107 protein-coding genes, 1 tRNA gene, 1 other RNA gene, 1 pseudogene and 1 other annotated feature (2 of these 111 only partly in view) are annotated in these 115,343 nt (G+C 45.7%); of the genes and pseudogenes, 11 read left to right on the top strand and 99 right to left on the bottom strand.

The features are described 5' to 3' along the window. The 7 genes from MHB46_RS24210 to MHB46_RS24180 form a co-directional block, all read right to left on the bottom strand. Positions 1-272: the 5' end (the start) of a glycoside hydrolase family 43 protein gene (locus tag MHB46_RS24210; RefSeq protein WP_341163648.1), read on the bottom strand. The gene continues 1,306 nt to the left of window position 1, outside the view; the window shows 272 of its 1,578 coding nt (coding positions 1-272); its start codon is at positions 270-272; its stop codon lies beyond the left edge, outside the window. Between the two features lie 16 nt (positions 273-288). After that, positions 289-1,245, bottom strand: coding sequence for a pectinesterase family protein (locus MHB46_RS24205; protein WP_341163647.1), 957 nt, complete (start codon positions 1,243-1,245; stop codon positions 289-291). A 25-nt stretch (positions 1,246-1,270) separates the two neighbouring features. Then, positions 1,271-2,155: a dienelactone hydrolase family protein gene (locus MHB46_RS24200; protein ID WP_220025567.1), complete on the bottom strand. Its 885-nt coding sequence runs from the start codon at positions 2,153-2,155 to the stop codon at positions 1,271-1,273. Between the two features lie 23 nt (positions 2,156-2,178). Beyond that, positions 2,179-3,540 carry a glycoside hydrolase family 28 protein gene (locus MHB46_RS24195; protein WP_341163646.1) on the bottom strand — a complete coding sequence of 454 codons (1,362 nt, stop codon included), beginning with the start codon at positions 3,538-3,540 and terminating at the stop codon, positions 2,179-2,181. A gap of 132 nt (positions 3,541-3,672) precedes the next feature. Next, positions 3,673-5,193 carry an extracellular solute-binding protein gene (locus MHB46_RS24190; protein ID WP_028540499.1) on the bottom strand — a complete coding sequence of 507 codons (1,521 nt, stop codon included), beginning with the start codon at positions 5,191-5,193 and terminating at the stop codon, positions 3,673-3,675. 28 nt (positions 5,194-5,221) lie between these two features. Next, entirely contained in the window at positions 5,222-5,845 is a 624-nt protein-coding gene (locus MHB46_RS24185) for a YesL family protein (RefSeq protein WP_134903333.1), read from the bottom strand. Between the two features lie 21 nt (positions 5,846-5,866). Continuing rightward, the gene (locus tag MHB46_RS24180) at positions 5,867-6,826 is read right to left on the bottom strand and encodes an ABC transporter permease (RefSeq protein ID WP_023989418.1); all 960 of its coding nucleotides are present in this window, start codon (positions 6,824-6,826) and stop codon (positions 5,867-5,869) included. A 269-nt stretch (positions 6,827-7,095) separates the two neighbouring features. On the opposite strand from MHB46_RS24180, the gene MHB46_RS24175 reads away from it, so the two are divergent. Then, positions 7,096-7,995 (top strand): carbohydrate ABC transporter permease, encoded by a 900-nt coding sequence (locus MHB46_RS24175; RefSeq protein ID WP_341163645.1) that lies wholly within the window; start codon positions 7,096-7,098, stop codon positions 7,993-7,995. Here MHB46_RS24175 and MHB46_RS24170 read toward each other — a convergent pair. Then, entirely contained in the window at positions 7,992-10,253 is a 2,262-nt protein-coding gene (locus tag MHB46_RS24170; protein WP_341163644.1) for a helix-turn-helix domain-containing protein, read from the bottom strand. The two genes, MHB46_RS24175 and MHB46_RS24170, sit on opposite strands and share 4 nt — an antisense overlap. Before the next feature lie 168 nt (positions 10,254-10,421). Here MHB46_RS24170 and MHB46_RS24165 point away from each other — a divergent pair, with 168 nt between their 5' ends. Both MHB46_RS24165 and MHB46_RS24160 read left to right on the top strand, forming a co-directional pair. After that, entirely contained in the window at positions 10,422-11,918 is a 1,497-nt protein-coding gene (locus MHB46_RS24165) for a GDSL-type esterase/lipase family protein (RefSeq protein WP_341163643.1), read from the top strand. 289 nt (positions 11,919-12,207) lie between these two features. Then, on the top strand, positions 12,208-12,540 hold the full coding sequence (locus MHB46_RS24160; protein ID WP_341163642.1) for a hypothetical protein: 333 nt from the start codon (positions 12,208-12,210) through the stop codon (positions 12,538-12,540). 419 nt (positions 12,541-12,959) lie between these two features. Here MHB46_RS24160 and MHB46_RS24155 read toward each other — a convergent pair whose 3' ends face one another. After that, positions 12,960-13,289 (bottom strand): GNAT family N-acetyltransferase, encoded by a 330-nt coding sequence (locus tag MHB46_RS24155; protein WP_341163641.1) that lies wholly within the window; start codon positions 13,287-13,289, stop codon positions 12,960-12,962. A gap of 174 nt (positions 13,290-13,463) precedes the next feature. Here MHB46_RS24155 and MHB46_RS24150 point away from each other — a divergent pair, with 174 nt between their 5' ends. Beyond that, positions 13,464-14,021: a hypothetical protein gene (locus tag MHB46_RS24150; protein ID WP_341163640.1), complete on the top strand. Its 558-nt coding sequence runs from the start codon at positions 13,464-13,466 to the stop codon at positions 14,019-14,021. 462 nt (positions 14,022-14,483) lie between these two features. Here MHB46_RS24150 and MHB46_RS24145 read toward each other — a convergent pair. Both MHB46_RS24145 and MHB46_RS24140 read right to left on the bottom strand, forming a co-directional pair. Beyond that, positions 14,484-14,681 (bottom strand): annotated as a pseudogene (locus MHB46_RS24145) (tRNA-binding protein); the annotation flags it as partial. A 149-nt stretch (positions 14,682-14,830) separates the two neighbouring features. Then, entirely contained in the window at positions 14,831-15,175 is a 345-nt protein-coding gene (locus MHB46_RS24140) for a winged helix-turn-helix transcriptional regulator (protein WP_137060307.1), read from the bottom strand. A 198-nt stretch (positions 15,176-15,373) separates the two neighbouring features. On the opposite strand from MHB46_RS24140, the gene MHB46_RS24135 reads away from it, so the two are divergent. Then, positions 15,374-16,102 carry an SDR family oxidoreductase gene (locus MHB46_RS24135; RefSeq protein ID WP_311081374.1) on the top strand — a complete coding sequence of 243 codons (729 nt, stop codon included), beginning with the start codon at positions 15,374-15,376 and terminating at the stop codon, positions 16,100-16,102. Positions 16,103-16,168: 66 nt separating this feature from the next. Here MHB46_RS24135 and MHB46_RS24130 read toward each other — a convergent pair whose 3' ends face one another. Continuing rightward, on the bottom strand, positions 16,169-16,417 hold the full coding sequence (locus MHB46_RS24130; RefSeq protein ID WP_341163639.1) for a hypothetical protein: 249 nt from the start codon (positions 16,415-16,417) through the stop codon (positions 16,169-16,171). A gap of 162 nt (positions 16,418-16,579) precedes the next feature. Here MHB46_RS24130 and MHB46_RS24125 point away from each other — a divergent pair, with 162 nt between their 5' ends. Then, complete coding sequence (locus tag MHB46_RS24125) at positions 16,580-16,933, top strand: uridine kinase family protein (RefSeq protein WP_445667616.1); 354 nt, start codon at positions 16,580-16,582, stop codon at positions 16,931-16,933. Here the strand turns inward: MHB46_RS24125 and MHB46_RS24120 are convergent. From MHB46_RS24120 to lspA, 11 genes are all read right to left on the bottom strand, one after another. After that, a tRNA-Ile gene (locus MHB46_RS24120) sits at positions 16,893-16,966 on the bottom strand. The genes MHB46_RS24125 and MHB46_RS24120 overlap by 41 nt on opposite strands. 124 nt (positions 16,967-17,090) lie before the next feature. Continuing rightward, positions 17,091-17,255, bottom strand: a complete 165-nt coding sequence (locus MHB46_RS24115; RefSeq protein ID WP_014282411.1) for a hypothetical protein — start codon at positions 17,253-17,255, stop codon at positions 17,091-17,093. 146 nt (positions 17,256-17,401) lie between these two features. After that, positions 17,402-18,043, bottom strand: coding sequence for an orotate phosphoribosyltransferase (gene pyrE / locus MHB46_RS24110; RefSeq protein ID WP_061828494.1), 642 nt, complete (start codon positions 18,041-18,043; stop codon positions 17,402-17,404). Further along, the gene (gene pyrF / locus MHB46_RS24105; RefSeq protein WP_322161199.1) at positions 18,040-18,834 is read right to left on the bottom strand and encodes an orotidine-5'-phosphate decarboxylase; all 795 of its coding nucleotides are present in this window, start codon (positions 18,832-18,834) and stop codon (positions 18,040-18,042) included. The genes pyrE and pyrF overlap by 4 nt, the downstream gene beginning before the upstream one ends. Before the next feature lie 67 nt (positions 18,835-18,901). Continuing rightward, positions 18,902-22,117: a carbamoyl-phosphate synthase large subunit gene (gene carB, locus MHB46_RS24100; protein ID WP_341163638.1), complete on the bottom strand. Its 3,216-nt coding sequence runs from the start codon at positions 22,115-22,117 to the stop codon at positions 18,902-18,904. A 1-nt stretch (position 22,118) separates the two neighbouring features. Then, the gene (gene carA / locus MHB46_RS24095; protein WP_025718621.1) at positions 22,119-23,255 is read right to left on the bottom strand and encodes a glutamine-hydrolyzing carbamoyl-phosphate synthase small subunit; all 1,137 of its coding nucleotides are present in this window, start codon (positions 23,253-23,255) and stop codon (positions 22,119-22,121) included. Positions 23,256-23,316: 61 nt separating this feature from the next. Continuing rightward, positions 23,317-24,639 carry a dihydroorotase gene (locus MHB46_RS24090; RefSeq protein WP_341163637.1) on the bottom strand — a complete coding sequence of 441 codons (1,323 nt, stop codon included), beginning with the start codon at positions 24,637-24,639 and terminating at the stop codon, positions 23,317-23,319. A 58-nt stretch (positions 24,640-24,697) separates the two neighbouring features. Beyond that, positions 24,698-25,612 (bottom strand): aspartate carbamoyltransferase catalytic subunit, encoded by a 915-nt coding sequence (locus tag MHB46_RS24085; RefSeq protein ID WP_023989427.1) that lies wholly within the window; start codon positions 25,610-25,612, stop codon positions 24,698-24,700. Continuing rightward, the gene (gene pyrR, locus MHB46_RS24080) at positions 25,609-26,175 is read right to left on the bottom strand and encodes a bifunctional pyr operon transcriptional regulator/uracil phosphoribosyltransferase PyrR (RefSeq protein ID WP_023989428.1); all 567 of its coding nucleotides are present in this window, start codon (positions 26,173-26,175) and stop codon (positions 25,609-25,611) included. Before pyrR ends, MHB46_RS24085 begins: the two co-directional genes overlap by 4 nt. Positions 26,176-26,679: 504 nt before the next feature. Then, a complete protein-coding gene (locus MHB46_RS24075; protein ID WP_341163636.1) occupies positions 26,680-27,651 on the bottom strand; it encodes an RluA family pseudouridine synthase in 972 nt (323 codons plus the stop codon). 1 nt (position 27,652) lies between these two features. Further along, entirely contained in the window at positions 27,653-28,144 is a 492-nt protein-coding gene (lspA, locus tag MHB46_RS24070; protein WP_023989430.1) for a signal peptidase II, read from the bottom strand. 236 nt (positions 28,145-28,380) lie between these two features. Here lspA and MHB46_RS24065 point away from each other — a divergent pair, with 236 nt between their 5' ends. Continuing rightward, on the top strand, positions 28,381-29,115 hold the full coding sequence (locus tag MHB46_RS24065) for a TraR/DksA C4-type zinc finger protein (RefSeq protein ID WP_043882260.1): 735 nt from the start codon (positions 28,381-28,383) through the stop codon (positions 29,113-29,115). 22 nt (positions 29,116-29,137) lie between these two features. On the opposite strand, the gene MHB46_RS24060 is transcribed toward MHB46_RS24065, so the two are convergent. The 37 genes from MHB46_RS24060 to MHB46_RS23880 form a co-directional block, all read right to left on the bottom strand. Then, on the bottom strand, positions 29,138-29,530 hold the full coding sequence (locus MHB46_RS24060; protein ID WP_250268823.1) for a DUF5665 domain-containing protein: 393 nt from the start codon (positions 29,528-29,530) through the stop codon (positions 29,138-29,140). 140 nt (positions 29,531-29,670) lie between these two features. After that, positions 29,671-32,760 carry an isoleucine--tRNA ligase gene (gene ileS / locus MHB46_RS24055; RefSeq protein WP_341163635.1) on the bottom strand — a complete coding sequence of 1,030 codons (3,090 nt, stop codon included), beginning with the start codon at positions 32,758-32,760 and terminating at the stop codon, positions 29,671-29,673. 79 nt (positions 32,761-32,839) lie between these two features. Continuing rightward, positions 32,840-33,119 (bottom strand) — a binding site (T-box leader). Positions 33,120-33,281: 162 nt separating this feature from the next. Then, positions 33,282-33,791: a DivIVA domain-containing protein gene (locus MHB46_RS24050; protein ID WP_023989434.1), complete on the bottom strand. Its 510-nt coding sequence runs from the start codon at positions 33,789-33,791 to the stop codon at positions 33,282-33,284. Positions 33,792-33,963: 172 nt separating this feature from the next. Further along, the gene (locus MHB46_RS24045) at positions 33,964-34,746 is read right to left on the bottom strand and encodes a YlmH family RNA-binding protein (RefSeq protein WP_341163634.1); all 783 of its coding nucleotides are present in this window, start codon (positions 34,744-34,746) and stop codon (positions 33,964-33,966) included. 8 nt (positions 34,747-34,754) lie between these two features. After that, a complete protein-coding gene (locus MHB46_RS24040; RefSeq protein WP_023989436.1) occupies positions 34,755-35,012 on the bottom strand; it encodes a YggT family protein in 258 nt (85 codons plus the stop codon). 7 nt (positions 35,013-35,019) lie between these two features. Beyond that, positions 35,020-35,472, bottom strand: coding sequence for a cell division protein SepF (locus MHB46_RS24035; protein WP_013311078.1), 453 nt, complete (start codon positions 35,470-35,472; stop codon positions 35,020-35,022). Further along, positions 35,463-36,164, bottom strand: a complete 702-nt coding sequence (locus tag MHB46_RS24030; protein ID WP_061828505.1) for a YggS family pyridoxal phosphate-dependent enzyme — start codon at positions 36,162-36,164, stop codon at positions 35,463-35,465. Before MHB46_RS24030 ends, MHB46_RS24035 begins: the two co-directional genes overlap by 10 nt. Positions 36,165-36,172: 8 nt before the next feature. Continuing rightward, positions 36,173-37,057, bottom strand: coding sequence for a peptidoglycan editing factor PgeF (gene pgeF, locus MHB46_RS24025; protein WP_341163633.1), 885 nt, complete (start codon positions 37,055-37,057; stop codon positions 36,173-36,175). Positions 37,058-37,139: 82 nt separating this feature from the next. Further along, positions 37,140-37,478 carry a YlmC/YmxH family sporulation protein gene (locus MHB46_RS24020; RefSeq protein ID WP_445667601.1) on the bottom strand — a complete coding sequence of 113 codons (339 nt, stop codon included), beginning with the start codon at positions 37,476-37,478 and terminating at the stop codon, positions 37,140-37,142. A gap of 118 nt (positions 37,479-37,596) precedes the next feature. After that, positions 37,597-38,379, bottom strand: coding sequence for an RNA polymerase sporulation sigma factor SigG (sigG, locus tag MHB46_RS24015; RefSeq protein ID WP_007431182.1), 783 nt, complete (start codon positions 38,377-38,379; stop codon positions 37,597-37,599). A gap of 96 nt (positions 38,380-38,475) precedes the next feature. Then, the gene (gene sigE, locus MHB46_RS24010; protein ID WP_254350270.1) at positions 38,476-39,216 is read right to left on the bottom strand and encodes an RNA polymerase sporulation sigma factor SigE; all 741 of its coding nucleotides are present in this window, start codon (positions 39,214-39,216) and stop codon (positions 38,476-38,478) included. Between the two features lie 106 nt (positions 39,217-39,322). After that, positions 39,323-40,309, bottom strand: coding sequence for a sigma-E processing peptidase SpoIIGA (gene spoIIGA, locus MHB46_RS24005; protein ID WP_341163631.1), 987 nt, complete (start codon positions 40,307-40,309; stop codon positions 39,323-39,325). Positions 40,310-40,497: 188 nt separating this feature from the next. Next, positions 40,498-41,622 carry a cell division protein FtsZ gene (gene ftsZ / locus MHB46_RS24000; RefSeq protein WP_341163630.1) on the bottom strand — a complete coding sequence of 375 codons (1,125 nt, stop codon included), beginning with the start codon at positions 41,620-41,622 and terminating at the stop codon, positions 40,498-40,500. A gap of 67 nt (positions 41,623-41,689) precedes the next feature. Beyond that, complete coding sequence (gene ftsA / locus MHB46_RS23995; RefSeq protein ID WP_013311085.1) at positions 41,690-42,961, bottom strand: cell division protein FtsA; 1,272 nt, start codon at positions 42,959-42,961, stop codon at positions 41,690-41,692. Between the two features lie 199 nt (positions 42,962-43,160). After that, a complete protein-coding gene (locus tag MHB46_RS23990) occupies positions 43,161-43,925 on the bottom strand; it encodes a cell division protein FtsQ/DivIB (RefSeq protein WP_061828510.1) in 765 nt (254 codons plus the stop codon). Positions 43,926-43,981: 56 nt separating this feature from the next. Then, entirely contained in the window at positions 43,982-45,292 is a 1,311-nt protein-coding gene (gene murA / locus MHB46_RS23985; RefSeq protein ID WP_172828261.1) for a UDP-N-acetylglucosamine 1-carboxyvinyltransferase, read from the bottom strand. Then, positions 45,282-46,187: a UDP-N-acetylmuramate dehydrogenase gene (gene murB / locus MHB46_RS23980; protein ID WP_341163629.1), complete on the bottom strand. Its 906-nt coding sequence runs from the start codon at positions 46,185-46,187 to the stop codon at positions 45,282-45,284. Before murB ends, murA begins: the two co-directional genes overlap by 11 nt. A 145-nt stretch (positions 46,188-46,332) precedes the next feature. After that, a complete protein-coding gene (gene murG, locus MHB46_RS23975) occupies positions 46,333-47,442 on the bottom strand; it encodes an undecaprenyldiphospho-muramoylpentapeptide beta-N-acetylglucosaminyltransferase (protein WP_341163628.1) in 1,110 nt (369 codons plus the stop codon). A 6-nt stretch (positions 47,443-47,448) separates the two neighbouring features. Continuing rightward, positions 47,449-48,546, bottom strand: a complete 1,098-nt coding sequence (spoVE, locus tag MHB46_RS23970) for a stage V sporulation protein E (RefSeq protein ID WP_061828513.1) — start codon at positions 48,544-48,546, stop codon at positions 47,449-47,451. A gap of 49 nt (positions 48,547-48,595) precedes the next feature. Further along, on the bottom strand, positions 48,596-50,017 hold the full coding sequence (gene murD / locus MHB46_RS23965; RefSeq protein ID WP_341163627.1) for a UDP-N-acetylmuramoyl-L-alanine--D-glutamate ligase: 1,422 nt from the start codon (positions 50,015-50,017) through the stop codon (positions 48,596-48,598). Positions 50,018-50,021: 4 nt separating this feature from the next. Beyond that, entirely contained in the window at positions 50,022-50,990 is a 969-nt protein-coding gene (gene mraY / locus MHB46_RS23960; RefSeq protein WP_013311092.1) for a phospho-N-acetylmuramoyl-pentapeptide-transferase, read from the bottom strand. Between the two features lie 22 nt (positions 50,991-51,012). Then, positions 51,013-52,416, bottom strand: coding sequence for a UDP-N-acetylmuramoyl-tripeptide--D-alanyl-D-alanine ligase (locus MHB46_RS23955; protein ID WP_341163789.1), 1,404 nt, complete (start codon positions 52,414-52,416; stop codon positions 51,013-51,015). Beyond that, the gene (locus MHB46_RS23950; protein WP_341163626.1) at positions 52,416-53,903 is read right to left on the bottom strand and encodes a UDP-N-acetylmuramoyl-L-alanyl-D-glutamate--2,6-diaminopimelate ligase; all 1,488 of its coding nucleotides are present in this window, start codon (positions 53,901-53,903) and stop codon (positions 52,416-52,418) included. Before MHB46_RS23950 ends, MHB46_RS23955 begins: the two co-directional genes overlap by 1 nt. A gap of 55 nt (positions 53,904-53,958) precedes the next feature. Further along, positions 53,959-55,875, bottom strand: a complete 1,917-nt coding sequence (locus MHB46_RS23945; RefSeq protein WP_341163625.1) for a stage V sporulation protein D — start codon at positions 55,873-55,875, stop codon at positions 53,959-53,961. Positions 55,876-55,956: 81 nt separating this feature from the next. Further along, the gene (locus MHB46_RS23940) at positions 55,957-58,311 is read right to left on the bottom strand and encodes a penicillin-binding transpeptidase domain-containing protein (RefSeq protein ID WP_341163624.1); all 2,355 of its coding nucleotides are present in this window, start codon (positions 58,309-58,311) and stop codon (positions 55,957-55,959) included. A 60-nt stretch (positions 58,312-58,371) separates the two neighbouring features. Then, the gene (locus tag MHB46_RS23935; protein ID WP_254325276.1) at positions 58,372-58,752 is read right to left on the bottom strand and encodes a hypothetical protein; all 381 of its coding nucleotides are present in this window, start codon (positions 58,750-58,752) and stop codon (positions 58,372-58,374) included. A gap of 24 nt (positions 58,753-58,776) precedes the next feature. Continuing rightward, positions 58,777-59,727, bottom strand: a complete 951-nt coding sequence (rsmH, locus tag MHB46_RS23930; protein WP_061828520.1) for a 16S rRNA (cytosine(1402)-N(4))-methyltransferase RsmH — start codon at positions 59,725-59,727, stop codon at positions 58,777-58,779. A gap of 17 nt (positions 59,728-59,744) precedes the next feature. Next, complete coding sequence (gene mraZ / locus MHB46_RS23925) at positions 59,745-60,182, bottom strand: division/cell wall cluster transcriptional repressor MraZ (protein ID WP_013311099.1); 438 nt, start codon at positions 60,180-60,182, stop codon at positions 59,745-59,747. 329 nt (positions 60,183-60,511) lie between these two features. Further along, positions 60,512-61,777: an adenosylhomocysteinase gene (locus MHB46_RS23920; protein WP_013311100.1), complete on the bottom strand. Its 1,266-nt coding sequence runs from the start codon at positions 61,775-61,777 to the stop codon at positions 60,512-60,514. A 63-nt stretch (positions 61,778-61,840) separates the two neighbouring features. Beyond that, complete coding sequence (gene bshC / locus MHB46_RS23915) at positions 61,841-63,472, bottom strand: bacillithiol biosynthesis cysteine-adding enzyme BshC (protein ID WP_341163623.1); 1,632 nt, start codon at positions 63,470-63,472, stop codon at positions 61,841-61,843. A gap of 122 nt (positions 63,473-63,594) precedes the next feature. Next, positions 63,595-64,533 carry an ABC transporter ATP-binding protein gene (locus MHB46_RS23910; RefSeq protein ID WP_013311102.1) on the bottom strand — a complete coding sequence of 313 codons (939 nt, stop codon included), beginning with the start codon at positions 64,531-64,533 and terminating at the stop codon, positions 63,595-63,597. Between the two features lie 11 nt (positions 64,534-64,544). Then, a complete protein-coding gene (locus tag MHB46_RS23905; RefSeq protein ID WP_013311103.1) occupies positions 64,545-65,495 on the bottom strand; it encodes an ABC transporter permease in 951 nt (316 codons plus the stop codon). A gap of 4 nt (positions 65,496-65,499) precedes the next feature. Then, complete coding sequence (locus MHB46_RS23900; protein WP_023989458.1) at positions 65,500-66,432, bottom strand: ABC transporter permease; 933 nt, start codon at positions 66,430-66,432, stop codon at positions 65,500-65,502. A gap of 197 nt (positions 66,433-66,629) precedes the next feature. Continuing rightward, complete coding sequence (locus MHB46_RS23895) at positions 66,630-68,330, bottom strand: peptide ABC transporter substrate-binding protein (protein WP_165178388.1); 1,701 nt, start codon at positions 68,328-68,330, stop codon at positions 66,630-66,632. 153 nt (positions 68,331-68,483) lie between these two features. Next, a complete protein-coding gene (locus tag MHB46_RS23890) occupies positions 68,484-68,873 on the bottom strand; it encodes a DUF3397 domain-containing protein (protein WP_341163622.1) in 390 nt (129 codons plus the stop codon). 4 nt (positions 68,874-68,877) lie between these two features. Next, positions 68,878-69,837 (bottom strand): ketopantoate reductase family protein, encoded by a 960-nt coding sequence (locus tag MHB46_RS23885; RefSeq protein WP_341163621.1) that lies wholly within the window; start codon positions 69,835-69,837, stop codon positions 68,878-68,880. 126 nt (positions 69,838-69,963) lie between these two features. Then, on the bottom strand, positions 69,964-70,614 hold the full coding sequence (locus MHB46_RS23880) for an RsfA family transcriptional regulator (protein ID WP_254325272.1): 651 nt from the start codon (positions 70,612-70,614) through the stop codon (positions 69,964-69,966). Between the two features lie 297 nt (positions 70,615-70,911). On the opposite strand from MHB46_RS23880, the gene MHB46_RS23875 reads away from it, so the two are divergent. Then, positions 70,912-71,997, top strand: a complete 1,086-nt coding sequence (locus tag MHB46_RS23875; RefSeq protein WP_341163620.1) for a coiled-coil domain-containing protein — start codon at positions 70,912-70,914, stop codon at positions 71,995-71,997. A 99-nt stretch (positions 71,998-72,096) separates the two neighbouring features. Here MHB46_RS23875 and MHB46_RS23870 read toward each other — a convergent pair whose 3' ends face one another. The 5 genes from MHB46_RS23870 to MHB46_RS23850 form a co-directional block, all read right to left on the bottom strand. Then, positions 72,097-73,428 carry a PhoH family protein gene (locus MHB46_RS23870; RefSeq protein ID WP_023989462.1) on the bottom strand — a complete coding sequence of 444 codons (1,332 nt, stop codon included), beginning with the start codon at positions 73,426-73,428 and terminating at the stop codon, positions 72,097-72,099. Between the two features lie 302 nt (positions 73,429-73,730). Continuing rightward, the gene (locus tag MHB46_RS23865; RefSeq protein ID WP_341163619.1) at positions 73,731-74,792 is read right to left on the bottom strand and encodes an LCP family protein; all 1,062 of its coding nucleotides are present in this window, start codon (positions 74,790-74,792) and stop codon (positions 73,731-73,733) included. Positions 74,793-74,917: 125 nt separating this feature from the next. Then, complete coding sequence (typA, locus tag MHB46_RS23860; protein ID WP_061828529.1) at positions 74,918-76,759, bottom strand: translational GTPase TypA; 1,842 nt, start codon at positions 76,757-76,759, stop codon at positions 74,918-74,920. 292 nt (positions 76,760-77,051) lie between these two features. Further along, positions 77,052-77,543, bottom strand: coding sequence for a hypothetical protein (locus MHB46_RS23855; RefSeq protein ID WP_103049630.1), 492 nt, complete (start codon positions 77,541-77,543; stop codon positions 77,052-77,054). Positions 77,544-77,703: 160 nt separating this feature from the next. Continuing rightward, complete coding sequence (locus tag MHB46_RS23850) at positions 77,704-78,363, bottom strand: TerC family protein (RefSeq protein ID WP_254325269.1); 660 nt, start codon at positions 78,361-78,363, stop codon at positions 77,704-77,706. Positions 78,364-78,580: 217 nt separating this feature from the next. Between MHB46_RS23850 and MHB46_RS23845 the strand changes: the two genes are divergently transcribed. Further along, positions 78,581-79,276 carry a TerC family protein gene (locus MHB46_RS23845; RefSeq protein ID WP_025722107.1) on the top strand — a complete coding sequence of 232 codons (696 nt, stop codon included), beginning with the start codon at positions 78,581-78,583 and terminating at the stop codon, positions 79,274-79,276. A 68-nt stretch (positions 79,277-79,344) separates the two neighbouring features. Here the strand turns inward: MHB46_RS23845 and thiI are convergent, their stop codons facing one another. The 6 genes from thiI to MHB46_RS23815 form a co-directional block, all read right to left on the bottom strand. Beyond that, positions 79,345-80,571: a tRNA uracil 4-sulfurtransferase ThiI gene (thiI, locus tag MHB46_RS23840; protein ID WP_341163618.1), complete on the bottom strand. Its 1,227-nt coding sequence runs from the start codon at positions 80,569-80,571 to the stop codon at positions 79,345-79,347. Between the two features lies 1 nt (position 80,572). Further along, a complete protein-coding gene (locus MHB46_RS23835) occupies positions 80,573-81,721 on the bottom strand; it encodes a cysteine desulfurase family protein (RefSeq protein ID WP_341163617.1) in 1,149 nt (382 codons plus the stop codon). A gap of 157 nt (positions 81,722-81,878) precedes the next feature. After that, positions 81,879-82,571, bottom strand: coding sequence for a lytic transglycosylase domain-containing protein (locus MHB46_RS23830; protein ID WP_341163616.1), 693 nt, complete (start codon positions 82,569-82,571; stop codon positions 81,879-81,881). A gap of 220 nt (positions 82,572-82,791) precedes the next feature. Then, on the bottom strand, positions 82,792-83,184 hold the full coding sequence (locus tag MHB46_RS23825; RefSeq protein WP_341163615.1) for a hypothetical protein: 393 nt from the start codon (positions 83,182-83,184) through the stop codon (positions 82,792-82,794). A gap of 44 nt (positions 83,185-83,228) precedes the next feature. Continuing rightward, the gene (locus MHB46_RS23820; protein WP_013311120.1) at positions 83,229-83,456 is read right to left on the bottom strand and encodes a DUF1540 domain-containing protein; all 228 of its coding nucleotides are present in this window, start codon (positions 83,454-83,456) and stop codon (positions 83,229-83,231) included. 187 nt (positions 83,457-83,643) lie between these two features. Beyond that, positions 83,644-84,150, bottom strand: a complete 507-nt coding sequence (locus MHB46_RS23815) for a YpuI family protein (protein WP_016821571.1) — start codon at positions 84,148-84,150, stop codon at positions 83,644-83,646. A 186-nt stretch (positions 84,151-84,336) separates the two neighbouring features. Between MHB46_RS23815 and MHB46_RS23810 the strand changes: the two genes are divergently transcribed. After that, on the top strand, positions 84,337-86,217 hold the full coding sequence (locus tag MHB46_RS23810) for a S8 family peptidase (RefSeq protein ID WP_341163614.1): 1,881 nt from the start codon (positions 84,337-84,339) through the stop codon (positions 86,215-86,217). A gap of 57 nt (positions 86,218-86,274) precedes the next feature. On the opposite strand, the gene MHB46_RS23805 is transcribed toward MHB46_RS23810, so the two are convergent. After that, on the bottom strand, positions 86,275-86,505 hold the full coding sequence (locus MHB46_RS23805; RefSeq protein ID WP_081112406.1) for a hypothetical protein: 231 nt from the start codon (positions 86,503-86,505) through the stop codon (positions 86,275-86,277). 88 nt (positions 86,506-86,593) lie between these two features. Then, positions 86,594-88,069 (bottom strand): MocR-like pyridoxine biosynthesis transcription factor PdxR, encoded by a 1,476-nt coding sequence (gene pdxR / locus MHB46_RS23800; RefSeq protein ID WP_341163613.1) that lies wholly within the window; start codon positions 88,067-88,069, stop codon positions 86,594-86,596. Between the two features lie 116 nt (positions 88,070-88,185). On the opposite strand from pdxR, the gene MHB46_RS23795 reads away from it, so the two are divergent. Then, a complete protein-coding gene (locus MHB46_RS23795; protein WP_165178400.1) occupies positions 88,186-89,406 on the top strand; it encodes an aminotransferase-like domain-containing protein in 1,221 nt (406 codons plus the stop codon). A 410-nt stretch (positions 89,407-89,816) separates the two neighbouring features. Here MHB46_RS23795 and rnpB read toward each other — a convergent pair. The 26 genes from rnpB to MHB46_RS23665 all read right to left on the bottom strand — a co-directional run. Beyond that, positions 89,817-90,215, bottom strand: an RNA gene (gene rnpB, locus MHB46_RS23790) — RNase P RNA component class A. A gap of 103 nt (positions 90,216-90,318) precedes the next feature. Continuing rightward, positions 90,319-91,434: a Nif3-like dinuclear metal center hexameric protein gene (locus MHB46_RS23785; RefSeq protein ID WP_341163612.1), complete on the bottom strand. Its 1,116-nt coding sequence runs from the start codon at positions 91,432-91,434 to the stop codon at positions 90,319-90,321. Next, positions 91,410-92,171 (bottom strand): tRNA (adenine(22)-N(1))-methyltransferase, encoded by a 762-nt coding sequence (locus MHB46_RS23780; protein WP_341163611.1) that lies wholly within the window; start codon positions 92,169-92,171, stop codon positions 91,410-91,412. The genes MHB46_RS23785 and MHB46_RS23780 overlap by 25 nt, the downstream gene beginning before the upstream one ends. Further along, positions 92,168-93,007, bottom strand: coding sequence for a hypothetical protein (locus MHB46_RS23775; protein ID WP_165178403.1), 840 nt, complete (start codon positions 93,005-93,007; stop codon positions 92,168-92,170). The genes MHB46_RS23780 and MHB46_RS23775 overlap by 4 nt, the downstream gene beginning before the upstream one ends. An 87-nt stretch (positions 93,008-93,094) precedes the next feature. Beyond that, positions 93,095-94,228 (bottom strand): RNA polymerase sigma factor RpoD, encoded by a 1,134-nt coding sequence (gene rpoD, locus MHB46_RS23770; RefSeq protein WP_007431230.1) that lies wholly within the window; start codon positions 94,226-94,228, stop codon positions 93,095-93,097. Between the two features lie 43 nt (positions 94,229-94,271). Beyond that, positions 94,272-96,146 carry a DNA primase gene (gene dnaG, locus MHB46_RS23765; RefSeq protein ID WP_341163610.1) on the bottom strand — a complete coding sequence of 625 codons (1,875 nt, stop codon included), beginning with the start codon at positions 96,144-96,146 and terminating at the stop codon, positions 94,272-94,274. Then, positions 96,139-96,615, bottom strand: a complete 477-nt coding sequence (locus MHB46_RS23760; protein ID WP_254325260.1) for a YaiI/YqxD family protein — start codon at positions 96,613-96,615, stop codon at positions 96,139-96,141. The genes dnaG and MHB46_RS23760 overlap by 8 nt, the downstream gene beginning before the upstream one ends. A 121-nt stretch (positions 96,616-96,736) precedes the next feature. After that, positions 96,737-98,812 carry a glycine--tRNA ligase subunit beta gene (glyS, locus tag MHB46_RS23755; protein WP_341163609.1) on the bottom strand — a complete coding sequence of 692 codons (2,076 nt, stop codon included), beginning with the start codon at positions 98,810-98,812 and terminating at the stop codon, positions 96,737-96,739. Continuing rightward, entirely contained in the window at positions 98,805-99,692 is an 888-nt protein-coding gene (glyQ, locus tag MHB46_RS23750; protein ID WP_023989480.1) for a glycine--tRNA ligase subunit alpha, read from the bottom strand. Before glyQ ends, glyS begins: the two co-directional genes overlap by 8 nt. 402 nt (positions 99,693-100,094) lie before the next feature. Then, entirely contained in the window at positions 100,095-100,847 is a 753-nt protein-coding gene (recO, locus tag MHB46_RS23745) for a DNA repair protein RecO (protein WP_013311133.1), read from the bottom strand. 42 nt (positions 100,848-100,889) lie between these two features. Next, positions 100,890-101,027, bottom strand: a complete 138-nt coding sequence (locus tag MHB46_RS23740) for a YqzL family protein (RefSeq protein WP_013372137.1) — start codon at positions 101,025-101,027, stop codon at positions 100,890-100,892. Between the two features lie 518 nt (positions 101,028-101,545). Then, on the bottom strand, positions 101,546-102,448 hold the full coding sequence (gene era / locus MHB46_RS23735; RefSeq protein WP_039272276.1) for a GTPase Era: 903 nt from the start codon (positions 102,446-102,448) through the stop codon (positions 101,546-101,548). A gap of 49 nt (positions 102,449-102,497) precedes the next feature. Continuing rightward, a complete protein-coding gene (locus MHB46_RS23730; RefSeq protein WP_025722122.1) occupies positions 102,498-102,872 on the bottom strand; it encodes a diacylglycerol kinase family protein in 375 nt (124 codons plus the stop codon). After that, complete coding sequence (ybeY, locus tag MHB46_RS23725; protein WP_025722123.1) at positions 102,872-103,369, bottom strand: rRNA maturation RNase YbeY; 498 nt, start codon at positions 103,367-103,369, stop codon at positions 102,872-102,874. The genes MHB46_RS23730 and ybeY overlap by 1 nt, the downstream gene beginning before the upstream one ends. 55 nt (positions 103,370-103,424) lie before the next feature. After that, entirely contained in the window at positions 103,425-105,671 is a 2,247-nt protein-coding gene (locus MHB46_RS23720) for an HD family phosphohydrolase (RefSeq protein WP_165178406.1), read from the bottom strand. A 95-nt stretch (positions 105,672-105,766) separates the two neighbouring features. Continuing rightward, a complete protein-coding gene (locus tag MHB46_RS23715; RefSeq protein WP_165178407.1) occupies positions 105,767-106,738 on the bottom strand; it encodes a PhoH family protein in 972 nt (323 codons plus the stop codon). A 6-nt stretch (positions 106,739-106,744) separates the two neighbouring features. After that, complete coding sequence (yqfD, locus tag MHB46_RS23710) at positions 106,745-107,938, bottom strand: sporulation protein YqfD (RefSeq protein WP_103049614.1); 1,194 nt, start codon at positions 107,936-107,938, stop codon at positions 106,745-106,747. Next, on the bottom strand, positions 107,935-108,228 hold the full coding sequence (gene yqfC / locus MHB46_RS23705; protein ID WP_029517796.1) for a sporulation protein YqfC: 294 nt from the start codon (positions 108,226-108,228) through the stop codon (positions 107,935-107,937). The genes yqfD and yqfC overlap by 4 nt, the downstream gene beginning before the upstream one ends. 379 nt (positions 108,229-108,607) lie before the next feature. Further along, positions 108,608-110,017: an amino acid permease gene (locus MHB46_RS23700; RefSeq protein ID WP_341163608.1), complete on the bottom strand. Its 1,410-nt coding sequence runs from the start codon at positions 110,015-110,017 to the stop codon at positions 108,608-108,610. A 420-nt stretch (positions 110,018-110,437) separates the two neighbouring features. Then, positions 110,438-111,016: a hypothetical protein gene (locus MHB46_RS23695; protein ID WP_341163607.1), complete on the bottom strand. Its 579-nt coding sequence runs from the start codon at positions 111,014-111,016 to the stop codon at positions 110,438-110,440. Between the two features lie 44 nt (positions 111,017-111,060). Continuing rightward, the gene (floA, locus tag MHB46_RS23690; protein ID WP_029517799.1) at positions 111,061-112,062 is read right to left on the bottom strand and encodes a flotillin-like protein FloA; all 1,002 of its coding nucleotides are present in this window, start codon (positions 112,060-112,062) and stop codon (positions 111,061-111,063) included. 43 nt (positions 112,063-112,105) lie between these two features. After that, positions 112,106-113,473 carry an NfeD family protein gene (locus MHB46_RS23685; RefSeq protein ID WP_254325251.1) on the bottom strand — a complete coding sequence of 456 codons (1,368 nt, stop codon included), beginning with the start codon at positions 113,471-113,473 and terminating at the stop codon, positions 112,106-112,108. A gap of 280 nt (positions 113,474-113,753) precedes the next feature. Continuing rightward, complete coding sequence (locus MHB46_RS23680) at positions 113,754-114,197, bottom strand: GatB/YqeY domain-containing protein (RefSeq protein ID WP_013311146.1); 444 nt, start codon at positions 114,195-114,197, stop codon at positions 113,754-113,756. A gap of 16 nt (positions 114,198-114,213) precedes the next feature. Next, a complete protein-coding gene (gene rpsU / locus MHB46_RS23675) occupies positions 114,214-114,387 on the bottom strand; it encodes a 30S ribosomal protein S21 (RefSeq protein ID WP_005547957.1) in 174 nt (57 codons plus the stop codon). Positions 114,388-114,558: 171 nt separating this feature from the next. Beyond that, positions 114,559-114,918, bottom strand: a complete 360-nt coding sequence (locus MHB46_RS23670; protein WP_025722131.1) for a histidine triad nucleotide-binding protein — start codon at positions 114,916-114,918, stop codon at positions 114,559-114,561. 162 nt (positions 114,919-115,080) lie between these two features. Beyond that, on the bottom strand, positions 115,081-115,343 hold the 3' end of the coding sequence (locus tag MHB46_RS23665; protein WP_254325250.1) for an aminotransferase-like domain-containing protein. Its footprint extends 1,081 nt past the window's final position; the window shows 263 of its 1,344 coding nt (coding positions 1,082-1,344); the start codon falls outside the window, past its right edge; its stop codon occupies positions 115,081-115,083.

Below are 115,343 nucleotides of genomic sequence, written 5' to 3'. Positions count from 1 at the left end.
CTTTTCACATCCGTATAGAGCAGATAAAAAAGGTCATCTGCATAGCTAAGCTGCGGTGCCCAAATGCTGCAATTTTTCGGGTTTCCTCTTAAGTCAACCTGATCGGTCAAAATATCTGTGCAGTGCTCCCAATGGGCCAAATCTTTGGACTGGTACACCCGTACTCCAGGCAGCCACTCAAACGATGACACCACAATATAGTAAGTATCCTCGACTCGTGTAATACACGGATCGGGATTAAAGCCTTTTAATATGGGATTTTGGATCATCATGAGACCTCACTTCTCCTTACTTCCAAAATGTGACTTCAGCAAAAACCTGTTCCTTGCTCCATGCTTCTGTTCCCGTTTCAAAACAATCCGCCCACGGAACACGCTGCTTACGTAACGTAGCAACTTCATCGGGTCCGTTATATTCCTGATAACAGACGGTTTTCTCGTTCCCAACATTGTTCCAATTGTCCCAGCCACGTGGGTCAATATGATCGCCCATTTTACAATCGACAAATACGGTCTTGGCATACTCCCGCCACGGACGCCCCAAAAAAACCGGGGTAATATCAGCTTCTGCGGTTAAGTAGCAATGGTTGAATACATAACCATACGCTTGTCCTTGCGGCGTAGAGGCGGCTGTGACGTAGCTCGTTTGGTTGTCATGATGCCGTAAACTGCGAATCTCGCAATCTTCAAAATACGCGGTAGCCCCACCAAAAATAAAGTCCACCGTACCCTCTATATAACAATGCTGATAGAGCTGCCGATAGTGCTTATGATGCTCCTTCAAATGGATTCCACCAAACTGGAGTCGTTCTTTCGGTGCAGGAGGTAGAGGGCCTGTAAATAAAGTATCCTGGTGCCCTTTAAAGGTACAGTTTCTAAAGACCGTTTCATCACAATGAGCGTATACCGCAACGGCCTGCCCAATGGCTTCTCCCTGTCCTGCCGTGTTGGAAATCGTGAGATTTTCCAAGATCAGATGGCTACCGCCTAAAAATAAAGTAGGTGTCGCAAAGGTCCCTATTTCCTCACCCGCTTCATCCCGCTCCTTGGCATACCGATCCATTCGAATCTCTACCTGCCCAATGCCTATAATATGAAGATATGAACGGTAAATTCGTACCTCTTCCTCATAAGTACCTGATAAAATAGTTAGCGTTTCCATTTCGTTGGAAGCCGACTGCTCCAATACAGCAATCGCCTCTTGAATCGTATGGAAATCACAAAAGGATTCTTTTCCAACTAGCATGGTTACCCCGATCCCTTCATTTGATTTACAGGTGTTCGGCTAAAAATGACTGCCACGCCGTTCGCATTTCCAACGTCTCCATATGTCCACCGCCCGCAATCACAGGCTGCCAATGCTCAGGGTGACCTGCCTCCTGGTAAGCTTCCAGCAGCCCTTTTGCCAAATGCTCGACTCCTTCAATAGGACACATCCGGTCATTTTGACCTGTTATACTCATCCGTGGACGAGGTACGATCCGCTTTTGAATATCCAAGGTGGTAAAATGCTTCAGCAAGCCGGGGACATAGGAGTAGAAGCCATGATGGTCCAATCCCCTTTTGGCGATCAGCGTATGGGCATCTACCTGTCCACAAATATCAACCGTGACCTGTATCCGTTCATCTAACGCAGCCATCCACCATGCCATGAGTCCACCCATCGACATACCGATTGTTGCGATACGGGAAGCATCAATGTCCTCACGCTGGCACATATAATCCACCAAACGACGGTTATCATACAGCATCATGCCCCACAGCACTTGGCCCTGCCAGAGCATTTCCTTTACCAGCTCGCTCTCGGTTTTGCCTCCACGTTCATTAAAGCCCCACATGTCAATGCAGCATACACAGTACCCCATGTCTGTCAGGGTTGTAGCAAACGAGGGCTGCTGCAAGTAAGAGCTGCTATGGATCAGTTCCTTGCGCCCGTTCGTATAATTTCCTCCATGCGAATGGTTAAAAACGACCAATGGGAACGGACCGTTCCCTTGTAAGGGTGTAGCTACATAAGCGGGTACAGACTCGATCCCGTTCAAGTCGAGCAGGAGACACTCCAGTCGGTATCCCTCGCGCTCTTCTTGATTCAGCAGAGTTGCCGTTACAGGGCGATCTGCCGGAAGGTCTCCCAACAATGCTTGCAACTTATCCACGTTGTACCTCCTTTCATGCCCTCCTAATTCATCTTATTTCGTTCAGAAGGTTGTATCGTTACTTGTTCTATCAGCTTTTCGGGCTGAGCTGTATTCTTCGAATGACAACGATTGATTTCAACGACTTCTCCATTTTCAATGTAAAAGGCAGGACCTTCATGATTCTCAATCGTCACATGTTGAAAACGAATATCCTTCACGTTACCTAGATAAAAACCACGGTTGTTCATATCTTCTATCCCTGTCATCATGGCCGGACGACCGGGAATTGCATTTTTAGCCATAGAAATATCAATATTGGAAAATGTAATTTCAGCAATATATTGTTCTGCAAGTCCATATAAGAATCCAGCAGCCGCATGAACCTGTCGTGCCGTAATATCGGAAAAATGGATTCGTCTAAAGCACGGGGTTTCATCGGTAATCGGATAGGGATTTTTGTCCCACACATATTTGTCTTTGCCCCGAGGGCCGCAGAAATAATAAAGATTCAGAATAAATGGACAAATTACATCTTCCATCACAATGTTGCTGACGCGAATATCCTCGATGGTTCCGCCACGTCCTCGTCTGGATTTCAGACGTATGCCCCGATCCGTTTGCTTGAACACGCAATTGCTGATCGTAACATTACGAATGTCACCACTCATTTCGCTTCCCAGTACGACTGCGCCATGTCCATGCACCATCGTACAGTTGGTGATCGTAATATTTTCACAGGGAATTCGCTCTTGTGTATCTTCGGTTCCTGCTTTGATCGCAATACAGTCATCGCCCACATCTATATTGCAGTTGCTAATACGAACATTGGAACAGGATTCAGGATTAATGCCATCCGTATTGGGGGAGTCCGCCGGGTTAAGAATGGACAAATTATCAATCGTAACGTTATAGCAAGCGATGGGGTTTACAGTCCAACTGGGGGAATTTTTTAACATAACATCTTTAATGGTAACCCGCTGACAACGGTCAAAGCTGATTAATTTGGGTCTCGGATATTGTAACTCCCCTGGATGATTGCGGTGCTTTTCCCACCACGGCTGACCATTTCCGTCCAACGTTCCGCTACCTGTAACTGAAATATTCTCAAGGTTCTGTCCATAAATGCATGACGCATGCACTTCCCGCTGAACGCCCTCCCATCTGGATTCTACTACAGGGTAATCAGCCAGTTCCGTACTGAAGGACAGAGTTGCACCAGGGCTTACATGCAGCTCAATGTTACTTTTCAGAAAGATAGCACCTGTCAGATACGTCCCAGACGGAACAAAAACGGTTCCTCCTCCAGCATTGCTGGCCGCTTCAATGGCAGCCGCAATTGCTCCCGTAGCCAGCGTCGTGCCATCCTGAACTGCTCCATAATCTACAATGTTATACAATTGCATTTCGTTCTCTCCTGTCTTTATATTTTGTGAATGTTAGATCCATTTTGTATTGGGAAAGCATAAGCTGCCCCCCGGATTTCAACATCCAAGAAATCATTCAAGGAGTCAGGGGGCAACAGCCATGCTCAGCTATTATTTTTTCGTTTTTTTATACGCTTCCTCATACTCAGCAGTAATCCGTGATCCACCGGAGTTTTTCCAGTTTTCTACGGCTGCTTTAAATCCGGCTTCGTCAAGCTCACCCATAATAAATTTGAAGGAGGCATCGGTAATGATTTTCTCCAGCTCTGTTCCTTGCTCATTAGCAGTGACTGAATCCAGTGGCACGGTCGGGTCCAGAACAGCAAATTCATTATTTTCACGGACTAATTCATTAGCCAGTTCCTTTTCTGGATTGGCATCTTTTAAGTTATAGGTCACTTCACTTGGTCTGGAGCTTGAAAACGGCTGAACATCTGCTTGCCACAAATCTGTATTCGTAATTTTGAAGGCTCCATCTTTTTCGATTTTATAATGAGTGCCTTCAATACCACCGGTCATATACATATATACATCTTTGTCAATTAAATCATCTACAAATTGCAGCAGTCTCTTCAACTCAGCTTCTGTTTTTACTTCGGATTTTGGAAATGCCAGCAAACCTCCTACCCCGCTTCCTTCAGACCATACGTGGTATTTGCCATCTCCATTCGAAATCTTGTTAACCGGTACCAGCTTCAGTCCCTTTTGTAGGCCTTGGGACAAGGTTCTGAGGTTAGAGATATCGATCATGCCCGTATAAATACCTGCTTTACCTTGGGCAAATTGTTGCTGCTGATCCGTTTTAGCGGTTACAGCAAAGTCTTTAGAGAGATATCCATTTTTGTATAATTTATTGGAATACTTTAAGGTCTCCAAATATTGAGGAGTATCAAATTCTGGCGTAAACTTTCCGCTTTCATCTACTTTCCAGCCATTAGGTGTGCCAAAGTAGGAACTTAAAGTTTTGAAGCTGCTATAGCGTAGATCCGATCTGTCAACAAACCCAGTCGTATCATTTTTTCCATTTCCATCCGGATCATCTTCTGTAAACGCTCTCGCAACTTCATACAACTCATCCAGTGTCGTCGGCACCTTCAGTCCTAAGCGATCCAGCCAATCCTGACGAATGACCAGACCCGCCCGAGCCAGATTCTTCTGGAACGGAACGCCATACAGCACCCCTTCAATGGATGCGGCTTCCCGAACTTCAGGCGGGATCTTCTTCAAATTTTCATAATCATCCAAATACTTTCCTACATCCCAGAATAGCCCTGATTTCAAAGAGCTTCGTACTGAAGAATTTGTCATCATCGTCAGCGTCACCATATCGGCCAATTCGCCGGATGCAAGCGCAGTAGTGATTCTCTCTTCTTTGGAAGCGTCAGGCACCCAATTGAACGTGATTTTAGAATTGGTGTATTCTTCAATTTTGCTTTTGATCGTTTCTGTAGGCGGAGAAGCTGTATGCAATACGTTTAACCAGGTAAATTCCAGTTTGGACTTCGGATCATAGGTTTGGCCGCTTTGATCCTCAGCTCCCTTGTCACCGCAAGCAGCTAAAAAAACACTCATGACCATTAGTACAGCAAGAAGGCCTGATACTCCCTTTTTCGTCGTGATTCCCTTTTTCATTGTGTTTGCTCCTCTTCTGTTTATATATTTATGCCATATCTTCCTCTTTCACCAGAACCTCTCGCTCTATTTTGCTGAACACCTGATGCGTCATCCACATCACGAGATAACCCATAATACTTGCTCCGGCAAAAGTTAGAATTCCTGGGTACAAGCCTAGAATCAATGCAAAAAGCACGACAATGGCTACAAAAAGAACAAGCGTATATTGTAAATACGAAAATCCAATCACTATCGACATTTTGACCTTCAGTCTGATACCTTTCCAATCATAGTGAACCAGCAGCGGGAAAATGTAGGCCAAAGAGATGAGATACAAAAAGGCTCCAATAAGCGTCACCACACGAACATACCAGGACGAGACGTTGACTATATCCACGTAGAGCACGTAACCCACAAGGCTGTAAAGCCCGCCAATAATTGCTGCTTCTTTAAAGCTTTCTCTAAAGTAACGTACAAACGTCGAGAAAATGGCGACTTCCTCATTGCCCCGAATCCACTGCCTTAAAATACTAAGCATAGCAACGGTTGCAGGTCCGACGCCTATAAAACCCAAGCCCAGAATCGTCGCTACCGTCCAAAGCAAATTAAGGTAGACCAGGCGCAGCAGGCGCATGCACCATTTGTTCATGTTTTCTACAAACCGTACCATTTTGCATCCTTCCCGTCGTCATTAGTAAACGCCGTCTTCACCAAATTTCTTGGCCAGTCGATTGGAGCCCATAATCAGGATTAAACCTACTACACCTTTAAAAAGTCCTACCGTCGTACTGAAACTTAATTGTCCATTCTTTAAGCCCGCAGTATAAATGTAGGTGTCAAAGATTTCGGCAACCTCGCGGTTTAATGAGTTCAATAACAGATACATATGCTCAAAGCCCAAATCCAACGTGCTACCGATCTTCAAAATTAACAATGTAATAATGACTGGGCGGATCGCAGGCAAGGTAACGTGCCATGTCTTTCTCAGGCGTCCAGCTCCGTCCATCTCTGCTGCCTCATACAATTGCGTATCTACCACTGTAATCGCAGATAGATAAATGATGGTAGACCAGCCGAGTTCCTTCCAAATCACTTGCCCGATGTAGACGGTTCGCAGCCATTGCGGAGAAGTTAAGAAGCTGATCTTCTCACCGCCCAGCGCGGCAATCATTTCGTTCAGCACCCCACCGTCTACAGTTAGGAATACATAAGAAATCGAAACAATAATAACCCATGACATAAAGTGCGGGATGTAGATGATGGTTTGAATAATGTTCTTAAAAAACATCTTCCTAACCTCGTTCAGCATGAGTGCCAAAATGATGGGCAATGGAAAAAAGATTACAATGTTCAATGCGAACAAAACCAGCGTATTGCGAAGCAGCATAAAAAACGTAGGCTCGGTAAACAAACGAATAAAATGCTTCATTCCTACCCATGGACTGCCCGTGATTCCCTGAAAAGCTTGATAATCCTGAAATGCAATCACCAATCCTCCCATAGGAAAGTACTTAAAAATAATGAAGTACACCAGTCCGGGCAAAACCATTAAATAGAGCAACTTGTGTTTCTGCATTCGTAAAAGGCTTTCCGTCGTTCTTTTGTTCTTTTTCATTTTCATGTTTGGTGCGGGGACACTTGAAACCTTCATTAGTTCGACCTCCTTCAAACGTTCCTGTATACGTTTTCAAGAGTATGCGATTTTCGGCATTCCGCATATAATCATCAAATGATAGCGTTTACAAAACTGGGTGTGCAGCCTACTTTTCAACCTTATCACCTTAGCTAATGATTACTACACAACCTAATGAGCATCCGCTTATTTCCATGATTAGAGAACACCTCAAGATTTGATTATATACGGAATTCTTTCCTCTTGATAAGGTTGACATGTAAACGATTACGAGGAGGTCAACCACATTGACACAGCCATTACGAAAACAAAAATTACGAAAAAAAGAATCGCTGGGCAGCCGTATTTTCAACATTGTAAACAGTACACTATTGATTCTCATTGCCCTCACTTGTCTCTTACCTTTTTTGAATATCATCGCCAGCTCTTTTGCCTCAACCGAAGAAGTGATAGCCAAGAAGTTCATTTTATTCCCAGTTACTTTTTCCTTGGATGCCTACCGCTATATTCTGTCGACTCCCACCATTTTTAGAGGTCTCGGGGTTTCGGTCGGAGTAACGATCGTCGGTACAGTTGTAAGTATGATATTTACTGCTTTTATGGCTTATGGATTATCCCGAAGATATCTACTAGGCCGCAATACGATTAACTTCATTGTCGTGTTTTCTATGTTGTTTAGTGGGGGGATGATTCCAACATTCCTGGTTGTAAAAAGCATGGGGCTTATCAATTCGTATTGGTCCTTGATTCTTCCCGTGGCCATTAATGCGTTTAACCTGATTATCATGCGTAACTTTTTTCAAGCGCTGCCAGATGATCTGGAGGAATCAGCCAAGATGGACGGGTGCAACGATTTGGGTATCTTCTTTAAAATTATGTTGCCATTAGCCCTGCCTTCTATTGCAACCATCTCTCTATTCTACGCTGTTGCCTACTGGAATACGTATATGCACGCCATTCTCTATATCAATGATTCTGCCAAATGGCCGATTCAAGTCTTGCTACGACAAATTGTAATCGTTTCCAGTGGTATGCAGGCAGAAGGAACTGCTGTAGATGTCATCCCGCCTGCGCAGACGATTAAGATGGCGGTCATTGTCATTGCGACCGTTCCGATGTTAATCGTGTATCCATTTGTGCAAAAGCACTTTGTCAAAGGAGCTTTATTAGGAGCGGTAAAAGGCTAATTAGCTTGCTTCATCTTTCGGTAAGCTCCCGGTGTAACCTGTTCCTTTTTCCGAAAAGAGCGGATAAAGTTTTGTGAATTATGATATTGCAGTCGCTCGGCGATTTCTTTAATCGTCATATCTGTCTCAACGAGCCACTTTTTGCCCATTTGTAAACGGTAGCCCATCAGATATTCACTAAACGTCGTTCCGTATTCTTTTTTGAAAATACTGCTTAAATAATTCGGATTGTAATGAAGTCGGTCTCCAATGAGTTCTAATGATAATTCCTGGTCATATTCAGCACGGATAATAGCAGCAATTTTCTCCGAGAGACAGCGGAATTGCTGGTTGGTCTTCTCCTTCATGCTTTTTACCATGGGGAAAATAACTTGCTCTATCAGCATACGTTCTATCTCTTCCGGGTTACGGATGTCCAGCAAACGATGATACAAGGCATGATTGTCTTGCGTCAGCAGCACTTCAATCCCTAATAGTTGCTCCAATTGGATGAGGTTATTCACAAATCGTACCAACAGCACTTCAAAGTTCATGGAATGATTATTTTTTATCATCATTTCCTCTAATAAAGAGTGCACGGTATGATATACCTGCTCTTCGTCCCCTATTCGGATGGCATCAAACAGTTTCGATTCCAATTCCGTAGGATAATGAAGCAGCACCGGACCTGAAATGACCATGGAAATATCTTCATAAAAAATAATTGATTCTTTGCCTAAATTTAAACGGTGATGCAAAGCTTGCTTGCTCATCTCACAGGCTTCTTTACTTTCTAATAAGTTATCATACGCCGTACTAATGCCGATGCTGATGGATACATTCAAATACTCTTTTACATTTCGAACCAAAAGGGTCGCATCATCCAGGACTTGCTTTCTCATTTCCTGTTCGCTCTTACCTGTCAAAATTAATATGGTGGCCTGAGTGTTATCGTTCAAAATGATGGGAAGCATTCGCTGCTGCTCTGGAATCGTTTCTTCTACGATTTTGTTAATAGCCAGCAGCAAAACGTCTTTATCCGAGGGCTCTCGATCTCCCAGATTATCCAGTTGGACTAACAAGGTAATATACATTTGATTCTCGATCTGCGGATAACCCAAGCGTGGCATTTTTCGTGCCAATTCCTCTGCAGAAATACGTTTGCGGAACAGGTTGAGAATCAATTGGGTTTCTAACTGTGGCATTTCGGACTGAATGAGACTTTCCAAGCTTTCCTTCTCGGTTACAATGTTGTCGATGGAATTAATAATCCATTCAATTTCATTTTTAGAAGGTTCATTTTTGAAAGCGAAATTAGGATTTTTAGGCAAGCTTCGTTTTATTTGCTGAAATGGCTTTGTAAAGTAAATGGCAATGAAGTACGCCACTACCACCATTAAGAGCGTTAATACAAGTCCCATCATGATGATTCCAAATTTGGTCGTTTGAAAGGCATCCGCAATTTCTTTCTTATCCAATACCGTTAAGTAAGTCCAATTGTTATAGGCAGATTTGGCGTAAATGACTTGTCGTGCAGGCTGCTGATCCGTTTTCTCCAAAGTTAACATACCTGTGTTGTTCGGCTTCACTGTAGCTTCTGAAATGTGCTGAAGCTGCTGGGTGGACAATAATTGTTCAGCAGGCTGGGTTTCATACATTAAATCGCCTTGTTTATTCAAAATAAAAACAGCCATATGATCCTCGGTTTGAATCGTATGATTTAACGTTTGCAGCGAAATATCCGACAAAGCAATGGCTTGCTTCTTCTTAGAGAATACAGGCAAGGTATTCACAAAACGAATTCCTTTATCTGTTTTAACCCAGAATAGCCCCTTCTCTTGGTGGTCGATATAGGTACTAATCAGCTTTTCTCGTTCCGTTTTCGTCAAATAGGACAGGCTACCATTGGAGATTCTCCAATTCTGATCCAGACTGATTAGTGAATATTCCGTTCCTTCTAATCCCATCGTAGCAATATAATTGAGCTGAGTATTCACATTCCGATACGCTATAAAATCTTTTTCTGTAATGGGATTTTTCACAACATCATTAAAGGAACTGGTCGTGCTATACGTATTAAAAGCATATTCAATCGTTTGAATTTTCTGCTCCAGACTATTTCTGATCTGTGCCATATAGCTTTGCTTGGTATTGGAAACTCTCTCCACAACGGAGCTAATTGTTGTAAAATAGATGTAGCTGCCAAAACTGGCCACCAATCCTACTCCCAAAACCAGAATCGTAATAAAAATAGTATAGAACATTCTTCCTTTTTTCATTGCGCTCCCCCTCTGGCTCTTTGCATCACAACAAAATTATAGCGCTTTCATAACAAGGTTTAAATCATTTTTTTCACGTGTGCATTATTTTTTACATCCGTATCATTCCAATTTAAGTCGATTTTGTTTGGTTTGCGGCAGTTAAAAAGAAATTTGGAGGAGTTACTTATGTTACATGTTGTTAGTCCTAAAGAACCGATTATAAAAGAAGAATTTCCGTCAGACACTTCTTTTCTCTCCCTATATCCCGTAGCAGTTCGTGAAGCTCGTCCTTTTATATTGGTACTACCTGGCGGTGGCTACGAGCATTTGGCCTCACATGAAGGAGAGCCTATAGCTCGGTGGTTGAATGATCTAGGTATTCATGCGGGCGTGCTGGAGTATCAAGTCGGCGATTTCGAGATTACTTCCTTGTTGGAGGATGTAGAACATGCTCTGCAATGGATTCGCCAAACACCGCATGACTGGCTAGTCATTCCTGATCAAGTGGGGCTCATCGGTTTTTCTGCAGGCGGTCACTTGGCCTCCCTTGTCTCCACTATAGGGACAGTAAAGCCAGATCTTCTGTTGTTGGGATACCCTGTAATTTCATTTCATGAGCCTTATACACATATCGGAAGCCGTACACATTTTTTAGGTGAACAGCCGACGCCGGAGCAGCTTCAAGCCTTTTCATCCGATCAGCAAGTAACTTCACAGACACCTCCAACTTTGATGTGGACTACAGCTAATGATGGCGCTGTACCCGTAGAAAATAGTCTGTTGTTCGCTTTTTCATTATCCAGAGAACATATTCCGTTTGAACTGCATGTATTTGAGGAAGGGCGACACGGCTTGGGACTGTCAGAGGACAACCATGAATGTCATCAATGGCTTAATCTGGCGGAAACTTGGCTTCAAAAACATGGATATGCTCAGGCAAGGCAACAGATGACAACTCGACTGTTTATCGCTGGGGACTCCACTGCAGCTCAAAAAGGGGCTACCGAAAAACCAATGACAGGCTGGGGCGAACACTTGCAAAGCTACTTGGCACCGTCTGTTCATGTGGACAATCGTGCTGTCAATGGACGAAGCACCAAATCTTTTATAGCAGAAGGCCGGTTAGCTGATATTGAAAAAGATATTCAAGCTGGAGATTATCTGTTTATTCAATTTGGACACAACGATGAGAAACAAGAAGACCCTACTCGCTATACCGATCCTGATGGAGAGTATCGTCAAAACTTAATTCAATACATTCAGTCCGCTCGGGAGCGTGGTGGAATTCCAGTGCTATTGACCTCTGTAAGCCGCCGCCGATTCACCGCAGACGGTGAACCTGATCCGTTGGCTGTAGGAGCCTATCCTGCTGCCATGAGAAAAGTAGCCGCGGAAACCAAGACACCCCTGCTCGATATTTTTGAAGCTTCTCAGCAGCTTTATCGTTCAATGGGTGAAAAAGAGTCACAGCAGCTATTTATGCATTTGCCTGAAAAAGCGCATCCTAATTACCCCGCTGGTGTAACGGATAATACCCATTTTTCTGACGAAGGAGCCAAACAGGTCGCCCAGCTTGTAGCGGAAGCCATTCGACAGTGTGCGGAACTGTCTGCATTAAAACAGCGTATCGTAGAAAAGAATCTAGACAGCGATGAGAAGCTTGCACACCAACTTGTAAACTGATATCAAGAACTAAATAGATACAAACACAAAACGGACTTGGAGCTAATCACTCTGACGTCCGTTTTTTATTCCGTGTGGATCAAAGACTATACAGATAGGAGAATAGTTCAAAAGTACAGTAATTTAAAATAAAATTCTTTAATTGTTATATTTTAATTATTTTGTATTTCACAGGACTTTAGAATCGTTTTATTGTATTATTTTGACAACATTTGTCGAATGAAGTGAGGTCCATAACTTTACATGGTATATTTTAGGAGCTCGCATCATACATAAGGAGGATTTTTTTATGAAAACTAAGAAAATATTATTATCAACAGCTATGTCTCTGGGACTTATTGGGAGTATTATCGTCCCTAGCGTGTCCGCATCTGTAGGCCCTTCTCCGGTAATTACGCCTGTCGTAGAAGTTAACGGAGTATACTACAGAACGGCTACGTTGCCACGTAATTATTCCTATGCGTTGTCAAATTACCCAGGGGATACTTATAAAGTGGCGAGCGGAAATGTCACCGTCTCCGCTTCCGGGGTGGTAACCACCACTACTGCAACGAATGCAAGAGTTGAGATTTACGGCGGTAACGGTAAATTGAGAATGGTATACACTGTTAAGGTATCTTAAGATAAAAACGGTAAAAATAGCACTGTCCGTTTATTGGGCGGTGCTATTTTTATGAGACGAAAAGAACTCATATTAGCTTTTTTATCAGCGGAACCCTTTATTAGTTTTCATTGAACTCTATTAACCGACTCTTGAGAAGTTTTATTTAAATACTCCTCAAACTGAGTGCCAAATGCTCGAACGTCCTCTTTTCTAAACTTTCGTGAGCTCAATAAAGATATCCCAAAAAATCTAAGTCTCCCTCACTCCAATCTATCTTTCCTACTTCTTTTATCATTATTCCATCAATTGTCTCAAAGCTTATTCCATTTGTAATAATTTTTTCATTATCAATTTTTAACCATTTAATTTTGTTCTTTACAGGCTTATATCCATTTCTTAAATACAAACTCATATTATCAGCAAATAAAAGTATAAAATCAAATATTTCGTGTAACGGATAACTTTTCAATTTCTAAAAGCAATGCTGAAGCAATTCCCTGTGATCGGACATTTTTTGAAACACACAAATCAATTAAACCCAGTACTCTTATGGATTCTCCGTTTAGGTTCATTATCCTATAATCTAATCCAACATGCCCTATAAGTTGATAATCATGGTTAAAAGCTAGAAGTCTAAAATGTGGAAGTTGCTTGAAATAAATTCTATCCGTAGGGTAGATTTCTGAAAAACTGTCCATTAATAATGCTTGTATACTGGCTGCTAACTCTTGACTTATGTCATGTTCAAAAACTTGATCTATTTTCAAAATACCACTCCCATCCTAGTACCTACTTTAGCACTCTTCTACATTTAAGTATCACAACTGTACGTGAATTACCGGAGTTGATCTAAACAAAATGAACCAACCTAGAAAAATATTCCTAGTTCTGATAGACTAATTTTGTGTTTTGAAAGTTAAATTGATAAGGAGGCCATAAAAATGAAGAAATTTATATTAGTATTCTTCTCAGTAATCATTGTTTCTGCCTTCCTCCAATTTCCAACATTTGCTGCAGAAATCAATGCCAAAGAAATCCTTAAGAAAAAATATCCTCGGGAAATTGTAACACTGAGCAAATCTACGGATTTAAACGGAGATGGTAAAAAGGAATACTTCCTACTTACTGAAGCGGGTAATTTTTTTCTTGTTAATTCTAAAGGGGCAGTTGTATTAATTAACACAAATATAATAAGTGATGAATTTTTTGAACAGCCTACTATCCAGATTTATCAAGTATCTAAAAAAGAAAAGCACATAGCAATAACATTTGAATATGGACCATCAAATACACAGTTTTATGCTTATCAATATAAAAACGGTACATTATTTAATAAACTTTCCATTATGGGCGATCAGGGTGTACAAGTTGATAAAAAAGGAACCGTTAAACAATATTGGAAAAAGTACAGACCTGAGGGAGGATGGGATTTAGCTATAGCGACGTATTCATGGAGTACTTTAAAGAATAAGTACCTCGGAGCAGGACAGCTGCCTTAGTTAATCATCTCTATTGAAAAGCTCACTTTTAAAGTCATCTAAGGAAATACACTGGGACTCACACCAGCTTTCAGTCAGTGGAGTCCTCTTTTAGATCTAAAAGTAAACTCACTAGTTGTCAAAAGAAAATATAGTACTAGACTGGGTGTCCGTATTCCATGCGACTTTTCGAATTGTTCCCCCCCAGACTTCATAAAATAAGTTTTAGACTGACCTTAAAAATTGGAACAGCGACAGCCAAGGACGAGAAAATAAAGTCCTAGACTGTCGCTATTTCATTGAACTAACGTTCCCCGTTAGCTCAAATATGAAAATTTCTAAAGAGTCCATATAAGAACGAACAATTCCAATTACTGTATAATTGAGAACAAGAAAGGGTGGTAATAACAAATCATACAGGGTTATTTAAGAAATTAAAACCCACCGTAAGGCTGTCGCCTTGCACGGTGGGTTTTGCCTTTATTATCTGATTTGCGTTCCGTTGGGTAGATCGAAATCCGGCTTCAACAGCACGACATCTCCCTGTTCAGGCAGTCCGCCCAGAACCAAAACTTCCGAATTGAATCCCGCTATGCGGCGCGATGGAAAATTGACGACGCCTACGATTTGTTTTCCGACGATATTTTCAGCCGCATATCTCTTGGTGATTTGCGCACTGGAATTCAGTTCGCATCTTACATATTAATTTCATCCGCATTCATTGAAACAAATATAAAGCACCAGCTTCAAAGAGATTCTTCTTTGGTTCGTCATATCTATCGGCAGAGAGTAAGTATACGGCTATCCACTAAGACTTCCCGATCGCAGACTTAGGATAGAAACTCTTTTCCCCATACTCTTATAGAATCGATGATACTCGACAATTTATTTCCTTGTTCAGTGAGGAAGTATTCTACTTTGGGTGGCACAGTGTCATCTACTATCCTCTTCACAATTCCATCCGCCTCGAGTTCCCTGAGTTGTAAAGTCAGCATTCGTTGTGAAATCCCTGGTATTAATCGTTTAAGTTCATTAAATCTGACCGATTTTTCGGATAAAATGTCGATAATGATTCCCTTCCATTTTCCTCCTATCATATGTAAAACCATTTCAACAGGGCAGGCCCTTATAACCTCTTCACTGCAATCGCCATATTCTTTTAATCCATATCCCATATTGCCACTCCATTCATTAAGTTACAAAAATGTGCGTACTTACAAATATCAATCATTTCCACTATATTAACTATATCAGAAATGAAAGGAGATATGTCTCGATTACAATGAGAGAATCTAAATAGCAGTGACAAATATAAGAATTAAATACATTTTCGTAGGTACAGGTTTTAGAAAATAGATTAGGGAGGCAATTTTATGAATAAATCCAAGATCGTATTAATTACAGGTGGCAACAAAGGTATTGGTTTTGAGACAGCAAGACAATTGGGAAACATGGGGTATGAGATTTTAATAGGAGCAAGAAGCGAAGAAAAAGGACATGAGGCCGTAACGTTTTTAGAAACGGAGAACATTAAAGCTAAAACGGTTGTTCTTGATGTCACAAACCCCAGCACCGTTCTCTCCGCAGTAGAATGGATTGAACAAGAATATGGATACCTTGATATCTTGATTAATAATGCAGGCGTGTTTTTTGAAGGCAACACACCTCCAAGTGAACTGGAACTGTCCGTTCTCAAGAATACCTATGAGACAAACGTTTTCGGCGTATTTTCTGTCACTAAAGCAATACTTCCATTGCTCAAAAAATCTTCTGCCGGAAGAATCGTAAATCTTTCCAGCGGATTAGGTTCCTTAACTTTGAATTCAGACCCAACGTCGGAATTTTATAATGTGAATTCGCTCGCCTACAATAGTTCCAAAACGGCTGTAAATGCTTTAACTGTTTTCTTTGCTAAAGAATTAAGAGATACTCCTATTAAAATCAACTCGGTTTGCCCTGGATTTACAGCTACCGATTTAAATGGTAATAGTGGCTATCGCACAGTCGAACAAGCAGCTTCCAGTGTAGTTAAGCTTGCCACAATCAATAATGATGGTCCAACTGGTAGCTTTTTTGATGAAAATGGAGTTGTGCCTTGGTAAAAACACAGGGAATAAGTTAGCTTTAATATCCAAAAATTCAGATATAAATATTTCTAATACATCATCTTATCCGTACCATTTTACCCGGGCAGTTTCTGAGTATTCCGTAAAGCTATTTGGAGAAAGGTATCCTTTTGTTTGATCATACCAGCGGTTGCGCATATACTGAAGACCTGTTACCCCGTCCCACTCTCCAGAGTAGCGGAATAGATTCTCTGTGTAGTCAACGGCTATAAGGACTTGTTCATGTCCACTATCGGCAATAGGGTCAAATTCTTGTACCTGACCAACTAATACTTTATTTTCTTCTGACACTAGTCCCTAATATTTTCTAAAGTAGCGCTTCCCATCTCCTGTAGGCATAATAACCTTCTACTCCCTATCCCGTCATTCTACCCGCAATATAGACTCTTCCGCCCATACAATATAGTCAAATCAGGCATCGAAAAGACGATATAACGATCAGCAAAACGATTTCTGAAAGCTGTCCGTTATCAAAGGTATGATTGGGAAACCGATAAGTTATCGGAATGGCATACTGTTCCTGCTGGCGGCATTGTCATAATCGAAGGAGTATATTCCATCCGGAAGGAACTAGAAGACAAATATGACTTCAAAGTTTGGGTTGATTGTCCACGAAAAATTAGGCTTTCAAGAGGTCTTGAAAGAGACGGAGACTGTACTCGTGGGATGGATTATAATCGCCCCCTTATAAATGCTACTTCCCTCCATTTTCTCACCCTCTATGAACAACAAAAAAACCCTTGCTACGCAAGGGTTTTTGAGGAAATGGGCCCTGAGGGACTCGAACCCCCGACCAATCGGTTATGAGCCGACCGCTCTAACCAACTGAGCTAAGGGCCCTCAAAAAAATTTGTACATTCACGTTACACATTCATAACAGCAACGTTAATTAATATACAACATTTTCTTGTGTTTCGTCAATAGTCTTTCGAAAATTTTCTTTTATAAAATTATTTTTGTGGACTTACGGAATAAATCGGACACCATAACGACCTTTGCGCGAGCGGTACACCTCCACTGCGCGGGGATCATTGTAGCCATACATCCAGCCGTCGTGCTCCAACCTTTTTGCCAGACATCCTGCCTGGAATTTAGTCGTGTACAGTCTGCCATAGTAAATCCAATACATCCGAGCTCCCTCTTTTCACATGATGGTAGGAGTAGTGTAACCGGATCGAATTCGATTTACACGGCCCGAGCCATAACAATCTACTATAGTTAGCAACGAGTACGAATCGTTCTAATCATTAGCTCTGTTGTCCCCTATAGCTCATCTTATTTACCAAAGGAAGCCGGGTCCTGACGCCAAGAACGCAGCAGTTCCATCTCTTCTTCCTGAATGGTTCCTTCACGTAAGGCAACATTCATCAGAGCTGTATAATTGGACAAGCTTTGCAGCTCCACACCTGCTTCTTCAAAAGCTTGAGTCGCTTTGTCTAGCTGGTAGCTGAAAATGGCTAGTACCGCTAACGGCTGAGCGCCTGCTTGTGCTACAGCCTGTGCTGCTTTAATGGAGCTGCCTCCTGTAGAAATGAGATCCTCGATGACCATAACCTTTTGTCCTGGGCTGATGCGGCCTTCAATTTGGTTCTCTTTCCCATGTCCTTTGGCTTTGTCCCTTACATAGGCCATTGGCAGATTTAGCTTTTGCGCCACCCAGGCTGCATGAGGAATCCCTGCTGTAGCTGTCCCTGCAATGACTTCGGTTTCGGGATATTGCTCACGAATGAGGGCAGCAAAGGAGTCTGCGATCAGCTCGCGCACCTCCGGGTAGGACATGGTCAGGCGATTGTCGCAGTAGATTGGCGATTTAATGCCGGATGTCCATGTAAAAGGCTGTTGTGGGCGCAATGCCACCGCCTGAATACGTAACAGATGGGATGCAATTTGCTCGGGTATACTATTCAATGTAGTCATACTTGTATCATCTCCTCAATAATGTGTTCCGCTGCGGCGCGTGGGTCTGCTGCTGCGGTGATAGGACGTCCAACGACAATGTAGCTGCTGCCTTGGTCAATGGCTTGTCCAGGTGTAAGCACACGCGATTGATCGCCTGTAGCACTACCTGCCGGGCGTATGCCAGGGGTTATCGTCTTAAATTCTGATCCACATACAGCACGAATGGCAGGCACTTCCAAAGGGGAAGCTACCACACCATCCAGTCCCGCCTCACGGGTCAGTTGTGCGTAACGAACCACTGCATCCTGCACCGTACCAGGAATACCTAACTCCTTATTCATGGTCGTCTGATCCGTGCTGGTCAGCTGTGTGACTGCAATAATGAGCGGCATGGAAAGCGAGCTGTCTGCCGAAATAGCTGCTTCTGCACCAGCTTTAGCGGCTGACATCATATTAACGCCCCCAGCAGCATGTACGTTGAACATATCCACACCTAGGCGGGTAATGCTCTCTGCCCCTCCCCGCACCGTGTTAGGTATATCATGCATTTTTAAGTCCAGAAATACGGAGTATCCTCTGGACTTTAGCTGTTCTACAAAAGCTGGCCCTGCACTATAAAACAGTTGCATACCTACTTTTATATAACAGGGAATCCCCTCTAGCTGACGAATTAACTGCTCAGCCTGTTGTGCATTGGGATAATCTAACGCAACCATCAGCCGTCCTGCCATCTGCTGAAATGCTCCATTCACCGTTCTACATCCCCTTTTCACGTCAATTCGGGTACATTTGCCCGTGATAAAGGACATCCGTCAGCCGAAGCTGATGAATGTCCTTCCCTGTGCTACTTATTTCCTCACATCTATTCGTAACGCATTATTTGCTCAGGACTGGCATGGATTCGGATGTGAAATTGATCGTTTCCAGCATTCTTAGCAAAGCGCGTACTGTATCCAGTGAGGTCATGCAGACAATGCCATTCTCAACTGCTTCGCGGCGGATACGGAATCCATCACGCTCTGGCGTTTTGCCTTTGGTCAGCGTATTGAAGACAAAGTTGGCTTCACCCGTACGGATCATATCCAGGATGTTCGGGTTCCCTTCGCTCAGCTTATTGATCGTGTTCACTGGAATGTTGGCTTGCTCCATAGCAGCCGCTGTTCCACCTGTTGCAATAATTTTATAGCCCAGTCTGTAAAAGCCCTGCATCAACTCGACAGCTTCTTCCTTATCCTTATCTGCCACTGTAATGATGATCGCCCCAGTGGATGGAATTTTCATGCCAGCCCCCACAAGTCCTTTGTACAGGGCTTTGGCATACTGAATGTCGCGTCCCATAACTTCACCTGTCGATTTCATTTCCGGGCCCAGTGTTGGTTCTACACGGCGCAGCTTGGCAAAGGAGAATACCGGAACCTTAACCGAGACATAATTACTTTCAGGCCAAAGACCTTCTGAATAACCTGCATCTTTAAGCTTACCGCCCAAAATAGCCTGAGTGGCCAGATTCGCCATCGGGATATTCGTTACTTTGCTCAAGAAAGGAACCGTCCGCGAGGAGCGAGGATTAACCTCAATCACGTACACCTCGTCTTGATGAATAACAAACTGGATATTTACTAGACCGATCGTTTTCAATTCCTTGGCGATGCTGATTGTAATTTCCACAATTTTTTGTTTCAGCTCGGCAGACAAGTGCTGTGGTGGATACACCGCGATCGAGTCACCTGAGTGAACCCCGGCCCGTTCTACATGCTCCATAATGCCTGGTACCAATACTGTCTCGCCGTCGCAGATGGCGTCGACCTCAACTTCTGTACCCAGCATATAACGGTCGATAAGCACCGGATGCTCTGGATTGATTTTAACCGCTTCTTCCATGTACCGCAGCAATTCCGTATCTGAGTACACGATTTCCATAGCGCGCCCGCCCAGGACGTAGGATGGACGTACCAGGACCGGATAGCCTAGCGCCTGTGCAGTTCCTACTGCTTCATCTACCGATGTGACCGTGTTGCCTTTAGGCTGTGCGATAGCCAGACGAGACAAAAGTTGTTCGAACTTTTTCCGGTCTTCCGCTTCATCGATACTTTCCAGACTCGTGCCTAAAATATTCACGCCTGCCGCACTCAGCGGAGCTGCGAGATTAATGGCCGTTTGACCACCGAACTGGACGATAACCCCAATCGGTTTTTCCTGCTCGATGACATTCATTACATCTTCGAAGAAGAGCGGTTCAAAGTAGAGGCGGTCGGATGTGTTAAAGTCCGTAGATACCGTCTCCGGGTTGTTATTGATAATCACTGCTTCGTAGCCCGCTTTTTGAATAGCCCATACCGCATGTACGGTGGAGTAATCAAATTCAATCCCTTGCCCGATCCGAATCGGTCCAGAGCCGAGTACGATAACTTTCTCTTTGCTAGATGGAATCACTTCATTTTCCACCTCGTAAGAGGAGTAGTAGTACGGAGTTGTGGCTTCAAACTCGGCTGCGCACGTATCTACCATTTTGTAGACCGGACGCAGGTTTTGAGCTAGACGGAATTCACGTACCTCACGCTCGGTTGTCATACTGTCGTTTTGGCCCATACTGCGAATCTCGGCGATAGAGCGGTCGGTAAAACCTTTACGTTTGGCCTGATAGAGTGTTTCGTAGGTGAGCTCAGATTCTCCAGCGATGATGGCTTCGAACTTGACGATTCCCTCTACCTTATCGAGGAACCACCAGTCAATTTTCGTCAAATCTTGAATCTCCTGCTGCTGCCAGCCGCGACGGAACGCCTCGGCTACCAAGAACAACCGCTCATCATCTGCTTTAATCAGGCGATCCTTGAGCACATCATCAGACAGCTGTTCGGCTCCCTTAAGATGCAGACGGTGTACACCGATTTCCAACGACCGTACCGCTTTATGGATGGACTCTTCGAATGTGCGTCCGATGGCCATGACTTCACCCGTTGCTTTCATTTGCGTGCCCAGCTTGCGGTTGGCAGAAATGAATTTGTCAAATGGCCAGCGTGGTATTTTGCTCACGATGTAATCCAGTGTTGGCTCAAAGCAAGCATACGTTTGTCCCGTTACCGGATTCACAATTTCATCCAACGTGTAGCCCAGTGCAATTTTGGCAGCCATTTTAGCAATTGGATATCCGGTTGCCTTGGAAGCCAGCGCCGAGGAGCGACTTACGCGCGGGTTTACTTCAATTACATAGTATTGATAGCTGTGCGGATCAAGCGCAAACTGTACATTACAGCCGCCTTCGATATTGAGGGCCCGGATAATTTTCAGAGAAGCGGAACGCAGCATCTGGTATTCGCGATCTGACAGCGTCTGACTCGGAGCTACGACGATACTGTCGCCAGTATGCACGCCGACTGGATCAAAGTTCTCCATATTACAGACAACGATGCAGTTATCATTGCCGTCACGCATGACCTCATATTCGACTTCCTTCATACCTGCAATACTCTTTTCCACCAAACATTGTCCGATTGGACTGTATCTCAACCCAGAGCTGACGGTTTCACGCAGTTCTTCTTCTGTGGAGCAGATACCACCGCCTGTTCCCCCTAGCGTATAAGCCGGGCGAACGATAATTGGATAACCGATTTCGTTAGCAAATTCTAATGATTCTTCCAAGGTTGTTACAATTACACTCTCCGGTACAGGTTGTTCCAACTCGCGCATCAAATCACGGAACAGATCACGATCTTCGGCTTTTTCTATCGAATTCAGTTGAGTTCCCAGCAGCTTGACGTTTTCACGCTCCAGCACTCCGGCGCGAGCCAGTTCCACTGCCATATTCAGACCTGTCTGTCCTCCCAGCGTAGGAAGCAGCCCATCTGGACGCTCTTGACGGATAATCTGTGTTACAAAATCAAGTGTAATCGGCTCGATGTATACTTTGTCTGCCATATTGGTGTCTGTCATGATGGTTGCCGGATTACTGTTGATCAGTACTACCTCGACGCCTTCTTCTTTGAGCGCTTGACAAGCTTGTGTACCAGCGTAATCAAATTCTGCTGCCTGACCAATGACGATAGGACCGGAACCGATCACAAGTATTTTTTTAAGTTCTGTATTTTTCGGCATATTAGCGCTCTCCTCTCACTGCGGCGGCGATAGCAGCCTGACGCGGTTGCTTTGGATGATTTCTTTTGTGCTCACGGATCATGTCCAGAAAGCGGTCAAACAGGTAGCCATTATCGTAAGGTCCTGGTGCAGCCTCTGGATGATATTGCACCGAAAACGCGGGATACTTGGTATGTTTAAGACCTTCAATCGTTTTATCGTTGTTATTAATATGCGTCACTTCAAGCTCAGTACCTTGGATCGAATCCTCATTCACCGTGTAGCCGTGATTTTGTGATGTGATAAAGCAGCGTCCGCTCTCCAGTTCTTTCACCGGATGGTTACCACCGCGATGTCCGAATTTCAGCTTTTCCGTATCCGCTCCCGAAGCTAAAGCGAACAACTGGTGTCCCAAGCAAATTCCGAAAATCGGATATTCCCCTAACAGTTCAGCTACCGTACGAACGGCATGGGGTACGTCTTTTGGATCTCCAGGGCCGTTAGACAGCTGGATACCGTCTGGGTCCAAGCGACGAATTTCCTCAGCCGTCGTATCATGTGGAACGACAACTACATCGCAGTCCCGTTTGTTCAGTTCGCGCAAAATGCCGCTTTTGGCACCGTAGTCAATCAATACGATCCGCTCTCCGTTGCCAGGACTGCTGTACGGATGAGGTGTGGAAGTCATAGGAACCTGATTGCGCAGTTCTTCAATGGTCAAGTCAGACATCATTTCTTTCAGTTCTTCCAGCGGCTGGGAACCAGTCGTCAAAATGCCCTTCATCGTGCCGTGATGGCGAATAATCCGGGTAAGCATGCGGGTGTCGATGTCGCTAATGCCAATGATGCCATATTCCTTCAGCAAATCGCCCACGCTGTATTGAGCACGCCAGTTACTTGGCGCCGGCTCGTAATGTCGAACAGCAAAGCCATGGACATAAGGCCGTACCGATTCAAAGTCATCCCGAGTAATTCCGTAATTGCCAATCAGCGGGTAAGTCATCGTTACGATTTGTCCGCAGTAAGAGGGATCAGTCAGCACCTCTTGATAGCCTGTAATCCCTGTGTTGAAAACGACCTCGCCTGTTTTATCACCTTCCGCACCAAATGATGTGCCTGTAAACAGCGTGCCGTCCTGAAGTAACAATCTTGCCTGCATCCCGTCTCACTCCTCTATATTGTTTCCTGCTATAAGGTTCTATTTTTTTAGTGGTTTCTATTTATTTTGCTTCGTCAGCAGACCATACCAGTTTGCCATCTACCCAAGTTTTCACAGGCCAACCTTTGAGCTTCCAGCCTGTAAAAGGAGTGTTGCGTCCTTTGCTGACAAACGTTTGCGGATCAACTGCCTGCTCCTGCTCCAGATCAATCATAGTCAGGTCGGCTGGAGCTCCTTCTTCCAGGCGTCCCGTATCCAGGCGGAAGACACGCGCTGGATCAGCAGTCATACGACGCACCAGAAAGTCCAGCGTCCACTGTCCGGTAGCTACGAATTTCGTGTACAACAGCGGGAAGGCCGTCTCAAATCCAACGATCCCGAATGGCGCCAGCTCCATACCTCTTGCCTTCTCTTCCTCACTGTGCGCTGCATGGTCGGTTACGACGATGTCAATCGTACCGTCTTCCAGTCCCTCGATGCATGCCTGCACATCACGTGGGGAGCGGAGCGGAGGATTCATTTTCCAATTCGCATCCAGCCCAGGGATGTCCTCATCTGACAATACCAAGTGGTGAGGGCATACCTCAGCCGTTACCTTGATACCAAAAGATTTCGCGTGGCGGATTAACCGCACTGACTGCTCTGTGCTGACATGGCATACATGATAGTGTGCCCCGGTTGCCTCGGATAACAAAATGTCTCGTCCGACATGAATGGCTTCGGATTCGTTCGGAATGCCTTTAAGTCCGTGGCGCTTGGCAAATTCGCCGTCCGTCACTGCCGCTCCTTCAACAAGCGTGTTATCTTCACAGTGTGCAATAACCGGCATATCCAGTGCCTTGGCCCGCGCCATGGCGTCCTTCATCATTTGCGCGCTTTGCACCCCGACACCATCGTCAGTAAAGCCGATTGCACCTGCTGCTTTGAGCGCTTCAAAATCTGTCAGCTCACGACCCAGTTCGTTTTTCGTAATGGCTGCGTAAGGAAGAACCTTGGCAAACCCAGCTTCCTGTCCCTTTTTCAATACCAGCTGGACTGTGTCAACATTGTCCGTCACTGGACGTGTGTTTGGCATGCAGGCAATCGTCGTAAATCCGCCTTTCACCGCTGCGCGGCTGCCCGTTTCAATTGTTTCTTTATATTCAAAGCCAGGTTCTCTCAGATGCACATGCATGTCGATTAAACCGGGGATGACCAGTTTTCCCTGGGCGTCGATCTTTTCGATTTCGCGCTCCTGCCCAGATGCCCCTTCTTCCATAAGTAGGCTGACTCCAGCATCCGCATTTGCAATAGCCAAAATCTTTCCGTCGGCGATTAGGATGGATTTCAATTCAGCCTCGCCCTGCTCGTTCAATACGCTTGCATTCATAATTAATTGTTTCATCTGAAATATTCCTCCGCTCAGTTTTCTGCAACTTTTCCTACGATCCTACTGACAGCTTCTACAGCTTCATTGCCCGTTCCATAACCGCCATGCGGATCGGAACCCCGTTTGCCATTTGTGGAAAAATTCGTGATTGTTCGCTTTCCACAACCGCACTATCAATTTCCACGTTCCGATTCACTGGAGCTGGATGCATGATAATTGTTCCGGGCTTCAGGTTCGCTGCTCTTTTCTCTGTCAAACCGTACTGCTCTCGGTACTCATCCGCTGAGCGCAACATCCCTTCGGCATGCCGTTCCAGCTGTACCCGAAGCATCATGACCACGTCCGCCTGTAGTGCCTCTTGCATCGGAACATAAGGCGCGTACGCTGCAAGATCAGGTGCTTGCATATTATCAGGAGCGCAGAAGCTAACCTTGGCTCCGAATTTTTGCAAGGCCCACAGATTCGAGCGAGCGACACGGCTGTGCAGAATGTCTCCTATGATGGATACTCTCAAGCCTTTAAGCTCACCGAAAGTTTTTCGCATGGTGTACAGGTCCAGCAGAGCCTGCGTTGGATGCTCATTGTTGCCGTCCCCTGCATTAACCAGTGGAACGCTGACCTTCTCAGCGAGCTCTTGCAGCACCCCGGCTGGCTTTAACCGGATGACTCCTGCATCAATGCCCATGGATTCGAGCGTACGTACTGTATCGTAAATGGACTCCCCTTTTTCCACACTGGAAGCCGCAGCGGAAAAGTTCAAAACCTGAGCGCCCAGCCGCTTCTCTGCCATCTCAAAAGAAAAGCGGGTGCGAGTGCTGTTTTCAAAAAACATGTTGGCTGCAAAGCGTGATTGCAGTACTGGAACCAGTTTTTCTGGTTGAGATTCCCAATAATGAGCGCGATCCAGAATGGACTCGATTTCATTTCGGCTAAGTTCCTTTAACCCGAGCAGGCTACGTTCTTTAAGTTGACTGGCTGTTGTGATCATAGCTGTTCCCCCCGGTTCTGAATGATTGTCACTTCGTCCTTACCGTCCGTCTCTTGAAGGGCTACTACGATTTCCTCAGATTTGGAGGTCGGGATGTTCTTGCCGATGTAATCCGGACGAATCGGAAGCTCACGGTGTCCGCGATCTGCTAGCACTGCCAGCTGAATCATTTGCGGTCGTCCGCAGTGCATCAATGCATCCATCGCCGCGCGGATGGTGCGGCCTGTGTACAGCACATCGTCAAAGAGAATGACTTTCTTATCATGAACCGATACGTCAGCAGGATTCATCAAAAGCTCTTTTCCATTTCCTTTAGCTTCGGCTACGCTGCTCCGGTCATCCCGGTAGGCTGTGACATCCAGCTCTCCCCATGGAATTGGTGCGCCTTCAATCTCAGCAATTTTTTCAGCCAGGCGTTGCGCCAGATGAACTCCGCGTGTTCGAATACCTACTAGCACACAATCGTCAATACCTTTGTTTTTCTCCAAAATTTCATGTGCAATCCGTGTCAATGCCCGACGAATCGCAATTTCATCCATCAGTACATGTGTTTCATGACTCATGCTTCCAGCCTCCTCAGGTGATGTTCCCTTCAGACCTGGTCCCGTGTTCGGATACAAAAAAGACTCCTTGCCCAAGTTTGGCAAGGAGTCTCGTGTGAACAGTCTTCCACTGTTCTCCGATCTCTCGGACACACTGAAGACATACCGCCGCAGCGGATGCACTGATCAGTGATCCATTCACGTTACCTTGCCAGCCTCACGGGACTGATTTAAAGGTGCTATTCAGGATTTCCTTTGTCCTGCTTCTCATAGTGTGAGATGGTTAGCCATCTCTTGGACAAAGTTCATCGCAACTACAAGAAGTATGACAGATTGAAAATCGTGTGTCAACACCCGTTCAACCGGAACCACCGGAAGCACTCTAATAATTATACAACTTCATTGTATAATTATCCATAGTTGTTTTTACCCATACCTTATCCCACAATAAAAAAACCGCCAATTAGGCGGTTTAACTTAATAATTTATTCAGGTTTGTGAATAGGAATGCAAATTGTCATTGTTTTAGCGACTACGCAGGGACGCTAACACATCCTCCATATCAGGAGGGATCGGTCTGTTGAATTCCATGTACTCTCCAGTGGATGGATGCTTAAAGCCCAGTACCGCCGCATGCAGCGCCTGACCATCCATACGAACCCCTTTGCTGCGCCCATACATAGGGTCGCCAACCAATGGGTGTCCAATAAATTTCATGTGAACACGAATTTGGTGTGTGCGTCCTGTTTCCAATTGAAGTTCAAGCAGGGTATAATCCCCCAACCGTTCAATGACGAGAAAATGGGTGACTGCATGCTTGCTGTTACGTTCCGTCACTGTGAACAATTTGCGATCACCGGAATCGCGGCCAATCGGAGCATCTACCGTTCCCTGATCGTGGCTCAAATGACCGTGAACTAAGGCTATATATTTCCGAGTCACACTATGGTCCTTAAGCTGTGCTGCAAGTGATGCGTGAGCCTGATCATTTTTAGCCGCCATCAGCAGTCCTGATGTATCCTTATCAATACGGTGAACAATACCAGGACGTAATTCCCCGTTGATGCCGGAAAGATCGTGACAGTGGTACATCAGTGCGTTAACCAATGTTCCCGAAGAGTGTCCCGGTGCAGGATGCACGACCAGACCACGTTGCTTGTTAATAACAATAACGTCCGAGTCCTCGTAAACGACATCCAACGGAATATTTTCCGGTACAATATCTACACTTTCTGGCTCCGGTACCGATAATACAATACGATCTCCTTCAGCCAGCTTGTAGTTCGCCTTGATCGCCGTACCGTTCACCAGCACGCGACCATTTCCGATCCACATCTGTATCTGAGAACGAGACACTTCCTTCATTTTTTCGGCGATATATTTGTCTATACGCGTCTTGGCATCCACGGAATCGGCCGTCCATTCCAGAGATTCACCCTCCAGTTCGTCCTCATAAGATAGACCTGAGGCTTCGCCGTTTTCATTCACTTCGCTCATGCTATGACTTCCCTTCAATGCTATCATTGCCATTTCCCTTTTCCCGACGCGATTCCAGCAATGTATCCAAAATAATCAGTGCTACACCGATGACAATTGCCGAATCTGCCACATTAAAAATGGGGAACGTATAGCTTCCAAAATTAAATTGTGCAAAATCAACTACTTCCCCTGAAATAGCTCGATCCAAAAAGTTACCGACTGCTCCCCCCAGCACCAAACTTAGCGCAACAGGAAGTAGCTTTTGTCCAGCCTTGACTGTTTTTCGCAGGTACCAGACGATACCAATCACCACTACAATTGTAATCACGATAAAAAGCCAACGTTGACCTTCCAAAATCCCAAAAGCGGCTCCACGATTTCGATGGGAGGTGATTAAAAAGAAATTGCCGATGACTGGTATTTGTTCGTACAATTCCATCCGCGTAGCCACCAAATATTTTACTCCCTGATCAATCAAAAAAATAATTAGCGCAATACCAAAATAAATCACAGTCCTTCGTCACTCCGATCCGCTTATATCCGTTGTTGAACCCATTTATTGTAGCATAAGCGTTCTCAGATCGTCCACGAAACCCGCAAGCTATCAAGCACAGATCATCCATAAAATGAACTCCTTCGCATTTGATTAGAATTTCCTATGTAAAAGAGGTCTTCCCGGTGCAAACTACATGAAGCATACTCGACACAACGCATGCGCATGTAAACCTAGAACAAGGAGAGGATTCCATGTCCCCATTGACGGAGCAACAATTGCAGGGCTTGCGTAACGAACTGCTGGAACGCAAAAAAGAAATTGAGCATCGTTTGCAAGACAACGACCATTACGGACTCGGCGATTCCCAACGCGACCAAACCGGCGAGCTTTCTCCTATTGATAACCACCCAGGAGATCTAGCTACCGAAACCTACGAGCGAGCCAAGGATATTTCCTTACTGGAGCACGACGAATTCCAATTAGAACGCATCGAATCAGCTCTGATGGCCATGGAAAAAGGGACGTATGGCATTTGTGCCGCCAGCGGTAAACCCATTCCCTATGAGCGCCTACTGGCTGTTCCCTATACCATTTACTGTAAAGAGTACAGTCCCGAAACAGAAGTGTCTAACCGCCGCCCAGTGGAGGAAGAATTTCTCGCTCCCTCGTTCGGCAGAACGAGTCTGGATGAGCGTGATGATCAAAACGGCTTCGACGGTGAAGATGCCTGGCAGATCGTCGAAAATTGGGGTACCTCAAACACACCAGCTATGGCCGAAAGTGGAGAAATCCACAGTTATGATGATATGGAAATTGAAGCAGGCGATGATAATATGGGCTTCGTAGAGCCATACGAAAGCTTTATTGCTACTGACATTTATGGACAAAATGTATCTGTTATTCGCAGTTCCATTTATCAGCGTTATATAGAAGATGGCGAGGGCGAAGGTCTACTGGAGCCGGATACGCACGAAGACGAATCGTGAACTTCAAAGTGGAGATCGTTGCCTAATAGGTGGTAAGCTCCAATTGTCGCTGTACGATCCGTACAATATCAGCTATATAATCACCGATAATCGGCAAATTCAACGCTCCGAGCACTTGCAGCACATAAATAATGGTAGCGGCAAAAAAAGTAAAACCTAGCGCGATGCCGATTCCCCGGGAAACGCCTGATATTAGATTTAGCCAGAGTAATCGCCAAGGCTTATTCAGCAGCAAAGCGTAATCTGCAATACGTGTCCGTTCCATCTGCTCTGACACAGCACGTATCAGCTTTTCAACACGACTTAATTGCTCTGCCTGATTACCTGTTTTGCTTTTATCCGCGGCTATGGCAGCCCCTTCTCCGTTTACCCCTCGGAGACTCCTTCCCTGTCTACGCCTTGATCGTGCCGTCATATGCACAATCCCCCTTTTCCCATGGCTGCCCTGAACGCAGCAAACGAGCCGAAGCACGTAACGGAGAAAAACCGTTTCCGATGCTTAGGCTCGTTTTTATATGCTGCCTGTTATTGTATTATGGGACAGGGGGCTTGTAATTATTCCCCAATATGAACGCCGATGGTTTTACCGTTCACTTCCACATGTTCTGCCGGTTCGGCTTGACCAAATGTCACAGTAGTAACCAATACGTTCTCACGCAACACAGAATCGAAGCTTTCGATGGCCAGACGCAGCTCATTATCTACATCCAACGTCAACGCCACATACTTTTCAATCGGCAGATCCAGTTTTTTACGATAATCCTGTACCGCACGAACCACTTCACGTACCCAGCCCTCTTGCTCCAGCTCCGGTGTAATGTCTGTGTTCAACGCTACCGTTAAGCCATAACCGGAAGCAGAAGCGAAGCCTTCTTTCGCTTTTTTCTCCACCAGCAATTCTTCAGCCGTAACTTGCAGTTCTTCACCTTCTGGAGAAGCGACGTTTAACACTCCTTTTTCTACAACAGAACGGGTATCCTCAGCAGACATTCCCTTGAAAAAGTTTTGTAGGAAACCGACATTTTTGCCGTATTTCTTGCCTGCTACTTTCAAATTCAGTTTCAGTGTAAAATCTACAAAGCCGCTATCGTCCGTCTCCACATGAATATGCTTCACGTTAATCTCATCTTTGATGATTTCCTCATAGCCACTCAGTTCAAAGTCCTGATCCATGGACAGAATCAACTCGGACAACGGTTGACGCGTTTTCAAACCCGTTTCGTTGCGGACGTTACGCGCCAATTCGACGACACGGCGTGCCGTTTCCATATCTCGTTCCAGTTCCAGATCGATCAAGGATTCATTGGCAGTCGGATAATCATCTAGATGAACACTTTCCCCGTTGCTTAGGTTGAGGTAAATATCCTCTGCAAGCAGTGGTGTAAACGGCGCAAGCAGTTTGGCAGTCGTTAACAGCACTTCGGTCAGTGTACGGTATGCATCCAGCTTATCTTCTGTAAGACCATTGCCCCAGAATCGGTCGCGTGAACGACGGATATACCAGTTGCTCAGCTCATCCACAAACGACTCAATCGCTTTGGATGAGTTCAGGAAGTCATTTACAGCCAGCGCTTTGTCCACTACCAAAATCAGGCTGTTCAGACGGGACAAAATCCAACGATCCAACTTATAAGCCGATGGTTTGAACGGATGCTGTGTCGGATCAAATCCGTCGATATCCGCATACAAGGTCAGAAAAGCATGTGTATTGACAAGCGTATCCACCAGCTTCGATTTAGCCTCACCTACAATGCCTTTGGAAAAACGTTTGCTATTCCATGGTGCACTATCTGACAGCAATGCCCAGCGGAAAGCATCTGTACCATACTCGTCAATCACTTCCCACGGATCAATAACATTACCCTTGGATTTGGACATTTTCTGCCCCTGCTCATCCAGTACATGGCCTGTCGCCATGACAGCTTTATAAGGAGCTTTGCCAGTCAGCATAGTCGAAACCGCAAGCAAGCTATAGAACCAGCCACGAGTCTGGTCAATCCCTTCACAGATCATATCTGCCGGAAATTGCTGCTCGAACGTTTCATTATTTTCAAAAGGATAATGATGCTGCGCAAACGGCATGGAGCCACTATCGAACCATACGTCGATTACTTCCGGTGTACGAGTCATTTCGTATTTACCGCATTGACTACGAACCTTAATATCATCTACATATGGTTTGTGCAGCTCGATGTCCGCTGGTACATCGCCGATCGCACGTTCCCTCAATTCAGCAATACTATGTGGAGCGAACTGTTCTCCAGTTTCTCCACAAACCCAGATGTTTAGCGGTGTACCCCAATAGCGATCACGACTGATGTTCCAATCCACCAGTTCCTCCAAAAACTTGCCAAAACGTCCTTCACGTATATGCCCCGGGTACCATTCGACTTCGCTGTTGTTGGCAATCAATTGATCCTTGATCGCAGTTGTTTTGATAAACCAGCTGTCCATAGCATAGTACAATAATGGAGTATCGCAGCGCCAGCAGAACGGATAGCTATGCTCGTATTTTTCCTTGCTGTACAGCAAACCTTTTTCGGACAGCATTTTAACAATATCCACATCACAGTCTTTCACAAAACGGCCTGCAAAATCAGTGATTTCCTCTACATAGTTACCTTGGAGATCCACTACGTTGATGAATTCAACACCATTTTCACGGCATACCCGGTAATCATCCTCACCATGCGCCGGAGCCATATGAACGATACCTGTACCGCTGGAGTCTGTTACGAACTTCGCACCCAGAATCTGATTACCCTTCTCAACCTGAAAATACGTAAATGGCGGGATATACGTTTGGCCAACCAGTTCTGAACCGGATAGCGTGCCAATCACTTCATGATCGCCTTTAATTACATCCTCAACCAGATTTTTAGCAACGATGTATACACCGTCTTCCTGCTTCACACGTGCATATTCCAGTTCAGGGTTGACGGCGAGCGCCACGTGACTCGGCAAGGTCCAAGGCGTTGTCGTCCAAGCCAGTACATATTCACCACTGCTATGCAGCTTGAATTTAGCCGTGGCGCTCAGATCCTTCACATCTTTGTAGCCCTGCGCTACTTCATGAGAACTTAGCGTCGTTTGACAATCCGGGCAATATGGACTCACACGATGACCACGATACAGCAGATCTTTTTCATGAATCGTCGCCAAAATGTTCCATACGCTCTCGATATAGTTATTATCCAATGTAATGTACGGGTTATCGAGGTCTGTCCAGTATCCGATCGCTTCGGTTAAATCACGCCATTGTTGCTCATACTCAAACACGCTCGCCTTACATTTTTTAATAAACTTTTCAACGCCGTATTCTTCAATTTCAGGTTTGTGGGAGATTCCCAGCTGCTTTTGTACACCCAATTCTACCGGCAAGCCATGCGTGTCCCAGCCTGCCTTACGTACGACGCGGTATCCCTTCATTGTCTGATAGCGACCGACGAAATCCTTAATTACACGGCCCAGCACGTGACCAATATGCGGTTTACCGTTAGCTGTTGGTGGGCCTTCATAAAACACAAAATTTGGCTTTCCTTCACGATTTGTGATGGATTTACGGAATGTGTCCTCCTGCTTCCATTTGCTCAGGATGCGTAGGTCACGAGACCGTGCTTTTTCTTTAACATCCACTCTGTTCATACCGTCATACTCCCTCTCTACTCATCATTGATTTCTCTAGCATTTCCTAAAAAAAGCAACAAAAAAAGCCCCATCCCTGTAAAGGGACGAGACTGTGCTCGCGTTACCACCCTGATTCCGTAAAAACAGACCATTAAAAATACAGTCTCATCACGGCTCTCTGAGCCCCACTCAACTACAGCAGGGCGCCATTATAACGCATGGCAAACGGTGATTGCTTACACACGCCATAAATCTTAAGCGCTTCAGCTCACTTCTCCGGGAGGATCTTCGGTCATGTTCTGAACGTTGGCTTGCACCGGAAGGCCAACTCTCTGAGGGACAAATCATGACGTACTCGTTCCCATCAACGAATTAAACATGTTAAATTCATCGAAATCAGCAACATCGTTGCCTTGAATAACAATCATCAGCCTACAGACGGATAATCATTGAATTCAGTATAGTATTTACAGTTATAGCCTGTTTAAAGATAAAAGTCAACCCTAACAAAGCCTAATAAAAGCTTGTCAGAAATGAAATTAGTAAATTTCTTTCATCTCACGCTCGCGCTCCAGTACTTCGCGTTCCCGGTTTTCAAGTGCTTCCCAGCCGTCTTGGCTTAACAAGTCAAGCTGTGCTTCCACCAGTGTACGAAACCGTGCTCGGTAAATCGATGCCTGCTTCTTCAGTTCTTCAACCTCCAACGCGATCTTGCGGGATTTGGACAATGCTTCGTTCACAATACGGTCCGCATTTTTTTCCGCTTCCTTCACGATCAGTTGGGATTCTTTCTTGGCGTTGTTACGAACTTCATCTGCGGCTTCCTGCGCTACGATAATCGTCTTACTCAGCGTATCCTCAATCGTCGCGAAATGATCGAGCTTCTCCTGTACGTTTAACAACTCGGTGCTCAGTTCTTTATTTTCACGAATAACGCCCTCGTAATCTTTGATCACCTGATCCAAAAATTCATTAACCTGATCCTCATCATAACCGCGAAGCCGGCGGGCAAATTCCTTGTTATGTATATCCAATGGCGTTAATGGCATGCCGTCCACCTCCTATAAGATTGACAAAAAATACATTTTCCGCGTCACGACGCTCACTATCATCTATCGGTCATCATACCCCGTTTTGTGAATACTGTACAGAGCAAAATCGTTCCAGTTCTTCGCTATAGCTTAATTCTTTCGACAGAAAGCTCGTGATTCCTGCCTACTGCTATACAAACTTACCAATTTTGACACGGCATCTTCCCTTTTTTGTCATCCCGTCTGTTTCAAGCACTTTGAAACGCCCAAAACCCTGCATGGAAATAACGTCCCCCGCTTTAAGTGGAGTAGATGGATTCTCCTCCACCTTCCAATTTACCCGGCACCGTCCCGCCCGAATCGGTGTTAATATTTTACTGCGGCTTAGCTTGTACACATCGCTGGCAATACCGTCCAAGCGCAAAGAAGCGACCGTCAGATCTAGCGCCTCTAATGCAACTTCCTTCGTTCGCAGACTCGCTACAGGCAATAGTTCTGTCCATACATGAACACGATGTACCTGCTGCAAATGCATCGTCATAAAATCACCGATCTCTGAAGCTACCAATACATGGCACCCATCATCCAGTACATGAATGTCCCCGATTTTCCCACGTTTGATTCCAAGTCCCAGTAGGGCACCTAGATAATCACCGTGCTCAAGGGTACCTATTTTATGATCGTCAGATGTGATGGAAAGGACCTGAATCCCCATCTCCTCACCGTCCAAATACGAATAATCGGGCGCAATCAGCGCCCGCTTTCGTTCCGAAGCCATGTATCCGCCATCTACCCTAATCGTGACCTTGTCTTCCTTCGAAGCAAGTGTCTCCAATATGTACTGTTGGCGCGGGTCCAAAAAATCAGTCAGCTTCTGCTCATGATAAGCTCCCGCATGACTGATCCATTCGGAAGCGCGATCCACATAGTCCCGTTCATCCGGGTGAAAATGCTCATAAATCTCAGTTCGCATAACTCCTCCTAGACGAAATTACCAATTAAAGAAATCAAACCGTACGACGCAAAACGCAGAGCAATCAGCGCAACGATGGGCGAAATATCAATCATCCCGAAGATTGGCGGTATAAACCTGCGAAAAGGAGACAAATAGGGCTCCACAAACTTGGCAAGTAAATCACCAATTACACTCTCTCTGGCATTAGGAAGCCAAGATAGCAGAACATATGCAATGATCATGTACGAATAAATCTGAAATAGCCAGTAAATTACCTCGATCAAGAAAAGTTCACCTCATTCTGTTAAGTTCTTGTTCAGTGTCAGCCAGTATTTCTGTAATAGAGCCTTGAATCTCAACCGTATCTGGTGTACACAGAAAAATATTATTCCCGACCTTGGAAATACCACCACCCAGTGCATACACAGTACCACTCAAAAAATCAATAATGCGCAGCGCCTGATCCTTGCGAATTCGTTGCAAATTAACTACGACGGTGCGATGGGAACGGATATGGTCGGCAATTTCCTGTGCTTCATCATAAGAACGCGGCTCATACAGGACAACTTTCACATTTTTCTGTGAATGGATGCTGACAACATTAGTGCCCTTCTGGTTCTTACGTTTATCAAAGCTTGGGGTTTCAATTTCTTGATCTTCCGGCGTATTCATAACCTCTCGCTCTATAACTTCCTCTTCTTCCTGAAGCCCCAGAAAGTTCATGAACTTATTCATTACGCCCAATGGAAATCCTCCTCTCGTCCGACCAGTACGGAACCAAGCCGCAGCCAGGTCGCTCCCTCTTCAACTGCCACTTCAAAATCATTGGACATCCCCATTGACAAGTGAACGATGGGTTCTCTGGTCAAGGCTTGTCCATTTAACGTATCCCGTAATTCACGCAATCCCCGAAACACAGGCCGAGTTTTTTCCGGGTCTTCTTCATGAGGAGCCATCGTCATCAAGCCAATCACGTCCACATGCTCCAACTCGCGAATTTGTTCCAAGAAGGGGGCAACCGCCTCAGAGGACAAGCCATATTTGGACATTTCTCCAGAAATATTGACTTGCACAAAAGCTTTAACTCGCAATCCCAGAGCGGCTGCTTTCTTGTCCAATTCCTGAGCGAGCGATAAGCGGTCAAGCGAATGTATAAATTTAAATTTTCCAATCACATCTTTAACCTTATTCGTTTGGAGATGACCAATAAAATGCCACGTTCCCCGGTCACCCAACTTGCTCCATTTATCCGCAGCATCCTGCCAGCGATTTTCGCCCACATGCTCCAAGTTGCTATCCAATACTGATGTCATTGTCGCTGCCGAAACATATTTCGTGACAGCGATCACATTAACTTCATCACGCGAACGCCCGCTACGGGCACATGCCGCTTCTACACGGGCATTCACTTCTTTAATTCGTTCCTCCAAAGACACGGGAGGACTCACCTCTCTTCCAGACCAATCCAACTCGCCATTCTTCCTGTGACGCCGCCTTCTTTGCGATATGAAAAAAACAAATCGCTACGGCTACTCGTGCATAAGGTAGTACATTCGATATGGCTCGGCAATATTCCTGCTTTCATCATAATGTGTCGATTGCATTGTTTCAAGTCAAGTAGTGTTTTTCCGTCGGTTAAGGGGAAGTAAACAGAACCTTCCCATTTATCATTACCCGGGCAATCATGCTCCAAAACCTGAATTTGGCTCATCACGTACTCATCCACCTCATAGGATTCAGAACCAATAGAAGGACCGATAGCTGCTAGTATATCAGACGGCTGAGATCCATATTCGTTCTGCATGGTCTGTACCATTTTCAATGCAATTTCCGCAACGGTTCCCTTCCAGCCTGCATGCGCCAACCCAATCACACGGCGCACTGGATCACAAAAATATAATGGTACACAGTCTGCATAAAAGGACGTCAGCAAAATGCCAGGTACATTCGTCAAAAGTCCATCTGTGTCCTGAAAAGCGGATGCACGATCCATAAAGCCCCGCCCGCGATCAGCAGCCTTGACTACAGCAACATGATGACCATGAACCTGCTCACCACACGTCCATGCTTCAGCAGCAAAACCAAGCTGCTCAGCAATGAGCTGCCGATTACGAATGACTTTCTCGGGGTCATCCCCTACATGAAACGCACAGTTCAGACTAGCGTAGGGCACCTCACTGACACCGCCATGACGACCTGTAAAACCAGCTGTTAATCCCTGAACCTGTCGCTCCCAAGATTGAATATATAACAACTCCGGTACGGGACGCCCGCCATCTTGCATTGGCTTTGCCCCCGTAACCTCGGTATTCACTACAAATGGTTCCATTCATTCTCACCTCTACTGCCCAGTGTACCAAAAAGCCGCCGCCGTGTCTTCACAACACACTAAAATACGTAGATCTGCAAGTTCAGAAGCCCCTTCGGTCACTCCGCTCTTGACGTTCGATATACAACTTTTCTTCCCCTTCACCCGGCGGCCCTTGCAATCCTTCCAGTCGTACAAGCACAACATCCGAACCAATTTTCACAATGTTGCGCCACGGAATGACCAACTCGCTTCCGCCTCCAAACCAGCCCATAAAACGACTGCTGCCTGGAACCACAATAGCTTCAATTTTCCCCTGCCGCACGTCAATCTCCAAATCACTGATTTGTCCGAGGCGTCGTCCATCTACAATGTTAATGACATCCTTGGTTTGAAACTCGGAAATTTTCATTGCTCTTACTGACGTTTCCGGTGCACTCACACGCATCACATCCTTTATTTCACTATATGAGCGGAAGAGCCCAAAAAATGTCCTGTAAACGCAAAAACGATCCGAGTAGGATCGCTTTTATCGCTGGATCATTCAAGCATTCATTTCATTAGGACTTTACATGTTTTTGCATTTGCTGTATAGCCGACTTCTCTAATCTTGAAACCTGGGCTTGAGAGATACCGATTTCGTCGGCAACCTCCATTTGCGTCTTTCCTTCATAAAAACGCATAGACAATATCATCTTTTCACGCTGGCCCAGGCGATGCATCGCTTCCCGCAGAGCGATTTCCTCAATCCATGAGACGTCTTTATTTCTGTCATCACTGATCTGATCCATCACATAGATTGGGTCGCCCCCGTCGTGATATATCGGCTCGAACAGCGAAACCGGATCCTGAATCGCATCCAACGCGAACACAACGTCTTCTTTAGGCACATTCAGTGCCTCTGAAATTTCAAAAATCGTTGGTTCTCGCGAGTTCAGATTCGTCAGACTGTCCCGCACCTGAAGCGCCTTATATGCAATATCCCGTAACGAACGAGACACACGGATCGGATTGTTATCCCGCAAATAACGGCGGATCTCTCCGATAATCATCGGCACCGCATAAGTGGAGAACTTTACGTTTTGCGAAAGGTCAAAATTATCAATCGCCTTCATTAGGCCGATACATCCTACCTGAAACAAATCGTCCACAAACTCTCCCCGATTGTTAAATCGTTGAATCACACTCAGGACGAGCCGGAGATTGCCGTTGACCAATTTTTCTCTGGCTGATCGTTCATTATTTTGCTGAAGTGATGTGAACAACTCGCGCATTTCTGCATTGGTTAATACCGGCAGTTTGGCGGTATCCACACCGCAAATTTCCACTTTGTTTCGGGTCATCGTGTCTTACCTCCCAAGGAGCAACATTAATGTACATTATCTCCTGAGGGCATTTTTTTATTCGCCGTTTCCATCGCTTCCGGATATACCCATGCATTATACCATTTTGTTAAATTCTTTTCGTAAGCGCTTTATAATTCGCTTTTCCAGACGCGAAATATACGATTGCGAGATACCCAACAGGTCAGCAACATCCTTCTGTGTCTTCTCCTCTCCGTCTTGTAAGCCGAAGCGCAGCTCCATAATCAAACGCTCTCGATCCGTCAATTTATCCAGTGCCTTATGCAATAATTTACGGTCCACCTGCTCCTCAATATTACGGTAAATGGTATCATTTTCCGTTCCCATCACATCAGAAAGCAACAACTCGTTACCATCCCAGTCAATATTGAGAGGCTCATCAAAAGAAACTTCCGTTCTCGTTTTACTATTGCGACGCAAATACATCAGAATCTCATTCTCAATGCATCGAGAGGCGTATGTGGCAAGTTTGATTTTCTTCTCTGGATCAAAAGTGTTAACCGCTTTGATTAGTCCAATAGCACCGATGGATACGAGATCCTCAATGTTGATGCCCGTATTCTCAAATTTACGGGCAATATATACGACTAACCGCAAATTTCTTTCGATTAGCATCGACCGTACTGCCGCATCTCCAGAAGAAAGTTTTCCCAGCAAATATTCTTCTTCGTCTCTCGTCAGCGGTGGGGGGAGCGCCTCGCTGCCGCCAATATAATAAATTTCTTCACTTTTCAGCCCAAATAAAAATAAAATACGATAATATTGCAATTGCAATGCTAACCTAATTCTCATCTTCAATTTCATCTGTTCCCGCATATCATTCTCCCCCTTTTAAAAATAGTGCTATTCCAGCTGTGCTCCGTCCATTTCACCATTGGATATTTCTCGTCGCCTTCAAACATCATTTTGTGTTTATGCTCCGTCATCCTGATTCTGTAAAATGCTCACCAATATGTGCATCTTGTTTCTGGTTGGTATCAGCACTGCCCTCTTCTTGTGCCGTCACATCCGGGTGGATGATGGCGCGATACTTACCCTCTGCCGACAATGTCCCCCCGTCCAAGCCAATCAACACTCGATGATGTACAAAATGAACCCCATTCATCACCACCTCTACCCGGTCTGGTTTAAGGGCGAGCATAAAGGAATGATTGCGGTTAATTCCACGATACGGGACGAGACGAACACGATCCTGCCAGCTAAACGGTTCGTCCCCCAGTTCCATCACCAGTTGGTCAGCATTACCCTCAGAACATTTTCGGAGCCAAGAGGCAGGCAAATGCGATTCCCACAAGGCCGCCTCCATGACCATCACCGGGGTTCGGGTCAAAGGATCATAGAGCTGATTACCTGTATCCAACAAGCCTGTACACTCAATATGATCCTGCCCAATCCATACCTGCACTTGTCCCAAAAACCCACTCATCCTTTCTGTGCGCTGCTTTGAGGACTGCACAATACGAAAGAAAAGCATCACTCCGCCAAATGCGCATAAAATAAACCAGAATGCGATTTTGAGTTCAAAGGACATTCCACCCGAAGCGGTGTACCAGATGCCGTTAAACAATTCCCCCGTATTTTGGAGAAAATAATGCATCCCCAAAATGCCACCTGCAGCTACAAAATTGATCATGTAAAAAGCACCCATTGTACGAAGATACTTTTGCATGCTGCCAAATCCAAAAGCCACCAGCAGCATTATGACCGATAATGCCAGTTTGATCAGGAACGTAAATAAAAAGGACAGTTCCGGCACAAACATCATGACCACATACATTGCGCCGATTCCAGCCGAAGTCATCAACCTCCACCACACTAGACGGATTTTTCTCATCCAAGCGGTGACCATCAGCAACACAGCATCAATGAACAAATTGGCCAAAAAAATCAAATCGATATAAACAACCAAGGCTTCACCCGCCCAGCGTTTGCAGGATAGGATTAAGTATAGTAGTCATGCTGTTCAAAGTCTGTCTAACGGTGGGGACGGTGACCGACTAATTTTGTCGGAAAGAGGAGAAGCGCCTGAACTGCAGGATACGGAAAACAGAAAGAAGCCCGCATCTCCAGGGAGAATGCGGGCAATCCGAATTGAAACTAGTTATCGTTATTATTATTGCGCGAACGGTTACGTAAGAATGTAGGAATGTCTAATTGGTCACTGCTTTGAGTGTTACCAAATGGACGCAAGTTAGGAGAGCCTTTTTCCGCCGATTCGGAAGTAGCCGGGTTGGTTGCCGGTTTACGTCCCGGTGCCGGTTGACTTGGCTTGCCTTCAAAGCCAGTGGCAATGACGGTAACCTTGATCTCTTCTTTCAACTCTTCGTCAATGATAGCACCGAAAATCATGTTTACTTCCGGATCGGAAGCCGATGTTACAATTTCAGCTGCCTCATTAACCTCATACAAGGACAGGTTGTTGCCGCCAGTGATGTTCATAATCACACCACGAGCACCTTCAATGGATGTCTCCAACAACGGGCTCATGATAGCCTTGCGTGCTGCTTCAGCCGCACGATTTTCACCAGTTGCTTCGCCAATCCCCATCAAAGCGGAGCCACGCTCCGTCATGATCGTCTTAACGTCAGCAAAGTCGAGGTTGATTAGACCCGGTACAGCGATCAAATCTGAAATACCTTGAACCGCCTGACGCAGAACATTGTCCGCTTCACGGAATGCTTCCAACATTGGGGTTTTCTTGTCCACAATTTCAAGCAAACGGTCATTCGGGATTACAATCAAAGTGTCTACTTTTTCTTTTAATCCTTCAATACCAAGTTCAGCTTGATTGGAACGCTTACGCCCTTCAAACGTGAAGGGTCGGGTTACCACGCCTACAGTCAGCGCGCCGCATTCCTTGGCAATTTCAGCAATGACAGGAGCCGCTCCGGTTCCAGTACCGCCACCCATTCCCGCCGTTACGAATACCATATCCGCACCTTTGAGCGTATTCATAATGAGCTCACGCGACTCTTCAGCCGCTTTTTTACCCACATCGGGGTTAGCGCCGGCACCCAGACCGCGGGTCAGCTTATCCCCAATTTGAAGCTTATGCTCAGACTTTGCTAAATGAAGTGCCTGGGCATCTGTATTGACTGTAATGAACTCCACACCCTGAACACCATTCTCGATCATTCGGTTAACCGCATTGCTGCCGCCGCCTCCGACGCCGATCACTTTAATTTGAGCCAAGCTCTCCATTTCAAAATCAAATTCCAACATACTATTCCATCTCCCCCTCAATGTGCATGGATGGCCCGTCCATGATTGGCATAATTAGCAATGAACGTTATATAAATTCACTGAACATATTTTTTAAGCGTTCAATCAACCCCTGCTTTTGCTCGCCTTCCGCAGCGGGACTACTGCTTTTGGTTCGGTTAGTCGGCTTCTTGGTACTTCCGCCACTGTTGCTAACGCTAGTCGATCTTCCGCGATAGTAACGAATAGCATTATGCAAGATTCCAACTCCGCTCGTGTAGCCCGGATCCCTTACACCGATAAAATCAGGTACGGCGATCCTTACGGAAGCGGCCAGTTCGCTTTGTGCCACCTGAAGTACACCAGGCATGGAGACGGTGCCTCCGGTAAGTATATAACCTCCCGGAAGCTCTGTGTAACCCAAGCGCTTAACTTCCGCCTGAATGAGTTGAAAAATTTCCTGCACTCTCGGCTCAATAATAGCAGCCAAATCCTGCTGGTTGAATTCCTTATCCACATTACTGCCGATACGCGTCACTTTAAAGACGACATCGGCTGCCGCATCATCATACCATGCGCAGCCGTATTTAAGCTTTACTTTTTCGGCTTGATCGGTAAGGGTTCTCAGTCCGTAGGCAATATCATTGGTTACAAATTCTCCACCAATCGGAAGTGTTGATGTGGCAACAATCGTTCCTTCCTGGAAAATGGCAACATTCGTAGATCCTGCACCAATATCCACTAGCACTGAACCCATCACCTTTTCATCCTTCGAAAGAGACAATTGTCCGGCTCCAAGAGGCAGCAAGACCAGATCTTTAATCCTCAAGCCGGCTTTCTCAACGCAGCGCAACAGATTATGTATCGGGGTCTTGCCTCCAGTAACAATCGTAGCCTCTACTTCGAGACGAACTCCAATCATACCGCGAGGGTCCTGAATGCCTTCAAGGCCATCCACGACATACTGCTTGGCTACCACGTCAATAATTTCTCTCTCCGGTGGTACGGCAATAACCTCAGCTGCCTTCAGTACACGCTCAATGTCCTCCTCACCGATTTCACGGTCCTCGTTGGACACGGCTACTACGCCATGACTATTTTGCAGGCCAATATGATTGCCTGAAATCCCCACATACACTTCTGTTATTTGAATACCAACCATGCGTTCTGCGTGATCCACGGCGTTACGGATTGATTGCACGGTTTGATCAATGTCTACAATTGCACCTTTGCGAATCCCTTCCGAGTCGGCAGATCCAACTCCAATAATATTAAAGGTTCCATTATTCATTTCCCCAATAATAGCCCGAACTTTGGATGTACCGATGTCCAAACTAACAATGATGTCATTGTTGCTCAAGTCTGTGGCACCTCCTGACTCCAAAATGAATTTCGTTCTTTAAACACACTCTGTACATATTCAACATACTCCATGCTTTCCCTCTTTTTTCTACAAATTTTTTAGAAGCCAATTTATGGTTGCAGTCACATAAAAATTTGAAGAAAAAAGAAGGAGGCAAGTCTATTACCCATAAAATCAATTCTAGCATTTTTTCACATCACTGAGTAGTATCTTTTTCTTGACCCTCTTCACTCGTATCCGGTTTGAACGGAACGTAGGAATCCGCCTCCAACATGGTGATCAAACCTGGATCTTCTGTTTCTAGCACCTGGTTCAAATAGCTGATTTTAGAATTCAGTAGAGAAACAGTTGTAATAACCTCAAACTGGGAACGTGTGTACATTTTGATGCGATCCGGAAAAGAAGGAATCGGTGCGGGAATGATTTCCGAAATATCGGCTGTCCATTCCCCCGGAATGCGCGATAAAGCATCACACAGCTTCGCTTTGTACGGATCATCAGATTTCCATTTGGTCAAAATAGGCTTCTCAACAGCTATTCCGCTACTCCCCACGCTCACGCTTGTCCCATTCGCTAGAATAGCACGAAGGCTCCCATCACTCTGCAACTCGTAAGCGACCGTAGCAAACTCTTTAATGTGAATAGCAATGATACCCGGAAACTGCTTGTCCACTGTGACTTGCTGTATCGATTGAATTTCCCGCAGCTTCTCAGAGATGTCGGATGAACTGACTCCGAAATACTGGTCTCCAACAGCCAGACCGCTTCGATTAAGAAGCTGATCTCGGGTCGAAAATACATTACCATCAAAACGAATTTCAGAAACCCGACTCAACGAAGAACGGAAAAAGAGAACAGCGAGCAGTACGATAAACAACAAAATGAGAAGAATAGCAATCTTCCGGCTTGTTCTTTTTTTCGTTCTGTTCTTTTTAAGAACAGGTATTTGAGCATTTGGCATAGCTTCTCTCCACAAAAGCCTTTTGTCCCCCCGTTAACGGAGGGACATTACAGGCATTAATTTACGAAATCCAGGTGCTCCGGCACCGGAGACTGACGGCTCATTCGGGCACCCAGTCCCTGGAAAAGACGTTCGATCCGGTCATACCCTCTGTCAATATGATGAACCTGCTCGACAATAGTACGTCCTTGAGCCGCTAGACCCGCTATGACCAGCGCTGCCCCTGCCCGCAGATCGGTAGCCTCTACCGTAGCCCCGTACAGACGAGAAACTCCTCTTATAAAAGCAGCATTTGCATCAACCGTAATATCAGCACCCATTACATTTAGTTCATCCACATGTTTGAATCGGCTTTCGAAGACGGTCTCTTTCATGACACTGAATCCGTCCGCCAAAGAAAGCAAAACCATGACCTGTGATTGCAAATCCGTCGGAAAAGACGGGTAAGGGGAGGTAACGATCCTCTCCACTGCTTTGGGACGACTCATACAACTTACGGTCATTATATCATTCAAGATGCCGATTTGAACACCAGCCCGCCTGAGGACGTGAATCAGAGCAGACAAGTGGGATGGATTGCAGTGGGTCAGCGACACACTTCCTCGTGTAGCTGCAGCTGCAATCATAACCGTTCCAGCTACTATGCGGTCAGGAATGACCTCATACGTACACGGATTGAGGCGACTGACCCCCGTGATTGTAATCGTGTCGGTTCCAGCACCAATAATGCGGGCTCCCATGGCATTCAAGAAGTTTTGTAGATCCTGAATCTCCGGTTCCCTCGCTGCATTGGTGATCGTTGTTCGTCCTTCAGCCAACGCAGCGGCCATCATAATATTTTCCGTTGCACCTACACTCGGGAAATCCATGTGGATGTCCGAGCCGATTAGCTTGTGGGCTCGAAACGTAATTTGCTCGTCTTTTTCCTCTATCTCTGCGCCAAGAGCTTTTAAGCCCTCTAGGTGAAGATCAATTTTGCGCTCGCCTATGGCGCAGCCTCCGGGCTGGTAAATGGAAACCTCTCCATATCTGGCGAGCAGCGGTCCCATCAGAAAGATAGATGAGCGCATTTGCTTCATCAAATCTTCCGGAATTTGGAACGTTCGGACGGACGACGTATCCACGTATACCGTTTCCTCTTCATGTCGGCATGTACAGCCGAGTCTTTCAAGGATGTGCAGCATGACCTTAATGTCTAAAAGATGGGGCACATTCCGAATTTCTACCTTACCTTGTGCAAGTAAGCTCGCTGCAAGAATAGGTAGTGCCGCATTTTTTGCCCCATGGATACGTATGGTGCCTGACAGGGGACGGCCTCCCTCAATCACCAATTTGTCCAATGTATCACCTCCGAGTTTACCGCTCACCCACTACGAAAACCTCCGGAACTAGCTTGATGCCGGTTTGAGATGATATTGTACTTTGAATATGCTTCATTAGGGTAAGCACGTCCTCTGCTGTCGCTTGACCGGTATTTACAATGAAATTGGCATGCTGTACAGATACCTCAGCGCCTCCCGCCTTCAAGCCCTTGAGACCTGCGCTCTCAATAAGACGAGCAGCATAGTCACCTGGAGGATTACGGAACACGCTTCCTGCACAAGCTAACTGTAGCGGCTGGGTCAGCCGACGGCGGTCTTTAAAAGCCGCAAGCGCTGATGAAATTTCCTCCCGATCGCCCCGCTTCATCCGAAACACTGCCTCTGTCACCATTCCACGTTGCTCATGCAACACGGAGTGACGATAGCTGAAATGCATATTGTCAGCATCGTACACAGCCAATTCCCCTGTATCCAGTACAATCTCAGCGGACTGGAATATTTGTGACACATCAGACCCATGGGCACCGGCGTTCATGTAGACAGCCCCACCGACTGATCCTGGGATACCACCAGCAAATTCAAGACCGGACAGGCCCTGTTTGCTGGCCATAACGCACAGTTTGACCAGTGAGACGCCTCCTCCAGCAACGATCTGTTCATCCTCAAAATGAACATAATCAAATCCTGGCCCCAGCTTGATCACAAGTCCCCGTATCCCTTTGTCAGAGACGAGCATGTTGGAGCCCCGCCCCAACTGCATCCAGGGAATTCTGTGCTCGCTAGCCAGCTTCAAAACTCTTGCCAGCTGCTCTTTGGTATCCGGGATGACAAGTGCATCCGCAGGGCCTCCAATCTTCCATGTCGTATATTTGGACAGCGGCTCATGCTCCAGCACTTTTCCGATATCATGCTCCGCTAATAATGGCATCCATTGCTGCATTGTACTGAAACCTCCTTGTTGCTTGCCCGCATGGTTATAAGGCTCTCACCTGACAACCGGCAGCCTGAGTGATGGTCACAATCTATAGGGTATCCTATGTAAATACCATCCGGTGTGTGACAACCGCCCAATTCTGCGCTGCAGACTACCTTTTATGGGCAAGACGTTCCATTTCTTTTACTAAAATATCTGCTGAGTCAGGCTTGCCGAGCGCAGACGCCGACTCTGCCATGCGACTTCTCCGTGCCTCATCCTTCATAATTCCCGCTATAGATTGAAACAGGGCCGGGCCACTCAGTTCCTTTTCTACAATCATGACGGATGCGCCTGCCTTTTCAAGTGTACGAGCATTAGCCTCCTGATGGTTATTCGTCACATTAGGTGATGGGATCAGAATGGACGGAATGCCCAAAGATGTGATCTCTGCCAAGAAGGACGCACCTGCGCGATTAACAATTAATGAGGTACAAGCCAGCACCTCTGGCATATTGTGAATATAGGGAAGCACATGTAGATGATTGGGCAATGAGCCGATCTGATTCCGTATGCTATCCAGCGTTTGCTCATAATAAGATTCACCGGTTACATATACAAAATGGACGTCTTTCAGTTGCGAAAGTTGCGGAGCCATTGCAATCATGGCGTCATTAATGGCCTTCGCTCCCCTGCTGCCACCGACCACAAGGACGACCGAACTGTTCATCGGAACCCCAATTGAAGCAAATCCCCGATCCCGGTTAGCCAAACGAACTGTTGTAGCACGCGGGTTCCCAGTGTACAGTACATTTTTAGCTTTGGGGAAAGCTCCTTCTGAGCCTTCAAAGCTAACAGCCACTGTATCCACATAGCGACTCAGAAATGTATTAGTCAACCCTGGAATTGCATTTTGCTCATGAATAATGCTGGGAATTCCCAACTTGGAAGCTGCATAAACGACGGGGCCGCATACATATCCCCCAGTGCCAATAACGACATCTGGCTTAAATTTCTTTAATAATGCTTTGGATCTGCGAACCCCTTTGAAAAAGCGCATGATCGTTTTTATATTTTCCACAGACAAGCTGCGGCGAAATCCTGTGATATCAATAGCCTCAAATGGAATTTTTTCCTGAGGAACCAACTTGCTTTCGAGTCCTCGTTGACCGCCAATATATAAAAATTCAGCGTCCGGATCAATCTCTTCGCACTGTCTGGCTACGGCCAGCGCCGGATAAATATGCCCTCCGGTGCCGCCGCCGCTCAACACGACGCGCATAAACGTTCACCTCGCATAACGTGATAAATTTAGTAAAATGCCCAGAGCTGTTAGCATTAAGGTCAGAGAAGAACCTCCATAGCTGATTAAGGGCAGTGTTATTCCTGTCACCGGCATTAAACCGATAACGACACCAATATTAATGACGACCTGTACGGCGACCATTGCGACAATACCCACCGCAAGCAAACTGCCATAGGTATCCGGAATAGTTATAGCGACACGCATTCCTCTCCATACGAGAACCAAAAAGAGCCCCAGCACCGTCATTCCACCGATAAAGCCAAGCTCCTCCGCCAAAATGGAAAAAATAAAATCAGTTTGCGGCTCAGGAACGTAGCTATATTTTTGTCGACTCATGCCGAGTCCCAAGCCCGCCAGCCCGCCAGGACCAATCGCATATAGCGATTGAATAATTTGATAGCCTGCGCCAAGCGGATCGGACCAAGGGTCCAGAAAAGCGGTGATGCGCTGGAGTCGATAAGGCGCAGCTGCAATCAGTGCAGCGAACCCTGCTGCTCCCGACAGAGCCAGCAGACCGAGATGCTTCATACGCGCGCCTGCCGTAAATACGATGAGCATGGACGCTCCCATCATTACCGTGCCTGTGCCCAAATCGGGCTGGAGCATAATAAGCCCAAAAGCCAGTCCCATGAGTCCAAGCGGGGGCAACAGGCCGCGCGTAAAAGAGCTAATATCATAGTCAGGACGACTGAGCCAACGAGCGAGAAAAAGAATCATACCCAGCTTCATAAACTCGGAAGGCTGAATGCCGAAAGAGCTAATACCGAGCCAGCTTCGTGCACCGCCTCTTACTACACCAATGCCGGGAATTAATACGGCAACCAGCAGCGCTAGACAGATCAACAACACGACCTTGGCATATTTCTGCCAGATCCGGTAGTCCGTTCTGGCAGTAAAGTACATCGCTACAAGGCCGAGCCCTGCAAACAGCAATTGCCGCTTTACAAAATAGTAGGAGTCCCCGTACTCGTGAAAAGCGAGGACGGCGCCCGCACTGTATACCATAACCATGCCGATGGCTAATAAGCTTACAATACAAACGAAAAGCCATAGATCCGGCGCTGGACGAGATTGCTTCATCAGGAGGCCACCCCTTGCATAAAAGTAGGGGCTTATCCAACCCCCCTACTTACAATTTATGCGCCGCCTCTTTAAAAATACGTCCACGCTCTTCATAGGATCGGAACATATCCCAGCTTGCACAGGCGGGTGAGAGTAATACTACATCTCCCGTCTCAGCAAATTCAGCAGCCTTGTTCACAGCCTCCACGAGCGTAGCGGCGGCATCCTCCCCATTATCGACGACCTTGACATGCTCTATTCCAGCCTGATGGGCCCGCTCAGCCAGCTTATGCCGTGTCTCACCCAAGAGCACAACGGCTTTCACACCTTCCTGCAAGGAAGGTACGAGCTCTGTATAATCAGAGCCGCGATCCAATCCTCCGGCAATGAGTACAATCGGTTGCTTAAAGGAAGATAAGGCCATCATTGTTGCTTTCGAATTGGTTGCTTTGGAGTTATTGTAATAAGCTACACCAGCGTGTTCTAAAACATATTCAAGCCGATGTTCGACGCCGCGAAAAATACTTAATGGTTCTGCCAAATTCGCTGGTTCTGCGCCTGCAGCAATGGCGATTGCGCAAGCAGCAAGAGCATTTTCTACGTTAAAACGACCGGGAAGTCCAATCTCAGCTACGCCTATAATGGGATGCAGCACACCATTTCCATCGCGGTATACGATGCTACGTTCAATATCGTCCGTCACATCCGGTATGTATGGCGGGTCAGCGAACAACCCTTCCTGCAAACGTTCTGTCATAGAGAACGGAAGCAGCTTCGCTTTTATATAGGGTACGAGCTCCCGGCAGACGGGGTCATCCCAGTTCACCACCGCAGTATCCGCTGCCGTTTGATTGGCAAATAGACGCGCCTTGGATGCAACGTAATCCTCCATGCCTCCGTGGTAGTCCAAATGGGTCTCAGCTACATTGAGCAGGCAGGCCACAGTGGGCTTGAAATCTTTTGTTCCTTTCAACTGAAAGCTGCTCAGCTCCACAACCATCCACTCGTCCGACTTGGCATCCACAGCCGCCTCACATACGGGCGTACCGATATTACCAGCCACGATTGGATTCATGCCGGATGCTTCCAACAGCTTGCCTACCCAAGTGGTCGTGGTCGTCTTTCCGTTGGAGCCAGTAATTCCGATGATCGGAGCTTTACATAGATGGTAGGCGACCTCAACCTCGGTCACGACCTCAATGCCGAGCTCGACAGCTTTCTGTACGGGAGGGGCCGTATAAGGAATCCCTGGATTTTTGACAACCAGCTTCACTCCAGGATGAATTAGCCCTTCTGGGTGACCCCCGCATAAAACGGAAATTCCCAAAGCCTCTAATTCAGAAGCTTCGGGACATTGTTCCCTATCTTTTTTATCATTAACTGTCAGCTTGGCTCCGGCCTGGTGCAGCACCTTGGCAACTTGCACGCCGCTTTTAGCAAGACCGATAATGACGACTTCCTGATCTCTGTATGCGTCTGGATGGTTCATTTGTCTACAACCCCTTGTTGAGATAAAGTCCGAGTCCTGCCAACAGCAGTCCTACAGCCCAGAATGTAATGACTACGCGCCATTCGGACCAGCCGGACAGCTCGAAATGATGATGAATCGGGCTCATTTTGAAAATACGCTTGCCACGTGTTTTAAAGGAAGCTACTTGCAAGACTACGGACAGCATTTCAATTACGAATACACCACCGATAATGAGGAACAAAATTTCGCTTTTCGTAACGATGGCAATGGCACCTATGGCGCCGCCGATTCCCAGCGAGCCTGTGTCACCCATAAACACCTTGGCAGGATGAGCATTATATACAAGAAATCCGAGTACAGCGCCAATCATAGCCGCTGAGCATACTGCTGCCGGAAGCGAGGTTGCCTGAATCGCGACAATGGCATAAGCAGCAAAGGCAATGGCACTTGTACCGGACAGCAGCCCGTCCAGCCCATCCGTGAAATTGACAGCATTGCTAATCGCCAGCATCATGATAATGATGAACGGATAATAAAACCAGCCGCCCCAATCAAATGACCATGACGTTCCAGGGATGCCGATCGCAGTACTATGATCATTGCTAAGCAGAAGCCAGCACATGATCGCGCCAAACAATAATTGCCCAAACAGCTTTTGACGCGCCGTCAGACCTAACGAGCGTTTGAATACAATCTTGATATAGTCGTCCAAAAAGCCGATCAGCCCAAAACCCAGCGTAGCAACCAGCAGAACGTAAAAGTCCGTATTTTTGATAGCTGAAAACTTAAGAAAGGTCAGCGTAAAAGCCACCAGAATCACGATACCGCCCATTGTAGGCGTACCTATTTTTTTAAGATGGCTTTGTGGCCCGTCATCCCGGACCTGCTGGCCGAATTTCATTCGCCGCAGCAGCGGAATGAGCAGTGGAGCGGCAATGACCGCCAATATAAACGATACGACGATCGTCAGCAGTAATAATTGAATATCCATGGGAGTCTCCCTCTCGTCAACATCAGTTCTGTAGCGGACCGTTTTTCAGCGCATCCACAATTTCTTCTAGTCGCATCCCTCTGGATGCCTTAACCAGCACAATATCATTGGCGTGGAGATGAACCAGCAAATACTGGATCAGCTCTTGCTTATCTGTATAAGCGTGAACGTTAGCAATTGGCATCAACTCTTGCGCACCCTGCGCAATCGAAGTGCCTAACGCACCGTAGGTAAACAGTACTTCTACGTCGTGCTTTGCCGCGAAAATTCCAATTTCCTCATGGAATTGCTTTTCCTCAGGTCCCAACTCCAGCATGTCACCAAGCACGGCGATTTTACGTCCGTCCGTTTTATACGCAGACAACGTCTGAATTGCAGCCTTCATTGAAGCCGGACTGGCATTATAAGCGTCGTTTAGCACGGTAAGTCCATTAGGACAGTTCACGACCTCAATGCGCATGCCCGTCAGCTTTAAAGACGACAACCCTTTACGTATATGGTCTACATCGACATTGAAATGACGCGCTACCGCCAGTGCTGCCAAACCATTTACAACATTGTGCTGTCCAAGCAAGGGAAGCCGGAAAGCCTCTTTGCCAGATTGGGCTGTTATAAATAAGCTGCCTTCTCCATCGGAAGTGATTTCAGTTGGATAGTCATCGTTGCCTGCAACTAGCCCGAACGTAAACAATTTTAAACCTTCAGGCTTGACCGTTTCAGACTCCGCCAACACTTGTGAAAGCAGTGGTTCATCCCCGTTGTAGATCAGCAAACCACCAGCCTTAAGGCCACTTGTGATCTCCAACTTTGCACGAGCGATTTCCGCACGAGAACCAAGCTGCAGCAAGTGCGATTCGCCTATGTTCGTTATGATAGCTACATCTGGTTGGGCAATATTAGCCAGCAGACGAATCTCTCCACGTCCACTCATGCCCATCTCCAGAATGAGAATATCTGTATCCTGCGGCATGGACAGTACCGTTAAAGGCAAACCGATATGATTGTTATAATTCCCTTCGGTTTTGTGTACTTTAAAAGTCGTGCCCAGCAGAGCGTTTACGATGTCTTTCGTTGTCGTCTTGCCGTTGCTTCCCGTGATTCCAACGACAGAAACGCCGGTTTCGCGTAAGTACGCAGCTGCTAGATGCTGAAGGGCTTCTAACGTATCCTCTACCTCAATAGCGTTCTCAGCCGGAGGTGCTCCATGATCCTTTTGCCATAAAAATGCAGCTGCACCTGCCTCGCTTACGATCTGCTGCACATAATTATGCCCATCAAACCGTTCGCCCACGAGTGGAACAAACAACCCTTGGCTCTGCGGCCTGCGAGAATCTGTAAAAACGCCTTCGACCATCTGTTCGGTGTCCGCTTCTCCGTGAAGTATTCCTCCACACATAGATGCAATCTGACCGATTGTTCTTTTCATCACTTGGATAAACCCCTTATCGCTTCTTTGGCTACGATGCGGTCATCGAATTCATGCACCGTTTTTCCGATCAATTGGTAAGTCTCATGACCTTTTCCCGCAATCAATACTACATCGTCAGGGCTTGCCATTTCAACAGCTTTATGAATTGCAGTTCTGCGATCCACGATCAATTCGTATCGTTCTGCGGGTACACCTTCGTCGATCAGCCCTTGTTCGATGTCTTTCAAAATCACTTTCGGGTCCTCTGTTCGCGGATTGTCGGAAGTAATAAACGAGTGATCGCTGTAACGCGCAGCAATTTTCCCCATCAATGGGCGTTTCGTACGATCTCGGTCGCCGCCGCATCCAAATACACACCATACTTTACCGACCGCAAATTCCTTTACGGTGCGAAGGACATTTTCCAATCCGTCCGGTGTATGGGCATAATCTACAATAACAGCAAAGGGCTGACCCGCATCTACAGGCTCTACCCGCCCATCTACGCCTGCGATAGACTCTAGACTGCGCTTGATATCCACCAGCGAGATTCCTTCCAGCAAAGCAGCGGTAATGGCCGCCAGTGCGTTGTACACATTGAACTTGCCAACCATTCGAAGCTCAATATCGGTATCTCCTTTAAAAGTAGACACATGGAAGGAGGTTCCCTTGGAACCTATAGTGATACGAGATGCCTGCACATCAGACTCCTTTTCCACGCCGTATGTAATCACTTGGGCCGCAGTTTGAGTCTGCAAATAGGAAGAAGCCGGATCGTCTGCATTCAGAACAGCATATTTGCTATCTGATGCATCCCGCGAGAAAGCATTTCCCAACCTAGAGAACAAAAGTCCTTTTGCAGCACGGTACTCCTCCATTGTGTTGTGGTAGTCCAGGTGGTCCTGCGTCAGGTTTGTAAATATAGCGGTGCGAAAATCAGTTCCTTTGACGCGGCCCTGCTCCAACGCATGTGAGGATACTTCCATGACACAGCATTGAACCCCCTGCTCTGCCATATTTCCGAGATAACGTTGCAGTTCCACCGCTTCGGGCGTAGTACCAGACATTGGGTAAGACTGACCTCCGTAACGCATTTGAATCGTACCAATCAGTCCGGTGTTCACCCCGGCATCCTTCATGATCTTTTCAATCAGATAAGTTATCGTTGTTTTACCGTTGGTTCCGGTTATGCCGATCATGCGCATACGTCGGCTCGGTGAATCAAACATATAATCCGCCAAAACCGCCATGGCATGTCGTGCATCCTTAACTACAAGCTGTGGAACAGGTGCATCCAGTTCCCGTTCAACGACCAAAGCTGCCGCCCCGGACGCAATTGCCTGCTCAGCATAGTCATGTCCGTCCACTGTAAAACCTGGCAAACATAGAAATAAATCTCCCTGTTGCACTCGACGTGAATCCGCCCCGATTCCTCGGCAATCCACTGTACCGTCACCCACCACACGGGAGACGGCCAGCAGTGAAGCCAATTGTTGAAGCTGCATCTTTCATTCCTCCATTGCTCTCTCGTTATTCATAGTATGGTATAAAATGAACCTATCAATCCCCCATGTAAATACGGATCGTTGATCCCCGCTCCAATCTGGAGCCCGGCTTCGGCGCCTGACTCACGACCGTCTTGCCTGACCCAGATTTCACGAGCATAAAGTTCATATTCATATCTTCGTACAAATCAGCTGCAGTAGCACCTACCAGATCAGGTACCGTTTCGATCGGATTTTCTCCATACTTGTACTCTTTGGCAATTTGATTGGTGCGAGGCGGTATTTTTAAGGCAATCAGCGCGTCCTTTAAAATATTTTGCACGATTGGCGCAGCAACCACCCCGCCGAATTGAATGCCCTTCGGGTTATCGACAGCGGTATAAACGACGATTTGCGGATCATCCGCCGGTGCAAAACCAATAAAGGATACAATATGCTCCGAGGAAGAATAACGCCCGTTAATCACCTTTTGTGCTGTCCCCGTTTTACCTCCCACCCGGTAGCCTTCAATGAAAGCAGGACGACCTGTACCTTTAGCAACGACGCTTTCCAGCGCTTCCCTTACCTGTCGGGAGGTTTCCTCTGAAATAACCCTACGTACCAGTTCTGGCTCTATTTTTTCCAGCACTTTTCCGGTTCCCGGCTGAACCCAACCTTTTGTAATGTGAGGCTTATAAAGATTACCGCCATTGATTGCCGCTGATACAGCCGTAACCTGCTGGATCGGAGTAACAGACACCCCTTGACCAAAAGCGGTTGTAGCCAGCTCTACAGGACCGACCTGAGGTAGTTTGAACAAAATACCGTTGCCCTCACCAATCATGTCGATCCCCGTTTTGCTGCCGAAGCCAAAATTGCGAATGTATTTGAACAGTGTTTCTTTACCTAATCGCTGCCCTAATGTTACAAAACCGGGGTTGCAAGAATTCTCCACCACTTGAAGGAAAGTTTGGCTTCCATGTCCGCCTTTCTTCCAGCAACGCAGTCGTGCTCCACCGACTTCAATATATCCCGGATCAAAAAACCGGTCATTTTTGAGATTGACCTTCTTTTCTTCCAAGGCAGCCGCCAGTGTAATAATTTTGAAAGTAGACCCAGGTTCATATGTCATCCAGATAGGCAGATTTCGATTATAGATTTCAGGCGCATATTGCTTGTATAGTGCTGGTTCATAGCTTGGTCGTCCAGCCATGCCTAATATTTCACCCGTCTTAGGGTTCATAGCTATAGACAACGCGGACTTCGCCTGAAATTTGACCATGGCTTGGTCAAGCTCCCGTTCCATAATGGACTGCACAGACTTATCAATGGTTAATTGTAAATTCAGTCCATCCTTCGGTTCAATGTATTTTTCAGAAGAACCAGGCATTAGACGACCACCTGCATCCGATAAATACGCAATGCTTCCGTCGATTCCCCGAAGCTTACTGTTTTGCTGCTTCTCTACTCCTGTCAGCCCTTGATTATCAATTCCTGTAAACCCAAGAATATGAGCCGCTAGATCACCATAAGGATAATAACGTTTGTTGTCTTCAGCAACGACGATACCCGGCAGCTTCAAATCACGAATTTGCTGCGCTTTCTCCATCGTAATTTTTCGTCCGCCGGGCTGAAGTTTTTGGCTTGCTGTTCGTTTGGTAATCAACTTGAGCACTTTATCCTCACTCATATCCAGCAAGGGCGCCAGTCTGCGTGCCGTTTCTTCCGGCTCCTTAATTTGAACTGGTATCGCCATGACTGTCGGCGAACTGACATTATAGGTCAGCGCCGTACCCTGCCGATCCAAAATTTCGCCACGCTTGGCGGCAAATGGAATATTGCGGCGCCACGAATCCTCAGCCTTGGCCGAGAGCTCGCCTCCTTTACCCAATTGAACATAGGCGAGCCGGATCGACAAGGCCGCAAACAGTACAAATAATCCCATTAGCCCCCATACCAGCCTCCGCCGCATGGTCACGTTAGATTTTTTCAAACGCGCTCCCTCCGTTCCTCAAATACTCATGACATGTCTTACCTCATGAATATTCAAAAGAACGGACATTAGAACAAGCTATCAGTTATCCTCGCCTTTAATCGCAGCAGCACTTTCCTCATCTGCAACAGCAGATATTCCTCTCTTAGGAGCTCCCGAGTCTGTTCCAGCATCAGCAGTAGTACCGGAATCAGTTTTAGTATCGACCTCCGTTTTTGTTGCACTGCCGGTCTGGTTAGCTGCAACTCCATTGGTCGAGTCCTGTGTTTCCTCCGGTTTCACTCCGGTCACCGTTTCTTTGGCCGGCTGAAGCGTCACGCTGACGATCCGCTTTCCATTTACCATTTGCGCCTTTTGAGAGACAACATAACCTTCGCCGCTTACCTGCACACCAACCTTCATAAGGGTCAGAACTTGAAGTGTGTCACGCAACGATACACCTGTAAAATCAGGAATAGTCATGTTGGCACTATCCTCAGTCAGCAAGTAAATGCGTTGTCCGGGTTTCATTTTGACGCCTGCTTCAGGATACTGGCGAACAATTTTGGAGCCTTTGCCTACCGTTTCATAGGCAATTCCCTGTCTGAGCAATGCATTTTGCGCATCCTTCTTCACCTGACCAGTTAATGTTGGTACCGTTGGCAAATTCACTGTTTTTACAACAGCGGCACCTGATTTATTCGTTTTAGTTCCCGTTTTTGGAACCCCCATATATTGCAACGATTGGGATACAATTTTTTTAAATACAGGTGCTGCTGCTGTACCGCCGCCTACTGATTTGTTGGGTTCGTCCATAACAACCAAAACAGCTATTTTCGGATCATTTACCGGTGCAAAACCTATAAAGGACACGACATCCTTCGAATGGTCATATACTTTTCCGACGACCTTCGTCGCCGTACCTGTTTTACCAGCTACACGATATCCGTCAATATAAGCAAGGCGTCCCGTACCAATTTCTTGGTCCGATACGACCTGCTCTAGATAGCTGCTTGTCTGGACTGCCGATTCCCGAGTAATCACTTGGCGGACTTCCTTCGGTTGAATCGTCTGAACTTCGCCTGTATCTGGGTTGATGATTTCCTTCACCAGATGAGGCTGCATCAGCTTCCCTCCGTTAGCAATTGCCGAGATGGCAGCTACCTGCTGGATTGGCGTCACCTGAACACGTCCGTGTCCATATGAAGCGGTTGCGACCTCGGATTTGTACTGGGTATGGAACGTAATAGCTCCGGTAGACTCACTTGGAAGATCAATGCCCGTTTTCACGCCGAATCCAAAGTTATTAATATATTTCTTCAGTCTCTCGCCACCCAACTTATCCAAACCCAGATGGACGAAACCAACGTTACTTGAGCGCTTGACTCCCTGAAGATAGGTTAACGTTCCCCAGTTGCGGCTTACATCACGAATATCCCAGCCTCCGACCCGAATCATACCAGATTGGTAAGATTCATTTGGATTGAACACCTTTTCTTGAACCGCAGCTGCCAAGGTTACAATCTTAAACGTGGAGCCAGGCTCGTAGATAGATTGAGTAGCATTATTACGGAAATATTCCAAGGGCGTACTCCCATATGTATTGGGATTAAAATTCGGATAAGTTGCCATACCAAGAACATCCATCGTCTGGGGATCAGCAGCTACTACAGTCATCGTTTTCGGGTTGTATTTTGCAATAGCTTCCTGCATGGCATCCTCTATATAATACTGAATTGTATCGTCAATCGTCAGCTTTAAATTTTTACCATTTTGTGCCGGCTCATAGACACTTTCAGATCCTTGAAGAGGAACTCCCTTCCGATCCCGCTGATACAGAAGCTTTCCAGCCGTCCCCGAGAGCTCTTTATTATAATAAGCTTCCAACCCCATACCTGCTGTGCCATCTTTTCTTTGATAGCCAAGAACATGGGAAGCCAGCTTATTTTCCGGATAATAGCGTTTGGATTCTTGAACGGTGTCCACAGCTCCAATTACTTCATACTTATCCTTCAAATACTCTTTGAACGTATCCACTTGTGCCTTGACCTCAGGATCTACCTTCCAGCCCCCATTACGAATCTCGCGATTTTTTAAGTAGTTCCCCTTTTTATCCTTTGCAGAAAGATGCCCTCTCAGCTCATCCTCAGGCGTTTTGAGTAACTGGTGCAGCTTAGCTACAACCTCATTCTCCAAATCATACTCCTGAATGATGCTGGGATTGACAACTACCGTATAAGCCGGTGCATCCGTAGCCAATACGTTTCCTTTACGGTCCGTAATGGTTCCACGCTTGGGCTGAATCACCTGATCTCTTTCTACTTGATTAACTACCAGGTTATGCCAGTACTCCCCGCTCACAACTTGAATCCAAAATACCTTAAGTAGCAGAACAAGAAAAAAGAGGGTAATACATCCCCCTATTAGCAGTGTGCGAAGCTTTATTCTTTTGACCATAGCTCAAACCTCTCTGCAAAAAAATGTACGTCAGAGCATAGCTTGATGCTATGCCCTTAACTATTTGGCAGCCTGCTTTTCCACACGAATGGGCTCTCTTGTTGGTTCGATATATCCCTGTTGCTTTGCAGTCGGCACGATCTGATTTTCCAGACGTTCCTTTTGAATCTTCAGTTGGGCGATATTGGTCTGTAATTTGGAAATGTCCTTGCTTGCCGTATTAATCGAATAATTGATTTGATAAATGTGAGCGTACCTGCTAATCAACATACCAGCAATGACAATGCACGCTACAAGTGTCAATAGATACAGCAGCTTTTCTCGAATCGGCAGCTCTCTGCGGCGTGTAACGACTTTGGTGGTCTCACGATACCGTTGTTGCTGAACCTGTTCCTGACGGGCTTTTTCTTTTACAGCCAAATTACCGCGTGTATAAGCCATGTCGCCTCTCCTTCTCCATTAAATTTACAATTTTTCGGCAACTCTCAGCTTCGCTGACCGGGACCGTGGATTAAGCTCCAATTCCTGCTCCGACGCCACAATCGGCTTACGGTTCACCAGCTTCAGATCGCCTTCCATTTTGTCCTCCAATATAGGCAAATCAGATGGATAGATGCTTTTCGCCAAATACTCCTTGAAAATATGCTTGCATATCCGATCCTCCAGAGAATGGAATGTAATGACCGAAATTCTGCCTCCTGGAGCCAGACATCTTACTGCCTGATGCAAAGTATCTTCCAGTGCACCCAACTCATCATTCACAGCAATCCGCAAAGCCTGGAAACTGCGTTTAGCCGGATGTCCCCCGGTTCTGCGTGCCGCAGCCGGAATTCCTTCTTTGATAATATCGACAAGTTCCCCTGTTGTGTGAATAGGCTTGTTCAATCGACGTTCAATCATGATCTTTGCGATCCGCCGTGAAAACTTCTCTTCTCCGTAATGAAACAAAATACGCGCAATCTCTGCTTCCGACCATTCATTGACAATTTCGTAAGCCGTAAGCGAGCTACTCTGATCCATCCGCATATCAAGCGGCGCATCATGATTGTAGCTAAATCCCCGTTCCCCCTCATCGAACTGGGGCGAGGACACACCCAGATCGAACAAAATACCCTGGACCTGCGGGACGCCGTCTTTCTCGGGCAATCCCAATTCGGTCAGCTTGTCCTGCAAGTGGCGGAAGTTGGATTTCACTAATGAAATCTTGCCTTCATAGGCTGACAGCTTCTCTCGCGCATTGTTCAATGCCCAGTCGTCCTGATCAAAGGCAATGAGCCTTCCCTCAGGGCCAAGCTGTGATGCAATGACGGAACTGTGTCCTGCCCCTCCCAACGTGCAGTCCACATAAATCCCGTCCTGCCTGATGTTTAGTGCCTGTGTTGCTTCTTCTTTGAGTACGGTAATGTGGTGAAACAAACGGCTGACCTCCTAAATTACAATTCAAAGTTGAAATCAACCAATTTCTCAGCAATGTCGTTAAACGCTTCTTCTGATTGGTTGAAATATTGCTCCCAAGTGTGCTTGCTCCAAATCTCTACACGGGTGGACACTCCCAATACGACGCACTCTTTAGTGAGCTTGGCGTATTCGCACAAATTCCCCGGTAAATTTACCCTGCCCTGTTTGTCCAATTCGCATTCAGTCGCCCCCGAGAAAAAAAAACGGGTAAACGCCCGCGCATCGGCCTTCATCAGAGGCAGTGCTTTAAGTTTTTTCTCCATGACAGCCCACTCATCCATGGGATACACGAAGAGGCATTGGTCCAACCCGCGGGTAACCACGAACGAGGCACCGAGAAGTTCACGAAACTTGGCCGGTACAGTAAGCCGCCCCTTCTCATCAATGCTATGTTGGAACTCCCCCATAAACATTGGTTTCGTCACCCCTTACCCCATTCTCCCACTTTGGCCCACTTTCCACCACCTAAGCATAATAGATTCGCTTTAAAAAATCAAAGACCTCTTTTTCGTTACCAAAAAGTGATAGAAGCCGGATCCATACCATTATGTCTGTTATTGTAGCCCCGCGTCACAAGATGCAAAAAAGCCCTTATCCCATGAAGCCGTCCCCCGACAATATGCATCAGGTTTCGAAACAACACGGAATAAAGGGCTTACTCTCTGTCCATTATGTCAACCTAAACAAATACTTGCATAAAAACGCAACACTTTGCAGCGAAAATCGTGATGAGAAAATCCGATTACGCGTTCCAGCTGTCCAAATAGATCTTTTGGTCTTCAGTTAACGTGTCAATTTGGATTCCCAGACTATCAAGCTTGAATCGAGCTACCTGTTCATCAATTTCATATGGTACATTAATAACGGCTTTGCCTAGCTCATTGTAACGATCATTCACATATTTCAAGCCAAGCGCCTGAAGCGCAAATGTCGTATCCATAATTTCCGCAGGATGTCCATCAGCAGCAGCCAGATTCACGAGGCGTCCTTCTGCCAGCAAATACATTTTACGTCCATCTTTAAAGCGATATTCCTCGATATTGCGACGCACCGTACGAATGGATTCGGAACGTTTAGCAAGCTCAGGCTTACTAACCTCCACATCAAAATGCCCTGCGTTACACAGCACAGCTCCATCCTTCATCACATCAAAGTGTTCTCCTGTAATTACAGCCTTGTTTCCAGTTACTGTAATAAAGAAGTCGCCCAGTTTGGCAGCCTCTACCATCGGCAAGACATGGAAACCATCCATATGGGCTTCTACTGCCTTGATCGGATCAACTTCGGTTACAACAACGTTGGCTCCCAGCCCTTTCGCACGCATTGCAACTCCTTTGCCACACCAGCCATAACCTACCACAACCACTGTACTTCCTGCTACAACCAGATTAGTTGTACGAATAATGCCGTCGAAAGCTGACTGTCCTGTACCATAGCGGTTATCAAACAAATATTTGCAGTAAGCATCATTAACAGCCACCATCGGAAAGTGAAGTTGCCCTTCTTTTTCCAAAGCCTTCAAACGAATAATGCCAGTAGTTGTCTCCTCTGCTCCCCCACGGATCGTAGAAATCAGATCAGGCCGTTCGGATTGCAACAGAGTAACCAAGTCACCACCATCATCTATAATGAGATCCGGCTTTGTTTCCAGTGCCTTGATTTGCAAATTCTTGAATTCTTCTGGGTCTGGATTGTATTTAGCTAATACTGTAACGCCATCTTCAACTAATGCGGCACAAACATCATCTTGTGTAGACAATGGATTACTCCCCGTAATAGTTACCTGCGCTCCACCTGCTTGTACCACTTTAGCCAGGTAAGCCGTTTTGGCTTCCAAATGTAGACAGATGGTTACCTTCAGACCAGCAAAAGGCTGCTCTTGCTCGAATTGTTGACGTATACGGTTCAATACCGGCATATGGGCTTCTACCCAATCAATTTTCAAATGACCTTCAGGGGCCAATTTAAGATCGTGAACTATGCTATTTTGTAGAGAATGGGAAGTCATACTTTGTTTCCTCCTTCATATTGGTTGAATTTGCTCCATGATAAATCCTATATAAAATAACAATCATACATAAATAACACGATGCGTACCTGTCAGATCCAATGGTACATTCATAATCGTATCAATCAAGCTGAGACCATGACGGTTTAGAAAATGATAGATCGTATACGCCCGCTCCTGCGGCTGTCCAAATGGAAAAAGCGACCATTCGATGCGATCCCACTGACGAAGTGCTGTTTCATTTTGCCGAAGCAACGCTTCCTGAACTTTTGCCTCCAGATAGGCGATCTGTGCCAGAATCTTCTCGCGGTTGGTTTCTCCGAGCCGTAGCAAACCTTTTTCAATCAAACCTGTCTGCTGCACAAGTGGTTCGTACATGCGGACAAAAGCTTCCTTAGCCCCTGAAAACTGATCCTGCATTCCAAGCTGATCTTGAGTGGCAATCCATTGCTTTTTCCGCTCCTCAAGTCCGTCTCTAACTTGACCAAAACTTAATTCATACTTAAGCATATGCTTCTCCACACCTGGCTCTACCAACGTAAAAGACATTCGTGGCAGCAGTATCGGCATCTGCATCTCCAACACCTCGAAAGCATCTCGTGTAATCGCCCAGTAAGCAATCTCACCTAGACCCAGCACAGATGCCAGCACCGGAAACAGTGAATCCTGCATTAGAGGACGAGTTAGCACATTGTTACTAAAACGTTCGGGATGTCTATCTATCTCTTCAAGCAGTTCATCCACAGTAAACGCCACCAGACCGTGTCGATCCGTGAATAGTCCAGCTTTTTTGAAAAGCAGCAAGCGTTCATCTTCATGGATATAAAAGAGATTCGCGCCACCTTCATGCACATCGGCTTGTAAATGATATCCATAATCTACGATCCGTGTGGCAGCCGTCCGATAAGCCTGCTCCAACTCATCATTGTGCTGAACCAGCCGCTTAAAAACGGATGCTTCCAGCTTGCGTAGCGAAGGATCTGCTGAATCCAAGAGTACTAATCCATAGGTGCCAAACAAAAGGCCCAGCAACTTGGCAAAGGCTTCACTCAGTCCATATGAATCCGTTATCCCGTTCTCAATCATGCGCATTATATCAGCCTTATGTTCTGAATCTGGCAAGCTTTGCTCTATATCCGCTATCGCTTGCTTCCATTCAAAAGCGTCAACTTTAATGGCACTAACCGAAGATCGGCGTTCAGGTTGCTTATTCAGCTTGATTTTGACGGCTTGTGGGTCATTTGCCATTACGTATGTATGATTGACCTCGTCCCAGTCATGATCTTCGCCAGCAATCCAGAAGATGGGAATAACCGGACGTCCAAGCCGTTCCTCAGCTTCTCTCGCCGCCTTAATAAGGGTAGCGGCTTTGTAAATGACCAACATCGGACCTGTGAACAATCCGCTTTGCTGCCCGCCAGCTACTACTAAGGCATCTGGACTTTCCAGACGGTCCAATGAAGCACGAACCGCCTCATACGAATTGTATTTCTCATTGTATATACGAAGACATGCTACGACATCCTTACGGTTTAATCGCAGATGCCCCGTCTTATCCAGCCACTTCGCCCGTTGGGCATAAGCATCGGCGTGCAGCACATTATATTCATACAAGTCGCTTGCGCGTCCTGTACCCTGTATATAATCTTCTGCCAAAGCCGACCCTCCGCGAAGCGTTTCCGGAATTATTTTCATGGGTCTGCCTCCTGTCTCCACCAAAACCTTACTGCTTGATTGTACCGAAAGCCTCTGTCCACGTCAAAGCTTCCTACAAAAAAAACCGCCGAATAACTCGGCGGTTGGTGCATAAAACAAGATCAGGCGTAAGGCTCAGCTACAAAATGTCCTTTAGACACTTCGATGAGCGTGGCATTTTCCAGGTTATAAGCCCCTGTCTTACTGCCAGATGCATCATGAATCGGGCCTGCTTGGTCGCCTGGCATAATAATCCGTTTTTTGTTGGCTTCTACTTCTGGATCAGGAAGTGGGATCGCCGACAAAAGCATTTTCGTATAAGGATGGATCGGATTTGCATACAACTCAGCACTTTCTGCAAGCTCTACCATTCTACCCATATACATTACAGCTACCCGATCACTGATGTGCTTGACCATCGACAGATCATGCGCAATGAACAGGTATGTTAGACCCAAACGTTCTTGAAGCTCTTTTAACAGGTTGACAACCTGAGCCTGAATAGATACGTCAAGAGCTGAAATCGGCTCATCACAAATGATGAATTTAGGATTAACAGCCAGTGCACGTGCAATACCGATCCGTTGACGTTGACCACCAGAAAACTCATGCGGATAGCGTGTTGCATGGTCAGGGTTCAAACCAACCAGATCAAGTAACTCCTCAATCCGTTTCTTACGTTCTGCACGGCTACCCGCCATATTGTGAATATCCAGTGCCTCACCAATAATATCAGAAACGGTAAAACGCGGGTTCAATGATGCATACGGATCTTGAAAGATCATCTGCATATCACGGCGCATTGCTTTCATTTTACTTGGTGATAATTTGTAAATATCCGTACCGTTAAAACGTACGCTACCTGCTGTAGGTTCATACAAGCGCAAAATCGTACGACCCGCTGTAGACTTACCACAGCCGGATTCGCCAACCATACCCAGCGTTTCACCCTCGCGAATATAGAAATTCAGGTTGTCCACCGCTTTGAGCACACGGTTTTTGCCAACATTAAAATACTTTTTAAGACCTTCAACCTCAATTAAATTGTTGCTACTCACCATGATCTCACCTCCTATTTCTTCAACTTCGGATCAAGCGCATCACGCAAGCCGTCGCCAAAAAGGTTGAACGCAAGCATAATCAAACTGATCAAACCTGCTGGGAAAAGCATCCGCCACGGGTAATACATCCACCCGGTCAGAGCTGATTCAATCATTGAACCCAGCGACGCCTGAGGAGCCTGTACCCCTAATCCAAGGAAGCTCAGGAATGCCTCAGAGAAAATAGCACTTGGAACTGTCAAAGTCAGTGTGACAATGATCGGTCCTACCGCATTGGGCAACAAGTGACGGAACAGCAAACGACCAGCACCTGCACCCATTGAACGGGAAGCGAGTACGAATTCTCGGTTTTTAAGTTGTAACATCTCACCACGTACAATCCACGACATGTTAATCCACCCCGTTACACAGAGCGCAATAATAATTGTAGTGATACTTGGCTCCAGTACCACCAGCAACAGGATCGTAACAAGCAAGTAAGGAATGGAGTACAAGATTTCAGAAAATTTATTCATGATTTCATCAACGCGGCCACCAAAGTAACCCATAATTCCACCATAAATAACTCCAATCATCAAGTCAATCATTGCAGCAGCCAAACCAATAATCAAGGAAATCCGAGCGCCCATCCAAGTACGTACAAACATATCACGCCCCAGATCATCTGTTCCGAACCAATGTTCCGCCGAAGGAGGAAGATTGGTGCTCAACAAATCATTCGTGCGGTCATCGTATGGGGACAGCATTGGACCAACGATTGAAGCAAGCACAATGAGAACCAAAACACTCAAGCTTGTCATGGCCAGTTTGTTTTTACGAAGTCGCTCCCAAGCATCTCGCCAAGCGGATAAGCTTTCGCGCTGAATAACTTCAGACTGCTTTTCATCCGCCCCGACCTTCTGGAAATCTTCCGGTTTTACCTGAAGCTTATCCAAGTTCACAGCATTATCTTTAACAGACATAAAGTTATCCCTCCTTCCCGCCAGTAAGCTTAATCCGCGGATCAATAAATCCATATGCAATATCTGTAATAAAACGCGCCACCATCAGCAAAATACCGTAAAAAATAGTAACTCCCATAATCATGGTATAATCACGGGTTGTAATACTATCTACGAATACCTTACCAATACCGCCAATCCCGAAGATACGTTCAATAACAACTGAACCCGTAATAATATTGGCCGTCATTGGTCCCACATAGGTAACAACCGGCAGAATAGCATTACGCACAACGTGTTTGAACATAATAGTAATGGATTTCAAGCCTTTAGCCTTGGCAGTCTTAATGTAATCCGCATGAAGCACTTCCAGCATACTAGAACGCGTTAGTCGAGCGATAAACGCAATAGGGGAAGCAGATAGAGCTGCAACAGGCAGAACGTAGTCCATCGGACCGTCAAAGCCCATAACATTAAACCAACCTAACTGTTGAGCGAAGAAAAATTGAATCAACGATGCCAGAACGAAGCTGGGAACCGCAATCCCCATGATAGCTAATACCATTGCAACGTTATCTATTAGCCTACGATGATACAAAGCTGCTAGCATACCTAGCAAGAGACCGACAATTATCGACACGATTATGGCAACAAAACCCAGTTTAAGGGAAACCGTAAACGTTTGTCCGATAATGTCAGTTACACTTTGATTCAGCTTTTTCATAGAAATACCAAAATCACCTGAAGCAATATCACCTAAGTATTTAAAATATTGGACATATACAGGCTTATCCAGCCCATATTGCTCCATTAACCGGGCTTGAATCTCAGGAGAAGTCGCTTTTTCACTCATGAAGGGGTTACCCGGAATTGCTTTCATGAGAAAAAACGTCGCAGAGATCAGAATGAACAAAGATAGCAGCATGTAGAAAAATTTACTGATCAAATAACGCGTCATTGCCCGTTTACACCCCCCATAAATTTTTTTCGACACCATTCGATTTTATCGAAATAGAATTGGACTGTCCAATCTACTTATTTGCATGGTTACATGATGATGGAAAAGACCATGACACACAAAAAAAACGGGATATATATGGTTCTATCCACATATATATCCCGAAGTAACTATCAAACTTCAGAATCGAGCTTCAGTTACTGTGTAATATACGCTCTTGTGAAATCAACTGCTCCACTAAAGTCAAGCCCAATGTCTTTTACATTCGGTTTTGTTAAAGAAACATTTGAGTAGTAGTAGATCGGAAGCATTACCATATCATCTTGAACCAGAATTTTCTCCGCTTTTGCAAAATCTTCCATACGTTTTGCTGGATCAGTTTCTTTCTTAGCTGCTTCAATCAAAGCATCGTATGCTGGGTTAGCATAACCTGCATTGTTGTTGCCATTGCCTGTTGTCCACATATCCAGGAATGTCATTGGATCATTATAGTCAGCAGACCATCCACCACGAGCGATTTGGAAATTCAGCTTGTTACGTGTTTGGATAAATACGCCCCACTCTTGGTTTTGGGTTTTGATGTCAACGCCAAGGTTTTTCTTCCACATATCAGCAACTGCCAAAGCAATCTTTTGGTGACTCTCACTGGAGTTATACAGCAATGTTACCGGAGGAAGTGTAGTTACGCCTTCTTCCTTCATACCTTCTTGAAGCAATTTTTTCGCTTCAGTGAAATCTTCTTTGAAGTAATCATCTTTATTCTCAGTGCGGAATTCTTGAGATACTCCTTTGATACCTGGAGGTACAAAGCCGTATGCAGGAATTTGACCGCCCAATGTTACTCTTTCAACGATTGGTTGGCGTTCAATAGCCATCGCAAACGCTTTACGGATTTTAACATTGTTAAATGGTTTTTCAGTTACATTAAACAGATAGTAGTACGTACTTGCAATCCCTTTTGCCTTAAATTCGTTAGGCAGTTCTTTTTTCACAGCCGGAATTTGGTCGGTAGGAATTTCACCGTTTGGCATACCTGCGTAATCGAGTTGTCCACTTCTATAAGAAGCCAGCTCTGTTGCACCGCTATTTACAAGGGACATCGTAATTTTGTTCAGCTTGATCTCATCTTTACCCCAATAGTTTTCACTCTTGGTTACTTCGATCTTTTGACCGCTGTCCCAAGTCGTTAATGTGTAAGGTCCGTTAGTGATCATGCTATCTTTCTTAACAGCCCACTTATCATTACCTTTAACAGAAGGATTTACAGGATAGAAAGTGTAGAAAGAAGTCAATCCCAAGAAGTAAGGAGTTGGGTGCTCCAGCTCTACTTGCAATGTATGATCGTCAACAGCTTTAACACCTACATCTTTAAAGTCTGTAACTTTAGTGCCTTTAAAAGATTTGGAAGTGCTCAGGTTGTAACCCTCAGCATTTTTGATATAGTACAATTGGTAAGCATATGGAGGTGCAGGAGCCGTGGAAGGATCCAATACCCGTTGCCAAGCAAATACGAAGTCGCTTGCTTTGACTGGGTCGCCATTACTCCATTTTGCAGTATCACGAAGCTTGAACGTATAGGTTTTGCCGTCATCGGAAATCTTCCAAGATTCAGCTACGCCAGGGATTTCTTTGCCGTCAGGACCCATACGTACGAGACCTTCATACAAAGTTTTCAGAACCGTGTTAGTTTGACTATCCTGAGCTTGTGCCGGATCGAACGTTGGCGGCTCGGATGCAAGGTTAATGCGCAAAATTTGCTTGTCGGCCGCAGCCGGCGTAGTCGAGGTGTTTTCTTGTGCGCCCTTACCATTGGTATCGTTCTTGCCGCCGCAACCTGCGAGCAGTGCGCCAACTGCAAGAATGAGTGTCAAAAGGACTAAAAAGCTTTTCCTTTTCATCTAGCGTTTTCCCCCTAGTTCTAAAGTGGTATATGTTTATAGATTATACAACCAGCGGTCAAAAAAATCTACATTACATTTCTTCAAATTGAGCTTTTTTTTCAAAAAAACATGATTAATTCATATTTTTTCACCTTTTCATGTCACCTTATATCACATGGTGTTGAATATATTCTTAAATATACCAACTACAGTCAACAAAATATACGCCAATGTCATCGCCATAAAAGTTAATCTCCAGACCGCTCTACATAATCTTTTACCATCAACCTTCCCTTTTATTCGATTTTGAGCTCCTCCAATTAAACCCAAGGCCAGTAATAGGAGCAGTAGAATCAAATAAAAACCGAATCGAGATGTAAAAATGACGTTAAAGAGTGCTGCGACGGAAAATATCAGAAAAAACGTGGTAATATCCATAGAAGTAAGTAACGATTTCTTTTTTTCCACTTTAAGAATGTAGCGACAAACCGCAAACACGATCAAAAACGGAAAAAAGGGAAGAATACTGAAAGTGATAATAGTACCTTGTATAAGACTCAACTGATCACCCCTCTTTTAGCCGCATGCCTTCAATTAATTGCCACAATACCTCATGAGTTGGTGCAGTAACTCCAGCCCGATCTGCCATCTGCACCAGTTGTCCGTTAATGGAAGCAACTTCTGTCATGGACTGTGCAAGTACATCAGCTAGCATGGACGAGTGATTCTCTGCCGTTGCCCGGCATACATTCATAATTTGCTCCCACCATGCGTTTTCCCAGTGGATACCATGAGCTTCATACACTTGAATGCCTTCATCGTACAGCCTGCGCATCATATGTATTCGAATAGGGTCCGAAAGCAGCTCGCCATTACGAACTCGCCATAACGCCGTCAGCGGATTGATCACAGCATTGATCAACAACTTGCGATACATACCGTTCTCGATTTCTTTCGACAAGCAAGCGTCAAATCCTGCTGCAACCAGCCGATTTAGCACACATTGATTAAAACTATTGTTCTTCGACTCCTCCTCTTCCTCCGAACATCCTATTTCAGTAACACCCGATCCTGCATGTACAATAGATGCTACTCCCTGCCTCTTGGCTCCTTCAGTCGTCACAGCAGGGTATATTACAGCTTTAGGCCAAGCCTTTCTAATGCGTTCTATATGGCCGATTCCATTCTGCAAGCAAACAATTCCTGTATCTCTATCCATTTGAGCTGCAGGCTGGATCTGTTCTAATACTTCCTCAATCGCCCCCTGTTTGGTCATAAGCATTATCCATCGTGCCGGAGCCTGTGAATTTAACCGTTGCCAATCTGCCAATGGAGCTACCTTCAATTTATTCCCGGACACATGTACTGCCGTCTGTCCCTCCTTATCAAACACAGTAATCCCTTCACGAGCAATGATGCGTGCCTGCTCAAGTGTACGCGTCCACAGCCTTACTTTTGTACCTGAGGCAGACAACCTCCCGGCAAACAACAATCCCAGCGAACCCGCTCCAATAATATCAATCACCTTTGTATCGTCTCGCTTCCATCTTTTTTTCTACTATATCATATGCACTCTAAAGAAATACAAAAAACGCCAACTACAGCAAAGCGCTAGTTGACGTTTTATTTCAATATTGCAGAAGTAATCTTGTTACTCAATGCGCTCCAGATTCCCATTGGCGTCCATTTTGAATCTGGATTTAAGCTCTTCCTCATCATCAGTGATTAAAGCCAAGCGCCGAGCCCGGTCCATAATCTGAATCAGAGCTTTATAATCATCATTCACAACACGATAGTCGGTTTGCACCTCATTCACTTCTTTGGACAGCCGGTCATTAATGGAGCGAAGCTGATTCAATTCTTCTTCCTTTTCCCGTAAATCTTTCTCCAGCATCTTAATCTGCCGATTCGTTTCCTGGACAGATCCCTTCCATTGACGCAAGAAGCGAATTACTGCATCAATAGATAACGTATCCTCACTCGTACCATCCGTTCTGTACCCACCTTCGACTGTATCAAGCGAGGCAAAAGCCGCAACCTGTGATACACCTACCGGGTTCTGCTTACGGATATAACTGCGCTTCTGGCGCTGTGCTTTGGCAATGCTAATCGCTTCATCATAACGTTTGCGCACGCAGCTGTTCCAACGAAAGCCGCATGCTGCAGAGGTTCTTCCGATTTTTTGACCAACCTCCTCAAACGCAGCGAGCTGCGTCCCACCTTCACGGATATGCCGCAATGTCACCTCCGCCAATATCAAGTCATCTTCCACACTCCATGCATCTTGTCTTATTGCAGTCATGCCTCTAGCCCTCCTAACAACATCCTGAAATAACCGTCTTCATGAACCGATCTTGCCGGTATTTGAATAGGGTATAAAAGCTGTTTATTCATTCCTATGCCTCTCGTAGAGTTCATAGAATCTATTTGATACTAAATTGTATTTCCATTTCTGCAAGAACTCATACGTGAACGTAAACAGTTTCGGGTTTCAAGCATGCTCAGACTGCTGTACAATAAAATGAATGGTTAAAGAAACAGAAAGGATCATATACATTACCATTAGTTTTTTTCGGGAATACATAAAAGGGGAAACCAAATGAACAAACGAATAAAAATCACAATCAGCACCCTGCTGACCACTATCATGATGCTAACTTTCATATATGTACGTCCTACTCTGGCCGCTCCCTCCCATGAAGAAAATCAGATTTTACAAGATAGCCTGTCGATTGTAGAGATAGACCATGAAATTGAGCGAATCAGTCAAGAGCAGCAGACTCTTATGCAGCGTCAGCGGGAATTGCGAAGTAATCTCACCGTTCAGCAAGAGCAAATGACCATACAACGGAAGCGTGCAGGTTCTGTGCTGCGATCGTATTATATGGGAGAAAGGGACAAGCTGTTGAGTGTAGTGCTAGGGGCGAAAAGTATAAGGCAGCTTCTCTCTCTGTACGATTACTACTTATTATTGATTAGTCACGATCAGGATGTGCTTCAAGAATATGAATCCAATTATCAATCTATGCGAAAAACAGAACAACAAGTCACCCAAGCCTCAATGGAATTGGAAACAGTCAAAACAAACTTACTGGCACAACGCAAACGCATTATCCTGCTTCAGTCGCGTGTAAATGACGGCGTTAACGCCAGTAATGACCCGGATACCCTACGCAAGCTTATTGGCGAAATGACAGCTTATTGGGAGAATGTAGGTGTCTACGAGGTAAATAAGCACTTTAAAGCATTAGCTCAAGCTATGCAGGATTTACCGCAATTCATTCAACAACAACAAGGTGCTATGGTTACAAATGGAAAAGTGATTACGATAAGCATTCGCGAAGAGGACTTTAACCGTTTTTTAAAGTCAGAAAATGAATTGTTTAATCACTTCAACTTTACATTTGCACAGGATCGAATTATGGTAGAAGGTCAGCAGGGAACGATGAAATTAAGAGTAGAGGGTCACTACACGGTAGAAAATGAACCGAAAAATGCAATTTTATTTCATGTAGATCGATTGGTATTTAATGGTCTGGAACTACCTGATACGACCCGCAACAAGCTGGAAAAAGATTTTGATCTAGGTTTCTACCCACAGCAGCTTATTTCCTATGTCAAAGCCACAGAAGTACGCACTTTAGCAGGAATGCTTGAAGTTAAGCTCGAATTAAACTTTAAATAAGCTTTTGCTCACTTTCATTGTTCTGAATTTTTACGTGTACAAAACAAGAGACCCCGGGATATTCCCGAGGTCTTTATTATTGTCATAACGATAGGGATTTTATAGCAGATCGGCTGCCAACTGCGCAAGCTTGGAGCGTTCTCCTTTTTCCAACATAATATGCCCGCTAATCCCTTCTTGCTTAAACCGCTCCACTACATAGGTTAAACCGTTGCTGGCTGCATCCAGATATGGGTGATCAATCTGCTCCGGGTCTCCCATCAAAATAATCTTGCTTCCCTCACCCACCCGGGACACAATCGTTTTGATCTCATGTCGGGATAAGTTTTGCGCCTCATCGACTATAATAAATTGCCCAGGTATCGAACGCCCGCGAATATAAGTAAGTGCCTCCACCTGAATACTGCCCAAGCCCATCAAAATTTTGTCGATATCACCTGATTTTTTGGCATCAAACAGATACTCTAGATTGTCGTAGATTGGTTGCATCCACGGGCGAAGTTTTTCATCCTTTTCTCCCGGTAAATAACCAATATCCTTACCCATAGGAACAACAGGCCGAGCAATCAGCAGTTTCTTGAAGCGATGTTCATCCTCTACCTTAAGCAAGCCTGCCGCCAGCGCCAGCAGCGTTTTGCCCGTACCCGCTTTTCCTGTAATGGTCACGAGGGGGATATCGTCATTAAGCAAAAGCTCCAATGCCATCCGCTGTTGAGCATTACGCGCGCTGATTCCCCACACCGATTCGTTACTTAAGTACAGCGGCTCTAATCGCTCTGCCTCCTGATTTACTTTCAGCAAAGCTGATTTTCCAGTTCCCATTTCATCTTTCAGAATGACAAATTCATGTGGATACAGCGTATAAGGTAGTTCCAGTGGCTTGATTGGTAAAAAACGGTTAGAGTAAAATTCATCTATGATGGACGGGTGCACCTGTATTGCCGAGTATCCGGGATATAGCTCACTTAGATCGCCTGTTCTATCGGATAGGTAGTCTTCGGTCAGCAGTCCCAATACATCTGCCTTGATCCTGACCAGCACATCTTTACTGACCAAAACGACCGAACGTGGTTCAGGCTGCTCCTGCTCTTCCAGATGATAATTCAAGGCAACCGCTAAAATCCGGTTATCGTTCGAAACCTCCCCGAACATCTCCTGAACTTTCAAAAAACTTCGGTGGTTTAACTCAACCTTAAGCCTTCCACCTTGGGGAAGTGGAACGCCACTATGCAGATGACCCACTTCTCTCAATCCGTCCAACAATCGCGATACATTGCGGGCATTCCGTCCAATCTCATCCGCGTTGCGTTTTTTGGAGTCGATTTCTTCCAGAACTACAGCTGGAATAACAACTTCATGTTCTTTGAAGGTAAATATGGCTTTCGGATCATGCAGCAGCACATTCGTATCCAGCACAAAAATTTTCTTCATTAAATCCCCTCCAAAGCGGCGTGGACAATCTCGTGTTTCATACCTATACCTATTCACCGGGTACCTAATACTTGCTGATTCCCTGAAAAAAGAACCCCAAAGCAGCATAAAACAACGAAAAGTTGTAAGTGAAGATAGCCTCTGAGCCTGTCCATTTTTGAAATTAGACACAAAAGGCCCAGTGATTGCTCACTGGACCTAGACTTGGTTCACTATAACTTTAGACATACCTCAACCCCCTTATGTTATATAAGAGCTTTACTCGCTGCGAGTATAACATAAGTGGGAAGAAAGATACATACTCAGGAATTGGAAGAAGCTGCGGTATTGTCGCTTGCTTTTTTAGCTAATTCCTCTTGGAGCGCTTGCTTGGCCAAATCGAGCTGTTGCTCATCAATGTACACATACGGGCTACGCCACGTTCCTGCTACCGGATTGTATTTCACATTTTGCTTGGAAATATCCCAATAGGTTTGTACGATATTTTTCATTTGCTGTGACTCGATATCTGTCATCATATTCTTATCAACCGATTTAATAATTGCACTAAACTTGGTCAAAGCGTTAAAGGATTGCATTTGGTCAATTAGGGAATGAAGCACCTGATTTTGTCGACGATTACGATCAAAATCGTCAGATTCAGCTGTTCTCGGACGACAATTAGATTTGCGGTAGCGAACAAAATCAAGAGCCTGATCACCGTTCAAATGCTTGGCTCCAACTGTCAGGTTAATATCGGTACCATCTGCACGGTCACGATAACACATGTTTTTATCAACCGTCACATCTACGCCACCCAAATTATCTACTACATCTCTAAAGCCCTGGAAGTTAATAACCGTCACATAATCAATATCAATGTTTAAATATTTTCCAATCATCTTCTTCATTTGTTCTTCAGCAACTTCGCCAGATTCTTTCTCTCTAGCCTTAAACACCGGATAATACTCATTCAACTTGCGAGGTTTATATCCATCCATTTCTAGACGCGTATCGCGCGGTAAGGACACGATGGTAGACGATTTAGTATTGGGGTTCAATGTAGCTACCATAATAACGTCGGACAAATAAGTCGGATGATCAGGGCGGTAATCGGTTCCTAGCAATAAGATAGTCAAAGGCTTAGCTTCTGCCAATTGTGTTTTGGGTACTTCCTTGTTGATCCCCGTATCCAAAACTTCCTCTACCTGATTGTAAAGATAGTAGGTATAACCACCTGCTGCCAAAATACCTATAATAAGCAGAAACAAGACAAACTTCATAAACGATCTGAAAAAGCTTTTTTTCTTTTTCGTTTTTTTCGGTTTGGCGGATTTTTTCCCGCTTTGTGTCCGGGGAGGCAATCCGTTCGAAAGATTACTCATGCTTCAACACCTTTTCCTGCGTTTTGAGAAATATAGCTTTCTCCAAGTTTACAATCCTAAAACACACACAGCGGCGCATCCCGTTCCCGGGCGTCGCCGCTGTGGCCAAAGACCAATCCAATCAATTACATATTTGCTTGTGCTGTTTTACGTTGTTTCTCCGCACGCTCGCGTTCACCTTTGTTCAAGATCTTTTTACGCAAACGGATAGCGTTAGGTGTAATTTCGCAATACTCATCATCATTCAGATATTCGAGCGCCTGCTCCAAAGAGAAGATGACAGGTGTTTTCAGTTTAACTGTATCGTCTTTTGTTGCTGAACGAACGTTTGTCAGTTGTTTTTCTTTACAAATGTTAACGACGATGTCGTTATCACGTGTGTGCTCCCCAACGATCATACCCTCATAGATTTCAGTACCTGGCTCCAGGAACAAAATACCGCGGTCTTCCACGCCCAGCATACCATAAAAAGTAGAGCTGCCGTTTTCCGTTGATACGAGTACACCCTGATGACGTCCACCTACTTGACCGCCAACAAATGGTCCATAGCTGTCAAACGCATGGTTCATTACGCCATAACCACGAGTCAAAGTCAGGAAGTTTGTAGTGTAGCCGATCAGACCACGTGCAGGGATCAAGAATTCCAAGCGAACCTGTCCGGTGCCGTTATTAATCATGTTAACCATTTCGGCTTTACGGGAGCCCAAACTTTCCATAACCGCGCCCATGCTTTCTTCCGGAATATCAATAAGGAGACGTTCGATTGGCTCCATTTTCTTACCGTCAATTTCCTTGACGATAACTTCCGGCTTGGACACTTGCAGTTCGTAACCTTCACGACGCATGTTTTCAATCAGGATACCCAGATGCAACTCACCACGTCCGGATACAATAAAGGCGTCCGGGCTATCTGTTTCATCAACACGTAAGCTGACATCCGTTTCGAGTTCTTTCAGAAGACGCTCACGCAATTTACGGGATGTTACCCACTTACCATCGCGACCTGCGAATGGGCTGTTGTTAACCAGGAAGGTCATTTGCAGCGTTGGTTCATCAATCTTCAGTACAGGCAATGCTTCAGGATGATTTGGATCAGCAATGGTTTCACCAATGTTGATATCTTTAATTCCCGCAATTGCCACAATGTCACCAGCGCCCGCTTGGTCAGTTTCAATACGTTTCAGACCTTGGAAGCCGAAAAGTTTCTCAATACGCGCTGATTTACTACTACCATCACGCTGCATAACTGTGACTGCTTGCCCCTGCTTGATGATACCGCGGTTTACACGACCTACTGCAATTCGGCCAAGGTATTCGTTATAGTCCATCAGTGTTACGAGGAATTGAAGAGGCTCATCTACTTTCTCAGTTGGAGCCGGAATGTGCTCTACAACTGTTTCGTACAATGCTTGCATGTTATCGTCTTGCTTTTCAGCATCCATGCTGGATGTTCCGTTCAGCGCCGAAGCGTACACAACAGGGAATTCCAATTGCTCGTCATTCGCACCCAACTCGATGAACAGATCCAGTACTTCGTCAATAACTTCTGCCGGACGAGCTGCCGGACGGTCAATTTTGTTTACTACAACGATTGGCGTCAGATTTTGCTCCAGCGCTTTACGCAGTACGAATTTCGTTTGCGGCATGCAACCTTCGTAAGCATCAACGACGAGCAAAACACCGTCAACCATTTTCATAATCCGTTCCACTTCGCCACCAAAGTCGGCGTGTCCCGGTGTATCTACAATGTTAATCAGATAATCTTTGTAAGTGATAGCTGTATTTTTAGCCAAAATCGTAATACCGCGTTCACGCTCCAGATCGTTGGAGTCCATGGCGCGCTCCTGAACAGCCTCGTGTTCTCTAAATGTTCCGGACTGTTGAAGCAGCTTGTCGACAAGCGTCGTTTTTCCGTGGTCGACGTGGGCAATAATCGCAATATTGCGAATGTTTTCTCTAGCATGCATGGTTTGTATCCATATCCTTTCCGTATATCAAAATAGTGTCTCTATCCTGAAGCAGTGCTGATTCAAGGCTAACAATCGTTCTTTAGGCCCACTCCCTGCCAGCCTTCTATATGTTTCAGGCTTTGTACAGACAGCTTCTCTCTCCGATTCGCGTGAAAACCTTAAAATAAGCGTCAGAAATCATTCCGACGCTCTTATCATATCCATTATATTATAGTTGAAATATGTCATAAAGCAAGACATTATTGCCTGTTCCGTAATTTACCGCCATAAAATCTCACAGCTTGCCGGTTTACCTTTTGCGTTTGCCACGGTTGTTTAGGACCAACCAGATTCCAGCGCCAATCAGTAAAACTGCAATAACATATATGATACCCGTTCTTAGGGAGGTAATAACCAATAAAAGCACCGATACCAAGCCCAATATTACGCCCCCTGTATATACATTGCGAGAAAGCGAAATATCATTAATGGCATACTCCCATAATCCAATCGCCACACCTAGAAGTAACAAAGGCCATAAATAGGCCATTAAATGCCAGCCCCAAATATTGCAGAGCAAAAATAAGAAGCCATAAACCGACAAAATCCCTGCCGGCAGCAACATAAAGGGTGAAACTTTACGCTTCATGTACATTGCATGCAGTACGATTCCAGGTATTAAAAACAGCAAAGGCCAAAAGTTTCGTCCCAAAAAGGAGAACGCCCCCAGTTTCCCCAACAAAATAATCAGTCCTACGGCAACAATGCCCACTCCGATCATACGCTCTTTTCCGGAATTCATCGTGGTCTCCTTTGTTTGCTGAATTTGTTTTTAGGTCTCTTAATGTGATTGTTTTTAAGTATATTTTTGTGAATATAGAGTCTTTACAAAAACCGAGTAAACCTGGCATTTGCAAAAACTCTATGTCTATTTTAGCCGATGTTTTCCAAAAAAACTACGTTCAAATATGGCGAGCTCGTAACTGACGATATATACCTGCAACGACAACTGCTGTTGCCAAGAGTCCCGGTAACCATGCATGTATAAGCTCTCCCGTACCTGCTAACCATACACCCAATCGGGGATCACGCAGTAGCATTTCTCCTGCCGTAAAAGCCAGGATTGCAGATCCGAGCAAAACAAGTACAGGGAACCGATGAAGCCAGATCGCAATCACGTTGCTGCCCCAGACGACAATTGGAATGCTAATGGCAATACCAATGACAATAATGGCGATATCCCCATCTGCTAGGGCTGCAATAGCTAATACATTATCTAGACTCATCACAAAGTCCGCTACCAGAATCACCTGTATAGCCTTCCATATGGTTGTTTCTGCTCTTACTCCCACATGATCCTCATTCTCATAAAGCAGCTTAAACGCAATCCATAACAGAAGTAGACCGCCTGCCGCCTGAATAAAGGGTACGCCCAGCAAAATGACAGCTACAAAAGTCAAAACACAGCGCAGGAGGACTGCACCGACTGCACCCCACCATATAGCTTGACTCCGCTGCCTTGCAGGCAAGTTTTTGCTCGCCATGGCTATAACAACTGCATTATCACCGCTTAACACCAAATTAATCATTAATATTTTCAACAGCAAAATGATATGCTCCATGTGTACAAACACCCCCATCCTACTTGTATGCGAAATAGGACGAGGCTATGCTTATAAGCCTTGTCAAATAAGTCATCATTTATTAAAAATTGATGTCAAATTTGTTGAGCAAAGACCTTGAAATCAATAACAAACAGCAATATAATGAATCGTATTTCCGAAAAACGGGTATTAAAATAAACAACATACAATGATTTTAGGATGTTTAATCAGGGAGATGAGAACGATTGATATGTCCGGACTTCAGTTCTTTTGGCTACTGCTTAATGTGATATTTATTGACCTTCTGCTCGCAGGAGATAATGCGATTGTAATTGGACTTGCCGCCAGAAAGCTGCCTCCTGCAACGCAAAAAAAAGCGATACTGTACGGTACCGGTGGTGCCCTTCTCATTCGCATAGCAGCCACCATTGTGGTACTCTGGTTGCTTCAAGTACCATGGTTGTTACTCATCGGGGGTGTCATGTTAGTCTGGATCGCGTATAAGTTGCTCGTAGACCAGGAGGACCATACCGAAGTCAAAGCGGGAACAACGTTATGGGGTGCTATCCGCACGATTGTTGTAGCCGATGCGGCTATGGGTCTGGACAACGTGATTGCTGTTGCTGGCGCGGCCCAGCAGCATTTGCTCCTTGTAGTGCTGGGACTATTAATCAGCGTACCGATCGTTGTATGGGGAAGCACTCTTTTTATCAAGTTGATCAATAAATTCCCTTGGATTATCTATTTAGGATCGGCTGTGCTTGGTTATACAGCCTCTAATATGATTACTGAAGAACGTAAGCTGGAACCCTACTTTACTGAGCACCCTGCGCTGCGTATCTTGTTTATTGCCGCAGTCATGGCAGGTATTTTGCTCACAGGATATCTTCAAAATCGCAGAGCAGTGTCGAGTCGAGAAAAAGCCGTCTAAAATCATTCAAAAACTGTTTTAACTAAAAAAAAGGCAGACCCAAAATAGCTGGCGGGTCTGCCTTTTTTTTAAAACCAATCTTCCTGTATAACTTCCTCTTTGCGCCCCTCTATAGCTCCGCCTGCCTCCAGGACAAGCGTCTCCGTTGTAGCCACAGCCTGTTCAATCAACACATTTAAATCCCGAATAGAGGCTTCAATCTTTTGAACAACCCACAAATTTGGATTGGTCGTTGGGGATTTAGGAACAAACAATGTGCAGCAATCCTCATAGGGGAGTATCGATAGATCGTAGGTGCCAATCTGCTTTGCGATTTCCGTGATCTCCTGTTTATCCATCATTACGAGAGGTCGCAGCAATGGTAATTCTGTCGAACGGCCAATCACATTCATGCTGGATAACGTTTGACTAGCGACTTGCCCCAGACTGTCGCCTGTCACGAGTGCCAGTGCTCCTTCACGCTCAGCCAGCATCGTTGCAATTCGCAGCATAGACCGTCTCATTAGCGTAATAATCAGATTATCCTGTCCAGTGCGCGTAAAGGCCGTCTGCACCTCTGTAAACGGGACAAGGTGGATTTTGATCCGACCCGCATAGCCTGCTAATACCCTTGCCAAATCAATAACCTTTTCTTTCGCACGCTCACTTGTAAATGGATAGCTATAAAAATGTACACATTCGATTTCCAATCCTCTACGCATGGAAGACCATCCTGCTACCGGGCTGTCAATTCCACCAGACAGCAGCAGCATAGCTTTACCGTTCGTTCCTAACGGAAAGCCCCCTACAGCCATAATAACATCGCTGAATATATAGGCCGCCTGCTCTCTAACCTCCACACGTAACTCAATATCTGGTTGATGTACATCGACCCTCAACGCTTGAAACTCTCGCAATATAGGAGAACCAATTAAATGATTCATCTCTTGTGAGGAATGAGCAAACTCCTTCCATACTCTGCGGGCATTTACCTTGAACGTCGTTCCCTCGGTCACATTCAGCTCAACCATCAAAGCTACAGCGGTCTCAATGATAGCACCCAGCTCGACAGGAGCCATTTTGACAGGACTTATTGTCGTGATGCCAAACACTTTTTGTAACACCTGAATGATCTGTTCATAAGGTTCTCCACCGAGAACCACATAAATCCGTCCAAATTCCTTCCGCAAAGAAGCACCGGGAAAGGGTTTGAGCAGCAGCTTCACGTGATTCAGTACAGCCTTTTCAAAACGAGTCCGATTCTTCCCTTTTAATGTAAATTCACCGAAGCGAAGTAACAGCATATCATAGTGCATTTTAACGTTTCCACCTTTCAAGGGATTCCAGCTTGGCTACAGCCTTTCGCAGTGCAAGTATAAGCTCATCGATATCCTGTTCCGTATGTTCATCACCGAAGCTGATACGAATGCCGCCAGACGCTTCCGCCTCATTGCATCCCATCGCCAGCAGCACCCGACTGGGTTCAGCCAATTTAGAAGAGCAAGCCGATTTGGTGGATACTACCACACCCAGTTGCTCCAGCGTATGCAGCATTACCTCGGCTTTCATGCCCGGATACGAAAAGTGGACAATATGTGGCGCTTCTTCCCCGCTGTTCAGCCGCAGTTGAGGGAGTGTCTTCACCTCTGCGACCACCCGTTCTCTCCACTCGGTCATACGGCGTGCTGTCTCTACTTGCCGTTCGCCCGCCAACCGTATCGCCTTAGACATACCGACAAGCACCGGTACATTTTCCGTACCTGCACGAAAACCCTGCTCCTGAGAGCCGCCACTATGCAGTGGGAAAAGCTCTACACCTTCCCGAACGAATAGTAGTCCAGCACCTTTGGGTCCACGCAACTTATGCGCAGAGAGACTGTACAGATCAGCCTGCCATCCCCGGATATCAACCGGTAGCTTTCCAAACCCCTGTACACCGTCAATATGAAATAGTACACGGGGGAACTGTTTCTTCAGCGCAACTCCGATATCATGCAACGGTTGCACCCTTCCCGTCTCATTATTGACATGCATGATACTGACTAAAATCGTATCTTTACGGACAGCGGCACAAACCTGTTCGGCGCTCACATGCCCTTCTGCATCGACAGGTAAAAATGTAACCTCAAAGCCCAGATTTGTCAGTTGTCTGCAAGCTTCATACACAGACGGGTGCTCTGTCGATACAGTAACAATATGCTTGCCTCTGGTCTGATACTGCAAAGCTGCTCCCTTGATAGCAAGATTGTTGCTTTCCGTTGCCCCAGATGTGAAGACAATCTCTGATGGATACACTCCCAAAGCCGCAGCACATACTTCGCGCGAACGCTTAAGCAACTTATCCGCATCCTCTCCATATCGATGCATCGAGGATGGATTCCCGTAGTGGCGTCTCATGACCTCGGCAACTGTTGTAATCACCTCTTCAAAAGGCGGAGTTGTCGCGGCATAATCAAAATATTTCATTGCACTCCCCTTTTCCGCTCTATAACTGCTGCAACAAAAAAAGACCAAAACAGGGAAAGGCCGCTACATTATAGCGACACCCTTTCCCCATATTGATCCTGTCTGCGGACCTAATCTAATTGAAATTACGCACTTTTTTCGTTGTAAGCTATAGGGCTTAGATCGTATATTTTTCACGTGCCTTTTGAATTTTGGTAATATATCTTTGCGTTTCCACCGGAAGCTTGTCCAGTACAGCCATTAACTGTTCATCACTATTTACACCAAGCCGCTGCACTCGTCCGGGACCTGCATTATATGCAGCCAGCGCCATATTTTCTTGTCCGTTAAATCGTTTAATCTGGTAGGACAAATAACGAACACCGGCATCAATATTTTGAACAGGATCATATGGGTCGCTGACTCCCAGGCCTTGAGCCGTAGCATCCATAAGCTGCATAAGCCCTTTGGCTCCGGCCGAAGAAGTGACCGACGGATTAAACGAAGATTCCGTATCAATAACCGCTTTAATCAACGCTACTGGAACGCCGTATTTCTGGCTAGCCTCGTTAATCAAATCATCATATGCTGTAGGTGTTGTGGGTCCGTCTGTTGCTGTGCTGGAAGGAGCGGGGTACAATGACGAAGCCGTCCCCCTCGAAGGTCCCAATTGAAGCCATAGCAAACCGTTTTCGTCTCTGGTAACATCACTTGAATTTTCTCGTGTCACAGCACCATCTGTTTCCAACTGACCTACTTGTTCCAGTAATCCGGAAAAAGCGTCCGTTGTACCCGTCTGGGTTGTAGCACTCATATTATTTAACAGCTGCATGTCTAACATGGACTTGGACACGCGCGGATCAATTTGCATGTGGCGTTCCCAACTTTCTATAGTTGTTATATCCCAAATAGCTTGTCATTACTGCTATGATACAACTTTTTACTATGTACTTCCATACCTTTTGATGAAAAAAGCTCCGTTTCTGTCGAAAAGACAGCGGAGCTTTATAGATCAGCTTTAATGTAATTATATCACTAAGATGATTTTTCTTGGATATACAAAAGAAAACTGAGCTTGTTCTCCAGTAGGGTCAACGAACGAACGGGATAAAAGCAAAATAACTCAATGTCGCCAGCGCTCCCAGACCAATCGACCAAATGCCGGTCGTTTTGCTGCCATTCACATAAGCATAAAAACCTAAAACTGCAGCAATAGGTCCCAGCACAATTGACCACATAAACAATGAGGCAATTCCTGCAGCCAGACCAATATAGCCAGAAATACGGCCACTATTGTTTATAACCTGCTCTTCACCCTTAACCTCATGTCGAGTCACAGCTGAGCCGGGAGCAACCTCTGCTGCATATTCCTCACGATCATTACGGCGCTTGGCAGATCGTTCATGAATGTGACGGGGGTAATCTACACGTTCGCGGCTAACATGCTCTTTACTCTGATGCTTGTCATTTTCATGATCTTCCATAATAAACTGCACCTCCAAATGCGAAATGAATCGCGTAATAAAATTTACACGGACTTCGGCTTAAAAGTGTGGCAACAGGTTGCGGCTGACGTGGCAGCCTTATCACGTTCTTCTGAACTGAAGCTTTCTCCCGCATATTCTTCTTTAAATTTCTTACCGGCATGACCATCAACTTCAATCATGATCAAATCTGCCTTGCACAAGTTGTTTTCTCCCCAATAATGGCAATTGGCTACGCTACACTTAACGATTGGCTTGGCCTCTTGGCTCATGATCATCACCTCGGATTCATTGTCCCCCCGCTACCCTGCACCTATGCGTTCATGGTATATGGCAGTTGGTGACATACGAAAAAAGCCGTTTCCTTCACCTCCTCCAAAATGGCAGGAAGCAAGTAGAAAACGGCTTGCTTGTCTTGTTTTAGTTTTTGATTAGAAATGATCTTCCCCGTTGAATGCTTTAGGCATGAGTACGTCGAGTCTGCATCCGGCGCTGAGTCAAATAGTCACTTTCATAATAAGTCAGATCATCACGCAATTCTTCAAAATTTTTCGTAATGTCCATGATCACTTCGCGAGCGGCTGGCACTGGCGTTTTACGGAAGCGAATAGCATCTTGTCCCGTATACGCATAGCGTCCATCCTCTGCGTAAGATTCATTTTTGGGATAAAAAAAGCTGTTCACGCAGTCATGGTAAACGTTATACAATGCCTTTTCCGCAAAATCGACGTCAAAATTGGCACGGCGTAAAGCCACACCCAGCTTTTCATAAGATACTTCGGAAAAAACAAGGACATGACGGAGATCCGACAAAAAGCCTTTGTAAAAAAGTACGGACTCCTCATTGCCATCTACAGCAAGTTGCGGCAGAGCATGCTCATTGAGGAATGTTTCCACCCGTTTCACGGCAGTTTTCAGTCTCTCCTGCGCCGACTCACATAATTTTTGTACGTTGACTGCTGACATCAAGGCAGCTCCCCCTTATTTGTTGCTTGTTCATCAATTTGGTTACCCGAAAATAGTCCCTTCTAACCGAAAGAGCTGTAATTTTCAGTATTTATCCTACCACAAATGAGCATTGAAAGGTATAAAAACATGCCAACCTCCTCACGCTAAACCATAAATTTATGAATACTCAAGGAGGACGGTCCCATGTCTCGGCGAAAATGGTTAAACCCCCTGCTCGGAGCAGCTGCCGGGGTGCTTCTCATCACACTGATGCTGCCTTCCCGTGATCACCGCCATACACCGCAGCCCGAATATACGGCCAAGATGGTTCCGCAACAAGAGAAGCAGCTCAAAAAAGGAATGTTGGCTTTGGACCTGTCGGCTACGGATACCCTCACACGCATGGATGCAAGGCAGGATATTCAATACGTGATGCGGGAGCTTGATGGTAAAACTGCTGATCAGAAAAGACAGTTTACTCGCACACTGCAGCAATCGCACAGTCATCTTCATACGTTACTGTGGATTCACACACGCGACGGGAACACGAGCACCTATACGGGCAGCAAAGCACAAACTCGTCTGCTCAGTCATCCTCAAATCAAAAGCAGCTTGGCTGCGGCTCGCCGTTCCGTCATGCAAAATAAATCCTACGAATCTGCTGCATTTCAGGCTGAAGGCGGTAAATATTTTGTCATGGCAGAACCATCGGCTGACGGAACATGCGGCGTTGCTGCCCTGGTCAGTCAGCAAGTATTGCGTGACGTGGAGAAGCATCAGCGGAAGAATTTGCGTTTGATTCCCTATCCAAAAGAAGGCAGCTACAAAATCGAATCCGTACATCCCGACACATTGCACGATATTACTGTCAAGATGGGCCATGACAACGAAAATGCAAGCCATTATTTCGAAAACGAAATTGTCGTTCGCTTCCGTCACAATCCTGATTCACGACAGTTGCAGGAAATTGCAGCAGATTTACACTGTGCGCCAGGCCGCAAGCTTGGTTATACCTATGTATTTCATTCGGATAAGATGAACTTCAAGGAACTAAAGCAATATTTTTCAAGAAAGTGGAACCCGCTTTATACTGAGCCTCACTATATGTATCTAACCAATGAGAAAACACCTATCAAAGCGGACAGCTCTATCCCCAATGATTTGCTCTTTTCCCGCTATCAATGGAATCTGCCGGCTACTGAAACCAACCGGGGTTGGAAATTAAGCAAAGGCAGCAAGGACGTAATTGTCGCTGTCGTAGATACGGGAGTAGATTTGGATCACCCCGACCTAAAAGGTCAAATCCTTTCAGGTCATAACGTGGTAAATCCGTCTGAAAAGCCTTATGATGACGTCGGTCACGGAACGCACGTCGCTGGCATCATTTCTGCCCTCGTGAATAATGGTGAGGGGGTCGCTGGCATGACATGGTACAACAAAGTCATGCCGATTAAGGTACTTGACCAATCCGGCTCCGGTACGACTTACTCGGTTGCAGAAGGTATTATATGGGCAGCTGATCATGGGGCCAAGGTCATCAATTTAAGTCTGGGCAATTACGCACAAGCTGAATTTTTGCATGATGCGATCAAATACGCCTATGATAAAGATGTCGTATTAGTTGCAGCCACAGGTAATGACAATACGGAACGACCTGGCTATCCAGCAGCGTATCCAGAAGTATTTGCCGTTTCCGCTACAGATTCTTCTATGCACCGTGCATCCTTTTCTAACTATGGAGATTATGTAGACGTCATGGCTCCAGGTGCAAGTATCGCCAGTACGTACCCAGGAAATCAATATGCTGCACTGTCAGGCACTTCAATGGCCAGTCCCCATGTATCAGCGCTTGCTGCACTGATTCGATCCATTAACCCCGATCTGACCAACAAAGAGGTAATGGAATTAATGAGAAGCAGCGTAATTGACTTGGGCACACCAGGGCATGACAAATATTTCGGGTATGGTCAAATTGACGTGTATAAAGCGTTGAAAGCAGCACAACGTCCATATGTTCCTTTGCAATTCTATCCACAGCATTTAAGTGACAAGTTAAAATCAATTTTAAAGAAACTGGAAACGTAAGATTCCTTATTGGAAAAAAGCAGCCATGTTGCTCCATGGCTGCTTTTTTGGGCTTTATTAACGCTTGGAACTGCTGCGAACAGAACGCTTGCCATGGCTGCGAGTATGACAGCAAGGTTCTCCAGGATCCTTTATACTCACCGGAAATACGTGATGAGGCACAGGTACAATGTGCGTCTGATTTACAATTTCAATCGGATGAACCACAGGCACGACTTGTGGGAAAAATTGATGATTTACAAATTGGATCGGTGGGCACACGATCGGGTCGTAAGGGCAATGACTCATAATGTGCAACTCCTTTCGGTGAATTAGTACAGCATATTAAGAAGGCAGGTGCTGTGCTTGGATGTTTACCCCCTAATACAAATATCCCTTATAAAATAGGCTTCCGCTCAACAATGACCGAACGATCAAGCAGTTCACCCAACAAACGGCACAGTTTGTGAAGACCTGTTTTAAGTGTTTCCTTGTCCGCATACGAAAAAGAAATACGGATATGATTACTGTCCATACCACCTGCATAGCATACTGCCCCAGGTAAAAAGGAAACGCCTTCTCGGTCAGCCAGCCGCTCCAATTCTGGAATATCCACATTAGGAGGAAGCTTAATCCACACATTTAGGCCGCCTTCGGGAGCATACCAGCTGACCTCTGGCGGAGCATAGCGCTGGAGCGTGTGCAATGCGACTGTCAACCGATCCCGCATTTGTTCCCGCAACCAAACAAGATGCTGATCAAGTCGGTTCTTGATAAAGGGCAGTAGCGCTTTTTGCGTTAATAGAGGGCTCCCCAAATCTGTAGTAGACTTGGCAGCCACCAAACGATCCATTACACTGCCCGTGGCCGCTACACAAGCTATACGGCAGCCGGGAGCAACGGTTTTGCTAAAGCTTTTGATATATATCACATGTCCAGACTGATCATGCGCCTTGATAGAGAGTGGCGGCTTTGTTCTATAATAAAGGTCGGAAAATGGATCATCTTCAACAATGAGACAATGGTAACTTTGAGCTAGATCCAGTAATTGTGTGCGTCTGGCCATCGTTAAAGTTACTCCGGTAGGATTATGAAAAGTGGGTATCGTGTAGATCAGTTTTGGGGGATGAGTGTCGCAAAGACGTGTGAGGATATCGATCCGCATGCCCTGCTCATCCATCGGAATCATAATTACTTTGGCACCACGACTGGTAAACACATCAATGGCCCCCGTATATGTAGGAGCCTCCATGTAGACAACATCTCCAGAACCAACAAAAGTACGTGCCACCAAGTCAATCCCCTGTTGGGCACCACTGGTTACGAGTAGCTGTTCTGCCACTGTGCATATACTGCGTTCGTTCAAGTGATCTACAAACACTTCCCTCAGCGCTAAATCACCTTCAAAAGTCCCATATGCTGCCATTGCATCGGGATTTCCAGAGGATAGACGTTGAGTATCAGCAATGATTTCGCGTGTAGGAAGAAGCTCCGGTTGAATTGCTGCTATATGAAAAGAATAGGGAACCTGTCTGCTATGGTTAAAGTTTCTCCATAGCTGTGCGCGCGGCAAATAATCGATCAGCGACATTTGCCATGACAAATCCTGCGCTCCATCTCGTTGAACAGCTACCGAAGGCTCTGCTACATAGCAACCTTTTCCCTGTGTACAGGTAACCAAATGAATAGACTCCAGCTCAGCATACGCCTTGCTTACAGTTACGGGACTTACCGCAAGTAGGCTGGACAGATGACGGACAGACGGAAGCTTTGTGCCCTGAGGCAGCAATCCAGACTGGATGCGATCTGCTAATGTTTTGGCAATCTGTAAATATAATTTGACACTGCTATTGCGGCTGAGATCAATATGCATCGGAACTGTCCCCTCCAAAAATCAACTGTTACATTTAGACGTTTACTGTTATACTTCATTATCGATATAATACAACAAATTTCATAGTACAGTATAGAACACAGGAGATGATTGGATTGGAACACAAATTTTCGGGTATGGCTCGTACTCAGGGCTCGTCCATGGTAAGGGACATTTTAAAGCTGACACAGGGAACAGATGTGTTATCTCTGGCAGGCGGCCTTCCTGCCGATGCCTTTTTCCCCATCGAAGCTGTTGCTAAAGCCTATGAGCGGGTATTTCGCCTCGGCGGTACTACCGCTCTTCAATACGGCCTAACCGAGGGCTACATTCCTCTACGGGAACGTCTTGCAGCAATCATGTCATCCCAAGGCATCTCCGTCACCAGAGATAATATCATTATGACGACGGGCTCACAGCAGACTATTGATCTGGTTTCGCGTGTGTTGCTCGATCCGCAGGATACTGTATTGGTGGAGTCCCCTACTTATTTGGCGGCTCTTCAGGTATTTAATTCCTATGGTGCCAACATTGTCAGTGTAGATACAGACTCTAACGGTATGCAATTAGAAGATCTTGAAGCCAAGATCAAAAAACATCAGCCTAAATTCGTGTATGTCATCCCCACCTTCTCCAACCCGGCAGGAAGTGTTTGGAGTATGGAACGCAGAACAGGCGTTGTTGAACTATGCCGTAAATACGGCACTTTGATTTTTGAAGATGATCCTTACGGACGTCTTAAATTTGACGAAAACCTTAACTTTCCATCCCTTTTCTCAATTGATCAACAGTTAGGTGGAGACAGTCATGTAATGTACACTTCTACATTCTCTAAAACTGTCGCTCCAGGTGTTCGCTCTGGATGGTTGGTAGCCGATCAAGCTATCGTCGTTAAAGTCGCGAATGCCAAACAATCTGCCGATCTGCACTCCAGCAGTATTGATCAACGTGCTTTGAATGAGTTACTGGACTTTTTTGACTTGGACGGACATATTCGTACCGTGTCCGCCGAGTACCACACTCGTATGCTGCGTCTCACATCGCTGATGAAAGAACGCCAATGGGAAGGAATCACATGGAATGATGCACTTGGCGGTATGTTTATGTGGGTTACCCTACCTGAGGGCTTCCGTTCTGACCGGTTGCTGCAACTCGCAATTCAGGAAGGAGTCGCATTTGTGCCTGGACAAGTCTTCTATGCTGACCTGAGCGGCAGCAACCATATGCGAATCAACTTCACGCATACCGATCCTTCCCTGCTTCCAAAAGCAGTTGACCGATTGGATCGAGCACTGAAGATGTACACAGAGGAAAGTGTGGTAAAAAGCGTACGCTGATGGGGTTGGCAGAACACGTACGTGAGGCCCGCTTCACGTTGTTTTTACGATCGCTGTTATCCCTGATTCGTTTGGATTTTGAATAGTGGTGGAATCTGGGACAAAAGCCGCACGCCTCGCTTCTACAGATTCAAATGCGTTGCTACGCTGACTACGTGCCTCTTCCTCGCACGTTTTTACGGTAGAGGGAGTAAAAATTAAAATGAAAGCCTCCAGTAATTATGCTTGGGGGCTTCATCCTAAAAATGCACTATTTCTGCGCAAATACGGTATGTTAAAAAGGGTGTGTCATGATTCCCACAGGAATATGACACACCCTTTTTAATTCAATAAATACATTTGGATTAAAGGCTTTCATGCAAACAGGTCATTTACAAAAGTTAAATTCATACATTTTAAGGTGTTGCAGTGGGGAAAGTTTTCCGTAAGCCGGGTTCTGTGCTATTCGTGGTACAGACGGGAACTACCCTCCCACTACAAGCGACAATCATCTATCTAGGCCGAACATTGCTATTCAGCTCCAGCGACCAACCTAGACACGCCTCGGGCTAAGGCTGCTTCGCGAAGAAGCTGTGTCCCATTAGGTCTTGCTCCAGATGGGGTTTACCAGGAACGAAGTCACCAGCGTTCCTCGGGGTCTCTTACACCTCGGTTCCATCCTTGCCTGTGCCGCAAGCGGCCATCGGCGGTCCATTTCTGTGGCACTATCCTTCAACTCGCGCTGACTGGACGTTATCCAGCATCCTGCCCTATGGAGCCCGGACTTTCCTCTCGCGGCTTACGCCGCCAGCGATTGTCTGTCAAACTTTCCGAACAACATTACATAGTATACAGGGAACGCGCGCACGTTACAACCCTGAAAATATTGTAAAAAGTAGAAAGCACCTTTATTTTCTCATAGACGTTGAGGTTTTACAGAAATTGAAAAGGTTCAGTTTCCACCTGAGATACATGTACTTCCGTTGAGTATCGACCTTCTGCCAAGCATTTACGCATCCACTCTGCAGTTTTAGGCTTCATAATCTTTTCAGCGTTATGTCCAGGGTCAATAATAGCAATCCCCGCCATAAGGGCATCCTGAGCCGTGTGATAATCAATATCCCCCGTGACTAATACATCAGCCCCCTTAAAAAGCGACTTGTTCACATAACGGCTGCCAGAGCCCCCAAGCACGGCTGCCTTTTTGATCGTACGATCTAAGTCGCCCACCACACGTACATGCTCGACGTTGAGACCGTTTTTCACAACATCGACAAACTCCCGTAACGTACAGGCTTCCTTAAGCTTGCCGACCCGCCCCAAACCAAAGCTACGGCCTTGCAAATCCATATGGTACAGGTCATAAGCCACCTCTTCATAAGGATGAGCCTTCAGCATCGCTTGAACAACTTTATTGCGTACACCCTGCGGTACAATGGTCTCAATACGAACCTCTTCACTACGTTCCATTTTACCCGGCTCACCCAAAAACGGCTGTGTGCCTTCACCCGGCACAAAAGTTCCGTAGCCGTCAATGTTAAAGCTGCAATGGCTGTAGTTGCCAATATGTCCAGCTCCCGCCCCCAGTACGGCATCCAGTACCCGTTGATGATGTGTTTTAGGTACGAAAACAACAAGCTTGAACAATTGCTCGGTGTGAACATCCTCCAACGTACCTTCACTTTGAATACCCAGTGCTTCCGCCATCCAGTCATTCATGCCGTCCTCAGCCGTATCCAGATTCGTATGACTGATGTAGACAGCAATATCATTCTTGATCAGCTTTTCATACAATCTGCCCGCAGGCTGATCCGTGTTCAAAGCTTTAAGTGGGCGGAATATAATCGCATGATGCGCAATAATGAGGTCTGCTTTTATGCGGATTGCCTCTTCGACAACCTCATCATTAACATCCAGGGCTACTAATATGCTTTTGATTTCCTTTTGCAGACTACCCAGCTGAAGCCCGATTCTATCGTCTGGAACTGCCAAGTATTTTGGAGCCAGCTGCTCCATGTAGCTAATTACTGTCTGTCCTTTGGCAAACATGCAAGTACCTCCTCTAGCTGTTCAATTTGCTTGCGCAATTGTTCCCGCTTATGCTGTGCGGATTCCTGATCTGACCGTGCCACTTGTGCCAGCACATCCTGAAGCTTGCGAATCTCCAATTTCCATTTATAAAAAAAGATTTCATTCGGTGCTTTAACCAATAGCGGCCCGAGTTGCATTAACAAATCCTGTGTCAGTACCAGCGAACTATCGGGAAGTTTCCATGGTTGATACAGCTCATCCTGTTTCAGTGGGCTTACCGAATCAGGTACTGCCGTCAGAATCTCATATATTTTTCCATCTTCTTCCATAATATGTTCACTTGTTAGTACCCATTGATGTTCGATGAGCCATCGGCGTAAAATATCCTCGCCTACGTTAGGCTGTAGAACAAGTTGTTTTACTGAAACAAGCTTGTCTTTCCCTTGCTCTAGAATGGAAGCGATCAAGGCACCACCCATGCCGGCTATTGTAATAACATCAACCTCATTGGCCTTAATTACAGCCAAGCCATCTCCCTTTCTAACCGCAATGCGATTAGTAAGACCTGCTTCGGCCACCTGCTTTTGAGCCGCACGCAACGGCCCATCGTTGACTTCACCCGCCACGGCTTGCGGTACTCTGCCACTACGCACTGCAGCCACAGGGAGTAGCCCATGATCCGAGCCAATATCCGCAAGTCTGCTCCCGGCAGGAATTTGTTCCATAATATATTGTAATCGTTGAGAAAGTTTCATGACGTCACCCACGTAATCCATTTTTTTCGAGTCCAAAATAAAATCCCTACAACAAATGCCAACTTCAGTATGCTGTAAAACACCACATCTCCCGCTGCTTGATGGCGCAGGATAATCATGTCTGCTTCAGCCATGAATGCTAGTGTCATGCCTATAGCGAAATAAACCAAAGCGAGACGCGGAAAGCGGCGATGCACCCACCAGCTTAACCAGATCAACAATACTGCGTGCAAAATCCAAAATGCCTCAAGCATCACTAAAGTTGCTGTAGGCCAGTAGCGGCCTATAAAGACCGCGTACACTAAAAGCAGCCCAGCAAGACCACAGTAATGAAGTAAGCTGATCCGCAAAGTTAACCCTACAAGACACCATACTACACCGCATAGGCCTACGAGAAAAAGAAACCAAACCTTAGCTTCACCTTGATGGAGCTGAATGATCCACACACCCGAACCCAGCATAATCGCACTGCCTAAAGTGCTCAACATCGCACTCATACTCTTTTCGGAAGACCGCCAAAATGCGGCCACTCCATAGCAAATCGTAGTAACTGCACTTGCCGAGAATATTTGCATTGCCAACGGAAAAGCGGTAAAATAAAAACCGATCAAACAAATGCAGGAAATAATGACAAAACCAAGAAGCCAAGCGATCCCATGCCCGTGTCTAAGATATGTAAGCAGCCCGGTGTTATTACGGTTCTGGCTCTGCGACGGCTCTTCGTCCTCCCGATACAGGTTAGACAAAAAATCGCAATATTGCTCAGGGAGCAGCCGACTTCGCCGCCAATGCTCAATTTCATGTAACAGTATTGCCCGTTTTTTCTCCTGGTCCAAGCTTCTTCCCCTCCACCAAGGCTGCCATGAGATAAAAAAAGACCCCCTGCGCGCTTCAAGCCGCAGAAGGTCCGCAATGTTACGCTTCTATTCGAGGAAATCCTTCAGTCGCTTACTGCGGCTTGGATGGCGCAACTTACGCAGCGCTTTGGCCTCAATCTGACGAATACGTTCACGTGTAACACCGAACACTTTACCCACTTCTTCAAGGGTTCTGGTTCTTCCGTCGTCCAAACCAAAGCGGAGACGCAAAACATTCTCTTCCCGTTCGGTTAACGTATCCAGTACATCCTCGAGCTGTTCCTTCAGAAGTTCATAGGCAGCCGCATCTGCAGGCGCCAATGCTTCTTGATCCTCAATGAAATCCCCCAGATGTGAGTCATCCTCTTCACCAATTGGTGTTTCCAATGAAACAGGTTCTTGGGCAATTTTCATAATTTCCCGTACTTTTTCCACGCTCAGCTCCATCTCGGCAGCCACTTCCTCCGGCGTAGGTTCGCGCCCCAACTCTTGCAACAGTTGACGCGATACGCGAATCAGCTTGTTGATCGTTTCCACCATATGCACCGGAATACGGATTGTTCTCGCCTGATCGGCTATTGCGCGCGTAATGGCCTGACGAATCCACCAGGTTGCATACGTACTGAATTTAAAGCCTTTTTCGTAATCAAATTTTTCTACTGCCTTAATCAAACCCATATTACCTTCCTGAATCAGATCCAGGAAAAGCATTCCGCGACCAACATAACGTTTGGCAATACTTACAACCAGACGCAAGTTCGCTTCTGCCAACCGACGCTTAGCTTCTTCATCGCCGTTATTGATCCGTTTGGCAAGCTCCACCTCATCATCAGCAGAAAGCAACGGTACACGACCGATTTCCTTCAAGTACATCCGGACCGGGTCATTAATTTTAATACCGGGAGGCAGGCTCAGATCGTCATCGAAATTAAAATCATCCCCATCATTGTTTTCCGGGTCGTCATTTTGACGCAATCTGGTAACTTCTTCGTCGTTGTCATTCACAACTTCAATCCCCAAGTCACCCAGTTGCTCATAAAACTCATCCATTTGCTCGGGGTCCTGATCAAACGGCGACAGTTTTTCCATGATATCTTTGTAGTTCAGAGAAGAACTTTTTTTACCCAACTCAATCAGTTGATCTTTGACCTGATCCAGTGTTAGTTCCGTCTCCAGTTCAGTATGCTGATCATTCGCCATCTTTCGACTCCCTCCTCCCTAGAAACATCCGACCTCTGTGTGTTCATTGTCTCTCTAGGGCTATAATCTCACTTGCAATTTGTGCTGCGCGCAAAAAGTCACCCAAGCGCTCAGCGGCTCTCATTTCTTCCCTTTTCAAATCCAGTTGCTCCTGCAATGGAAATTTTCGCACCTGATGAATATAATCATCCAAAATGTGCGGTGCCCATACGCCTGGAGCATCCATCATCATGATCGAACTTACGTTCTTCTCCAGCCGGTCGTCTTGCAAAGATGAAATAAAACGGCTTGTATCTGGTAACTTCCCTTGCGCGTAATAGGCATATAGATAAGCAGCAATTGCTGCATGATCCTCAATATTAAAGGCGTCGCCCAGATGCTTTTCTACATACTCTGCAGCTTCTAAATCCTGCATCATCCAGTGAAGCAGCCTGCGCTCAGCCACATGGTAAGCCGGCAACAGATTAGGTGTGGAGACCTGCCCTTTTTTATGCCTACCATTATTCCACCCATTTTCGTTATTATCCCCAAAGTTCTGTTTTTTTTGCAGGGATTGACGGAGTAAATTGCATTCTTGCTTCAAGGTTTCAAAATCCACCTTAACTTCGGCTGATACTTCGCGCAGATACACTTCCCGCTCGGTCGGGGATGACAGAGGTGCAATGACATTTAATGCTTCGCGGGAATACGCGATTCTTCCTTCTTCCTCTTGCAGTATATGGTTTTTTTTCAGATATATAAGCTTAAATTTCACCGTTGAAACAGCACTTTCGATAATTTGGCGCTGGAATCGTTCGCCGCCGTATTGCCGGATAAAATCATCCGGGTCCATACCGTCACTGACCAGCGCTACTTTCACGTGAAGCCCCGCATTTTCCAACAGCGGAAAATTTTTAAGCGCAGCAGCTTGTCCTGCCCGGTCACCATCATAACAAATAATAACCTCGTCGCACAGTCCTTTTAACATCGTAGCATGGTGCTCCGTTAGAGCAGTGCCCATGGCGGCCACCCCATTTTGTACGCCAGCTTCCCACGCCGAGATAACATCACCATAGCCTTCAAAAAGAACACTTTGGCGTAGCTTGCGAATTGAGGTTTTAGCTTGATGGAGATTGTACAGCGTTCGGCTCTTGTTGAATAGCTTGGTCTCCGGTGAATTCAAATACTTCGGCTGTCCCTCACCAAGTATACGGCCTGCAAAGGCAATAACTTTTCCGTTGCGATTCCAAATGGGAAACATGATACGATCTCTGAATCGATCCACATATCCATCACCCTCATGCCGGGGAGAAATAAGCCCTCCCTTTTCCATCTCCACGGGATCAAAAGAACGCTTCTCCAGAAACTGAACAATCGTATCCCATCGGTTGGGTGCATAGCCAATTTGAAATTGATCAATGATCTTGTCACTGAATCCCCGTGAGCGCAAGTATTCCATGGCTGGTTTGCCGTGCTCCGTATTTTTAAGCAAAAAATGGTACATCTTAGAAGTTAACTCATACGCTTGCAACAGCCTGTCCAACTCAGGATGCTGATGCGATGAATCACGTCCCTGCCATTCGCCGAGCGGGATATGACTTTCTTCTGCCATTGTCCTGACAGCTTCGGGAAAGGATAGTCCTTCGATTTCCATCATAAATTTGATGGCATTGCCTCCCGCGCCGCAGCCGTAGCAGTAAAAAATCTGACGATCCGGTGTCACGGTGAATGAAGGGGTTTTTTCGGAATGAAAAGGGCAGAGGCCTTTCATATATTTCCCCTGCTTGGTCAAATGCACGTACTTGCTTACCGTATCTACAATATCATGATGTTGTAAAACCGACTCAATGATATCGTCCGGTATGTTACCTTGTCCGGCACTCATATTAACCACCTTCATCTCTTTAGCACGTAAATATAATTCGATACCGTTACTCATTCTCCTGCAAGCGAAGTAAAAGTTTTGTCAGTTTATGTTGAAAAACTTCACGATCCTCTAATGTAAACGGTTTAGGACCTTTTCCATAACGTCCTTTTTTCCGTTCTTTGGCAGAAGTATGACGTCGGTCAAGCATGAAATCTATCGAATCGTTTCGATACATAGCTCCGCGAAAAGACATCACTTCACAACCTTTTGCCAAGGCAAGTGCAGCAAGACCATAATCATTGGTGGTTACAATATCTCCGCGGCGGATATGATTGGCAATATAGAGATCGGCACTTTGGTCGCTTCGGTCTACTTTAACGACGCTTACGCCTTCGCTGCCCTGAATGAGATGATCATATGAAGATACCATAATAACCTCAATATGAAAACGGGAAGCTATCTCCGCAATTTCACTTTTAACAGGACAAGCGTCCCCGTCAACAACGATCCGCACATCCAGTAAAGTTCCTGTTCCCTCCATGAGCATCCCCCATCTCCATCCGCATTCGAGTAAAATACGGAACGGCTGCAAGATTACTCTTACACCGTTCCGTATATTTATACCCATTTTTTCAAGTTGTTCATACTACCACAACTGACGTTTAAACTACAAGCTTGGAAAAATCGGCAAAACGCTTCAGTTCTGAGTCAATAGCAGCCAGCAATGCCAAACGATTATTACGAACAGCATCATCCTCAGCCATAACCATAACGGAATCAAAGAATGCCGTCACCGCAGGGGTAATGGATGAAGCAAGCGCTAACGCTCGTGTCGCATCACCTTCCTGTAAAGCTACGCTATAAGATTCATAAGCGCTAGACCATGCTTCGTAAAGCGTTTTTTCGCCTTGCTCCGTAAACTCACTCGTATTAACTAACTTATGCACTGCTTTAGCAGCCAGATTGCCTACACGATTAAAGGATTCAACTGTTGCTTTGAATACCTCACCTGTTTGTACGGCAGTCATTAATGCAGTTCCGCGGTTAACAACGGAAGTGACGTCGTCATATCCAGCTGCAAGCACAGCATCCACAACGTCATAGCGAAGTGTCTCAGACAATAGCTTCTTCACGCGCAATCCGAAAAACTCATGTAATTCTTTACGTATTTCATCCGCGGAACGTTTCATATTTCCAAGGTTCCCGTGCACATCAAGCGCGATATTGAACACATCAGACAACGTAGCCGAAAGCTTACGATCCAACAAGATCTGCACAATACCTGCTGCCTGACGACGAAGCGCGTAAGGGTCCTGTGAACCTGTTGGAATAATACCGATGGAGAAGCAGCCTGTAATGGTATCTATCTTGTCTGCGATACTTACAATCGCTCCAGCATTCGTTGAAGGAACTGTTTCTCCTGCATAACGCGGTTGGTAATGCTCAAACACCGCTCTCGCCACTTCTTCCTTCTCTCCAGCCTTACGAGCATAATCCTCACCCATCACACCTTGCAGTTCAGGGAACTCATATACCATTTGTGTTACTAGGTCAAATTTACAAATATCTGCTGCTCGACTAACCGATTCCTGTGTATCTGAGGAAACGTGAAGTTTCTCTGCCAGAGCATCAGCAATACGGCGAATCCGGCGCACTTTGTCTCCAACCGTTCCCAGCTCTTCGTGGAAAACGATACTTTCCAGTTTCGAGAGTGCATCTTTAATTTCCAGCTTCTGATCTTCTTCATAAAAGAATTTGGCATCAGACAGCCGCGCACGCAATACTTTTTCATTCCCTTTAGCAATGACTTCCAGCGATTGACTTCCTCCGTTACGTACCGTAACAAAGTATGGCAGCAGCTCTCCTGTGCGATCCAGCACTGGGAAATAGCGTTGATGTTCACGCATGGAAGTAATGAGTACATCCTTCGGAATATTCAGGAACGCAGGATCAAAACCTCCGAACAGTACTGTTGGGGTTTCCACCAAATACAGCACTTCTTCCAGCAGATCATCCTTGACCGCAATCGTCCAATCTTTTTCGGCAGCCAGCGCTTCAATTTGCTTTACAATAAGCGTTTGACGTTCCTCAATGTCCACAATGACATGCTGCTTGCGAAGTACTTCAACATAGTCAGCTGGACTTGCTACAACGGCATCCTGTCCCAGGAAACGATGCCCTCTTGTCACATTTCCTGACTGCACGCCGGCAATCTCCAAATTAACAATATCGTTACCAAACAAGGCAATCAACCAGCGGATCGGACGAACAAATTTAAAGTCATAACTTGCCCAACGCATGAATTTAGGGAATGTCATGGCATGTAAAATGTGCAATAAACCTTCGGATAGTACATCCGCTGTTGGTACACCTATGCTGCTCTTAGTGGCGTAAATATATTCCACGCCTCCAAGCTCCTTGAATGTGAACTGTTCAGGATCAACACCTTGGCTGCGAGCAAAGCCTAGTGCAGCCTTGCTCCAGTTACCAGCTTCGTCGAGTGCGATTTTGCGGGAAGGACCTTTAACTTCTTCGTTAATATCTTCTTGCTTCTCCGCTACTTCCTTGACAAGTACCGCCAAACGGCGAGGTGTAGCATAAGCCTCTACAGCACCGTAAGCAATACGTGAGCTGTCAAGCCACGCCGTCATACGCTGCTTCAACTGCTGAATCGCATTGGGGATAAAACGTGCAGGGACTTCTTCCAACCCGATCTCAAACAATAAATCCTTAGACATTTGCCGCACCTCCTTTCTTCAACAGCGGGAAGCCCAGCTTCTCGCGCTCCTCCAGATAGGTCGCAGCCACCTGACGCGCCAAATTACGTACTCGTATAATAAACCCAGTCCGTTCCGTCACACTGATCGCTCCGCGAGCGTCCAGCAAGTTGAACGCATGAGAACATTTCAGCACATAATCATAGGCTGGAAATACAAGATGCTGCGCCATCGCTTTATTTGCCTCTTCTTCATACATATTAAAAAGAGTAAAGAGCATTTTGACGTCAGATACTTCGAACGTATACTTGGAATGCTCAAATTCAGGCTGGTGGAAAACATCACCGTACGTGATTCCATTGACCCACTCCAAATCGAACACATTCTCCTTGTCCTGGATGTAGGAAGCAAGACGTTCCATACCATACGTGATTTCTACGGCAACCGGACTGGCATCAATACCGCCCACTTGCTGGAAATAGGTGAATTGGGTAATTTCCATACCGTCCAACCATACTTCCCAACCTAAGCCCCACGCTCCCAACGTCGGTGCTTCCCAGTTGTCTTCAACGAAACGAATATCATGCTCCAGAGGGTTAATGCCCAAACGGCTCAAACTCTCCAAATACAATTCCTGAATGTTATCCGGTGAAGGCTTCAAAACTACTTGGAACTGATGATGCTGATACAGGCGATTCGGGTTCTCACCATAACGTCCGTCTGACGGACGACGAGAAGGCTCAACATAAGCTACATTCCAAGGCTCAGGTCCGATCGAACGTAAATACGTCATTGGGTTCATCGTGCCTGCCCCTTTTTCCGTGTCATACGGCTGTACAATAATACAGTTGTGTTCTGCCCAAAATTGTTGCAGCGTTAAAATCATCTGCTGAAAATTCATTGGTACACGCTCCCTTTCTACTTCCCTCAAATGTTGGTGATTTCTTCTCATTAAGCTCGTATGTACAGGGCTGTTTTATCCCAAAAGCCTTGCTAGAGACAGCAAAAAGCCCCCGCCTCTACGCCTGTACAGACGTAGGGACGAGAGCTGACTCCCGCGGTTCCACCCTACTTGATTGCGATCCTACACACCAATCAGATCGTAATCCTCTTTTCCGTGTCCATTCAGATGCTCCCGAGTGCCTTGTTCACGAAGAATTCCCGCTGGGCTTACACCGTCCCCAACTCGCTAATTACAGAGAATACATCCCGCTACTTTCTCGTTCAATGCATCTGCTCCCGAAGGAGATATATAGTAGGATATTACACGTTTTCAGCAATACAGTCAAGAGAATAGGGCGTTTCACATATCGTACTTGTCGAGCTGATCCAAGAAATTGCGGGATTTCAGCTTGACCTCCAACTGCATATCCATGAACTGACGCATGACATGTTTGATCTCCAACTTAGTGGAGTCCTTCACGTCAATGTTGCCGAGCCGATTCAAATCCATTCTGGCGAACAAGCGCAGCAACTTCAATGTACGTGGAGTCACGCTCAATGCAGCTGGATCAAAATGCTTGTAGCTCCGACACAAAACTCCGCCTAGCCTCGGACTGACAAACATATCTTCATCAGCACATTGTTGACCACTTGAAATACATGCATCAAGCTGAGGAGCATATCCGGCCGCCTGCAATATTTTAAATTCATAAATACTCATGACGATCAGCGGATCTTTGCCACTCTCCAGCGCCTCCAAACATGCCTTTAGCTGCTTAAACCAGAACGCACCTGTTTCCTCATCCTGTAACACCCGATCGAGTAATTCACAAGCATAAGAAGCGTAAGCAGCCTTAGTTATATCCTCGCGTAATGTATGGTGGGATTGGATGATTTCACCGGCATTCAACGTGCCTAAGCCTGTGTTTCGAAAAAAAACGAATTCACCGTACGTAAACGGCTGCGTTAAAGCAGCGTGACGGCTTTTGGACTTTTTTGCACCTCTGACCAGCACGCCTGCTTTGCCTCCGCTTTCGGTGCAAAGCGTAATAATTTTGTTCCCCTCACCGTAATCCATACTGCGGATGACGATTCCTTCCACCCTGTAAAGCATGCCTCTTCCCCCAAACATTCGCGAAGAAGCCAGTGGCTTGTACTATTCACGGGCTTCTTCATGCTCGTCCGACTCTCCCTCATCCGTGTCTTGCTCCCTTGTCACGGCGCTCTCCCGATATAACAGATACGCACCGACATCTCCAGTCATCGCAAAATACTTCCACGAAAAATCTCGCAATTGTATTCATCCTTTCTTCGGAAATGACGTTTGCATCTCAAAAATAGGATGATGCGAAGAGGGGAGAAGTATGCGATGAAATAAATGGATTGCGTTAAAAAAGGCTGCTGTATGTAGATTGGAATACCGCTTCGCAAATGATTTGATCTTACGATCGCTGTTACCCCCGAATTTATTTGAATGTACAAACATACAAAGGGTTAAATTCGGGGGTAAAGGCGAACGCTATCGCTTCTTCAGATTCAAATCCTTCGCTCCGCTACAACGTGCATACAGATAACCTTTTTTTAAAACGTTCGTTATTTCATCACTGGAAGAAAAGGGTGAAAAAGGGCAAGAGTTAAGCGCCGCATATGCGCGGCGCTTTGAATGACCAGTAGACTGTTACTTATCTCAGTCATAGAGATCGGGACGGCTTTTTTATGATGCTTACAACAACTATACATATTTATTTAATATCAATTTTTTTAGCCTCAATAAACCCTTGAACTAAAGTAACGTAGAATCGAATTCTGTTTTTAAGCGTCGCGATGGAAGCCAAGGTCACGAAGGACGCGGTCCTGGTTGCGCCAGTCTTTTTTGACCTTAACCCAAAGTTCCAGGAAAATCTTGGAGCCTAGCAGGTTTTGGATATCCTGGCGGGCCTGTTTGCCCACCTCTTTGAGCATGGCTCCCTGTTTGCCGATAATGATCCCCTTCTGGGAGTCACGCTCTACAAAAATAACAGCCATAATATGCACTACCCCATTATCCTGCACTTTCATGTCTTCAATCATAACGGCAATAGAATGGGGTACTTCCTCACGTGTCATATGCAGAATTTTTTCCCGAACCAGCTCGGCAATAACAAACTGTTCTGGATGATCGGTAATTTGATCATCCGGATAATATTGCGGACCTTCTGGTAAGTATTTTTGCACCTGCTCCAGCAGGGTGTTTACATTGTTGCCCATTTTGGCCGAGATCGGTACGATTTCAGCAAAGTCGTACAACTTGCGATACTGCTCAATCAGGGGTAACAACGCTTCCGGCTCAATGCGATCAATTTTATTCAGCACCAAGATAACTGGCGTTTTTACTTGTTTAAGCTGTTCCGCAATAAAACGGTCGCCACCGCCTAGACCTTCAGCAGCGTCAATAAGAAAAAGTACCGCTTCTACTTCACCCAACGTATTAAAAGCAGTCTGATTCATGTAGTCGCCTAATTTTGACTGGCGCTTATGAATCCCGGGTGTATCCAAAAATACAATTTGCGTGTCCTCTGTAGTAAATACGCCGTGAATTTTGTTGCGTGTAGTTTGTGGCTTGTCTGACATAATGGCGATCTTCTGCCCAATGACGTGGTTCATCAGTGTTGATTTTCCGACATTGGGTCTGCCAACAATTGCGACAAAGCCTGATTTAAAGTGTTTCTTAGCCATTTCATTTCCTCCAGCGCGATTAAGCACCTATTTTATTTTGGTTTTTCCATTAAAACAGCGAACTAATTAACGTCAACATAGGCCTATAAAACACAAATATACCAATAATTACAGCAAAAACCGCTGCCAGGAGCACGGCTCCGGCGGCGGTGTCTTTAGCCGCTTTGGCCAGCGGATGAATATCAGGTGAGATGAGATCCACCGCTGCTTCAACAGCGGTGTTGAACAGTTCGGCTACAATGACTATAGCGATAGCCACGCAGACGAATAACCAGTCGAGCCGGGAGATGTGCAGAGTTAAGCCTGCTACAATGACAAGGAGCGCCACGGCCACATGTATCCGCATATTTACTTGCGTACGCAGAGCATACATCACGCCTTCTGCCGCATAGCGAAAGGTCATTCTCCAAGGCTGACGTCTCATTACCTTGTCAACCCCGCTTGAGCCAGTACAGCTTCCTGTTTGCCCATCATTTCAGCTTCACTCACATCATCCTGATGATCATAGCCTAACAGATGCAGAAAGCCGTGAACAAACAAAAAACCGATTTCACGCTCAATGGAATGTCCGTATTCTTCGCTCTGAGCTTGCGCTGTCTGTACAGAGATTATAATATCCCCCAGAACATCCGGTACATCATTCAATGAATTTTCTTCATTCGGTTCGTAAATAATTTCAAGCTCTTCATCCAGTGTCTCCTTCATAGCAAAAGACAACACATCGGTGGGACGATCAATTCCCCGATAGTCCCTGTTCAACTCATGAATTTGCTCATCATTAACGAAGGTAAGGGCTACCTCACCGTCTGTGACTCCTTCCACTCTGCCTGCCTCCTCTAATAAGGTGTTCAGCAGCGTAATTAAAGATTCGTTAATTACCATATCGTTTTGTTCATTATTCCAAGCTAATTGAAGGCCCATGCCAACCGCTCCTTTTAATTCTAGTGCTCTACCCGTGCTTCATGCACAAGTTATATTAAGCTTTTCCGTTTTCAGACTTGGGCCTTTCCTCTGGATACTCAATACGGGAATGGAAAATCCCCATTACTGTTTCCTTGAGGGTTTGAGCCACGATATCAAGCTCCCGCATGGTCAGCTCGCAGTCGTTAAATTGGTGATCATCAAGACGGCTCTTAATAATTTTCTCAATCATGGATTCAATCTGTTCCACCGTCGGCTTCCGTAAGGAACGAACTGCTGCCTCCACACTATCAGCAATTCCCACTACAGCAGACTCTTTAGACTGAGCCTTCGGTCCCGGATAACGGAAATCATCCTCCGTGAAGTCAGGCTCCACCCCCCGCTCTTCAGCCTCACGCAACGCCTTGTGATAAAAATAGTGTAAGAATGTCGTTCCGTGGTGCTGCTCGGCAATATCGCGAATTGGCTTGGGTAGCTTGTAATCCAATTGCATTTCCACGCCGTCACGAGCATGGGCGATAATGATGGATTTGCTAAGCTTGGGCTCTATTGAATCATGTGGATTTTCCAACCCATTTTGATTTTCAATGAAGTACGAAGGCCTCTTGGTTTTACCAATATCATGATAATACGAACCAACCCGGCACAACAAGCCGTTTGCTCCTATAGCCTCCGCTGCGGCCTCTGACAGATTACCCACCATTACACTATGATGATACGTTCCCGGTGTCTCCGTAAGCAGCTTGCGGAGCAATGGATGGTTGGGATTCGACAGCTCAACAAGCTTCAGTGCCGACAAGATACCAAAAGTAGACTCAAAAAATGGCATTAGCCCAATAACAAGTATTGCTGTTATCAGACCGCCTGCAAAAGCAAAAGCTACCCCATAGAGCGTCGTCGTTTGAGTCCAATTCCCTTGGTCAATCAGTGCCAGAGAAAAAACAGACAGGGCACCGAACAGGCATACCATAATCGCCCCTTTGAACAGTGTTGAACGCTGGCTGGCTCGATGGGTAGAGAAAATCGCTGCCAGACAGACCACAATAGCAAAAAAACCAAAATTAAAGTCAAAAATTTGTCCCTGACGGACATTCAAAATAACACTTGCCAATATACTGAATATAACGGCACATACAAAAGCCAACGACATATCAAGCAACAGCGTTACGAGCATAGCTCCAAGCGCGATAGGCGCCAGATAGCCGAGATAGGAACGTTCACTGTTCTGCAGTATAGAAATTAACATCATTGCTCCAACTGTTATCACAAAGATTAATACTAGCATGAGCAACTGCGCATTATTATACTTGAAGTTTCGTGTTCGTGATTGGAATTGACGAATATACATAAACAGGCCCAATGCCAGCATCATAGACAACATCAGCAGCCCAAATTGTGGCCAATAATTGATTTTATCCTTGAGCAATTCATTTTCATCAAGCAGTGTATAGATTTCCTGGGTAATAATCTCACCCTTCTTGACGAGTACTTCACCCTGTTTAATGTAAACTGTCGGTGTATCTTCACGAGCCTGTACCTTGGCGTCCTTCGTAGCTGTATCATCATAAAACTTGTTGGCGGTAATCACAAGCCTTGCAAGTTCCTGAACAACCTCCCGTGAAGTACGCTTAGTAAGCGAGCTTGTACTAACCCGCTCAGCTACTTTTGCTCGGGCTGTCTGAGCATCCGTAATTTGATCATTCATCAACCCTGTCACAATCTCACGGGCAACAGGCCGCATTTCAGCAATATCCTCAGATGTAAGGCGCGGAATTTTAATGAATGTCTCCTCTGGAATTCGGTACGTTTGCTCTTTCGTTTTTTCCAGCACTTCATCCAGCAGCTTATCTGGGTAGGCATCCGCATTACGGCTGTTATTCACAAAATTTTGCACAAATTCCCGTGCACGTTGCGGAATCTCATCCTTATAAATCGAAATCTTATCTGCTCTGGAAACCTGATCATCCTGATTGAGCCGTTCAATTCGATCCAAAATACCAGTAATCAGGTTATCGTTGCGAACGGGCACAATGGTATACATGGGCTGCACACGTTCAGCTGATTCCTCTTGAGCCTTCAAAGTCGCCTTACTGTTAGGAAGCTGCATCGGGGCGACAATTTCCTTTTCACTCGGTTGATTTACCCGAATATCATAACGCTCGGGAAGCAGCTTGGACGCAAAGCCTACATAAAAAAGAACCACCAAAAATAAAAACAGAAGATAGCGTGTCGCCACGCTATACTTCCATCCATTTATTCTATGCTGGAACGTTTTCCCTTTAGATAATTCCTTCGAGGTCATCTAAAACAATCCCTCTCCATCATCTTTTTCAAGGCAGCTACACTGCTCATTTTATACTTTTTCTGATCGTACACACCATACTCGTGATTGAATGGCTATCCATGATTTTCGGCAACACGGTCATAAGCAACAATGATTTTTTGAACGAGGGAATGACGGACAACATCCTCTTCTGCAAACTGGACAAAGCCTATTTCCTCAATCCCTTGTAAAATCGCATTCGCTTCAATCAGACCGGATTTTTTGCCACGAGGCAAATCAATTTGCGTGACATCGCCGGTAATAACCATTTTGGAGCCGAAGCCAAGTCGAGTCAAAAACATTTTCATTTGCTCGGGTGTGGTGTTTTGCGCTTCGTCCAAAATAATAAATGAATCATCCAGCGTACGTCCCCGCATATAAGCCAAAGGTGCAATTTCTATTAACCCGCGCTCCAGTGCCTTTGCTGTCTGCTCTGGGCCCATCACATCGTATAGGGCATCATACAATGGACGTAAATACGGATCAACCTTTTCCTGTAAATCCCCTGGTAAAAAACCTAAATTTTCACCTGCTTCCACCGCAGGGCGAGTCAGTACAATGCGCTTGACTGAACCTTCCTTCAGGGCAGCTACGGCCAGCACTACAGCCAGATAGGTTTTACCAGTACCCGCCGGGCCAATTCCAAATACAATATCGCGTTTCTTAATCGTGGTTACATAGTGCTTTTGTCCAATCGTTTTGACGCGAATCGGTTTACCCCGAAACGTCGTCGTAATTTCACCCTTGAACAAATCGAGCAGCTGATCAGCGCGCAAATCTTTGGCCAATTCAATCGCATAATGGACATCCCTTTCGGTCAGTATATACCCATTGCGAATTAACTGGAGTAATACATCGAACAATTGTTCGAGCACTTCCACCTCGTTTGCATTACCAAAAACATTAACTTCTGCCTCACGAGATGCTATTTTTGCTGGAATAGCGGCTTCGATTAATTTTAAAAAGGAATCCTGCGGGCCAAATAACGCCTGTCCTTCTCCCGCATTGTTCAATGCAATTTGTATGCTGCGTTGTTGTTCTGCCAAATAGCCTCATTCTCCTTGGTTATGAACTAACGGAAGTTCTTCCGCAATATCCTGCTCCACTTCAAAAAGCACTTTCATATAAACTTTACCATTCTCTCTCTTCTCATGCAAAATTTTTTGGCTCATTATTTTCGTTCCTTTGCCGTATTTAGCTAAAATATCAGCTCGCGCGCCTTCTATTCCTGACATTTTCGCTTCGGCTTCCGTAAGCTTCTGCTCTTGTATCTTTGTCTCCCTCACACTTTCGGTCATCCAACCCATTGGAAGTTTGTAGGAACGCCATGTTAGCGGATCATGTTCAACAGTTGTTTTATGTGTAGAATAAGGTATTTTCCCATATCCCCACAATTGTATCGCACGGTTGCCTAACACCAGATACAAGCGGTCGTGACTTGTACCTGTATACGTGCTGCTGCGTTGCACCGTGGGACTGCTAATTTCGTATTCATGCCATACAAGACCCTTAACCTCTCCTTTGGCTACGACCTGCTGCTGATTCTCCTCATCTCCAAGCGTTCCCGAGATGAGAATGGCTCCTTTTTTGACACGCGTATTTTTATGCACGACAGGACGACCCTGCTCGGCAAAAATTTCAGTGACTACCGCGTCTGCCTTACTGATGATATGACGTGGGCTGTAGAGCGGCGCAGGGGTAGGCTGTGAAGCTTCAACAACCTGAATCGTTACCAAAGTACCCTGCTTTTCCACACCGATCCAGGATGCCTCTGGAAGCTTCTGCATGAGCGCACGGGAAAGCTTGTCTTGACTGGAAAGACGAAAGCTCCATTGAAACGGATACAACCCCTCCTGTCGGGCGGCTTTGAGAACGGATTCCGTTGAGAGCTTATCATTCCCCTTCACTTCAATGTCCCAGATAAGCGAAGACATCAGCAGGAGACCTATCCAGAACAAAGCCAATCCAGCCAGAAAAAATTTACGTTTGGCAAGTCGTATAACAGTAAAGGGAAGCCCTTGCCGCTTCAGAACATGCATTTTACAGCCTGTCCTTCTCAAAAGCGGGCGTAGGAGGAAGACGTGCGGCAGCAGAAGGTTCATTTCTGCATGTCTAGTACCCATCGGCCGCACGTTCCAAACAGGTATATGTTGATCGGTGAGTAAATTAATAAAAGCTTCCACACTTTCGCCCTTGACAGCAAGGGTAACCGTGCCATGCAGCTTTGCTAAAGCAGGATGTTTCACGAGCCTTCCTCCGTTCCTTCCATTTGGATATCCGTTATATGTCCCTCCACACTTACCTGCTCTGGCAGAATAGACGTAATGACTAGATCATGGCCGGACACCCTCAGCCTGCCTTGCGCAAGTGCAAGTACGAGCTGATCCGGCGTAAAATCCACCACGCCCCGGTGATTCTCCACATAAAGCTGGCGGCTGCCGATGAGGGTTAACCGCGGCAAGTCAAATAGAATGTCCTGCGGAAGTTCCAGCGTCTCGCTGGCCCACTTTCGCAGTTTGCGGCTCATCCTGCTCATACGGCGAAATCTCCTTTCCCGTCATCAAAACATCTGTTATCCAACGGCTCATAGTTGTTTTGATGACAGCACGCTGCTATTTTTTCATCTTCTGTTATTGCCATTCGGACCCATAGATGTTTCATGGCAGCTACGCTGCTGGCTTTTCATCATATATTCTTATTATCAGTGAACACCATTACACCAGCGCCACAGATATCTGTTCTGTACATTTTATGATCCAGTCCCCGCATTTATGAGGCTAAACTTACAATTCGTAGCTGCTACTATATTGCAGAGGCAAAAGATGGGTTCTTTCAAAATTCACAACCAAAAAAGCCAACCTCGTTTTCATATCGAAAACAAGGTTGGCTTTTTTGATTTTCATTATATGACACGGTTATTTCTCGGTATCTAGATTCAAAAGAGAGTTTTTTCTAGAGTATAAGAAGTAAATAGCCATACCAATGACAAGCCAAATAATAAAGCGAATAAATGTCTGACCATTCAAATTAAGAATGAGCACCCCACATGAAACGATAGCCAGGATTGGAATATACGGAACTCCAGGACATCGGAAGGCCCTTGGCAAATCAGGTTGTGTTTTTCTCATAACGATGACGGCGATCGAAATCAGAATAAATGCTGACAGGGTTCCAATGTTCACCAAACTAGCTAACTCATCTAGCGGGATCAGCCCACCCATTAATGCAGATAAAGTACCGAAAAACAACGTGCTAATGTAGGGCGTTTTATATTTGGAATGAACCTTGGATAATACTTTGGGGACTAAGCCGTCACGTGACATAGCAAACATAATGCGAGTTTGACCATAGAGCATAACCAGCATGACCGTTGTCATTCCTAAGATAGCTCCTATATCTATAATACCTGCAACCCAATTCTGACCTGCAACCTGCAATACCAATGACACAGGGTGAGAGATACCTTCAAATTGCATAAACGGTACTATACCAGTCATAATCGCGCTAACAACGACATACAAAAATGTACAAACAACAAGTGAGAAAATAATGCCTCGCGGTAAATCACGAGCGGGATTTTTGGTTTCTTCAGCCGCTGATGAAACAGCATCAAAACCAATAAAAGCAAAAAACACAAGAGCTGCGGCTCCAAACACCCCACTGAACCCAAACGGTATAAACGGTGTCCAGTTATCTGGCTTCACATATTTAAAAGCAACGATGATAAACAATAAAATAACAACAATTTTTACGATTACCATGATGTTGTTTATCCGTTTTGATTCTTTTATCCCAAAATAAAGTAAGAACGTGATACCCATCAAAATTAAAAAAGCTGGGAGATTAAAATAAGTCGTTTGGTCTTTTAAAGCCCCAGGTGCAGCAGTGAATTCAAGCGGAATGTGAAGGCCAATTCCATTCAAAAATGATACAAAGTAACCCGACCAACCTGCGGAAACGGCGCTGGCTGCCAGCATGTATTCCAAAATCAAATCCCATCCAATAATAAAGGCCAATAGTTCCCCCATCGTTGCATATGTAAAAGTGTAAACAGAACCGGATACTGGAACGGTGGATGCAAACTCCGCATAAGCCAATGCTGCGAATAAACAGGCGAGTCCCGCAATCACAAAAGAAAGAACCAAGCCTGGACCAGCTGTAACTGCTCCCGTACCTGTCAACACAAAAATCCCTGTTCCAATAATGGCTCCAATTCCAAGCATCGTTAAATCAAACGCACCCAGTTCCCTTTTGAGTGCTTTTTCCCCCCGCGTAGCAGCAATCAATTGATCAATGCTCTTCTTTCTGAACAAGCTATTCCCCATCCATTCCATCCTCCTAAAAATTAATTTTTCATTTTTATAACCTCGTTTTATCACCTCAATTTAAATCAAATTTTAGCTAAATATGGAGTTAATTTCATAAGTATCTATCATTGAGAACATTATATATAAAAAAGAAAAAATGAAAACTGCTTTCGGAAAGCCTCATTCATATTGTTACATTTGATCATTTTTCACGAATATATTTTCATAAATGAGACGCTAAATTAGACAAAATGCCACCATTTTAGATGACAACAAATGTGAGAAAGCTAGAGCACACAAGGGATTATCACATTCGTTGTCAGGTAATTAGAGCATTTGTCGGTAATTCACTTTTTATTCTGAGCATGCTTATGTATTCCCAAAACATCACAAAAAAAGATCCGCCACAGCCAAAGCCGTGACGGATCCACTATCATTTTAACGTCTTCCTCCACCCATGTAGCGCTTGGAACGCGGAGGACCTAATATTTCTGACCAAATCACACCTTTGCGCAGATCAGCCGTATCCACCCTATTACGGTCTTGCGAAGCTATCTCTGGCGCATCTGTAATTTCCCCTGACTCCCTCGCGTTGGATATACGATCGAGACGGGCTAAAACCATTCTGCGTTCTTCTTCCATAGCACGGATCCGATCCTCTAGAGTCGAACCGTTATCTAATGAATCCCGGTCCATCCGTTCTTCCGTTTCTGACAGATCGCCCACTTCTTCTATCCGACGAGCTTCCATAACCGCCCGTCGTTCATTAGGAAATTGACGTTGCAACTCACCAGCAACATCCTGCTGACGCTGCTCTTGCCCATGTTCCGTTGTGAAGGGTCTGGATGACGTCGAGGGCCCGCGAGAACCATGATCACCCCCAAAGGTAGGCATACCTTTTCGCGGTGGTGATTTCCGCCCTGTACCTTGGATGCTTTTCCCCAAGAAGGACACCAAAGCAAAGCCAATCACGATCAGGATATACAAATGTTCAAAGATCCAGCTGATAAAGTTCATTACTCACCACCTAGCTGCCGTAATTCATCGGCTATGTCCCGTTATTAATCCCGGTTCTTGTTGTCATTCCCGGAGTTCTCATTCGGTTTGCCTAAGGAGCCACGCATTTGCGTATCCGCCTCAATATTTTTCAAATTCATATAGTCCATGACACCAAGCTTCCCGCCACGCAGCGCTTCAGCCATTGCCAGCGGCACTTCGGATTCGGATTCCACCACGCGCGCTCTCATTTCTACAACACGTGCCTTCATTTCCTGCTCCTGCGCTACAGCCATCGCACGCCGCTCTTCCGCTTTTGCCTGCGCAATACGTTTGTCGGCTTCCGCCTGCTCTGTTTGCAGAAAAGCACCGATATTTTTACCTACATCAACGTCCGCAATATCAATGGACAAGATTTCAAATGCTGTCCCGGCATCCAAACCTTTGGACAATACAGTTCTTGAAATTGAATCTGGATTCTCCAATACGTCCTTATGCGAGTTACTGGAACCTACGGTTGTAACAATACCTTCACCGACCCGTGCAATAATCGTTTCTTCTCCGGCACCCCCAACAAGTCGATCAATGTTGGCACGCACCGTAACACGAGCTTTAACCTTTACTTCGATACCATCCTTGGCGACCGCAGCCACAATAGGTGTCTCAATAACACGCGGATTAACGCTCATTTGGACCGCTTGCAGAACATCCCGTCCCGCAAGGTCAATCGCTGCCGCACGTTCAAACTCAAGCGGAATGTTAGCTCGCTGCGCAGCAATCAACGCATTGATCACTCGGTCTACATTCCCTCCTGCGAGAAAATGGCTTTCCAGCTGGTTGATGTTCAAGCCCAGACCCGCCTTGGTTGCCTTAATGAGCGGATTGACAATTCGGCTTGGCGTGACGCGCCGTAACCGCATAGCTACCAGCGTAATGATACCAATGCGCACACCCGAAGCCAATGCTGAAATCCACAGCATCACCGGGAAGAAACTGAAAAATACGCTCAATACAATAATCACTACAACGGCAATCAGCAAAACGCTGACAATACCCGATTCGAACACTCGCATCATCCTCCATTAATCTAATTCTTTGTTGTTTACTTGTTTAGACGCTAGTGTCTGCCTTGACCACAATTCGCCCACCTTCTACTTTGGATACTATAATCGGCATATCTGTAGCAATAAACTCGCCGTTCGTTACAACATCGACTCGCTCATCAGCGATCAGCACCGTTCCGGCTGGACGAAGTGGTGTCAGACTGACACCCCTTTGACCTAATAGCATTTCCCGGTTCACAACTGAAGAAAAACCTTGGTCAGCCGTTAAACTTTCTTTAAGTATAAAACGGTTCCATATCCCTCGGTCCTTGAATACAACCGCGATGATCGCCACCACGGCAACCGCAGCTGCAAAGGCAATGCCCAAAGATATAAACGCGTGCTGCATGTTGTATGCTGCGCGAACAACTCCGGCGACAAGACTGACTGAACCCAAAATGCCCAAAATACCAAAGCTTGGGATGAACATTTCAAGGATAAGCAGAGCCAGACCGATAATAAACAACAACCACGTCTCCGAACCTGCAAAACCAGCGATATAATTGCCGAAAAAATACAACCCAAATCCGAGTATGCCCAAAATTCCCGGTACCCCAAAACCAGGTACGAGCAGCTCAATAACGACACCCGCGATGCCGATAAATAAAAGCAACGTCTGCACAATTGGGTTGGTCAATATCTCGGCTGCTTTTTCAGCCCATGTTCGCTCCACATGAATTACATCATCCGTGCTATAACCCATCCACTGGATAACTTCTTGTTCGGAAGACGCGATGTGATCCGCATAACCCAACTTCAGCGCTTCCTCACTGGTTAAAGAAATGATCTGACCATTTTCCTTATTAAAGTTCATCTCTGGAATAGATATGGTCGTTTTAGAGTCGACCATACCTCTGGCAATATCCGGATTACGTCCGCCAGCTTCTGCGGCAGATGCCATGCTACTCTTCCACCAGGCTATCGTTTTTGGATCTGTGATAGCCTGCCCCCTGCCGTCTACTAACGCTGCTGCTCCGATAATACTCCCCGGTTTCATAACAATTTTGTTTGCGCTCAACGCAATATAGCTACCCGCTGAGGCCGCTTCGCCCCTTATATAGGCTACGGTCGGAATTGGACTGTCTTTAATCAGTTTGCCCAGCTTCTCCGCTGTATCTACCCGTCCACCGGGAGTGTTAATATCCAGTAAAATCAGACCTGCTTTGAAATCTGCTGCTTCTGCAAATCCACGTTCCATAAATTTGCCCAGACCTTGCTCAATTTCCTGATCAACTGGTATAACAAACACAGCTCCACCTTTAGTTTGGGCCGCCGCTGATTCGGAATGAACTAAGGGTAACAGCAAAACGGATACCATAATCCACAACGTTAAAAAGATCAATTTGCGACTGGAGTGGTGATGTTCTCTATGCATTTCTCTCCCCCCTTTCGATCTTTCTATGTTACAGCATACCAAACTTTGTTAGACAAACTATACAGTTTTCAGGATTTAATGTGAAATTATTGGGTATATTGCTAATCCTGACGGCTGTCAGATACTTTACGCACCCAACGGACATCACGTTTCACACAATTAACGATAACGCTTACATATAAGGATCTTCTCATCATTACATTCTATGGTAGGCATCGCATATATAGAAATAACACCCTCTGTAAACAGAGGGTGTTGTGTTTTCCTGTTTGTCGCAGGTTTATTGCAGAAATTGCTGAACCGCTTGGTTCACGAGCTTACCGTCAGCGCGGCCTTTTACCTTAGGCATCAAGGCCGTCATTACTTTCCCCATCTCGGCTTTCGAAGAAGCACCGGTTTCCTGGATGGTCTGCTGTACAATAACTTTAATTTCTTCCTCAGAAAGTTGTTCGGGAAGGTACTGAGCGATGATCTCTATTTCTGCTTTAGTGCTTGTCGCAAGTTCATCACGACCGGCTTTTTCAAATTCATGGAGGGCATCTTTTCGCTGTTTGATCTCACGACTCAGAATATCAAGCACTTCGTTGTCGTCCAAATCCCGTTTCAAATCTATTTCAAGATTTTTAATCGTAGAACGAACCATTCGAATGGTGGAGAGTTTGAACTTGTCCTTACTCTTCATTGCTTGCTTCATATCTTCGTTCAATCGTTCGCTCAAATTCATGATTGCTTAGATCCTCCTAGAACTTTCTCTTACGAGCAGCCTCGGACTTTTTCTTGCGCTTTACGCTTGGCTTTTCATAATGCTTGCGTTTCTTCACCTCAGCCAATACGCCATCCTTAGCAATGGAACGTTTAAAGCGACGAAGTGCAGCATCAATTGTCTCGTTTTTGCGAACTTTAGTTTCAGACACCAGTTTTCCCTCCCTCCGACCAGACCGTCCAAGAGCAATAACACGGTTCATCAAATTTTATTATAGGTGAAACGGAAACCAGGTGTCAACCTATAAGAAAAAATGAATACATAAAGGGCTATTTTTCTCCATTCACTTCCGTATTACTGAAAAGACAAGCTCTGTCATTTTTTAAGAATGTGAGTCCGAAATACCTGTCAAGGCACCCAATTTGGCGCCGCCCAGTAAGTGATAATGCAGATGCCCCACCGCTTGTCCACTATCCGGGCCACAGTTGTTAATCAACCGATAGCCAGACTCAGCGATTCCTAACTTTTTCGCAACCTCAACCGCAACACGATGAATCTCCGCGATAAGAGGAAGATCCTCCTCCGTCACAGCGTTCATCGAAGGAATATATTTTTTGGGAATAATGAGCACGTGTACTGGCGCCGCAGGCTGGATGTCATGAAATGCGAGCACATTGTCGGTTTCCAACACCTTTTTGCTGGGGATGGTTCCATCCACAATTTTCAAAAACAGATCGTCCATTCAAAACCCTCCTTTGGCAGTGAGCCGATCATAAGTAAATAGGCATAAACAGCCCTTGCTCTCGGCATTCAAAGTTATGTATTTCCCACACTGAATAGAAACATATACAGCCATGTTTGGTTATACTTATGTTTCTATATGTATCATAACGGAAAAAGGGTCTTAATACCAGTTTCCCTTACTAACTTCCTCTATAATAGCTTTCACCCCTGCATCAATTTGATCCAACTGCGCGCGCGAAATACTTATGCGCAAAAACTTCTCTTGTTCCCTATAGCCTGATAAATAAAAGCCCTTGCCAGCTACAACCTGGATGTTCCTCGCGGAAAGACACTGTACCAAGCGTTCCAAATTCACCGTCCGAGGCAGTTTAAACTGCATATAAACTCCTGAGGTTACAGCTGAAGTCTGAACGTATCCGGCCT

It is taken from the genome of Paenibacillus sp. FSL H7-0703 (assembly GCF_038003485.1).
In the GTDB taxonomy this organism is placed as follows: domain Bacteria; phylum Bacillota; class Bacilli; order Paenibacillales; family Paenibacillaceae; genus Paenibacillus; species Paenibacillus polymyxa_B.
The sequence above is the reverse complement of the archived record's forward strand: the minus strand, read 5'-3'. Positions and strand labels throughout refer to the sequence as shown.

What these genes read in the sequence shown, in the direction of transcription:
- MHB46_RS24205 (WP_341163647.1), bottom strand. Translation starts at nt 1,245, where the DNA reads ATGCTAGTTGGAAAAGAATCCTTTTGTGATTTCCATACGATTCAAGAG.
- MHB46_RS24195 (WP_341163646.1), bottom strand. Translation starts at nt 3,540, where the DNA reads ATGCAATTGTATAACATTGTAGATTATGGAGCAGTTCAGGATGGCACG.
- MHB46_RS24190 (WP_028540499.1), bottom strand. Translation starts at nt 5,193, where the DNA reads ATGAAAAAGGGAATCACGACGAAAAAGGGAGTATCAGGCCTTCTTGCT.
- MHB46_RS24185 (WP_134903333.1), bottom strand. Translation starts at nt 5,845, where the DNA reads ATGGTACGGTTTGTAGAAAACATGAACAAATGGTGCATGCGCCTGCTG.
- MHB46_RS24180 (WP_023989418.1), bottom strand. Translation starts at nt 6,826, where the DNA reads ATGAAGGTTTCAAGTGTCCCCGCACCAAACATGAAAATGAAAAAGAAC.
- MHB46_RS24170 (WP_341163644.1), bottom strand. Translation starts at nt 10,253, where the DNA reads ATGAAAAAAGGAAGAATGTTCTATACTATTTTTATTACGATTCTGGTT.
- MHB46_RS24165 (WP_341163643.1), top strand. Translation starts at nt 10,422, where the DNA reads ATGTTACATGTTGTTAGTCCTAAAGAACCGATTATAAAAGAAGAATTT.
- MHB46_RS24160 (WP_341163642.1), top strand. Translation starts at nt 12,208, where the DNA reads ATGAAAACTAAGAAAATATTATTATCAACAGCTATGTCTCTGGGACTT.
- MHB46_RS24150 (WP_341163640.1), top strand. Translation starts at nt 13,464, where the DNA reads ATGAAGAAATTTATATTAGTATTCTTCTCAGTAATCATTGTTTCTGCC.
- MHB46_RS24140 (WP_137060307.1), bottom strand. Translation starts at nt 15,175, where the DNA reads ATGGGATATGGATTAAAAGAATATGGCGATTGCAGTGAAGAGGTTATA.
- MHB46_RS24135 (WP_311081374.1), top strand. Translation starts at nt 15,374, where the DNA reads ATGAATAAATCCAAGATCGTATTAATTACAGGTGGCAACAAAGGTATT.
- MHB46_RS24115 (WP_014282411.1), bottom strand. Translation starts at nt 17,255, where the DNA reads ATGTATTGGATTTACTATGGCAGACTGTACACGACTAAATTCCAGGCA.
- pyrE (WP_061828494.1), bottom strand. Translation starts at nt 18,043, where the DNA reads ATGACTACATTGAATAGTATACCCGAGCAAATTGCATCCCATCTGTTA.
- pyrF (WP_322161199.1), bottom strand. Translation starts at nt 18,834, where the DNA reads ATGTCCTTTATCACGGGCAAATGTACCCGAATTGACGTGAAAAGGGGA.
- carB (WP_341163638.1), bottom strand. Translation starts at nt 22,117, where the DNA reads ATGCCGAAAAATACAGAACTTAAAAAAATACTTGTGATCGGTTCCGGT.
- carA (WP_025718621.1), bottom strand. Translation starts at nt 23,255, where the DNA reads ATGCAGGCAAGATTGTTACTTCAGGACGGCACGCTGTTTACAGGCACA.
- MHB46_RS24090 (WP_341163637.1), bottom strand. Translation starts at nt 24,639, where the DNA reads ATGAAACAATTAATTATGAATGCAAGCGTATTGAACGAGCAGGGCGAG.
- MHB46_RS24085 (WP_023989427.1), bottom strand. Translation starts at nt 25,612, where the DNA reads ATGATCACAACAGCCAGTCAACTTAAAGAACGTAGCCTGCTCGGGTTA.
- pyrR (WP_023989428.1), bottom strand. Translation starts at nt 26,175, where the DNA reads ATGAGTCATGAAACACATGTACTGATGGATGAAATTGCGATTCGTCGG.
- MHB46_RS24075 (WP_341163636.1), bottom strand. Translation starts at nt 27,651, where the DNA reads ATGAGCGAAGTGAATGAAAACGGCGAAGCCTCAGGTCTATCTTATGAG.
- MHB46_RS24065 (WP_043882260.1), top strand. Translation starts at nt 28,381, where the DNA reads ATGTCCCCATTGACGGAGCAACAATTGCAGGGCTTGCGTAACGAACTG.
- MHB46_RS24060 (WP_250268823.1), bottom strand. Translation starts at nt 29,530, where the DNA reads ATGACGGCACGATCAAGGCGTAGACAGGGAAGGAGTCTCCGAGGGGTA.
- ileS (WP_341163635.1), bottom strand. Translation starts at nt 32,760, where the DNA reads ATGAACAGAGTGGATGTTAAAGAAAAAGCACGGTCTCGTGACCTACGC.
- MHB46_RS24050 (WP_023989434.1), bottom strand. Translation starts at nt 33,791, where the DNA reads ATGCCATTAACGCCATTGGATATACATAACAAGGAATTTGCCCGCCGG.
- MHB46_RS24045 (WP_341163634.1), bottom strand. Translation starts at nt 34,746, where the DNA reads ATGCGAACTGAGATTTATGAGCATTTTCACCCGGATGAACGGGACTAT.
- pgeF (WP_341163633.1), bottom strand. Translation starts at nt 37,057, where the DNA reads ATGGAACCATTTGTAGTGAATACCGAGGTTACGGGGGCAAAGCCAATG.
- sigG (WP_007431182.1), bottom strand. Translation starts at nt 38,379, where the DNA reads ATGACCCGAAACAAAGTGGAAATTTGCGGTGTGGATACCGCCAAACTG.
- sigE (WP_254350270.1), bottom strand. Translation starts at nt 39,216, where the DNA reads ATGCGGGAACAGATGAAATTGAAGATGAGAATTAGGTTAGCATTGCAA.
- ftsZ (WP_341163630.1), bottom strand. Translation starts at nt 41,622, where the DNA reads ATGTTGGAATTTGATTTTGAAATGGAGAGCTTGGCTCAAATTAAAGTG.
- MHB46_RS23990 (WP_061828510.1), bottom strand. Translation starts at nt 43,925, where the DNA reads ATGCCAAATGCTCAAATACCTGTTCTTAAAAAGAACAGAACGAAAAAA.
- murB (WP_341163629.1), bottom strand. Translation starts at nt 46,187, where the DNA reads ATGCAGCAATGGATGCCATTATTAGCGGAGCATGATATCGGAAAAGTG.
- murG (WP_341163628.1), bottom strand. Translation starts at nt 47,442, where the DNA reads ATGCGCGTCGTGTTGAGCGGCGGCGGCACCGGAGGGCATATTTATCCG.
- spoVE (WP_061828513.1), bottom strand. Translation starts at nt 48,546, where the DNA reads ATGAAGCAATCTCGTCCAGCGCCGGATCTATGGCTTTTCGTTTGTATT.
- murD (WP_341163627.1), bottom strand. Translation starts at nt 50,017, where the DNA reads ATGAACCATCCAGACGCATACAGAGATCAGGAAGTCGTCATTATCGGT.
- mraY (WP_013311092.1), bottom strand. Translation starts at nt 50,990, where the DNA reads ATGGATATTCAATTATTACTGCTGACGATCGTCGTATCGTTTATATTG.
- MHB46_RS23955 (WP_341163789.1), bottom strand. Translation starts at nt 52,416, where the DNA reads ATGAAAAGAACAATCGGTCAGATTGCATCTATGTGTGGAGGAATACTT.
- MHB46_RS23950 (WP_341163626.1), bottom strand. Translation starts at nt 53,903, where the DNA reads ATGCAGCTTCAACAATTGGCTTCACTGCTGGCCGTCTCCCGTGTGGTG.
- MHB46_RS23940 (WP_341163624.1), bottom strand. Translation starts at nt 58,311, where the DNA reads ATGGTCAAAAGAATAAAGCTTCGCACACTGCTAATAGGGGGATGTATT.
- MHB46_RS23935 (WP_254325276.1), bottom strand. Translation starts at nt 58,752, where the DNA reads ATGGCTTATACACGCGGTAATTTGGCTGTAAAAGAAAAAGCCCGTCAG.
- mraZ (WP_013311099.1), bottom strand. Translation starts at nt 60,182, where the DNA reads ATGTTTATGGGGGAGTTCCAACATAGCATTGATGAGAAGGGGCGGCTT.
- MHB46_RS23920 (WP_013311100.1), bottom strand. Translation starts at nt 61,777, where the DNA reads ATGACTTCCCATTCTCTACAAAATAGCATAGTTCACGATCTTAAATTG.
- bshC (WP_341163623.1), bottom strand. Translation starts at nt 63,472, where the DNA reads ATGAAAATAATTCCGGAAACGCTTCGCGGAGGGTCGGCTTTGGCAGAA.
- MHB46_RS23910 (WP_013311102.1), bottom strand. Translation starts at nt 64,533, where the DNA reads ATGGTGAGTAGCAACAATTTAATTGAGGTTGAAGGTCTTAAAAAGTAT.
- MHB46_RS23905 (WP_013311103.1), bottom strand. Translation starts at nt 65,495, where the DNA reads ATGTCTGTTAAAGATAATGCTGTGAACTTGGATAAGCTTCAGGTAAAA.
- MHB46_RS23900 (WP_023989458.1), bottom strand. Translation starts at nt 66,432, where the DNA reads ATGACGCGTTATTTGATCAGTAAATTTTTCTACATGCTGCTATCTTTG.
- MHB46_RS23895 (WP_165178388.1), bottom strand. Translation starts at nt 68,330, where the DNA reads ATGAAAAGGAAAAGCTTTTTAGTCCTTTTGACACTCATTCTTGCAGTT.
- MHB46_RS23880 (WP_254325272.1), bottom strand. Translation starts at nt 70,614, where the DNA reads ATGACTGCAATAAGACAAGATGCATGGAGTGTGGAAGATGACTTGATA.
- MHB46_RS23875 (WP_341163620.1), top strand. Translation starts at nt 70,912, where the DNA reads ATGAACAAACGAATAAAAATCACAATCAGCACCCTGCTGACCACTATC.
- MHB46_RS23870 (WP_023989462.1), bottom strand. Translation starts at nt 73,428, where the DNA reads ATGAAGAAAATTTTTGTGCTGGATACGAATGTGCTGCTGCATGATCCG.
- MHB46_RS23865 (WP_341163619.1), bottom strand. Translation starts at nt 74,792, where the DNA reads ATGAGTAATCTTTCGAACGGATTGCCTCCCCGGACACAAAGCGGGAAA.
- typA (WP_061828529.1), bottom strand. Translation starts at nt 76,759, where the DNA reads ATGCATGCTAGAGAAAACATTCGCAATATTGCGATTATTGCCCACGTC.
- MHB46_RS23855 (WP_103049630.1), bottom strand. Translation starts at nt 77,543, where the DNA reads ATGAATTCCGGAAAAGAGCGTATGATCGGAGTGGGCATTGTTGCCGTA.
- MHB46_RS23850 (WP_254325269.1), bottom strand. Translation starts at nt 78,363, where the DNA reads ATGGAGCATATCATTTTGCTGTTGAAAATATTAATGATTAATTTGGTG.
- MHB46_RS23845 (WP_025722107.1), top strand. Translation starts at nt 78,581, where the DNA reads ATGAGAACGATTGATATGTCCGGACTTCAGTTCTTTTGGCTACTGCTT.
- thiI (WP_341163618.1), bottom strand. Translation starts at nt 80,571, where the DNA reads ATGCACTATGATATGCTGTTACTTCGCTTCGGTGAATTTACATTAAAA.
- MHB46_RS23835 (WP_341163617.1), bottom strand. Translation starts at nt 81,721, where the DNA reads ATGAAATATTTTGATTATGCCGCGACAACTCCGCCTTTTGAAGAGGTG.
- MHB46_RS23830 (WP_341163616.1), bottom strand. Translation starts at nt 82,571, where the DNA reads ATGCAAATTGATCCGCGCGTGTCCAAGTCCATGTTAGACATGCAGCTG.
- MHB46_RS23825 (WP_341163615.1), bottom strand. Translation starts at nt 83,184, where the DNA reads ATGGAAGATCATGAAAATGACAAGCATCAGAGTAAAGAGCATGTTAGC.
- MHB46_RS23820 (WP_013311120.1), bottom strand. Translation starts at nt 83,456, where the DNA reads ATGAGCCAAGAGGCCAAGCCAATCGTTAAGTGTAGCGTAGCCAATTGC.
- MHB46_RS23815 (WP_016821571.1), bottom strand. Translation starts at nt 84,150, where the DNA reads ATGTCAGCAGTCAACGTACAAAAATTATGTGAGTCGGCGCAGGAGAGA.
- MHB46_RS23810 (WP_341163614.1), top strand. Translation starts at nt 84,337, where the DNA reads ATGTCTCGGCGAAAATGGTTAAACCCCCTGCTCGGAGCAGCTGCCGGG.
- MHB46_RS23805 (WP_081112406.1), bottom strand. Translation starts at nt 86,505, where the DNA reads ATGAGTCATTGCCCTTACGACCCGATCGTGTGCCCACCGATCCAATTT.
- pdxR (WP_341163613.1), bottom strand. Translation starts at nt 88,069, where the DNA reads ATGCATATTGATCTCAGCCGCAATAGCAGTGTCAAATTATATTTACAG.
- MHB46_RS23785 (WP_341163612.1), bottom strand. Translation starts at nt 91,434, where the DNA reads ATGTTTGCCAAAGGACAGACAGTAATTAGCTACATGGAGCAGCTGGCT.
- MHB46_RS23780 (WP_341163611.1), bottom strand. Translation starts at nt 92,171, where the DNA reads ATGAAACTTTCTCAACGATTACAATATATTATGGAACAAATTCCTGCC.
- rpoD (WP_007431230.1), bottom strand. Translation starts at nt 94,228, where the DNA reads ATGGCGAATGATCAGCATACTGAACTGGAGACGGAACTAACACTGGAT.
- dnaG (WP_341163610.1), bottom strand. Translation starts at nt 96,146, where the DNA reads ATGAGTAACGGTATCGAATTATATTTACGTGCTAAAGAGATGAAGGTG.
- MHB46_RS23760 (WP_254325260.1), bottom strand. Translation starts at nt 96,615, where the DNA reads ATGGAGGGAACAGGAACTTTACTGGATGTGCGGATCGTTGTTGACGGG.
- glyS (WP_341163609.1), bottom strand. Translation starts at nt 98,812, where the DNA reads ATGTCTAAGGATTTATTGTTTGAGATCGGGTTGGAAGAAGTCCCTGCA.
- glyQ (WP_023989480.1), bottom strand. Translation starts at nt 99,692, where the DNA reads ATGAATTTTCAGCAGATGATTTTAACGCTGCAACAATTTTGGGCAGAA.
- recO (WP_013311133.1), bottom strand. Translation starts at nt 100,847, where the DNA reads ATGCTTTACAGGGTGGAAGGAATCGTCATCCGCAGTATGGATTACGGT.
- era (WP_039272276.1), bottom strand. Translation starts at nt 102,448, where the DNA reads ATGGCTAAGAAACACTTTAAATCAGGCTTTGTCGCAATTGTTGGCAGA.
- MHB46_RS23730 (WP_025722122.1), bottom strand. Translation starts at nt 102,872, where the DNA reads ATGAGACGTCAGCCTTGGAGAATGACCTTTCGCTATGCGGCAGAAGGC.
- ybeY (WP_025722123.1), bottom strand. Translation starts at nt 103,369, where the DNA reads ATGGGCCTTCAATTAGCTTGGAATAATGAACAAAACGATATGGTAATT.
- MHB46_RS23720 (WP_165178406.1), bottom strand. Translation starts at nt 105,671, where the DNA reads ATGACCTCGAAGGAATTATCTAAAGGGAAAACGTTCCAGCATAGAATA.
- yqfC (WP_029517796.1), bottom strand. Translation starts at nt 108,228, where the DNA reads ATGAGCAGGATGAGCCGCAAACTGCGAAAGTGGGCCAGCGAGACGCTG.
- MHB46_RS23700 (WP_341163608.1), bottom strand. Translation starts at nt 110,017, where the DNA reads ATGGGGAATAGCTTGTTCAGAAAGAAGAGCATTGATCAATTGATTGCT.
- MHB46_RS23695 (WP_341163607.1), bottom strand. Translation starts at nt 111,016, where the DNA reads ATGAACTTTATCAGCTGGATCTTTGAACATTTGTATATCCTGATCGTG.
- MHB46_RS23685 (WP_254325251.1), bottom strand. Translation starts at nt 113,473, where the DNA reads ATGCATAGAGAACATCACCACTCCAGTCGCAAATTGATCTTTTTAACG.
- MHB46_RS23680 (WP_013311146.1), bottom strand. Translation starts at nt 114,197, where the DNA reads ATGAATTTGAGCGAACGATTGAACGAAGATATGAAGCAAGCAATGAAG.
- MHB46_RS23670 (WP_025722131.1), bottom strand. Translation starts at nt 114,918, where the DNA reads ATGGACGATCTGTTTTTGAAAATTGTGGATGGAACCATCCCCAGCAAA.